Here is a 115,343-nt window from a genome sequence, read left to right as displayed (position 1 = left end):
TCGTTAGCAATGATTATTAGCCAGCCGGGTGGACCTGAGGTTCTTAAAGCGGTGGAAAGAGAGCTAGTCAGTCCCGGTCCCGATGAAGTCAGTATCAGACAAGAAATAATCGGCGTGAATTTTGTTGACATCTATTTTCGCTCAGGGCTCTACCCTCAGCCCTATCCCCAGGCGGTTCCTGGTTTTGAAGGGGCCGGAGTCGTCACAGCAACGGGCAGTAACGTCAGGTCCTTTGCAGCAGGAGACCGCGTTGCCTATACGGGAAATCCGATGGGCGCTTATGCTGAATGTCGCAATATACCTGCCAGCCGCCTTATCAGGATCCCGGATGGTGTGGACACTCGTACAGCCGGTAGTACGATGCTTCGGGGCCTTACCGCGCATATGTTACTCAACAAAGTAAGGGAAGTCAGGGCTGGCGACTGGATACTGGTTCATTCTGCTGCCGGAGGGCTGGGGCAGATAGTGACCCGCTGGGCAACGATGAAAGGTGCCAGGGTTATCGGTACAACGGGTTCACCGGAAAAAGTAGCAACGGCCCGCCTTGCTGGTGCGAGTGAAGTTTTGCTCCATACCGACGCTGCATGGCCGGACAAAGTCCGCGACATCACCGAAGGGTATGGCGTACATCTGGCCATCGACGGTATAGGAGGAACAATGCTCTCCAGAACGCTCGGCGTGGTCCGCCCTTTTGGCACTGTCGCCAGTCTTGGACAGCCTGCCGGCCCCATACCTCCCGTGCGGGTGGAAGAACTGGGATTTGCCCGATCTATAGCACTAATGCGACCAAGTTCACTCGCCTATTCAGATGATGCTGCGCTATACAGGAAAGGGGCTTCTGACCTTATGTCAGCGCTGTCGGCAGGACTTGAAAATCACATTGGCGCTGAATTTATCCTTACCGACGCAGCAGAAGCACACCGGGTTCTGGAGGCGGGTCATACAACAGGAAGCGTCATTCTCACGGTTCAGGCTTAAGACTCGGACGTGAATGAAACAAGAGACGCAGGCATCTTTAAAGAAATGCCGTATCAGTGACGTGACGACCAGGCTGGATTTATATCCCTTAAGGACAATCGTTCCCCCCTTGTCGTCTCCTTCAGGTACTGCCAGGGAGATATGCAAGAAATTAGATAAAGGGGATGAGTCTGCTAAATTACTAACGTTCATACAATGTCCGCTCCCGGCACTCAGGCATTGCTTAATGCACGACGTAAACGATCGCCATGTTAAACGGCTATTTCTGACAAAGCGCGGCCCCTCTGAAGCGCCGTGAGGTCCGCTCTGAACGAAGAGCGGATCTTTAGTGCAAAAGAACAGCAAGGCCCGCCTTTGTGATTAATACTGCCTTATCTACAACTGCTGAGTTACCCAGCTACCATTTTCAGCGAAAAATACCGTCGCATCGGCTCCATTTACCAGGGATATTTGAGGAGGCATGTGACCAATATCAACATCATAGAGTACGGGCACGGCAATATTCTCAAAAGCGGCTTTAAGGGCATCCAGATAATTATGTTTAGTCGGGTCGCTTACGTCGGGTGCAGCACTTCTGCCGATAAGAACACCATTTAAGTTATCAAACCAACCCTGTAATCGTAAGCTAAATAATGCGCGTGTTAATTCACAGGGAGCCATTTCCACATTTTCAAAATAGAGGATTATTCCTTGAGGGCTATTGCTCGCCTTGAACAAGGGCACATTCCCGAATGGTGTACCTGCTAACCTGGATATTATTTCGAGGCAGCCGCCGATCAGTTTCCCGCTAAATGTCAGAGAAGATGTAACACCATCAAGGCGTTTCCACTGTGTTTTTTGGGTCAGATTGAAACCTCCGTCTGACGCTGTTCCCCATTGATTTTCATCCGCTTGAAATGCTGTTGAAGAGTACTGTTTGATTACAGTTCCCCGATTCGATTCCAGAATTTCCCATACGGCCTGAGTGGTGGCATCTAACTTTTGAGCGCCAAGATCCATGAGGTTCGGCCCATGCAAAGTAGCCCAGCCCGATAGCGTCGTCAGTGGGAAATGAAGTGTACTAAGATCTGAAAAGCCCACAAACCATTTTGGTTTAGACCGGGACAACAGATCAAAATCAATCAAATCAAGTAATTCCATCGCCAGATCACCGCCCCAAGGTGGCATAACAGCTTTTATATCTGGGTCAGTAAGATAAGACATTAATTCTTCAACGCGAGAAAATTTAGTGGCGCTTTTATTTTTGTGCTGCGAGCGTAAGCAGCGTCCTTCGCGGACCTGGTAACCTCTTTTCTTTAGGTTTTTTATGGCGAGTTCCAGTCTGGGATGCAGATGTTCAGGTACGCCAGAAGAGGGAGCGGTTACACCAATAACATCTCCTGGAGCCAGCCTGGGTGGAAAGAGGACACTCATGGATAAATCCTTTTCAGAACATATAGAATTCCATAATCCATAATTAAAGCCAGGATGTAAAATTAACAGGCGAACACTCCGCTTGTTTTTTCTATGAGCCTTTAAAAGGTCTGCTCATGGCACCCAAGGGACTTTACCGGCGTAGATGATGCGTCAGGCAACTAATCCTCAAAAGTGCTTACTGCTTATTCGCGGGACCGCCGGCTGATTTGGGTTGGATCATGACGACTACTCTTTTAGCTATTCCCGGTTTCCCCTTTTCAAAGCGCCATTTACTCATCATTTTCTCGATGATTTTATGTTCAAACTCCGGAGTCGTTGTCGATTCCAGTATCTTAACATTCTGAACTCTGCCATCTGAATCAACATCATACTGAATCCGCAGAGCATTCGGCAGGAGGTTTCCGTAATCGTCCGAATTCCAAAATTAACCATGAATCTTCACGTTACCAACGGCGCGAGTGACAGGCTACCAGATGAAATGATCAGTGAATACCGCGTCTTCAGCGGCAATCCCTTTGACCTCCTTACCAGGCGCTTCGTACCACATCCATTCCCGGGGTCGTTTCGCTATCAGGACTAGTGGGAGCTGAGCGAGTGTATCAATGATTCCTTTTGCCAGCTGTCAGCTCGTCAGGGAACATGACCGAGCTAACACCCTTAAGTGATGAGAGACGACCATGGAGTTCGTCCGTAAAGGTAAAATGCGTCGTGCCCGGATTATCAGAGATACACACTGGTACAGACAGGTGCCGGGTAACGGCCTCGAAGCGTGAGAAGACTTCGTCGTCACGGAGTGACTGGTAGCTGACCGCCGGGAGTAACAGGACATTCGCGCCAGCTGCCTGGGCATCATCAGCCAGATGTAGAATGGCGTCGATACGGACCGATCCCACACAGACCATAACCGGGATGTCCCCGGCATGCTGTTTTGCCAGAGTGGCTACGCGCTTGCGCTGCTCCCGGGTCAGATAGGCGTAGCGTGCGGTTGACCCCAGGATGCCCATAGAATCAACCCGAGCATCTGTACGGCGGGAAAGCATATGGCTGAACCCCTTTTCATCCACGCCGCTGGCGGCTATTGGGGTTAATAGAAACGCCGATAACCGCTAAACATACCTGTTTCTCCTGAAGGATATTACTGCTGTTGTTCTTCGATGAGAGCAACGTCAAACCACAGGCCGGGCATCATTTTTTCCAGGCCGTCGGTCAGCATCTTCCCGGCTTCGTGCAGTTTTTCCAGCGGCATCTGCGGCAGGCTTTCCAGAATGAACCACATTTGCTGAGCGTCCACGCCCAGACGGGTTCTGATCCCCTGTCGCCAGTTCCAGCGGCGGCAGGTCACGCCGGTGTCATCACACCAGATAACCTCTCCTTGTGAAGGATATTCAACGGCCGTTTCACCCTCTTTGACGGTATCAAAAGGCTCTGTTCCGTTTGCCACAGCCAGACGTGGTGAACCCTGATAGGCAGAGATATTCTCCCCACCAACCGGTACGGCGTAGCGGAGACTCACGGCGTTATAAAGATCAACGATGGGATCGAGCGCGGGCATCGTTCCGTCACGTAATACGCGCTTACGTAACGCATCAGCTGAGCAAGGGGTGCGTTTAGGTTTAGCACCAAACTTTTGAAAAACGTCGGCCCAGGCTGCCAGATGAGATCCCGCCCATTCCGGTTCGCCGGCCAGAACGGCTTCACAGGCTTCCCGCAGCGCGATTTCTCCAGCGTCGGGATGAAGCACTGGCGCAACTTTTACGCAGATACTGAGTGCCCGAAAACCTGGGGCAATACGATAAATTTCAGGGGCAATTGACGGAGAGACGGTTAACACGTGATAATCCTTTAATGACTAATTTATTCTATGATAATGACCGATGACCAAAAAAGTCAATTTAATGACCGATGCAAATGCTATCGTCAACACGGTGAATGAAGCCGTATCTCAGCGAATTAAACAGTATCGTAAGCAAAAGAAAATCTCCCTCGATGAACTCTCCCGTCGAGCCGGCGTCAGCAAGGGAGCGCTGGTTGAGATAGAAGGATGCCGGGCCAATCCCAGCATTGCTCTGTTATGCCGCCTGGCTACCGCGATGGGGGTTTCGGTGGCTGATTTTGTGGATGTCAGTTCCAAACCGACTGTGCATCTCATTGCTGAAGATGAGATCCCAGAATTGTGGGAAGGTGAAAAAGGCGGGAGAGCAAGACTGCTCGCAGGGTCGGGTGGGCCTGATATGACCGAGCTCTGGATGTGGGAAATGCAGCCGGGGGAAAAGTTTGCTTCACCGGGCCACGCGGAAGGAACGCTTGAACTGTTTTATGTTCAGTCGGGCACGCTCACATTGGGGGTAAAGGACCATTTGTATCGGGTAAAAACCGGCTGTTCGGCAACGGCCAGAACGGACGTTCCTCATTTCTACGAAAACCAGGGGGAGAGCCCGCTGGTATTTATCATGACAGTACATGAGAAAACATCCTGAGTGGTTGCCCGGTATGCCTGTAGGGCTTGTCTCATCAAAGCAAGTTTGCAAGGAGTCGTTTAGTGGATAATCAGCATCTGCGTTTTACCCAAGGCCAGTATACTGTCACAACCGATCCCGCCTTTTTTCAGCAGGAAGCCATTCACGATTACCTCTCGCAATCGTCCTGGGCGCCTGGCATTGATGCTGAAACGGTCAGAATATCAATCCAGAACAGCCTTTGTTTTGCGCTTCTGGATGGAACAAGACAAATCGGCTTCGCCCGTCTGGTCACCGACTATGCCACTTTTGGTTATTTGTGCGACGTCTACGTGCTGAACGAGTATCAGAAAAGTGGTCTTGGTCGTTGGCTGATTGAATGCTGTCACGCCCATCCCGTGATGTCACGCCTGCGACGGATAATGCTGGTAACCTCTAGCGCGCCCTGGCTATACCAGAAGCTGGGGTATAACCCATTGAACCAACCAGATTTTGTCTGGCAAATCAATCGACCCGATATTTATCGTCAACCCGGGCAAAAGTAAGACTATTTTTTGAGAATAATGATAAATGTTAATCCGTAGGGCCCGTCCCTCTGATGCAGAAGAGCTTGCCATTTTAGCCGAACGCACCTTTAGAAAAACGTTTGAGGCGGGTAATACTCAGAAGGATATGGAGCTTCACTGCCAGGCAAGTTATTCAACAGATATTCAGTTGCAAGAAATCCTCAGAGAAGACTGGATTACATTAGTCTGCGAATACGAAAGCAAACTGATAGGGTATGCCCAACTGAGGTGGGAAGCATTTCCTCCCTGTGTAAATAGCATTCACGCCGGGGAAATCCTGTGTCTGTATATCGATGAACCTTATCATGGCAAAGGTTTTGCACAAGCGCTGATACACAAGTGCTTTGCTGAATTTGCGGCACAGGGATCGGATATTGTCTGGTTAGGTGTCTGGGAACATAACCCAAGGGCAATCTCTTTTTACCGTAAGCTTGGGTTTACCGAGGTGGGTGAACATATCTTCCAGGTTGGGACAGATCCCCAGAGAGATATCATTATGAAACGCTCAACGGGTGTTAGCTGAACAAACATTACGACGTCCGCTCTGGCACACAGCAGGCTTGATCGACACCAGGAGACGTCACGCGCTAGCGGCTAAGCGTAGCGCCGGCTCGGAAAATCCCGGATGGCGGCGCGTGGCGCCTTATCCGGGCTACGCGGTTGTGCCACTCTTGTGCCGTTATTTTGCCGGGTGGCGGCTGCGCCTGACCCGGCCTACAAAAACAGGGCCGCCCGTACTCTTCTGGTGGCATGCCCCTGGCCCGCGCCTGCGCAGCGCCGCCGGGCTGTTACTGCGCCTGCTGCTGCGCTTGCGCCAGCTGGCGGACGATCGCCTCGCGCCGCGCATCCCCTTCCGGCAGCCGGGCCAGTAACGCCTGCAGGGCTGCCACGGCTTCGGGGTAATCTTCATTACGCACCGCGCTCAGGGCCAGCATCTCCAGCACCGGCAGGCTGTTCGGCTGCCGCTGATGCAGGTCACGCAGCAGCAGCTCGCCCATCCGAACCTGACCGCTATCCCCCGCCCGCACCAGCGCGCTGGCGTAATCGAAAGCCGCCGCCGGGTCATCCGCCGCCAGATAATGCGCCCGGCCAAAGGCGCCGATCGCCGTCTCGCCATCGTTCAACAACAGGCCCAGCCGCCCAAGCAGCTGCCAGCCGGCGAGATCGTTCGGGGTATCCTGCAGATGGCTGCGCAGCCCGAGCCGCAGCTCCGCCAGCTCATCCATACGCAGCGGCGCCGCCGTCGGGTCCTTAACCTGCTGCAACAGCGCAGGATAATGCCGTTCAGCCTGCTGCCAGAGCAGCACCTGGCCAATATCGCTGGTTTTCAGATACAGGCCCAGACTCAGAACCACCAGCAGCAGCGCGCCCGGAAGCAGCGCCCAGCGGCTTAGCGGCCGTTCGCCAGGCTGTGCCTGGGGCGGAATATCCGTCAGCAGCGTGCGCTGCAGCTCGACGACCAGCGCCGGGTTGTCCTCGCCGCGCTCCTGCGCCAGCTCCTGCAGACGCGACTGGTACAGGACGCGGTTGAGGGCATCGCGGTCCACCGCCCCTTTGCCCGGCCACGGGTAATAAAGCAGCCCCAGCGCGCCAGCCAGCAGCAGCGCGACGATAACCACCAACAGGCTCATCGTTCTTTTCCTTCTTTCAATAATGCCGCCAGACGCTGGCGCTCTTCGGCGCTGAGCGCCGCGTCAGGAATGTCGCGACGACGCGCGCGGGCGATAATCACCCCCGCGCCCGCCAGCACGAACAGCCCCGGCCCCAGCCACAGCAGCACCGTGCCCGCGGTCAGGGGCGGCTCGTAGCTGACAAAATGACCGTAGCGGGCCACCATATAGTCAACGATCTGCCCTTTCGTTTTCCCCTGCTGCATCAGCTCGTACACCTTCTGCCGCATATCAGCGGCAATCATCGCGTTTGAGTCGGCGATGCTGTTGTTCTGGCATTTCGGGCAGCGCAGCTGGGAGGTGATCTCGCGGAAGGCCTGCTCCTGGGCCTCATCCTTAAACTGCCAGGTGTCGATGGCGGCCCACGCCTGGCCGGTCAGCATCAGCGCCAGCAGGATGACCATTGCACATCTCATCAGCCCGCCCTCCGGTTGTATTGATCCCACAGCGGCTGGAGCTCCTCGCGCCACACCCGTTCGTTCAGGTCGCCGGCGTGCCGCCAGCGGATGATGCCCTGACCGTCGATGAGAAACGTCTCCGGCGCGCCATAGACCCCGAGATCCAGGCCAAGCATGCCGTTGCCATCGTACAGGCTCAGCATGTACGGGTTCCCCAGGCGCTGCAGCCAGCTCATCGCCTTCTGCCGATCGTCTTTGTAGTTCATCCCCACCACCCGCACGCCCTGCTGCGCCAGGCCGTTGAGAAACTGATGCTCGGCGCGACAGGTTGGACACCAGGTGGCCCAGACGTTAAGCAGCAGCGGCTTGCCGTCAATCAGCGTCCGCCGGTCCAGCGTCTGGCCGGGGGTATTCAGCGCTTCAAGGCGAAATTCCGGCAGCGGTTTGCCAATCAGCGCCGACTCGAGGGTCGTCGGGTCATCGCCATCGGCGTTGCGCATCAGTTGCCAGAACAGCGCGGCGGCCAGCGCCAGAAACAGCACCAGCGGGATAAACAGTAGCTTCCGGTTCATGAGGCCTCCTGCAGCTTCTTACGCATCCGGTAGCGCGGGTCGAGCATGCAGCACAGACCGCCGAGGGCCATCAGTACCCCGCCGTACCAGATCCAGCGAACGAACGGTTTATAGTACAGACGCACCGCCCAGCTGCCGTCGCTCAGCTCTTCCCCCAGCGCGGCGTACAGATCGCGGGTCAGCCCGCCGCTGATCGCCGCCTCGGTCATCATCATCCGGCTGGCGGTGTAAAAGCGCTTCTCGGCATACAGCGTCGCTTCCGGGCGGCCGTTGCGGGTCACGGCAATAATGCCTTCGCCGCCGGTCCAGTTGGGGCCGACGATATTGCGCACGCCGTTAAACACAAAGTGATAGTGATGGATATCGATACTGTCGCCGGGGCGCATCCGTACATCGCGTTCCACGCTGTAGTTCTGGCTGAAGGTGATGCCGATAACGGTCACCGCCACGCCGACGTGGCCGAGCACCATCCCCCACTGGCTGCGGGTCAGAGTGCGCAGGCCGCGCCAGAAGCCGTGGCGATGGGTGGCCCGTTCGTGAACCTCCATCAGGGCGAAGATCAGCACCCACAGGGCCATCATCAGGCCGATGATCGCCATGGCGGTGATACGGTCCTGCAGCAGCCACGGCAGCGCCAGAGAAAGTGACAACGTCACAACCAGGGCGATAATCAGGCGTTTAATCTGCCTGGCGACGTCATCGCGCCGCCAGCGGATCAGCGGTCCCAGCCCCAGCAGCAGCGCAAAAGGCGCCATCAGGGCGGTGAACATGGTATTGAAGAACGGCTCGCCAATGGAGATGCTGCCGAGGCCCAGCTCTTTATGCACCAGCGGCAGCAGCGTTCCGAGGAGCACCACCAGCATCGCGGCCATCAGCAAGATATTGTTGCCAAGCAGGAACGACTCGCGCGACCACAGCGTATGTTCCACCCGCGCCCGCACCCGGCCGCCCTTCAGGGCGTACAGCAGCAGCGATCCGCCGATGGCGACAATCAGCAGTACCAGAATAAACAGCCCGCGCGACGGATCCGAGGCGAAGGCATGCACTGAGACCAGCACCCCGGAGCGCACCAGGAAGGTGCCCAGCAGACACAGAGAGAAGGCGGCGATGGCCAGCAGCACCGTCCAGGCGCGGAAACTGCCGCGCTTCTCGGTCACCGCCAGGGAGTGTAGCAGCGCGGTCCCCACCAGCCACGGCATAAACGAGGCGTTTTCCACCGGGTCCCAGAACCACCAGCCGCCCCAGCCCAGTTCGTAATAGGCCCACGCCGAGCCCAGCACGATGCCGAGGGTGAGGAACATCCATGCCGCCTGGGTCCAGGGACGCGACCAGCGCGCCCAGGCAGTATCCAGCCGCCCCGCCAACAGCGAGGCGATGGCAAAGGCGAAAGCCACCGAGAAGCCGACGTAACCCATATAGAGGATCGGCGGATGGAAAATCATGCCGATATCCTGCAACAGGGGATTGAGGTCGCGGCCATCAATGGGGTACTGCGGCAGGCCGCGGCTGAACGGGTTGGAGGTAAAGAGGATAAACAGCAGGAACCCAAAGGCGATCATCCCCATCACCGCCAGCACCCGGGCGACGGCGTCGAGCGGCATCCGGCGGCTGAAGAGGGCGACGGCGAAGGTCCAGACGCTGAGCAGCAGGACCCACAGCAGCAGCGAGCCCTCGTGCGCCCCCCAGGTCGCCGCCACCCGATACCACACCGGCAGCGCGCTGTTAGAGTTTTCCGCCACGTAGCGGACGGTAAAGTCATTGACCACGAAGGCGTGCACCAGCAGCAGGAAGGCGCCGCCGATACAGGCGAACAGCCCACAGGCCAGCGGCCGGGCCAGGGCCATCAGCCGCCGGTCCTGCCGCGCCGCGCCCCACAGGGGATAGACGCTCAGGAGCAGCGCCAGCCCCGCCGCCAGACACAATAAAAAGTTGCCCAGCTCCGGCATCATGGCTGCGCCCCCGTTTTCTCCGGCGTCATGGCGTTTTTCACCTCCGGCGGCGTGTAATTTTCATCATGTTTGGCCAGCACCTGCTGGGCGGTAATATGCCGCTCGCCGTCCAGTACGCCCTGGGCCACCACGCCCTGACCTTCACGGAACAGGTCCGGCAGAATGCCCTTATAGCTGACGTCCACGACCCCGCGGGCGTCATACAGCTTAAAGCGCACGTCGAGGGTTTGCGGGTCGCGCTGCAGGGAGCCCGGCTGAACGTAGCCCCCCACCCGCAGCCGCTGCCCGGTATGGGGCAGCGCCCGGGTTTCCGTTTTGCCGTAGATAATTTCCCCCGGGGTGTAGAACAGATCGATATTGCTGCTCAGGGCGTACAGCGTCAGGCTGACGGTCAGCCCGAGGCCGGCGAGCACCGCCAGCACGATATACAGCCGGGTTTTACGACGCGCTTGCATCCGCGGCCTCCTTGTCGTGTTCGCGGGCGGCAGCGATCCGCCGCTCGCGCGCCTGCTGGCGTCGTACCTCATGGAACAGCGCCCGCCGCGCCCACAGAGTGTGCACCGTCAGCAAGCCAAAGGCGGCGACCGCCACGGCCACCGCCAGCCAGACGTACACGGCATAGCCGCCCATATTCAGGAAGGCGGCGAAAGACGAAAAGGCGGGGCTCATCGGGCAGCTCCTTTATTCACCAGCGCCACCACCCACGGTCGACGGCGCTCCAGCTGCAGGATCAGGTTACGCAGGCGCATCAGGGTCAGCGTGACCGACAGCATGAGGAAGGCAAAGATGCAGATCCGCAGCGGCAGACGCATGCTTGGGTCGATGGTTTGCTGCAGGTTGGTCGAGCCCTGGTGCAGGGTGTTCCACCAGTAGACCGAGTAATGAATGATGGGCAGATTGACCACCCCGACCAGCACGAGGATCCCGGCCGCGCGCCCGGCCAGCCGCCGGTCGTCAAAGGCGTGCCACAGGGCGATGACTCCGGCGTAAAGAAACAGCAGCACCAGCTCTGAGGTCAGGCGGGCGTCCCAGATCCACCAGGTTCCCCACATCGGCTTACCCCATGCCGCGCCGCTGACCAGTGCCACCAGGGTGCAGACCGCCCCCACCGGCGCCAGGGCGGCGATCGCCAGGTCGGCCATTTTGATCTGCCAGACCACCCCGACGAAGGCCGCGACGGCCATCGCCAGGTACAGCCCCATCGACCACATCGCCGCCGGGACGTGAAGGTACATGATCCGATAGCTTTCCCCCTGCTGATAGTCCGCGGGGGCGAAGCCAAAGCCCCACCCCAGGCCGATGACCAGCAACAGCGCGCTCAACGCCGCCAGCCAGGGGATCCAGCATCCGCACAGACGGTACAGCCGCTCGGGGATCGCCAGTTGATGTAACGCTTTCCACATAGACGCTTACTCACACGGTTATGATAGCCGCGCCCGCAGGCGCAGCGAATTATTGCACGGTCAGCCGCAGCGCAGCGGCGGTGGCAAACGGACACAGGGTGGCGCTGGCGGTTAAGAACGCCGCCAGCATCGCCAGATAGCCGCTGACCGGGAGCCCAGCGGCCGCCGCCTGGCAGGCCGCGGTGGCGAAAATCAGCAGCGGCACCGCCAGCGGCAGCACCAGCAGGCTCAGCAGGACGCCGCCGCGCTTCAGCCCGACCGTCAGGCCAACCCCCACCGCGCCGAGAAAACTGAGCGTCGGGGTGCCGAGCAGCAAGGTCAGCGCCAGCACGCCGGCATCGTGCAGACTCATCCCCAGCAGCAGCGCCGCCAGCGGCGAGACGATCAGCAGCGGCAGGCCGCTCATCATCCAGTGGGCAACCACCTTCACCAGCACAACCGCCACCAGCGGCGTCGGCAGGAGCATCAGTTGCTCCAGGGAACCGTCCTGCCAGTCGTCGCGAAACAACCGATCCATCACCAGCAGCGCCGCCAGCAGCGCGGCGACCCACACCACGCCCGGCGCAATCTGCGCCAGCAGCTGCGGCGCGGCGCCGACGCCGAACGGAAACAGGGTGATGACGATCAGAAAGAACCAGAGCGGATTGAGGATCTCCGACCCGCTGCGCCACGCCAGGCGCAGTTCCCGGGCCAACAGCGCTCGCATCATTGCCCGCCTCCCGCGTCGCCGCCGAGGCGCAGGGTGCGCAACGGACAGCGCAGCGGCCGCAGCGGCTGATGAGTGGTGAGGATCGCGCTTCCCCCCTGCCGGGCGTGCTGCTCCAGGCGGCGGGTCAGGGTTTCCATCGCCGTGGCGTCGAGCGCGGTGAACGGCTCATCGAGGATCCACAGCGGCGCGTCGGTTAACCACAGGCGGGTCAGCGCCACCCGCCGCTGCTGCCCGGCGGAGAGCTGGCTCAAGGGGAGGTCTTCATAGCCCGCCAGGCCGACGGCGGCGAGGGCGCTTTCCCGCTGCTGAAGGCGGCTGGATGGAAAGAAGAAACGCAGGTTTTCATCGGCGGTCAGCGCCGCGTTGACGCCGGGTTTATGGCCCAGCCACAGCAACTGACGATGAAATGACTCCCGGACCTTCGCCAGAGGCTGCCCCTGCCAGCTCACCACCCCGCTTTCCGGGCGCGCCAGGCCGCAAAGGATCCGCAGCAGCGAGGTTTTCCCCGCGCCGTTATCACCGGCGACCTGCAGCAGCTCGCCGGCAGCGAGGGACAGCGTCAGCGCCGCAAATAGCGGTCGATCGTCAACGATGCAGGTCAGTCGCTCTGCATGCAGCATGAAGGCAAACTCCTTGATTCAGACAGTATTTTACGTCGTGGCTAAGTATGGGTTGCGCCGCGCGGGCGACGCAACCCTGACGATTACTGCCCGGCCCCCGGCAGCTTCGAGATATCGGCGTTGCCTAACGCCTTCTCATCTTGCGCCGCGGTCTCCTTACGCACCTTCGCCACATCGCTGGCGCTGACCGCCGGCGCATTGTTGCCCCAACTGGTGCGGATGAAGTTGACCACATCCGCCACCTGCTGGTCGTCCAGACGCCAGCCGAACGACGGCATGGTCAGGTTGGAGACCGCATCTTTCACCGCCGGCGTGGTGCTCCCGGTCAGAACGATATGGATAAGCGAAGTGGCATCTTCGGTCTGTACCACCGGGTTGCCCTTCAGCGACGGGAACGCGCGTTTATAGCCCGCGCCGTCGGTGCGGTGGCAGGCGGCGCAGTTATCAACGTACAGCGCGGCGCCGGTTTTACTGTCGTTACCCTTCCACAGATCTTTCGCCACGCTGTCTTCCACCGGGGCTGGAGTCTGTTTGCCGCCGCGCGGCGGGAGCGACTTCAGATAGCGGGCGATGGCGGTGATGTCGTCATCAGAAAGATACTGCAGACTGTGCTCCACCACATCGCTCATGCCGCCGAAGACCACCGATTTATCGTTGCGTCCGGTTTTCAGGAACTCGGCCAGCTCAGCCTCGCTCCAGGTCCCCAGACCGTCGCGGTTTTCGCCGCGCAGGCTGGAGGCGACCCAGCCGTCAATCGGCGCATTGCTGCCCGCCAGGTAATCATCGCCTTCGCTTTCGCTGAGCGCTTTTTCCTGCATCGTCAGACTGCGCGGGGTATGGCAGGCGCCGCAGTGGCCCAGGCCTTCCACCAGATAGCGGCCGCGCTCCAGCACCGGGTCAACCTGCGGGTTGGCGACAAAGTCGCTCGGCGTCGGGGCGAAGATGCCGCGCCAGAACGCCAGCGGCCAGCGCATCGACAGCGGCCACGGGATGTCGGTGTCCTTGTTGGCGGCATTCACCGGTTCCACGCCATGCATAAAGTAGGCGTACATGGCGCGCATGTCCGCTTCACTGATCCGCGCGAACGAGGGATACGGCATCGCCGGATAGAGCGTGGAACCGTCTTTCCGCACGCCCTTGCGCACCGCGTCGTCGAACTCTTCGAAGGTGTACCCGCCGATGCCGTGTTCTTTATCCGGCGTGATATTGGTGGAGTAGATGGTGCCGATCGGCGTCTCCATCGGCAGACCGCCGGCGAAAGGTTTCCCCGTTTTGCCGTTGGTGTGGCAGGCGACACAGTCCCCCGCCCGCGCCAGATACTCCCCCTGCTTAATCAGATTGCTGTCCGCAGGCGCCTCTTCGGCAAAAGCCGCGCAGCTCAATGCCCCAAGCACCAGGGCCGATAACCATTGCATTTTCATCATCTGCCTTCCTTTATGCCTGCACCAGGGGTCCCGGATTTTTCAGATACTGCTCGCGGATCGCCTTCGCTGACCAGTAGGCCAGCGCGGCCACCGTGCCGGTTGGGTTGTAGCCCAGCCCCTGCGGGAACGCGGAGGCGCCGATGACGAAGACGTTATGCACGTCCCAGCTTTGCAGATAACGGTTCACGGCGCTGGTTTTCGGATCTTCCCCCATTACCGCCCCGCCGTTCATATGGGTGGTCTGGTAGGTGGTGGTATCAAAGTGGCTGTTGGCGTTTTTCGGGCTGCCGAGGATATATTTCGGCTTCATCGCTTTGGCGATCGGCGCCATCTTATCGAACATAAACTGCGCCATCTTGATGTCGTTTTCCTGCCAGTCGAAGGTCATGCGCAGCAGCGGCTGGCCGAAGACGTTTTTGTAGTTCGGATCAAGATCGAGGTAGTTCTGCCGATAGGACTGGTGCGCGCCGTGGGCATCCATCGACAGGTGATGGGTGTAGGTATCGGCCACCGCCGCTTTCCACTTGCTGCCCCACGCCGGGGTGCCCGGCGGTACCGGGAAACCGGAGATGGGCTTGGTCCCGGCCTGGTTGACCCAGAATGGAGAACCGCCGACAAAGCCCGCCGCGCCGTGGTCGAAGTTGTCGGCGTTGAAGTCGTCGACCCCGACGCCGTTGCCGCCCGCGCCGATAAACGGGTTGGTATAGGTGTCTTTGTCGAAAATGGCCTTGATGGTGGTCATGTTCTGGTAGGCGAAGTTACGCCCCACCACCCCTTCGCCGGTCTCCGGATTGTACGGTTTGCCGATCCCGGAGAGCAGCATCAGGTGCACGTTGTGGAACTGGAAGGCGCCGATAATCACCAGGTCCGCCGGCTGTTCCATTTCGCGCCCCTGGCCGTCGACGTAGGTCACGCCGGTGGCGCGGGATTTGTCGTCGGTCAGGTTGACCTTCAGCACGTTGGCGTTAGTCCGCAGCTCAAAGCGTTTTTCCTGGCGCAGCGCCGGCAGGATGTTCACGTTCGGCGAGGCTTTGGAGTACATGTAGCAGGCGTAGCCGCTGCAGAAACCGCAGAAGTTGCACGGGCCCATCTGCGCGCCGTAGGGGTTGGTATAGGAGTCGGAAGTGTTGGCCGACGGCAGGTTATAGGGGTGATACCCCACTTCCAGCGCCGCTTTTTCAAACAGCTGCGCCGACCAGGTGTTTTTCTGCGCCGGCAGCGGGAAGTCGTCCGAGCGGTCCGGGGCGAAGGCGTTGCCGCCGCGGCCTTTGCCGACGACCTTGCCTTTGATCGACCAGGCGGTCCCGGAGGTGCCGAACACTTTTTCCGCTTTATCGAAGAACGGCTCCAGCTCGTCGTAGGTGACGCCAAAATCCTGGATGATCATATCCTGGGGAATGAAGTTTTTGCCGTAGCGTTCTTCATAGTGGCTGCGCATCCGCAGTTCGATGGGATCGACGCGGAAATGGACGCCGGACCAGTGCAGCCCGGCGCCGCCCACGCCGGTACCCGGCAGGAAGGCCGCCAGCTGGCGATACGGCACCGCCTGCTGGCTGGTGTTATGCCGGATGGTGACAGTGCTTTTCGACAGATCCTGGAACAGCTTGCGGCGGATGTTGTAGGTCAGCTCATCAATCACCTGCGGATAGGCGCCATCCGGCCAGGTGTCGCGCATCGGGCCGCGCTCCAGCGCGACGACGTTGAGCCCGGCTTCGGTCAGCTCTTTGGCCATGATTGCCCCAACCCAGCCGAAGCCGACGATCGCGACATCGGTTTTTTTCAATACGGTGGCCATAATTACGCCCTCTCCCCATTAATTGATACCGGCGGGAAGGGGTAGCGTTCGCCCCGTTCAACCCAGTCCATAAAGTCGGCGCGCGCGCCGGGAAAATTAATCAGCGTCCAGCCGACCATGCCTTTATTACCGCCATGGATGGGGTCGCTGAAGAAGCCTTCTCGGGTGTTCTGCAGCAGATAGGTGAAGAACAGCGAGGCCGGAAGCTGTTTGAACTCGGCTTTGCCGGATTCCCACAGGCCGAGCGCCTCGTCCTGTTGCTCGTTGCTCAGTTCAGCGAAGGTCTTGTGATACTTGTCCTGACACCACGCCTCGGCATCAGCGATCCCGAGGTTATAGATCTGTTTAGGCACCAGCGGCAGCTGATAACCCATCTCTTTCGGCACGTCGGGGTTGAAGGGCCCCTGCATATACCAGATGGAGCCGGTGGCGTAAGGGGTATTAAGCTGGCGGTCGATAAACTCCGGGACGCCGGCCTCTTTGGCGCCGGGACCGAGTTCATCCGCTGGGATCAGGCGCGCGACGGCGGCGTTGATAAACGCCCACTCACGATCGTTGAAGAACTGCGGCTTCCAGTCGCTGGCCGCCGCCGTGTTCCCGGAAGCAGGCTCAGACGCGGGGGCCGCCTGCGCGGTCGCGCTGGTGGCCACGCCAATGGCCCCTGCTCCCGCGCCGCCGATCACCACCGTCGGGATCAGCGCCATCGATTTCACCAGGAAATCACGCCTGGAATTGTTGGTTTTCTCGCTCGACATCATCACATTCCTGTCATTGAAAATTACTGTTTTTGTCGCAGACAAACCCAGTGAATGTCGTGCTGGAACCGATACCATTGCGCTTTCAAACCGCTTAGCGTCTGGCCCGGCCCGGCAAGTCGGATAAAACATCGCCAGAGGCGATATCATTTATAGGGTTATCGTTTGGATAGTAGACGATTCTCAACGAAACGCGGGAAATCGGAGAGAAATTCACCGGAATGTCATCGTGAGAAGGGTGCTGCCATAACCTTGAGGCGGTAAACCAGCGGCATTCACACCGCGCTGAGCTTACCCATGCGCCATAAAAGAGTGACTTGTATCACAAATGTTATTTTTTGTTTATGGTACATGGCAGATTAAACGTCTGTAAATACTCGTATTAGGAATAATTAAACATTTTGAGCTGTTAAAAAAGTTAATAACCGTTGTTAACTATTTTGCATCTATTTCCCGGCTAACGCGTTCAGCTGGCGATCCCCATCCACAGGAGAAGAGTAGATATGTTCGATCATGTGAAGTTCGGCGCTAGCGACTATGCCGCCAGCAAAGCGTTCTTTTTACAGGCCCTGGCCCCGCTTGGCGTAACGCTGGTTGGCGAAGGCGAGCCGACCTACGGCGCAGAGCTGGCCGGCAGCGGCGATGTTTCTCTATGCCTCTATCAAAGTGCGGAAAAATCGGCGCCGCTGCACATTGCCTTTCGCGCCGACAGCCGCGAGCAGGTCGATGCCTTCTGGCAGGCGGCGCTGGCCGCCGGAGGAAAGGACAACGGCGCGCCGGGGGTACGGCCAAACTACCACGCCAGTTACTACGCCGCCTTTGTGATTGCGCCAGACGGGCATAATATTGAAGCCGTGTGCCATCTGGCGTCTTAACGGGCGGTTACCGCTGCGGAAAAATCCACACATCCTCCGCCGGGAGCGTCAGATGGCAGTGTTCGGCATCGCGCAGCGCCGTTCCGTAGGCGCGAAGCGGAAAGTCGTCGCCTTCGGTACGGAACAGGTACTCCCAGCGGTCGCCGAGGTACATGCTGGTCAGCAGCGGGAGCTGGAGGCTATTATCCTGCGCTGCGCCGTCGAGACGCAGGCGCTCGACGCGGATCACCGCCGTCGCCGGCTGGCCAACGCTGACCCCCTCGCCCGCTCGACCCCACAGCGTCCAGCTGGCGCCTTCAACCCTCGCACGACCGTTTTCCAGCGCCGTCACCTTACCGTGCAGACGGTTATTGCTGCCCATAAACTCGGCGGCGAACAGCGTCGCCGGGCTGCCGTACATCTCCTGCGGCGTCCCCTGCTGCTCAATGACGCCATTGTTCAGCAGCAGAATACGATCGGAGATGGCCATTGCTTCATTCTGATCGTGGGTGACCATCAGCGCCGACAGGCCCAGCTTGATGATCAGCTCGCGCAGAAACACCCGCGCCTCTTCGCGCAGTTTGGCGTCAAGGTTGGAGAGCGGTTCATCCAGCAGGATCACCGGCGGGTTGTAGACCAGCGCCCGGCCGATGGCCACCCGCTGCTGCTGGCCACCGGAGAGCTGGTGCGGATGGCGGTTGCCGAGGTGCCCCAGCCCCAGTTGATCCAGTACGCGCTGCACCCGCTCTTTTATCTCCCCCGCAGCCACTTTACGCAGCTTCAGCGGATAGGCCACGTTGTCGAACACCGTTTTGTGCGGCCACAGGGCATAGGACTGAAAGACCAGGCCCAGGTTACGCTCTTCGGCCGGGATCTCGCTGCGCGGCGTGCCGTCGTACACCGTGCGGTTGCCGATGGCGATCCGTCCGCTCGTCGGTTTTTCCAGCCCGGCCACCGCCCGCAGTAGCGTGGTTTTGCCGCTTCCCGAAGGCCCCAGCAGCGACACCACCTCTCCCTGGCCAAGCGTCATGGACACCCCCTTCAGCACCGGGTTGTCGCCATAGGTGAGATGCAGATTTTCTACCGATAACTCAATCATGTAATTTCACTCCAAAGCGCAGGGCGATACCAAGGCCAATCACCACCAGCAGAATATTGATAAAGGAGAGCGCCGCGACGATATCGATGGCCCCCGCCGCCCACAGCGACACCAGCATCGAGCCGATGGTTTCGGTACCCGGCGACAGCAGATAGACGCCGGTGGAATACTCACGCTCAAAGATAAGGAACATCAGCAGCCAGGAGCCAATCAGCCCATAGCGCGACAGCGGGACGGTCACGTGGCGGGTGATCTGCCCCCGGGAAGCGCCGGTGCTGCGCGCCGCCTCCTCCAGCTCCGGGCCCACCTGCAGCAGCGTCGAAGAGATGAGCCGCAGGCCGTAAGCCATCCATACCACGGTGTAGGCCAGCCAGACGCTGAAGATGGTGTTGCGCAGGGCACGCAGTTGCACGATAAGGTGCTCCCGCAGCCAGTCGGCCACCGGCAGCGCCGAGAGCCAGCCGTGCTTCAGCGACTGATCGAGCCACATCGGCACAAACAGGAACACCCACAGGAAGGCCAGCCCGGCCAGCAGCCCCGGCACCGCACGCGGGACCAGCACGCTGTAGTCGAGAAAGCGGGTGACGTTGTCCGCTTTGCGGTGCATGGCGATGCCGACAAACAGATAGCAGATCACCGCCAGCGCGCCGCCGACGATGCCGATAGCCATCGAGTTGACGATTGCCCGCAGCAGGTTGGGCTGCTGCCAGATATTGTGGAACGTCGCCAGCGACAGCTCATCCCACAGCGACACCCCGACGCCCCAGTTGGAGATAAAGGCGCGCAGCGCCACGCCGAGCAGCGGCACGCCGATGGTCACCGTCAGCCAGGCCACCACCACCGCCCCGGCCACCCAGCGCCATTTGCCCAGCGGCAGCGCCCGCGCCTGCGACGCCTTGCCCTTCATGGTGACAAAGCGGTTGGCGGTGCGCATCAGTCGCCGCTGGAGCATCACCAGCGGGATGGTAATGCAGATCAGCACCACCGCCACCGCCGCCATCAGATGGTAGGAGGGGGTGCCGAGCTTATTGGTCAGCTTATAGAGATAGGTCGCCAGCACCATGTTGCCCTCGGGGTCGCCCAGCACCAGCATCAGACCGAAAACCTCCAGACCGAGGAAGAAGAGCAGCACGCAGGCGTAAAGGATGGATGGCCGCACCATCGGCAGACTCACCGAGGTCATCACCTGCAGCGGGGTAGCGCCGACGGTGCGCGCCGCCTCTTCCACGTCGGAACCGACGCTGCGCAGCGCCGAAGAGATATAAAGATAGGCGTGCGGAACGTGGGTTAAGCCGGCGATGACCACAATGCTGAACATCGAGTAGATATTCCACGGCACAAAGCCGATCAGCTGCTGCGCCCACTGGGAAAAGAAGCCTACCGGCCCGGCGGCCACCACGTAGCCAAAGCCCAGCACCATCGGCGAGACGAAGATCGGCACCAGGATCAGCGGCTCAATGATCCGCCGGCCGGGTAAATCGGTGCGCACCATCAGAAACGCCAAAATACCGCCCAGCGGAATGGCAATAATCACCAGGCCAAAGGCCAGAATAAAACCTGACCTTAATGCCAGATAAAAATCCGGGTCGGTAAAAATAAAGGCGAACGCTTCCAGACTCCACGATTTGGAGCGGGAAAAGAATGGCGCGGAGAGAAAACTCTGCACCACAATAAATAACAGTGGGACATAAATCACCAGCGCCGTGATGCACACCACCACGCCGCGCGGCAGCCCCTGCCACTTTCTGCGTAATACATTCATGGTTCATCCCTTTGGTCAGGAGAAAAAACCCGCCGGGTGTGAATAAGGGGCATCGGCGATGCCCCGAAGGAGGATTATTTCGCGGCGGCGCTGCGCCATTGTTTAATAAACTGCAGACGTTTTTGCGGCTGTAAATAATCCAGCAGCGTTTCGTTGACCGGGATCGGTTTTAACGCTTTGCCCAACAGCGCGGTCATACCATCGATATCATTTTTACCTTCAATATCGCGACGAATAGAGGGAATATCCGCCTGGCTGGCGAGGATCTGCTGGCCTTTTTCCGACAAGACATAGTCGAGCCACAATTTTGCCGCATTGGGATGTTCGCTCTCCTGGCTAATAAACGAAACGCGGGAGAGCACCAGCACGTAATCTTTCGGATAGGCAATGCCTAAAGAGGGATCGTTTTTCGCCCGCGCTTCGGCATAGGAGCCAAGAATGTTATAGCCGATCAGGTTTTCGCCAGAGGAGACGCGCTCCATCATCGTGCCGGTGGAAGACTGCACCGTCAGGCCGCCTTTGGCGATATTCGCCAGGTCGGTAAAATAGTTCGCGTCGGCCTGGCTGTCCTGCACCGCCAGCATAAAGCCGAGGCCCGATTTTTCGATGTCGTAGGTGGTGACTTTGCCTTTAAATTTATCGGCCTGGCTGGCGATCAGTTTTGCCAGCGCGGTATGCGAATCCGGAACCTCATTCTGCGGGATCAGCCGTTTGTTATAGATAAACACCACCGGCTCGTAGGTGGTGCCATAGGCTTTCTGCTGCCAGACCGCCCAGTCGGGTAATTGCTTCACCTCCGGCGAGGCATATTGTTCCGCGTATTCGGTAGCTAATTTCAGCGCGGTATCCATCGACGAGCTCCACACCACGTCCCCGCTGCCGCCCCCGGCGGCCTGCTCGCTGATATAACGGTTATACAGCTCGGTGCTGTTCATGTCGTTATATTCGACTTTGACGCCCGGATATTGCGCTTCAAATCCTTTAATTAACGGCCCGGCCGCTTTGGTATCGGTGGTGGAATAAATAACCACCTTGCCCTCTTTTACGGCGGCATCCACCGTTTTTTGATAATCCGCGGGATAGCCCGCAGGCACCTCCGCCCAGGCGGCACAGGCGAAAACGGCCGTCAGTGAAACCACTAAACCACTTATTTTCTTATACATGATACCAACCTTTAATCATCAATTAATAAGCACAAATTTAACATATAGTGGTATCAGCTCCCCTTGCAACGCCGGGGATGGCTTTTTTCTGGCTTTTGTGACACTGGCAGAATTTAAAAATGTGGTGTTTATGGCGTTAATTAAAACGCGATCCCGGCCCCGTTTTTTATCGCCTGTCGCCTGTCGCCTGTCGCCTGTCGCAGACGCAGACGCAGTGACATTCCGCCGGGAGATGCCGCCCTTGACCTTCTGCGCCTGGCGGCGCAGCATAAAACGGCAAACATAACAAAATAACAACAGACTACAGGAGAGAATCAGTGCCTACAGGACACCGCTTTCTGGCGACGGATCTGCATCAGTTTGTCGTCTCACTGTTTACCCATCTCGGCAGTACCCCAGGAGAAGCCACCCTCGTCGCGGACCATCTGATCGCCGCCAATCTTGCCGGGCATGACTCCCACGGCGTCGGGATGATCCCAAGCTACGTGAAATCCCACGCAGGTGGTTTTCTGCAGCTCAACCGCCACGCCACGGTGACCAAAGACGCCGGCGCCGTGGTCACCCTCGACGGCAACGCCGGCTTCGGCCAGGTGGTCGCCCACGAAGCGATGCAGTTAGGCATTGAAAAGGCGAAGCAGCATGGTATGGCGGCAATCGCCCTGCGCAATGCGCATCACGTCGGGCGCATCGGCTACTGGGCCGAGCAGTGCGCCGCCGCCGGGCTGATCTCCATCCACTTCGTCAGCGTGATTGGCGACCCGATGGTCGCCCCGTTCCGCGGGAAGGACAGCCGCTTCGGCACTAACCCGCTGTGCGTGGTGTTCCCCCGCGCGGGCCATCCGCCGCTGCTGCTGGACTACGCCACCAGCGCCATCGCCTTTGGTAAAACCCGCGTCGCCTGGCATAAAGGCGAAGCCGTGGCCCCTGGCTGCCTGATCGACGCCGCGGGCCGACCCACCACCGACCCGGCGGTGATGCAGACTTCGCCGCTGGGCGCCCTGCTCACCTTCGCCCAGCACAAAGGCTATGCCCTGGCGACGCTGTGCGAAGTGCTCGGCGGCGCGCTCTCCGGGGGGCAAACCACCCATCAGGAGAGCCTGCAGACCAGCGTCGACGCCATCTTTAACTGCATGACCACGGTGATCCTGAGCCCGGACGCGTTCGATGCCCCGGACAGCCAGGCGCAGACGGAGGCCTTTATCGCATGGTGCAAGCAGTCGCCGCACGATGCCGATGCCCCGGTGCTGGCGCCCGGCGAATGGGAGGCCGCCAACCGCGAAACGCGGCTGGCGCAGGGGATCCCGCTGGATGCCGGCAGTTGGCAGGCTATCTGCGCCGCCGCGCGCGACGTCGGCCTGAGCGAATCGCACTTCGACCGGTGCCACCCTCTCGCCTAGCCACGTTTACCCCCGCAGAGCGTCTGACGTCGGCGCTCTGCGTCATCGTCATTAGTGACGAGGTCACGTTCCCGTCATCACACCATTTTAATTTTCACATGTAAATCAACAAATTAAATTCTGGCACAAGACCTGCATAGCGCAGCAGGCCTGCGTCTGCATCACGACCAGGCGTTACCGCGATCGTTGCCCGTCGGGCCCGGCGCGACAGCGATCCTCTGTTCACTGTTAACAGGTCTGTTACTGATGAAAAAAATCACGAGCGTGTGCCCCTACTGCGGGGCGGGTTGCAAACTTAAACTGGTTGTCGACAACAATAAAATCATTCGCGCGGAAGCCGCCGACGGCGTCACCAACCAGAACCAGCTGTGTCTGAAAGGCTACTACGGCTGGGATTTTCTTAACGATACGCAGCTCCTGACGCCCCGTCTCAAACAACCGATGATCCGCTACCAGAAAGGCGGCGCCTTCACGCCGGTCAGCTGGCAGGAGGCGATTCGCTATACCGCCAGCAAGCTCAGGGAGATCAAAGAGAAGCATGGCCCGCGCGCCATCATGACCACCGGCTCCTCGCGCGGCACCGGCAACGAAACCAACTATGTGATGCAAAAGTTCGCCCGCGCGGTGCTCAACACCAATAACGTCGACTGCTGCGCCCGCGTCTGCCACGGCCCCTCTGTCGCCGGGCTGCAGCAGGCGCTGGGCAACGGGGCGATGAGCAACTCGATCAGCGACATCGAAAACTCGAAATGCCTGCTGGTCTTTGGCTACAACTGCGCCGACTCCCATCCAATCGTCGCCCGCCGGGTGATCAAAGCCCGGGAAAACGGCGCCAAAATCATCGTCTGCGATCCGCGGCGCATTGAAACCGCGCGCATTGCCGACCGTCATCTGCAGCTCAACAACGGCAGCAACATGGCGCTGGTGAATGCCTTCGGCTATGTACTGCTGGAGGAGGAGCTGTACAACAAAGCCTATGTCGAACGCTATACCGAAGGGCTGGATGCTTACCGCGAAGCGGTGAAGGATTATGCCCCGGAAGCGGTGGAAGCGATTGTCGGGGTCAGCGCGCAGGCGATCCGTGAGGCGATGCGCATCTTCGCCGCCGCCCCTTCCGCCACTATTATGTGGGGCATGGGCGTCACCCAGTTTGGCCAGGCGGTGGACGTGGTGCGCGGTCTGGCAAGCCTGGCGCTGCTCACCGGCAACCTGGGGCGGGCGAACGTCGGCGTGGGGCCGGTCCGCGGGCAAAACAACGTGCAGGGCGCCTGCGATATGGGCGTGCTGCCGAACCTGTTCCCGGGTTATCAGGAGGTCATCGACCCCGCCGTGCGGGAGAAATTCGCCGCCGCCTGGGGTGTCGACCCGGCGCTGATGGATGACCAGGTCGGCACCCGCATCACCGAGGTGCCGCATAAAGCGCTGACTGGCGAGATCAAAGCCTACTACATCATGGGTGAAGATCCGCTGCAGACTGAAGCCGACCTCGGCCTGGTGCGCAAAGGCATCGAGGCGCTGGACTTTGTGGTGGTGCAGGACATCTTCATGACCAAAACGGCGGAAATTGCCGATGTCCTGCTGCCGGCCACCTCCTGGGGCGAGCACGGCGGCGTATTCACCTGCGCCGACCGTGGGTTCCAGCGGTTTGAACAGGCGATCCCTCCGGCGGGGAATGTGAAGCGCGACTGGGAGATCATTAGCCTGCTGGCCAGCGAAATGGGTTATCCGATGCACTATGAGAACAACCAGCAGATCTGGGACGAGATGCGCGAACTCTGCCCGCTGTTCTACGGCGTGACCTGGGAGAAAATGGGCGATATGGGCCATGTCCAGTGGCCATGCCCGACCCTCGACCACCCCGGCACGCCGTGGCTGTATAAAGACAACCGCTTCGATACCCCATCGGGCAAAGGACAGCTGTTCGCCACCGCCTGGCGCGCGCCGGCGGAGCGCCCGGATGACGAGTGGCCGCTGGTGCTCTGCACCGTGCGGGAGGTGGGGCATTACTCCTGCCGCTCAATGACCGGCAACTGTGCCGCGCTGCAGTCGCTGGCCGACGAGCCGGGACGGGTGCAGATGAATCCGTTGGATGCGCAACGACTGGGGATCGCTGACAAACAGCTGGTGTGGGTCAGCTCCCGGCGCGGGAAGGTGATCACCCGCGCCGACCTCAGCGATCGCATCAATCCGGGGGCGGTCTATATGACCTATCAGTGGTGGGTGGGCGCCTGCAATGAGCTGACCCAGGATAACCTCGATCCGATCTCCAAAACACCGGAAACCAAATACTGTGCGGTGAAAGTGGAAGCGATAGCCGACCAGCAATGGGCGGAGCGCTACGCCTGGACGGCCTACAGCGATATGAAGGCGCGACTGAAAGCCGCCGCCGACGTCTGACCTCAGGGAGCGCGCCGCGCTCCCTCTGCCGCTGCCGGTGGGTTACGCCGCCGGCAGCTGTTTCTCCACCAGCGCCACCCACATGGCCACCCCGGGACTAATCAGCGCATCATTAAAGTCATAGCTGGCGTTATGCAGCGGCTTCGACGGGGTTTCGCCGTCGGTGCCTATCCAGAAATAGGCTCCCGGACAGGCCTCCAGCATGCAGGCAAAATCTTCGGAGGCCATCGACGGCGCCTGGTTCCAGCGCACCGCTTCCGCACCGAGGGTGGCGACGGCCACCTCGCGCACCTGCTGCGCCTGCAGCGCATGGTTTTTGGTCACCGGATAGCCCGGGAACCAGCTAATCTCACCCTGCACATCGGACACCTGCGGCTGGGTCGCCACATAGCTTTCGATAAGCTCGCGCACGCGGGCGCGAACGCGATTGCTCAGGCAGCGGAAGGTACCGCGCAGCACCACGGTGTCCGGCAGGACGTTGATCGCCTCGCCGCCGTTTATCTGGGTGATACTGACCACCGCGGAATCCTGCGGCGACAGGCGGCGGGAAGGAATGGTCTGCAGCGCCATAATCAGCTGCGCCGCCGCGACGATCGGATCGGCCCCGCTCTCCGGCATCGCCGCATGACAGCTCTTTCCGCGCAGGGTGATCTCGAAGGCGTCCAGCGAGGCCATCATTGCGCCATCGCTGAGCGCCACTTCGCCAAGGGGGATCCCCGGCCAGTTATGCAGCGCGTAGATGGCGTCCATCGGGAAGCGCTCGAACAACCCCTCTTCCACCATTTTGCGCGCGCCGCCGAGGTTCTCTTCCGCCGGCTGGAAGACAAAGTGGACGGTGCCGCTGAACTGGCGGGTCTGCGCCAGATGGGCGGCCGCCGCCAGCAGCATCGCGGTGTGTCCATCGTGGCCGCAGGCGTGCATCACCCCGGGACGGCGCGAGCGATAGCTGACGCTCCCCAGCTCGGTGATCGGCAGGGCGTCCATATCGGCGCGCAGGCCGATGACCGGCCCGGGACCGTTTTCCAGCGTCGCCACGACGCCGGTGCCGGCCAGCCCGCGGTGTACCTGCAGCCCAAACGAGGCCAGCAGCTCTGCAACGCGGCGCGAGGTCTCCTGCTCCTGATATCCGAGCTCGGGCGCGGCGTGAAATTCACGTCGCCAGCCAACGGCTTCGGCGATCAGTGACGGCGATACGGCCATGTATTACTCCTTTCCTGCATAGCGTAATGCTGAATAATCGGTCATGCGTCGCGTTTTTTCCCCGTCGCTCACTGGCGTCGGGTCGCTGCCGCTCCCTCCGTTATATCCTGTCGTTAACACGCTGACAACGTCACGAAATGCGGCGGCGGCGCGGCGTACAGCCCTGTCGCCGCCCGGCGGTCCTTTTTTGGTAGTGATTTCAACGGTGACAACGGCCAGGCGATTAATTATTATGCAACTCAGGACGGCAATTTGCCGAAGGATCCACTACTGACCTCTCCGTCATCGGAAATAAAATGTTTAACCCAGACCAGAATCGTCTTGCCCCCACGCTGGCGATGATCATGGCCGCGTCGCTCGTGGGATTTATCACCGGCTATACGGTGCCGTTAATCAGTCTTGAGCTGGCGCAGCAGCAGATCGCGCCGCTGTACGTCGGCCTGCTGGCCGCCCTGCCGCCCGCCGGCATGATGATCTCCTCTTTCCTCTCTCCTGCGCTGTGCCGGCGCGTTGAAATGGGCGTGCTGCTGAGCGGCAGTCTGATCCTGCTGGCGCTGGCGACCATCGCCTCATGCATGACCACCGATATGACGCTGCTTTTGCTGCCGCGCCTGCTGACCGGCCTGGCCTCCGGGGTCATTATCGTGCTGGGCGAAAGCTGGATCACCGGCGGCGCGGCGGGCAGCCAGCGCGCCACCCTCACCGGCATCTACGCCTCGGCCTTTACCGGCTGCCAGCTGGCCGGGCCGTTACTGATCTCCGTCGGCCCCGCCTGGCAGGCCTCGGCGCTGATGGCGATCGTCGCGGTCACCGCCGTCTGCCTGCTGATGCTGCGCCATCTGCCCACTGGCACCCGCGAAAGCCTTGGGGAGCGCGCCAGCTGGCGCAGCCTCGGCGCTTTCCTGCCGGTACTTGCCTCCGGGGTCTTCTGCTTCGCCTTCTTTGACGCCAGCATCCTTGCCCTGCTGCCGCTGTACGGCATGGACAAAGGGCTGAATGAAGGGATGGCGGTGCTGCTGGTCACCGTGGTGCTCACCGGGGATGCGATGTTCCAGACCCCGCTCGGCTGGCTGGCTGACCGGGTCGGCATTCGCCGCGTGCATCTGTCCTGCGCGGTAGTCTTCAGCCTGTCGCTGCTGGCCCTGCCGCTGATGCTCGGCTCGCGCATTCAGCTGATGGCCATTTGCCTGCTGCTGGGCGCCGCCGCGGGCGCGCTTTATACCCTGTCGCTGGTGCGGGCGGGGAAAACCTTCAATGGGCAGAAGCTGATTATGATTAACGCCCTGTTCGGCTTTTTCTGGTCCGCCGGCAGCGTCGCCGGGCCGGTAGTCAGCGGCATGCTGATCGGCATCACCGGCTACGATGGCCTGATCGTCACCCTGGTGGCCAGCGGCGTGCTGTTCCTGTTGATTCAATGTCTATGCAAAAACGAGAAAACCCTGCTTGCCAGTGAGCAGGAAGAGGAGATGGACGAGGCGACGGAGTCCGCACGGTAGTTTTGAGGGTGGGTGCGATGGAACGATGGTGTCAATCGAACATGTTGTAGAGCTGCATGCCCTCACCCTGCGCCTGGGAGAAGGTGCTCTGGTCACCGACCGCAGTATGCCGACGGGGTTGCCAGAGTCTGCGAAAGAGAGCGGAATTCGCCGTGAATACGGTAACAAGCTTGTCAGTAAAAAGATCCCCAACGAGCCTTTGAGTACAGCCGTTTTTGATACCCTCACTTACCTCTTAGACAAGAGGTAAGATTTTTCTGGCCTTCTCAACGTCGTCCACGTATGGAGTAGTCAACGGTACCTTGCAAATTATGTCAGGTCGGTCATTTCCTGCCTTACCGTCGCAACTCTAGCATGGTATATCAATCGTTTACTGCTGTTGGGGCGGTGTGCAGAGCCACTGCACACTAAAATACCTCATGCATCGATAACAATATCACTCGCCGGTACAGACTGGCAGGCAAGGCACAGGCCGTCGTCGGAAACTGTTTGTTCGGTGAATGAACCAATAGCGCCTTCTATCACTCTCACAGCGCAGCATTCGCACTGTCCGGCCCGGCACCCACCGGCCATAGGGATCTGGTGTTTTTCCCCCAGCTCCAGCAATGTCCCTGCTGCCGGCGTCCACAGCACCGTCACTCCTGAACGTGCAAAAACTACCTTGTAGCTGTCTTTAAGCGAGGTAATACGTGGCACAGGAGGGGCAAACATTTCTTTAAAGATATCAAAGGCAAATACGCCCCGCTCCCGTAGCCCCCCCTCAAGCGCAGAGACCATCGGACCCGGGCCGCAGAGATAAAAACGCGCACGATTGCTAACCAATTTTTCATCAATAAGCGCAGCGGTGATCATTCCAGTATGCTGATAACTCTTCCCCTGTTCGTCACCAGGTCTCGGATTATCGTAGACATTAACGATGTTAAGCCTCGGAAGTCGTTGTGACAATATCTCAAGTTGTTTCCGGAAAGCGTGGCTCTGGCTGTTGCGGTTACCATAGTATAACCACAGCTCTGGTCCTTCGTGAGTCATGTCCAGCGAGCTTAGATAACTGATGAACGGTGTGATACCTATCCCTCCGGCGATCATTACTACCGGAGCAACGCTGTTGGTTGGGATCACAAAACTGCCATCAGGGGCTGTCAAAGCGACTTCATCACCAACCTGCAGATTTTGATGAATAAAAGACGACATCTCTCCCTGTTGCTGGTGCTTCACTGAGACGGTAAAACATGCTTTGCGCCCAGGCGCGTTACTTAGGGTGTATGCACGGCACATGCTCTCGGGTTTGCCCTTCGGAAAGACCCGCAGGATAACTGCCTGACCAGCCTGCCAGTCCGGCAATTGCGCCCCGTCCACCGGGATAAAACTGACGCTGCGTACATCCGGCGTTTCCTGAACGATATCGCTGACTATAAACCGGCGCTCCCCTTTCCAGGCCAGTGCATCAGCCACCTTACGTACCGAGCAACGCATTGCTCTGAGGGGAACGGAGCCACTTATCCTGTCCACAGCCATATAGTTAATCAGCAGATTATAATTGCTGCTTTCTTCACCTTTTATCGGAAGCTCAGGTTTATTCAAATCAGGACACCCTTGCCACCAACCATATTCAGCGATCACCACGTCGTCATGAATGGCGTTGTCAATTTTGGCTCTGAAACGACCCCGACCAGCAGGGGTAATGATTTCAATCCAGTCTCTATTATCGATATCTGCATTGTCAGCTACTGCCCTGCTGACAATGGCCGTTGGATCCGGTGATTTTCGACGCAGGCTGACCAGGCTACGATGCTGGCTGTGACAAAATAGAGCGTTCTTCATGGTAGTCAGGCGCAGCGGGAAGGCATCCTGATTTGGTGATTCCTCAATATACTGCGGTACCGGCGAATACCCGTGCCGCAGCAAGCGCTCGCTGTAAATTTCTACCTTACCGGTCTCGGTGGCAAAGCCGCGTGGTTTATTGTCCGGACCATCACGCAGGGCATATTTTTTCTCATGATTGACGATATGCGTGGTGATCCCGCCGGGATGTGCACGGAGCATTTCCAATGTGAGGCCGGAGGGCTTAAGGATATGATTAAATCCCGCATCCGTATCGCCGCAAAAGAAATCGTCCCCCATTCCCATTTTACACGCCAGACGAAACACTATCTCGTAATCGGCCAGGGAACCCCCTCGAGGCGTTACCAGTTGCGGACGTAGCTGAATATGAGCATCGGCACGTTCTGAGATTTCAAAACCGATTTTCAGCGCTTCGTGCTCCCAGAGAGTGCTGGCGGGCAACAGGATATCGGCGAAGCTTGATGTAGGGGTAATAAAATGGTCACAGTGAACATGAAACTCAAGCTGCTTCAGTGCGGCGATAGCGGTATCCACATTACCATGGGCAGACAGCATGTTTGAACCAAAGCAGACCAGCCCCCTTACTTTGTAAGGTTTATGTTCCAGGATGGCACGATGTAAATCGGCTGTCGTGACATAACCACTTGCCGGCGGACCCAGTGGACGTTCGCTGAGTCCAAGCGCTTTTTGTCGCTGTGATTCAGGCAATAACGATAACGGATTAACGGCATTGAACGGAGGTTTCGCATAAATTCGGTTGCTGCCGCGGGTATCGAACGCCCCGGTCAGTGCGTACAGGATGGCAATAGCTCGCTCTGTTTGCGTGGCGTTCTGGCTCTGAGCAATCCCTACCCAGGCATGGTACGCAATGCGTGATGAACGCCGAATTAACGCCATGGCAGCCTGTTGTTTTTTTATAGAAACACCGGTCACTGTCGCCACATGTTCAAGGGTGTATCCGGCAACCGCCTGACGCAAAACCTCCAGTGCCGGGGTACATACCGCCGTTTCACCGTTAGCAAGAGGCAGCGAATAGCGCCCTACCAACGAGGCTCGCTGATAAAAAACCTCATCACCCGCCACTGCATCTGTACAACAACGCGCTATGTTATCCACGCTGTCCCAAAGTAAATAATGGTTGGTTACAGCATCTGAAGTAATGTCCCGCTCACGTAGCAGCCGTCCCGAGTCTTCATTAACCAGCAGAGGTGCATCGGTCCAGGTCCTGACAAACGCCTCGTTATACCCCTCTTCCAGCAACTGACGTATAAACCCCATGGCAAGCACTGCGTCAGTACCTGGGTTGATGTTAAGCCAGACATCAGCGTCGCGAGCAAATTCTGTGTGCCGAGGGTCAATAACCAGCATTCTGGCACCTTTCTTACGCCCTTCACCAATGGCGCTGGCCTGTGCCAGCCATGTGGCGGCCGGATTGTTACCCCACAACATAATCAGTTCCGCATTACTGTAATCGGCAGCCGGCGTTATGCAGCCAAAAGTGAAAGTGTGGGCGGTATCTTTATGCCAGTTACATACTTCAGTGCTGTAGCAGGTATTAGGGCTGCCGTAGTGGCGCACAAAACGTTCAATCCACTCCACACTGTCGATAATTGGGGTCCCACTAGGCGTGGTTACCCCAAACGCTACCGATTCTGCACCACTTTCCGTTTTAAACTGCGTTAGCTTTTCAGCAATCTCTGTCAGAGCCTTATCCCAGGAAATACGTTTCCAGCCGGGATCCGCAGCCCCTTTCTCCCGCGTCCGGCGCAATGGCCATAGAACCCGGGCTTCGCTATAAATCAGTTCCGGGGCCGCTTTACCTTTCAGACAAACCGCGCCTCCAGTAGGGTGATCTTCATCAGGGCAAACAGATACCAGCCGTCCGTCAATGATTTCATTTAAGGTTCCACAACGCGAACGACAGAGCGCACAATACCCTGGGACAAAATGTTCAGACATGCCAATTACCTTTGTATTTGAGTCAACAGCCGGGTAGCCAGGTACAGACATTTGAAATCGTTCTCTGGCAAGGTAGAGCTGTTTCTCCGGAAGTTAAAGTTAATTAATAAATGAATAAATAACGTGCCCATAATGAGCAAAAAAAAGTCGTTATCAGAAGTTACACTGAACAGATGAATTAATGCCCCCACGACCGGAGAGAAAGCGCCGTCCAGCTTCATGTATTTTCTGTAGTTCTTTCTCTTGTTATCAATCCATTTTTATTGCTTACTACGCAGTTATTCTCTTCTCCTTACCATCGCTATCTTTCCCGGGCACATAGTCCTTGTATTCTCCAACTCTGTCGGAGGAGATTTACCGACAAATAAGACATTCACTCTTAATAAGGTCCAGAATAGAAGTCATCTCTACCAATGATAGCTAATCCCGGTATCCAACTTGTCCGCGCAATCCACCCCCGCCGCCCTGTCTCGCGCATTGTTAAATTTATAATCGACGAAAACCTGCATATTCTTATTAAAATAGTAGCTGAACCCTAGCTCTTCATAATCGAGAATTTGAGTTCGTCTGCCAGCAACTGTTTGAGTCAGTCGGGTATAACTGATATCCGGCTGGAATTTGTTGGTCAACATATATTTTGCCAGTGCTTCATAACTTATGGATGATGTATTGTTATCCCGAACCTGAGGATTGATGGCGTTGTTACTTTGAGTCATCACTGTTGCCAGATACAGTTTTCTGCTGTTGTAGTTTAGCCCTTCCGCGAAGGTGCGGATGTTCTTCTGATAACCTGCATTCTGTTGCTGGTAAAAGGTCGTTGCGGAAGAGGAAGCTGAAAATAGCGCACTTAATTCTGGTGTGAAGTACCAGATCAGAGAAGCGCCATAACCATTGCCATTTTGCTGCTTTATAGTTCGATAGTCATTATTACCCTTAAACTGATACTGCAACGCCATCTTTAATGGATGCTGGAAAAGTGTTATTTCTTTACGCCATGTCATCAGATTAAGAGCACGGCCACGCATAAAGTTGTCGATGTAGTTATAGGACATCTCCCGAAAGAAAGGTGAGCGATCAGTCAACGAAGTCACATCGTACAATACGCCCCAATTGCGGCCAATATCCAGACTTCCCCAGTCGGGATTATCAATACCTATAAATGCCAGTCGAGTGGCGTTTCTGCTGGCATCTGATGCACTCACCGTATATTCCCATTGGGCGTAAGCTTGCCAGCGTCTGGCGAGATCTTTTTTTCCGGTTAACCCAAAGTAGAGATAGCTCCGATCACCATCGTCTTTTACAGTATTGCTGGTAAAACGTCTGGCGATAATTGTGCCGTAAAAATCGAGTTTTTTTCCATCCTGGTTCATAAGGTTAACCGCCAGTACACCTGGTGAGAAAAGTAGTGACAACGCGACAAGACAGTAGCGTGAAAATTGCAATGTCATGATAAATGCCCCAAAAGATGCCTCGGCATCTGAATAGTTGTAGGGAGAAAAATTTACCGGGACATATGCTCAGTGCTTCCTTCCAGTAAAATGTGAGGATATTGTTATGCTGAAACTGTTTGTTTATGACTAAAGTAGCTAACAACGCCGTTAGTAATGGCGGAAGCAATTTTGTGGCGAAATGCAGTAGTGCCCAATAATCTCTCCTCTTCCGGGTTAGTAATAAATGATGTCTCTACCAGGACAGAAGGAATGTAAGGAGATTTAAGAACAACAAAAGCAGCTTGTTCTGTCTGGTTTGAATGCATATGGTGAACAGGTGAGATGTGACGAACAATATGTGAGCCCAGCAGCAGGCTCTCTTTAATTGTCTCTGTCTGTTCAAGATCGAAAATTATCTTGTCCAGATATCTATCTTTATGGATGACGCTCTTACCGGCAACATCATCTGCAGCGTTCTCACTTTTAGACAAGTATTTGGCCATTGCACTACTAGCGCCCCGAGTTGAAAGAGCAAATACAGAGGCGCCGTGAGCCGCTGGGCTAGTGAACCCATCGGCATGGATGGACATAAACAGCGAGGCGTTATGCGCATGAGCAATCTGTACACGCTCATAAAGCGGAATGAACGTATCGTCTGATCGGGTCAGCACCCCCTCAATACCGTATCCTTTTAACAGATTTTTGACATTATTGGCTATTTCCAGCACAACATGTTTTTCCAGTGCCCCCTGATGACCCACGGCACCAGAATCAATACCGCCGTGCCCAGGATCGATCATTACCGTATATTTGCCACGGCCATGTGTTAGGGCTCCCGAATGAGGACTAATAATTGATGAGCGAGATTGTGCATAAGTAAACGGGCTAATGAGCGTATTTGCTGCGAGGGTGGCTAAGCTCGCAAGAAGTAGTTTCCGCCGGGTAATTTCGTAATCCAATGTAATAACCTCATACTGTAAATTTAAGTTATGTTATAACGTAACATTAAGCTCTAAATCGAGGTTTTGTATGTTATATACTGTTGCAGTAGGTTACTTTGTGTTTCCTGTACTCCAGTGAGCGACAGGCAGACAAAAGCTGCAATAAAACCTCAGAAAACAATATGCTGCTTGCGGAAACATCCTGATACACACCCTTTCAAAAGATAATCATTCTCATTTAATAAAGTTATGTTATAACATAATAAATCATTATAAACCCGCTCAGCAGGTCATGATGACCCCATTATTCAATGACGCTTCCTGGGGAGGAATTATGTCTACCGAACTCATTAAAGAAGAAAAACTAAATATTGGTGCCGTGTTAGCAGTTTCACTCAGTACTGTTATAGCAATGTTGGATAGTACGATAGCTAATGTTGCATTACCGGTTATTGCTAAAGATTTTGCCGTTTCCGAATCGTCGTCCATCTTGATCATTAATGCTTATCAGTTTGCAGTGATCGCCTCTCTGCTGGTATTTGCAGCTCTGGGGAGAAAAGTGGGTAACAAGCGCATTTTCATTATGGGGACCATCCTTTTTGCTTTCTCATCGCTGGGCTGTGCTCTCTCTGAGACGCTGAATATGTTGACTGTTTTTCGTGTCGTTCAGGGTTTTGGCGCAGCTGCAATTTTGAGCGTAAACGCGGCACTGATAAAAGATATCTATCCGGCCAGGCTATTAGGCCGCGGATTGGGGATAAATGTCATGGTCGTATCCGTTTCCGCAGCTGCCGGGCCTTCAATAGCCTCTGCAATCCTGTCCATCGCGAACTGGAATTGGTTATTTACAATTAACGTACCCATTGCCTGTATTGCCCTTGTACTGTGCATAGTATCACTGAAACCCAGGCAACGAATGGAAGCTCGGTTTGATAAAGCAGGAGGTGTTCTGGTCTTCCTGACGTTTATTTCGTTCTCGACGATGATGTTAGGCTTAACCAAAAATAATCTGATTGAAGTTGTCTTGAGTGCGATAATACTTATCATTCTGGCATTCATTCTGTATAGGGATCAGCGAAAAAAACAGGATTCGGCTTTGATTCCGGTGGCTATGTTCCGCAGTAAAACCTTTTCCTTGTCATTGTTGATGTCAATGCTGTCATACAGCACGCAACTGCTGGCATTTGTCTCTTTGCCTTTCTATTTCCACAATGTGTTACACCGCAGCGTGATTGAAATAGGTATGCTCTTAACAGCATGGCCACTGGCAACGATGTTGACGTCACTGATATCGGGTGATCTTATAAAAAAACATGATCCCAACCTGGTGGCGCTCTCAGGGTTATCATTATTGCTGGCAGGAACACTACTAATGACATGGCTGCCTGCGGCACCTACAAATTTACAGATCCTTTGGCGAGTAGCAATTTGCGGTTTTGGTTTTGGTCTGTTTCAGGCTCCTAATAATTATCTCATTATGACTTCAGTTTCCCATGAGAATAGCAGTATTGCCAGTGGGCTGTTAGGCAGTTCGCGTCTGGTAGGGCAAATCATTGGTTCGGCATTGGTAGCCATATTCATCAATATTTATGCGAGCCACGGTACTTCGATTAGTTTGTTCGCTGGGGCATTATTCTCGTTACTGTCTCTGACTGTCAGTTACTTTCGTTATAAATCTGAAAATCAAACTCAAAATTTCAATAAAAAAATTGTATGAGGTTCCCTTTGAAAATCAAATCAATTATGACAGTGTTGTTACTCATGATTTTTTCGGTACTCTCTGGCTGTTCAACCTATAATCCAGTCAGTCTACAAAAGAAAAGCATTGCGCCGGAAACAAATTACTATGAAGTTCACCCTGCGATATATGTCGGCGATCAGCTTAAATATGGTTTACTGAACGGAGAGCATGGCGAACTGACCGTAGCGAAAATTGAACCAACCCGCATAACGGGCGTAAACGGAAAAGTTCTCCCTTTTTCAGAATTAGCATTTCTGGAACGGAAGGAAATTTCAACAGGTAAAACTGCTGCATTAGTCGGGGGTGGAGTGGCAGCGACAACGGTAGTTTTATTTTTAGCCGGTGTCACCATCATTGGTATAGGTACTGCGGCCGCTCTAACCTCATAAACGGAAATTTTAATCTACCGAGGCATTAAATATGGGAAACAATAGAGTTCTATTTGTATCATTTTTATCCATCATGCTTATTTTCCCTGTAGCGGGTTATGCTAAGAGTACATTGCAGGATCAAACAGGAACACGTGCAGAGAACGTCGCGAAGGCACCTGCGTTGAAATTTAACCGTATTGTCATTACCGGTAACTGTCCTTTTGGCGTCATCATGGCAAATAACCTGGCTTATAAGCATGTTGTGGGCGTAGGTCCATGGGCATTTTTGCACTCTAATATGAAAATCCTTAAAGATATGAAGCCGGATATCGCTCGTATCACAACAAACTTTATTAATAAAGACTATGTGGTTAATATGGAATCTTTACTGAATCTGAAGCCAGATATCATTTATTATTATGGTAAAAGTCAGGATGATAATCTTGAGCGAGCTGGTGTCCCTACAGTTAATCTTGATGAAGGTGGTGATACAAAATTCGAACCTGTTGAAACACAGGTCTACTGGGAGAATATGTATAATCAGACTTTGGGGCTTCCGCCAAGCCACAAATTTGCCGATGCCTGGAAGGCAACGCTCGCTATAGCGCAGCCTTATGTAAATAAGATTAAAGGACAGCATATTCGTGCACTTTATCTTGAACAAAGTGATGGCAAGCAACTTAAGGTAAGTGGGCCAAAAACCTATGGTGATACTTATCTCAAAATGGCAGGAATGGACAATGTTGCCAGTAACCTGGTTGTGAAAGGTGATGCCGGGAGATATATCGCTGTTTCGATGGAGCAAATCATTGAATGGAATCCTGATATTATCTTCGTTGTATTTGGTAGCGCTAAAGACATTCTTGACAATAAAAACCCCGGTCAGGACTGGCGTAATGTGAAGGCGTTCAAGAATAAAATGATCTTTTCCACACCGGTGGGGATACACAACTGGGGCGGGTTGACAGCCGAAACTGCTTTATTACCTTTATATATGATTAATAAATTCAACCCCAATTACATTAGTGACGAGAAAATGAAGGAATTTACACGTTTGCATTATAAAAAGATGTTTAACTATGCGATCCCTGATGCATTACTTGATGATGAGCTCAGCCAACATTAAATGTTGTGTTCAATAAAACAAATATTTCGGGATGACGATGCATGCAGAACAAAAAATACTTATTGGTAATGACAGTGTTGTTGGTATTACTCATTATTATATCAATTTCTTCACTTTTCATCGGACGCTATACGTTATCTTTTAGTGATATGCTAAGAGAATTAGTACACTATGATGGCAAGTACGGTCTGAGTACCGGACTTGCTGTTATTTCCAATCTCCGGTTGCCAAGAATAATTGCTGTCATGATGGTTGGAGCCGGGCTATCGGTAGCGGGATGTACCTATCAGGCTGTACTACGCAATGCGCTGGCGAGTCCGGATGTACTTGGCACATCTTCGGCGGCGGCGTTCGGTGCTGCTTTAGGAATTTTGCTCGGCCTCCCCTTGCAGTTAAGCGCGTTTTCTTCGTTCATGTTTGGCGTTGTTAGCCTGTTTTGCGTTATGGGCCTTTGCCATCTCAAAAAAAATCACAGCGAACTAACCACTATTCTATCAGGTATTATTGTTGCTTCTGTATTCATGTCTTTTGTTTCAATTATTAAATACGTGGCCGATCCACAGGATCAATTACCAGCCATCGTATTCTGGTTAATGGGGAGTTTTGCTTCGCTGGTTAAAGGGCAAGTATATGAATTAATACCTCTGTTTGTGATTTGCTACCTGATAATCTACAGGCTCAGATGGAAAATGAATGTTTTATCACTCGGCGATGACGATGCCAGAATTGCCGGAATGAAACCGCAATCGCTAAAGGCCACATTGTTAATCACCGCCTCAATTCTGGTCGCCGCATCCGTCACGATTGCCGGTGTGGTTGGCTGGGTCGGTCTGGTGATCCCGCATCTGGTCCGGACGCTTGTCGGCTATAACCATGGAAAGCTTATCCCTGCATCTGCATTATGTGGAGCTCTGTTTTTACTGGTCATCGACAACCTGGCCAGAACAGTGACCTACGCAGAAATCCCAATTGGCATTCTGACTGCGCTAATTGGTGCTCCTCTATTTGCCGTACTCTTCATTATGAGTAATCGCTATGATCGAAGTAAATAATCTCACGTTTGCATTCAAAGGACGTAGCCCTACATTTGAAAACATCAGTTTCTCTTTGCCGGAGGGGGAAATACTGTGCATTCTGGGCCCGAACGGTGTGGGAAAAACCACGTTGCTTAAAACGATAACGGGACTGTACCAACCCTTAAGCGGCACATGCCATATCGGAGGAATAGACGGTAGAAAGGCCCGTCTGGCACATGTACCGCAGGCAAGGCACATTCAATTTTCCTATAGTGTACTTGATTTTGTTTCATTTGGACGTCCGTTATGCGGTGGTATATTACCCTCTCCCGGAAGCAAGGACCTTGAACAATCTGCACAGATGTTGGCCGATCTTGGTGTTTCATATCTTGAGTCTAAAAACATTAACCAGATTAGCGGCGGTGAACTGCAAATGTGCTATATCGCCAGAGCACTGGTTTCTGAACCAGACATCGTGGTACTTGATGAGCCTGAATCCAATCTGGATTTCAATAACCAGGCACGTATTATTAAGTTATTGCAACAACTATCGCGAGAGAAGAATGTCACTATCATTCTTAACACGCATTTTATAAATCATGCAAACAGTATTGCGGACAAATGTTTGTTGATGAAGAGAAAGGAGTATTTTTTTGGTAATAAAGAGGTGGTTCTCCAGGAGGAGCGTCTTGGTGAATATTTCAATGTCCCCGTAAAACGGTGCTATTTTGAGCATAGAGGTGTGCAAGAGGAGTCATTTGTGATTGCATTATAAATGACAGATAGTGAACATTAAGAATAACCGCTCTATTACCTCGTTATCATTTTCAGGAATGTTGTTTAACTATGTTTTATATTTTTACATCCACACAAATTCAAACGCAACTGAAACCATTTCAATCAAGGGTAGTTTTAAATTGGCTTCAAAAAGATCGCCTTTGTAATAAACAATAGTAACCAATAATATTATTAACTTGCGTAATTATTTCAAGGAGCCATGGAATTTAAATTTATTACACTACCTGGCGTTCTAACGACCGGCCCGATTCCTTAGCCGAGGTTATCTAATAAATTATTTAACCACCACTTTATTATCTCTTGATAATATGCCACAAACAATAACATTGAGGTTAAATTATGAAACATAAAATTCTTTTTTATCTGATGCCGGTTATGTTAATACCGGGTGCTGTAAATGCAGCGGAAATCTATAACAAAGACGGAAATAAATTAGATATTTACGGTAAAATTGCCGGCTTACACTACGTCTCTAAAGATAAAAATGCTGATGGCGATCAATCATACGTTCGTAGTGGCTTTAAGGGCGAAACGCAGATCAATAATCAAATCACGGGTTACGGCCAGTGGGAATACAACATTCAGGCAAACAACACCGAGAGTGCCAGCAATCAATCATGGACTCGTCTGGCTTTCGCCGGCCTGAACTTTGGTGACGCCGGATCGTTTGACTATGGACGGAATATTGGCGTGGTCTACGATATAACCTCCTGGACTGACGTCCTTCCCGAGTTCGGCAGTGACGGTAGTAACGGAACCTATGATTCCGATAATTTCATGCAATCCCGTGCGAATGGACTAGCTACATACCGGAATAGTGATTTCTTTGGGCTGATCGATGGTCTTAATTTTGCTCTGCAATATCAGGGAAAAAATGGTAGCACTAGCGGCGAAGATGCTACCAATAATGGTCGGGGCGCACTCAGTCAGAACGGTAACGGATTCGGTACTTCCGTCACCTATGATATCGGAGATGGTTTTAGCGCAGGTGTCGCCTACTCTCATTCCAGACGTACTGATGCTCAGAACAAGCTAGCTGTTGGACGCGGCGATGACGCTGAAACTTATACGGGCGGGCTGAAGTACAATGCGAACAGAGTCTATCTTGCTACACAGTTCACGCAAACCTATAATGCCACTCAGCTGAGGGGGAATGGCGGACAGGATTCCATTAGCGGTTTTGCTAACAAAGCGCAGAACCTGGAAATGGTTGCTCAGTATCAGTTTGACTCGGGCCTGCAACCCTCCATCGCGTACTTACAATCTAAAGGGAAAGATATTGAAGGTTTCGGGGATCAGGATTTATTGAAGTATATAGATGTTGGTACGACATATAACATCAATAAAAATATCTCGACTTATGTTGACTATAAAATAAACCTTCTTAAGGACAACGACTTTACACAACGCGCCGGAATATCAACAGATAACATTGTTGCCGTCGGATTAGCATACCAGTTTTGACACTCTTATCACCCAGTTCAACCTCTTATAGGTTATTATAGGGGTTCGAAAAAGGATAAAAAATGAGAACGCAGAAAAAATGTCTTGCATATGTCTCTATTGTGGTTGATGACTACGATGAGGCTATCGAGTATTACACAGAAAAACTTGGGTTCATGCTTATAGAGGATACACCTCAACCGGGCAAGCGCTGGGTTGTCATTTCACCAAACCCAGAAAGCGATTGTCATTTGTTATTATCAAAAGCATCTAATGAAACGCAGCAGGCCTTTATTGGCAATCAGTGTGGTGGGCGTGTTTTTCTGTTTCTACAAACCGATGATTTTTGGCGGGATTACAACTCAATGAAGGCTGCTGGCGTACATTTCAGTGAAGAGCCGAGAGAAGAAGAATATGGTACCGTAGTGGTCTTTGAAGATCTATACGGTACTCGTTGGGACTTACTGCAAAAAACCTGACAGTAGTCATTCCCAGGCATGGATATTCTCCATGCCTGATCCAAACTTCTACCAGTCGTAGCCAAGGCTGACCGACTCTTCTTCTTTCTCACCGGTGTAGGGGTTGAACTTCGTGGTACCGCTAATAGTTATTTTCCCACTTTTCGTCGTATAGGTTTCTTCCTGATAACCCCCGCCGAACATCGATTTCTTTTGCGTGAACTCAGGATAGTTGGCCTTTTCATCATGCCACTTAAGCTGCTTCTCTTTGTATTCAGCAGCAGATGAAGATACTGTACTCGCTGGCTCCGGGCCGCTATAACCATAGCGACCGGCAGGAAGTTCGGCCATTGCGTTAACTGCAATAGCAACCAAAATAAAGGGGATGAAAATAGTGAGTGTATATTTTGTAGTATTATGCATATCCGCTTGCCTACCAGAAGACGATAGAATAATCACACAGGATTAATATTGTTATTTACCAACCGAAGCGAGCGACGCTATCAGTACTATTGCCTGTGCGTCCTCTTTCCTGAAGTCGTTGTATACATTGCTGTCTTAAGTATTCTTTTTTCTGCTCTTTACTCATATGACAGATTTTGTTGAGACCATAGGAGGATGCCAAACTATTATATGGATAAACACCATTGCGCTTTCTCATGGTTTCGTAGCAACAGGTCCGGACATTACCAGAATTGCAAGCTGTCAACACAAACAGCGGAATAACCAAAAATCCATTTCTTAAAACTATCAACACCGAAAACCCTTGTCTATTAAGCAATTTATTACGTAAAACCCGTTCTTTCCATTCTCGTTTTTACGATAGTAACACCGTAAAGAGATGATAACAATAATCATTACCATTTTATCACCTCTGCAGATGAGAGGTCTGAACAGTTTACCCTGTTAAAAGGTCATTATTATGTTGAGTCTGACAGCCACTGCTATTCACTATCGCTTTTGATTAAAACCTGGCTTCGTCGCGGCTATTTTCACTACCTCTTCTTCACCCAAGCCCCTTTACCCTTCGATGTCTCCGTTTGTGATCGCCATTCTGATAGCTTCTGCAGTCGCCGCAAGACCTAATCGCTGCCAGGCTGATCGAAGATGGTTTTCGACCGTACGGCGGGAAATTCTCAGCATCGCTGCGATGTCAGCTTTCTCCGACCGGTTGCAGTCCATGCAAGTACCTCATGCTCATGTCTCGAAAGCGTTCCGCCATTGTGCCCACGAACAAGTCCCATCATTCTGCGCAAACGATAGAAAACCGTAACAGCAACCAGTGGGATCCCTGGTTGCTCCTCTGAGGAGCTGTCGACCTTCTCACCGCCAAAGCTTACCGCCCCCTCCAGCCCCGTGCAGGCCAATCACCGGGGTTTGTAAACCGTGGACGCCACTTTCCTGTGGTTTACGCACAACTCGATACAACTCGCCTGTTTGTTCTGAAAACTTGCTCCAGTAAAATGCTCATCAGTTTCTAATACATGTTGGGTCATCGGGCAACGGCGCATATATGTCTGTTCATCGACGGTTCCACCGTTGTTAAACCAGTCCCCTTCGACCCAGAAAATTCTGTCAATCATGGCCACGTGATATGCAGAAGCAGAATAAAAAACATCGCGGCTCTAGCCTAATCATGTCGCAAATTGGCATACGGCAACCTGTATCTCCAGCAGGCTGTTGCTATTTTCGATAGTGATTGCCGTACGAACTGCATTATTTTCCAGCATGTCGTAGTTCTTTACTGACTTCGCTTAATAAAGCTTTCGCGGCAAGTTGACCTAACGCGTTACCGGCCAGCGGGCTATCGCCGGTCAGCATTTTCCTATCCTGACATGTAGCACCGCTGATATCCGTGTTAACTATCTCAAAACCTATCCTTTTTAGCTGCTCGCCAAATTTCCAGGTCAGGTGGCCTGGCATATACCCAATCTCAGGTGTCTGCGCATCCAGTGTATCCGGGAAAGCGCAAATCTTATACCCAGCAAACAGATCGCTACGTTCAACTGAGAGAAATGCAACTGGGCCATGACAAAGCGAAATGATGAATTTATCGTGGGCGATGGCCCACTCGAGAAGATTTTTCACTTCGATACTAGCAGGAAGTCCGATAAGTGCGCCATGGCCACCGGGAATAAATATGCCAAGATAATCCGAATTGTCCCCCAGTTCAGTGCTGAGGACATCTGCGAGTTTCAGCGGTGATTTAAGGTGCTGATGGTATTTAGAAAACAGCCCCGTAACTTCAATATCCTCAGTTGGCATGGCCCAATACTCGAACTTTACCGGGTTACCGGATAGAGTGGCAATATCGAAACTAAAGCCTGCTTTATCGAGATGATACATGGGCAACAGCGTTTCTACCGGATGGTTTCCCGTGGAGAAGAAACTCCCGTTATCCATTTGCAAATAGCGCTCGTCGGTACATAACATCAGGATCTTCCAACGTCCCCCTGTGTAAGGTGAAGGATAATTGGCGTCGCTAAGATTTGATCGAGCTGATGTAAACTGGCTTAGTGAGTACGGTGAAGGGAAAAAAGCATCATATTCAGCCGGGTCCGCTGTCGGATGTTTGTCATTGGAGGTAGTTGCAGTCATGATATTCTCCTGAGATTAATGATATAGCCTTGTCACTATAGAATGATCAGATTACATGTAAATAAGGGATTTCCCTCAGGTATACGGCGAAATGCTATTTAAGGCAACCATTAACTCATTGTTTAACATTACACTTAGTATTGTTACCTATGGAAATAGATATCAATACTGCTTGTCGTGCTTAGCTCATCCATGAGCCGTATCCGCTCTCCCTAAATTATGCGCATGCGGCGATCCGCTCATTGAGCGTGGTGCTTATCTTCTCAACCAGCGATGAAATACTTTCCTTGGTTCTCTGATTGCGTTTGATATCAATGTCAAAAGTATCTGTGATTGTACTGGGAACTCCCCCCAGTAGACATACCCGGTCCGAAAGCATCACGGCTTCTTCAACGCTGTGTGTCACCAGCAGCATCGAGCGTGTATTAATGACCCGCTCTTCCCATAATTCAATCAGATCCTGGCGAAGCTTATTGCCAGTGAAAATATCCAACGCAGAGAATGGTTCATCCATGAGTAAAAGATCCGGCTCAACTGCCAGTGCACGAGCAAACCCGACGCGCTGGCGCATCCCTCCTGAAAGCTCACGCGGGTAGGCTTTTTCATAGCCAGTCAGGCCAATCAAATCCAGCATATCCATTGTTCTTTTATCCACTTCATCAGACGAAAGCCCCTGCGCCTGAAGGCCAAATGCCACACTGTCAAAAACATTTAACCAAGGGAATAACGCAAATGACTGAAAGACCATGCTGGTATTTTTGCCGGGACCGTTGACAGGCAAATCGCAGCACACAATCGTGCCCAAATCAGGTTCGACCAGACCGGCAGCCATTCTCAACAACGTCGATTTACCTGAGCCGGAACGCCCGAGTAATGCAACAATCTCATTCTCTTTGACCTCAAGATTGATATGCTCCAACACCGTGATTTTTTGCTTCCGGTCTTTTTTATAAAATTTGGAGACATTCTTAACTTCCAATACCAAGTTTGAATTTTTCATATTATGTCCTGATAGCGAACTTTTAATTGTTAATCGAATTTGAAACGATTTTCTGCATAGCGATACAGGGGTTGCCAGACGAAAATAATGCACAGCAGCACCATCAAGCACATCGCCAGACATCCTAATGCTTCCTGCGGATTTTGCCCGGCATCGCTGGCGATAGAGATAAAGGCGCCCAGACCATACGTTTGTAGGGTAATTTTTCCCCAGTTTAATACCTCAGCAGCAATCGCAGTATTCCATGCCCCCCCGGCTGCCGAAATAACGCCTGTGACGATATAAGGGAAGACGGCCGGAAGCGTGAATTTAGTCCACCACAGCCATCCGCGAAGATGAAAAATTTTACTCGCCTCAACCATCTGGCTGGGGATCATTGATGTGCCAGCGATGACGTTAAACAGAACATACCATTGTGTACCGAGCATGATCATTGGGATGGTCCAGCTCCCCAAATTCTGGTGCCACGCCACAATCATAAAAGCAATCAACGGATAAAAGACGTTGGCAGGAACCGCAGCGAAAACCTGAATAATTGGCTGGAAAAAACGAACCAGACCGGGCCGTAGACCAATCCAGACACCAAGCGGCGTAAAGATAATGACGCTAAGTACCATGGCGGCAATGACCCGCCCCGCAGTTAACCCCATCCAGCCCGGAAGTGAAGTCAGATACTCCTTAGGAATAAACAACCACAGCTGATGACCGTAGTAAATGCAGCCAACTACGATTGCCAGATACCACAAGCTTGACCACAGCCAGTTCATTTGGCCCAGAACAGCAAACACGCGATGAAGCCGTAATCCATACCAGATTTTTGGTAATACAAACAACCAGATCCGGGAGAACTGTTTACAAACGTGCTCCAGCCCATGTCCAATCATTGAATGACTCAGACAGTGATAGAACCATGAACTGGGTACTTTTCTGTCACTCACATCCTCATATTTAAACTGATGAGCGTAGCGGACTAACGGGCGAAAGAGTAATTGGTCAAAGATGACGATATTAACGATAAGCGCCAATACCCCGCGAATAACACCAGGAACACTACCATCCTGAAGCGCAATACCGATATAAGAACCAACGCCAGGTAAATTTGTACTCCCATTACCTACTGTCAGCATCTCGGAAGCTATCAATGCAAACCAAGCCGCAGACTGCGATACCATCGTATTCCACAGTAACCCGGGAAATGAGTAGATAAACCCCAGCCGCCAGAATTTCTGCCATGGGTTATAGCGGAATGCATCCGCCGCTTCTACCAGTTCGTTAGGCACCACTCTTAGCGTCTGGTACAGCGTCAACATCATATTCCAGGCTTGCGCGGTAAACACGGCAAATATCGCTAAACCCTCAAGCCCCATAACACTATGTGGGTAAAGTCCCAGGAAAAAGGCGGTAGTGAAAGTCAGGAATCCTACTAACGGTACAGACTCCATAAAGTTGACAAAGGGCAAAATAACTCTTCTCATCGGTGCATATTTTGCTGCCAGAACCGCGAAGACAATTGAAAATAGCATTGAGTAAAAAAGCCCGATAACCAGGCGCATAGTGGTGCGCAGAGTATAATAAGGAAGAACATGATAATCCAGTCTAATCACAGGTAAATCACGCCCATTGAATACGCTATGCATCCCCTGCCAACCGTAGATAAATGAAGCAATACTTGCCATAAAAATGAAACAGACGACTACATCATTAAGCCATGAAGTTGTCTTACTTCTGTGTTCTGTCAATGAATACATAATAAGAGTCTCCGCTCATCAATTCACGCACAGAAAATACCATTCACTGGACGCAAATGAATAATTTAAGATGGAATTTAAAACTCCAAACAGCCACAGAGGTACCCCGTTTTATCCGATCCTCTGTGGCGTATTATGAATTAAGGCAGCAGCGTATTTATATAATCTATAACAGCACGCTGTCTTTTTTTTGCTAATTTATGCAAGATACGACTAACGAGACTTTTCCTGCCCGGGAAGGTTTTATGAATGAAGAAAGGTGATGAATTCCGCGGTGGTTGGCAGACATTCGCCAACGCTGAAAAAGGAATAGTGCTATCAACATCAATTAAAAACATATAACGTTTGGTTGTGAGCAACATGCTACACCTCATCTAAGTGCATAAAATGAAAGGTCATTCTCGACAGTTTTAAGGCAACTGTAATGACTACCTCCATTGCATCCACCTAATTTCAATGCAGATAGTCAGCCTGTAGCTAGCCCTCTCGATGGAGGCTCATCAGAAATGTTGAGTGTCATATCATGTCTCCTCATGAAGATACTGGATTAATTAAGCGGTATCTGGATATTATTGATAAGCACACCGCACTACCTCAATGCTAATGTTATAGCGCAATCTCATGTTCCAGGTAAGATTGCTTCCCATCGGGACCGGCAAGCAGCGCCAGCAATTTTTCGCTAGTTTGCCTTGTTATTGATTGTAGAGTAACTGCTCAATGTCCGACTCCTGTTTTAAAGATGTCCTATTATAACTATGCATCCTCATTCGTAAATAAAAGAATCACTTCTGGTTATGAACTGTTTAGCTATGACAAAATAATAATCCATGTATCCAAATAATACGAGATGTTCATTTTGATATATATATTTCCATTGTCACTGAATAATGGTTGTCGGCTAAATTTAATTACAGGGATAAACGTAATGACACATGATTTCATCGAATATCGAGGAGATAGAAAAGTTAGGTAAAGTTGAAAATAATCGCACAATATCTTACATAATCAGGCTTTATTGCCCGCGGAAACTATCATACTTTTATCCATCAAGGTATTTTAAAGAGGAAATTAACATGACGGATAAAATAAAGATTTCACGCCGGAACTTCTTGTTAGGATCTGGCGCCATTACGGCCGCAACCTTAGTCACCGCACCAGAAACATTAGCAAAGAATTTAGCGCCCTCCCCCGTAGCTGATAATCTCACCCACCAACAAGAGGAGGTATTATCCAAAAATTATCGTTATCATTTTAGTGGAAAGCTGCCTGATCAAATCCCCGAAGGCTACAATATTCTACTTATCACATCAGATCAGGAGCGTTATTTTGATCCATATCCGTTCCCCGTACCTGGACGTGAGCGCTTAATGGCATCAGGCACCACATTCACTAACCATCATATTTGCAGTAGTGTTTGTACGCCATCGCGCTCGGTGTTATATACCGGTTTACATATGCCAGAAACCAAAATGTTCGATAATCCTGGTTTCCCGTGGATGCCGGATAGCCTTGACCCTGAATTAGGCACCATTGGTAATATCATGAGTGACATGGGCTATTATCCTGCCTATAAAGGGAAATGGCACCTAAGTACTTTAATGGAAGATCCAGTAACCAAAAACACTGATGGAAGTACTGATCTCGGCATGATACCCAGGATCAAACTACATGAAATTATGGAAGGATATGGTTTTCACGACTATACCGGAATTGGTGACATTATTGGGCATAGCCATGGCGGTTATTTATACGATGAACTCACTGCTGCAGAAGCGATAAACTGGTTGAGAGATAAAGGTAGTGAAATGCAATCTAATAATAAGCCGTGGTTTCTGGCAGTCAACCTGGTTAACCCTCACGACACGATGTACATAGATACAGACAGTGACACCGATACAAACCAATGGCACGGCGCTCTGATTCTCAACAGTAACTCTTCAACACCAAATAAAGCACCACAAAATACGATTTATCTGGACTCATGGCCCGAGGTTCCGCTCGCCCCCTCCAGACACCAGGCGTTCAGTGAGCATGGCAGACCACCAGCGCATCTTGAGTATCAACTATGTAATGGTTTAATGGTTGGAAATATTGCCGATCAGGATCGGCGCTGGCGAATTCTCCAGGATTACTATTTTAACTGCATTCGGGATAACGATACTCATTTGGTCAGGATCCTCGATGAACTAGATGCGTTAAATTTAACGAAAAATACTATCATTGTTTATACCGCCGATCATGGTGAGTTATGTGGCGCTCATCAGATGAACGGCAAAGGTACTTGTACCTATAAAGAGCAAGTTCATGTGCCAATGATAATCAGTCACCCTGCATTTCCTGGTGGCAGAAAATGTTCATCGCTCACTTCCCATGTAGATATCGCTCCCACCCTGGTTGGCTTGACGGGCAAAGCAAACAAAGCCAAAAGCCTTACACTGAAAAACCGTAAAGGATATGACTTTAGTACACTTTTATTTAATCCAGAATCATCTCCCATTGATGCTATGAGAAAAGGCATTTTATATTGCTACGACATGCTGTTATTTTCTGATGCGACCTATATTGGCAATATGTTTAAAATCATTAGAAATGAAACGTTAAGTAAAGAAGAAAAGCAACAACGTTTTTCTGTACTGTCCCCTGACCTCAGAAAAAGAGGTGGCGTCCGGATGATCTTCGATGGACGATATAAGTTTACACGCTATTTTTCATTACAGCAGCACCATACGCCTCAGACCCCGGATGCACTTTTTAGCCTTAATGATATTGAGTTATATGACTTGAAGACGGATCCCCATGAAATGAACAATCTGGCAAATAATCACCAAAACGTATCCCTAATTTTGAGCATGAACGAAAAATTGAATGCATTGTTCTCAAACGAAATCACAGGAAAAGACGACGGAAGCTGGATCCCTCCCCTTCATGGTATCCGCTGGGATCTCGATCCTGAAAGAGTTCGTCGTTTAATAAGAGATTAATTTTAATTGAGATGAAAACATCATGTATCGTCAATGTCATGTTATGGCTAAACCCGGTGGTGCGAAATGCAACATCGATTGTAAATATTGCTTCTATCATGAAAAGCAGTCGTTATATCCACAGCGTAAGCAGCACTGGAAAATGTCAGAAGAGACTCTGGAGGAGTATGTTAAGCAGCACATCGCGGCACAACACTCCCATCCGGTGACGTTCTCCTGGCAAGGCGGTGAGCCCTTGCTCTTAGGGCTTCCCTTTTTTAAGCGGGTTGTCGAACTCTGTCAGCGCTATGGTCAAGGGGTGAAGATAACGCACACGTTGCAGACCAACGGGATACTGCTTAACGAAGAGTGGGCAACCTTTCTCGCACAGCACCGTTTTATGGTTGGGCTCTCTGTTGATGGGCCCGAAACTCTCCACGATCGTTACCGCATCAGTCATTCGGGGAAAGGTAGCCATCGATTTGTGATGAAAGCATTATCGCTGCTGCATCGCTTCCAGGTCGATTTCAATACGCTGACGGTAGTGGGACACCATAATGTCGCCCACGCCGGTGAGGTCTATGAGTTTCTTAGGCATAGTGGTTCACGCTACATGCAATTCATTCCGCTGGTTGAACGAGTGAGTACAGAAGCAAACCCACGACTCAAATTGGTAACACCCGACGAACGGAAAGCGCGTCTGGCCCCATGGTCAGTACCTTCGAAGCAGTACGGCGAGTTTCTGAGTCAGGTATTTGACATCTGGATCCGCCGGGATATTGGCCAGATTGCGGTGCAAATGTTTGATGTCGCCATTGCGGCCTGGACTCGACAACCAGCCGTACTATGCGTTCATGCGGAGACCTGTGGACATGCTTTTGCATTAGAGGCGAATGGCGATCTGTACAATTGCGATCACTATGTCTATCCGCAACATCTTCTTGGTAATATCCATCATGATAGTATTGATGCAATCAATAACAGTGAAGCCGCCATGGCGTTTGGTCTGGCCAAAAAGTTAACCCTCACCGATGACTGCAAAGTCTGTCAGTTTCGCTTTGCCTGTCAGGGGGGCTGTCCAAAACATCGCTTTAGCCGGTCGTCATCAGGCACGGCAGGACATAATTATCTGTGCGCGGGTTATCAGCATTTTTTCAAGCATATTCAGCCCGTTATGAACCTGTGGGCTGCGTTGCTGGCTCGAGGCTGTCCCCCTGCGGCTCTGATACAGTATTTGCGCAAGCAGCATCGATTCTCACTTCGTCGAGCGCGGTAAAGAATTGCTGCAATAGTCGAGAGCGAGTTTCCTTGCGGTGGAACATCACCATTGGAATGGTGAGCGTTTCTATCAACGGTATATAGGCTATCCCGGGCATTGAAATCAAACGGGCTGAGGCCGGTGCCACGGTCATTCCGTAACCAGAGGCAATGAGCAGTAGCGCCGAGTCGTACTGCTCTACCTCAATGACTCGCTGAGGTTTCACATCGAGTGAAACCAGTCGTGCCAGTAACTCATCGGCAAGGCTCGGTCTTTTTTGGTTGGTATAAATGATGAATCGTCCCCCGTTAAACGTGGCCAGTGAAACAGCGCAACCGCGTTTGGCCCGGGGATGTGTTTGTGGTAATACGGCGATAAGCTGTTCCTGATACAGCGTGATTTGTTCTATATCATCAGCAACCACATTGATTCGGCCTATACCAATATCGATATGCCCAGCACGTAGCGCTTCCACCTGCTGTATACTGTTCATCTCTACTACCTGAACTTCTACTTCAGGACACAACTGTATGAAACGTCTGACAACGGACGCTAAATGGGCGTGAAAATTGGCTGAGACAAAACCAATTTTGATTACGTTGACTTCCGGATGAAACATGCGCTGCGCGTAGCCTTGCATCTGTTCTGTGCGCTGCAAAATCTCTTTTGCTTGCTGATAAATAAGCGCCCCCGCTACGGTTGTCTTTAATGGCCGGGAACGCCTGTCGATGAGTTCCCCACCCATTTCATTCTCCAGCTCCTGGATCCGCTGGCTTAATGGTGGTTGCGATATACAAAGATGAGCGGCGGCTCTGGAAAATGAGCCTAATTCCACCACGGTGACAAAATACTTTAAACGCCTTAGATCCATCGAGCCCTCCTGGTTGTAAGAAAATGATACAACTCTATATCAAGCTGATATTCTGAAGACCATAATGATATTTCAATAGCGGACTTTTTTAAAACATACTTTGAAGCTCGTTTAATATCAGTATAAATATACGGAAGAGTATTTCAATATGAAAAATAAAATTGCATTAGAGGAACATTTCGCTACTGAGGATACTTTAGAAGACTCCTATGACTCTATCTATCCAGAGAAATGGCATGAAATTAAATATCATATTCAGGCGGTCGGCGAGCAACGTCTACGTCAAATGGATAACGCGGGTATTGAGTTGGCAATAGTGTCATTAAATGCACCTGCTATTCAGCGCATCCACGATCCTGTTCGTGCTATAGAGGTCGCGCATAGAGCCAATGATGCGCTGGCGGAACAGATCGAAAAACATCGCGATCGCTTTCGTGGATTCGCCGCTTTGCCAATGCAAGACCCGGATGCTGCTACGGAAGAAATGACCCGATGTTTTGTGGATTTGGGGTTCGTAGGTGCACTGGTCAACGGTTTTTCTCAACATGAAAGTGAGGATACCGCTCTTTATCTCGACGATGGTCGTTATGATGCGTTCTGGGAGGTGTTTGCCGCCTTCCAGCGCCCTTTTTATCTCCACCCACGTAATCCGCTCCCGTCCCGAGCGCAGGTCTACCAGGGGCATCCCTGGCTACTGGGGTCTGCCTGGGCGTTTGGCGTTGAAACAGCCACTCATGCGTTGCGCCTGATGGGTTCAGGATTGTTTGACCGTCATCCCGATCTCCAGCTCGTTCTGGGTCACCTTGGCGAAGGTTTACCTGCCCTTATCTGGCGAATTGATCATCGGGTTGAGAATGAGCCACGAGGGTATCCGTGCAGCCATTCTTTCCAGCACTACTTTAGCCATAATTTTCACGTAACCACCTCTGGAAATTTCCGCAGCTCCGCTCTGCAAGTTGCTCTTCAGGAACTTGGCATTGAACGCATAATGTTCTCTACGGATTTTCCCTTTGAAGAGATGCAATGGGCATCAGACTGGTTTGATACGCTACCGCTCAGTGAAAATGATAAATTGAAAATATCTCGTCACAATGCGCTGAATTTATTTAATCTTCCTCACTAATTAAAAGCCTATGAGGTCTGCGTCAGACCTCATTTTAAGTGCGTCTGTTAAAAATTTATTGAATTAATATGTCATACCATGAGATTCACGCGACTTAGGTTTAAAGGATGAACGATGTCAATGATTCGACTGACCGGAGTATTTTTACTTCCCGGGTTATTATTGGGATGTGGCGATCTGGATCAAATTGACATTCATCCGGAACTGAGGACGACGTTGATTGAACGCCCGCGCCTGGAGGTCGAACAGTGTTTGGGTAAGGCTGCGAAAGTGCATCAGTTGCATTTAGTCCACAGCGGGATTCTTCCCGACAATACCGATAAATTGTTGCTCCAGGGAATTCAGCAAAAGAATATTGCTGAAGTTGAGATCAGTGCGAGGGGAAACGATGTAACAGCAGTTGATTTTTATTACCTGCCACACAGCGTAAACCGTTTTGATGACATTGAAGCAATACTTGCGGCATGCAAAAGGTAACGGCAATCGAATTAATTATGAAACTACTCATCCACTCTATCCTGCTCTCCGCACTTTGTCTCTACGCCACTCAGGTCATGGCCTTTCAGAGCACATCGCCAGAGCTGCCTTTTTCTACTGAACAGCCAGTACGTTCGGAGCAACAGATCCAGCAATATGTCTACTCAGAACAACATGAGCCGTTACAGACGACACCGCTGGGAAACTGTCACGCCAGCCCAGTTCCGGGTTGTAACTATCCCTCTGAAGCAGAGAAGGAATAAAGCGATCATCGTCCGGACGGCTAACCGGCGGTGCTCTTACTGTAACGTCTTCATAGTAATCGGGTGAGTCGTCGGCGGCATATCGTATTTTCCATGTGTGATACCTGTGCCGTTACGCTCAGCCAGCAGAGGGCGGAAATTGATGGCCGTTTTGCTAGTTTCTGCCTCAACCAACGTCTTCCCTTGTATCTCACTGTTGGTCGTGTTTTGCGTATCTCAGCGGGCTGGCCTGGCGCCAGCCCGCTCGGTTTACAGCACCTTGCTGAGGAACGCGGCGGTGCGTGGGTTGCTCGGCGCGCTAAAGATCTGCCCCGGCTTGCCCTCTTCCTGAATCACGCCCTGGTCGATGAAGATCACCCTGTCGGCTACTTCGCGGGCAAAGCCCATTTCGTGAGTCACGATCACCATGGTCATCCCCTCGCTGGCGAGGTTTTTCATCACCTCCAGCACGTCGCCCACCAGCTCCGGATCCAGCGCCGAAGTGGGCTCATCGAACAGCATAATCGACGGCTTCATCGCCAGCGCACGGGCGATGGCTACCCGCTGCTGCTGGCCGCCGGACAGGCTCGAGGGCCAGGCGTCGCGCTTATCGCTTAAGCCCACCTTCGCCAGCAAGGCGTCCGCCAGGTCGACCGCCTGCTGGCGCGGCATATTGCGCAGATTCATCGGCGCCATAATCAGGTTTTCCAGCACCGTCATATGCGGGAACAGGTTAAAGCGCTGGAACACCATGCCGACGCTTTCGCGCATCTTGTTGAGGTCGGTGGTCCGGTCGTGGGCGGCAAAGCCGTTAACCACCACCTCGCCTTCGCTGACCGTTTCCAGGGCGTTCATGCAGCGCAGGAAGGTACTTTTTCCCGAGCCGGACGGGCCGATGATGCACACCACTTCCTGCGGTTTAATATCGCAGCTAATGCCGCGCAGCACGTGGCTGTCGCCGAAGCGCTTATGTAAGTTATTAATGTGAATCACTTTTGCCAAACCTCTTTTCCAGACGGTTAACCAGCTGCGCCAGCAGGAAGGTGATCACCCAGTAGACCAGGGAGATGGTCAGGTAGGGTTCCCAGTAGGTGGCGTAGGCGCCGGAGACGGTGCGCGCGGCGTAGGCCAGATCGGCCAGGCCAATCGCCGAAGCCAGCGACGAGTCTTTAACAATGGCGATGGCGTTGTTGCCCAGCGGCGGCAGAATGCGGCGAAACGCCTGCGGCAGGATCACCTTGCGCATGGTTTTCCACCACGGCATGCCCAGCGCGCGGGAGGCCTCCATCTGCCCTTTGTCGATCGACTGGATGCCGGCGCGGAAAATCTCCGACACATAGGCTCCGGCGTTAAGGGTGATCGCCACGATGCAGGAGAGGAACGCCCCGTAGCTGGCGCGCAGCTCGCGGGCAAAGTCAGCGCTCATCAGGCCGCTGGTCACCAGCAGGCCGTCGCGCGGGTTGATAAACAGCGGCACCAGCGCAAAGTGCACCACCATAATCTGCACGAACAGCGGCGTACCGCGGAAGGCGCTAACGTAAAAACGCACCGGAAACTGCACCAGGTAGCGGAGAATATATTTCCACGGCCCGTGCTCGGCCTTCGCCATCCGCCCGAGACCGAGAGTTAACCCCCACAGCGTCCCGAGGATCACGCAGATAATGGTACATTTAATCGTCATCAGGGCGCCGTCCACAAACAGCGGGCCGTACTCCTCGATGATCTCCCAACGGAATCCCGTCATAGTCCTTCCCTAAAAAATACGGCTATCGCCTGGGCGATAGCCGTGGTCACTGAAAAAGGTGGATTATTGCGCTGGCAGCGTCGGCACGTTGTCGTCGAACCAGGTTTTATAGATTTTGGCGTAAGTCCCGTCAGCAACAATCTTTTGCAACCCGGCGTTGATCTTGCCCAGCAGTTCGCTGTTGCCTTTCGCCACCGCAATACCGAAATACTGACGCTCAAATTTGGCATCCGGCACCAGCTTGAACTGCTTCTCCGGGTGCTGTTTGATGTAGTACTTCACCACCCCGACGTCGCCCACCGCGGCGCTGACGCCGTCCTCAAACAGCTCCTGGAGCATCAGCGGGGTATTATCGAAACGCTTGATCGCGGTGCTGTTTTTGCCCAGCACCTCAGAAACCACGATATCGCCGGTGCTGGAGTTCACCACCCCGACCTTCTCGTTTTTCAGGGCCGCCAGCGAATCAACCTGCGAGTCCTGGGCGACGACGATAGACTGCTCGGCCGGGAAGTACGGCGCGGAGAAATCGACCATCTGTTTGCGTTTATCGGTGATGGTGATCCCGGAGATGATGATATCGCGGTCGCCGGTGTTCAGCGTGGCGAAGATGCCTTCCCATGGGGTATTGACCAGCTTGACGTCAAAGCCTTCGGCTTTAGCGATGGCTTTGATGATGTCGATGTCGAAACCTTCCAGCTGTTTCTGGCTGTTTTCAAATTCAAACGGCCGGTAGGTGCCGCCGGAACCGACGGTATAGGTTTCCGCAGCCGCCTGTCCGGCTGCCGTCAGCGCGGCCATCATGAAACACGCCTTGAGCAAATTCTTGACCATGAGATTTCCTTTTTATGCATTTATTTTGCATAAAAATACACACACTGACTTTTATATGCAACCGGAAACCTTCCCGCTGGTGAATTATCTCTTCAACTGCCCCGTTTACCGCCGGATTTACCGATGGCCCGGTGCAGGTCGTTGATTCGTTTCAGGGATTTCACCGTTTTTTGTGGCGTGGTGGAGGCCACCGACAGGACAATCATCTCCAGGCAGACCAGCACCGTGCCGTGCAGCGGCATCCGGCTGCTGTCCCCGCCGCGCGGGACGTCGATCACCACCTGCGCCTCCTGGCTGAAGCGCGAGTCCACCGCCTGGGTCAGCAGGATGGTCGGAATACCCAGCCGCTTCGCCTCGCGCAGGGTGGTCATCCCTTCGCGATGGGGGGATTTTTGCCCCATCATGATCAGCACATCGCCGCGCTGCAGGCCGATAAGCTGCTCGGCGAGGCTGAAGCCCGTGCGGTTCATCACATACGCCGGCAGGCCAATGCGGCTGAACAGCCGGGCGGTGTACTCGGCGAGGATCCCCGAGGCGCCGATGCCAAAGATCCCTACCTGTCGCGCGTCGCTGAGCAACGCCACCGCCTGAGCCACCGCCGCGCGGTTGTCGGCCCGCGACAGGACCTCGCACACCCGCTGATGGCCTTCAAGCACAAAATCAATACTGGAGTTGACGTCGCTGGAGAGCGCCGTGACCGTCGAGCGCATCTTTTCCGCCGAGGTGACCGAGGTGCCGAACCAGCGCTCCATGGTCTGCTTAAGCTCGCGCAGCCCGGCGAAACCCAGCGCCTGGATGGCGCGTACCACCGTGGCGTCGGAGGTCTGGGTCGCCGTGGCGATCTCCATCGCCGTATGCTCCAACACCACCTCGCGGTTGTCGTTAATATAGCTGACCACGGCCCGTAGCCGGGGGGAAAGCTGGTGCGCCCGGGCGCGATAGCGTTCGCCGAACAGATCGACTTTGCCCTTCTCTTTTTTTACCGCGCTTTTCATTTGGCCTCCGCCGGGATCGGCCTGCCGGCAATATGCGACTGCACCTGGGCCACCATCAGAGACAGCGCGGCGTAGGAGTTAGAGATCACCTCTTCCCGCGGCAGCAAAATATAGTGCCCGGTGCGGCAGGCACGCAAAAAGTCACACCAGCCGGGCATCACACCTTCCATCGCCTGCAGCTCATCCTGCGGCTTACCGCCGGTATCCGACCGCCAGGTGGCGAAGACAAAATCGGCGTCCAGCTCCGGCAACTGTTCAGCGCTGACATCAATGCGCTGACCGTCGGGGATCCGCTCAATCAGCGGCGGAAAGCGGAACCCGGCGTCGCGCAGCACCCGGCCCAGCGCATGATACGAATGATGCACCGTGACCTTGCCGTTGTTCGCCTGGATCACGGAGACGCTGTACTGCGGTGGGTTGACCATCGCTTTCAGCTGTTTGATTTGTTCCTGATAGCGGCGCTCAAGGATCGCCAGCCGCGGCTGGGTGCCGGTCAGCTGCGCCAGCTTGCGGTAAATCTCCGGGGCGCTACCCTGCAGATGGTCGATGCTCACCGTCGGGGCAATCTTCTCCAGTTGCTCCACTGACACATGGCGGCTGGGCTCGGTGATAATCAGATCCGGCTTTGCGGCGGCTACCGCTTCCAGATCGATATCGGCGGTGCCAATAAAGCGGATATCACTGTTGTCGAAATCGACACCGGTGAGCTGGGCGCTGGCGCGCAGATAGTGGCTGCCGTCCGGGCGCGTCCGGCCGTGGCTGGCGATCGGCGGCACCCCGAGCTCAATCAACGGAATGGTAATATCGAGATCGTGCATCGAAACAATGCGCTGCGGATGCAGCGGGACGGTGACCGTGCGGCCTAAATCATCGGTGAAAGTTTGAGTTTGTGGGGCGGCGGCGCTGACGGCCCCCGTCAGCAACAGCAGCAATGAGACGAACCAACGCATACTACCTTCCTGGTTAAAGGGCATCACGGCGACGCCAGAGCAAGACAACAAAGAATGGGCAGCCCACCAGGGCAATGACAATCCCAGCCGGGATCTGCAGCGGGGCAAACGCCAGCCGGCCAAGGGTATCGGTTACCAGCACCAGCAAGGCGCCAATCAGCGCGCTGCCGCACAGCAGCGATACCTGGCCGCCGCGCAGCACAAAACGCGCCATATGCGGCGCCATCAGGCCCACAAAGCCCAGGCTGCCGACGCAGGAGACGCTGGCCGAGGTCAGCAGCACCGGCGCGAAAAAGCGCAGCATCGTCAGCTGCTGCAGACGTACGCCGAGGCCGATGGCGGTCCGGTCGCCCAGCAGCGCCACGTCCGCCGCCCGGGCGGTACAGAACAGGATGATGGCCCCGGGCAGCGCCCAGCAAAAGGCCACCGCCAGCAGCGGCCAGGTCGCGGCCTGCAGGCTGCCCGCCAGCCAGATCATCGCCGTCTGCACGTCGCGAACGTCGGCGGTGGTCATAAAGATGCCGACCGCTGCCGCCAGAGTCCAGGAGACGCCGATGCCAATTAAAATAAAGCGCGGCCGCGAACAGTCGCGCGCCAGCGTCAGGACCAGCAAGGCCACCGCCACGCCGCCGACCATTCCCGCCAGCGGCCGCCAGACCAGGCCTACCGCCGGGAAAAACAGCACCAGCGCCAGCGCCACGATGCTGGCCCCCTCTTTGACGCCAATCAGCCCCGGGTCGGCCAGCCCGTTACGGGTGATGCTCTGCATCGCCGCGCCGGCCATCCCCAGCATGGCCCCGCACAGCAGCGCCATCAGGATCCGCGGCAGGCGGATATCAAACAGAATAAAGCGCGGCTGCTCGCCCATATCCTGCGGCGCCAGCAGGGCCCGCGCCAGCGTCGACGCGGGCAACGGAAAGCTGCCGCGGCTGAGGCTGTACAGCCCGAGCGCCAGCAGCATCAGCATCATGATGGCGGCAATGTTGAGCGCCGCCGGGCGCAGCAGCAGCTGGCGGGAGGCGATAACCAGCGGCCGAAAACCGGCCCGGTGAACGGCGCGCGTCATTTAAAAAACCTCGCGGCGATAAAGATAAACAGCGGTGCGCCCACCAGGGCGGTCATCGCCCCGGTCGCCAGCTCCTGCGGCGCGACCAGCGTCCGGGCGGCGATGTCCGCCAGCACCAGCACCAGCGCCCCCACCGGCGCCGCCAGGGGCAGCGCCAGACGGATATCTTCCGTCACCAGACGGCGCACCACGTGCGGCACCACCAGCCCGACAAAACCGATCGGCCCGGCCACCGCCACCGCCGCACCGCACAGCAGCGCAATCGCCAGCAGACCCAGCAGCCTCGTCTGGACGAGATTAATGCCAAGGCCCAGCGCCACCTTATCCCCCAGCGCCAGCACATTAAGCCGTGGGGCAATGAGCAGCGCGACGCCAAGGCCGATCAGCGCCGGAACCAGCGCCGTCTGCAGCGTGCTCCAGTTCAGTCCGGCCAGGTCGCCGGCCAGCCAGGTACGCATCGCCAGCAGCGTCTGTTCATCGAGGATCAATATCGCCGCCGTCACCGCCGACGCAAACGCTGACAGCGCCACTCCGCACAACGTGATGCGCAGCGGCGTCGCCCCGCCGCGCCCGGTAGAGGCCAGCGCCATCACGCCGCCGAACAGCAGAGCCGCGCCGCAGGCGGCGGTCAGCGGGCGCCCGGCGGGGAAAGCGCCGAGAGACAGGCCCAGCGCAGAGGTCGCCACCACCGCCAGCGAGGCGCCGGCGTTAAGGCCGAGAATATGCGGCTCGCCAAGTGGGTTACGGATCACCGTCTGCAGCAGCAGCCCGGCGACGCCGAGCGCCGCGCCGGTCAGCAGCGCTGCCGCCAGCCGCACCAGGCGCAGATCGACGATGATTCGCTGGTCGAAGTTGCGCGGATTGTACTCCAGCAGCGCCTGCAGCACCGTCTGTGGGGCGATCCAGCGGGCGCCTAAGCCAAGATGCACCAGCGAGGCGGCGATAAGCAGTAGCGTTAGCAGCAAGAGCGCCAGTCGGGGGCGGGCATGACGCCGCGCGGCGTACAGAACGGCGGCGCTCATGCGTCAACGGCCTGGCGGGCGCGAAACGGCATAAAGAACGGTTTGCCGGTTTGCGGGTTAATCGACATCTGCACGTCAACGTCAAACACGCGTTTAATCAGCTCAGGGCTACAGACGTCGTTGTCGCTAATCGTGCCGGCGATGCGCCCCTGTTTGAGGAATACCAGCAGATCGGCATAGTTCACGGCAAAGTTGAGGTCATGGAGCACCGTCACCACCGTGCGGCCATGTTCGCGGGTGAGAGTCTGGAGCAGCTCGAGGATATCGACCTGATAGCGCAGATCGAGCCAGGTGGTCGGCTCATCGAGCAGAATGGTGGCCGTTTGCTGGGCCAGCGCCATGGCGATCCAGCAGCGCTGACGCTGGCCGCCGGAGAGGCTGTCCACCGGCAGATGGGCGAATTCGGCGGTACCGGTTAAGCGCAGCGCCTCCTCCACCGCCAGCTCATCGGCCTCGGACCACTGGCGCATCAGCCCTTGCCATGGGTAGCGCCCGCGCGAGACCAGCTCGAAAACCGTTAACCCTTCCGGGGTCACCGGCGATTGCGGGAGGATGCCCAGCTGGCGCGAGACGGCTTTCGTCGGCATCTGGTGAATGGCTTGCCCGTCCAGACGCACGCAGCCGCCGAGCGGTTTCAGCATTCTGGCGATGGTCGAGAGCAGCGTGGATTTACCGGAGCCGTTCGCCCCGGCCAGCACCGTCATTTTGCCGGTGGGAATGGTCAGGTTGATATCGTCAACGATCAGGGTCTGGCCGTATCCGGCCGACAGGGCATCCAGTACGATCCCCTGCTCTGCAGGTTTCACCCGCTGTGGCATAACTCGCTCCTGCGCCGCAGCGTTCCAGGCCATCGCTGAACAGTCTGCAGTCAAACAAAAATAAATCTCATTCTCTTTTGATCATGACGGGGATAGATGTAGTAGTCAATACTCGCCATTGTCATCCATCCGTCGCGAGCACTACAGCGAGGCTGCGCTACAGTAAAACCAATAAAATCATTTAATATCAATAAAATAACAACACACCACCTCATTGAAAAGACGTGATGACCCCGCCATTCCCCACCGCCAATTTTTTATCTTACATAACATTTACTACTACATCCCTTCATGATTGAATGATTCTCAATTACACATCTGAAGGCGCGTTCAGACGCTAAACAGAGTGCTTTTATTATTCAGGGCAATGATTTTATTGGCTTAATCTGACCGCAAAGGCAGATTCGTTCACGAGAAACAGATAATGACTCAACCCCATGTCGCCTGCAGAGCGTTGCAAGGGCGCGCGCTTTTTTCGCTTCTTTTTTTAGCCTCACCGGGATTAATGGCCGCCGACAATAGCGCGGCGAAAAGTAATAACGACGCGGAAGAGACCATCACCGTGGTGGCCGACGGCGCGCAGCAGAGCGCCACCAGCGGCTATCAGCCACTCAGCTCCGCCACCGCGACGCTGACCTCGATGCCGCTGCTGGATATTCCGCAGGTGGTTAATACCGTCAGCGATCGGGTTCTCGAAGATCAGCACGCCACCTCACTCGATGAGGCGCTGTATAACGTCGCTAACGTGGTGCAGACCAACACCCTCGGCGGTACCCAGGACGCCTTTACCCGCCGCGGCTTCGGCGCCAACCGCGACGGCTCGATCATGACCAACGGTCTGCGCACCGTGCTGCCACGCAGTTTTAACGCCGCCACCGAACGGGTGGAAGTCCTGAAGGGGCCAGCTTCGACGCTGTACGGTATCCTCGACCCCGGCGGGCTGATCAACGTCATCACCAAACGGCCGGAGCGGCAGTTCTCTGGTTCGGTTTCCGCGACGTCCACCAGCTTTGGCGGCGGTACCGGCAGCTTCGACGTCACCGGCCCCATCGAAGGCACGAATCTGGCGTACCGGCTGATTGGGGAATACCAGAATGAGGATTACTGGCGCAATTTTGGTAAAAACAAAAGCAGCTTTATCGCCCCTTCCCTGACCTGGTTTGGCGAGCGGGCGACGGTGACCGCGTCCTATTCGCACCGCGACTACAGCGCGCCTTTTGACCGCGGCACTATTTTCGATCTGAACACCGGCCATGCGGTGAACGTCGATCGCAAAACCCGCTTCGATGAAGCGTTTAATATTACCGATGGTTATTCCGATCTCGCTCAGCTCAACGCCGAGTATCGCCTTAACGACGCCTGGACCGCGCGCTTCGACTACAGCTACAGCCAGGATAATTACAACGATAACCAGGCGCGGGTGATGGCCTATGATTCGGCGACCGGCAACCTCACCCGCCGGGTCGACGGTACCCACGGTTCAACGCAGAAGATGCATTCCACCCGCGCCGACCTGCAGGGCAACGTGGTGGTGGGCGGCTTTTATAACGAACTGCTGACCGGCGTCGCCTATGAGAATTACGATCTGCTGCGCACCGATATGCTGCGCTGCAAGAACGTGAAAGGCTTTAACATCTATCATCCGGTCTACGGCACTCTCGACACCTGTAATACCGTCTCCGCCTCCGACAGCGATCAGCGTATCCAGCAGGAGAGCTATGCCGCATACGTGCAGGACGCGCTGTACCTGACTGACAACTGGATCGCGGTCGCTGGCGTGCGCTACCAGTACTACACCCAGTACGCCGGTAAAGGCCGACCATTTAACGTCAATACCGATAGCCGCGATGAGAAATGGACGCCGAAAGCCGGCCTGGTCTACAAGGTGACGCCGAACGTCTCCCTGTTCGCCAACGTCGCCCAGTCGTTTATGCCGCAGTCGTCGATCGCCAGCTATATCGGCGAGCTGCCGCCGGAAGAGTCCACCTCTTACGAAGTGGGCGCCAAATTCGACCTGTTAAACGGCATTACCGCCAATATCGCGCTGTTTGATATTCATAAGCGTAACGTGCTGTACACCGAGAGCATTGGCGATGAGACAGTGGCCAAAACGGCGGGCAAGGTGCGTTCCCAGGGCGTGGAAGTGGACCTGGCCGGGTCCATCACCGATAACCTCAGCGTGATCGCCAGCTACGGCTACACCGACGCCAAAGTGCTGGAAGATCCGGATTACGCCGGGAAACCGCTGCCAAACGTACCAAAACATACCGGTTCGCTGTTCCTGACCTATGACATTCATAACGTCTATAACAGCAACACCCTGACCGTCGGCGGCGGCGGCCATGCGGTCAGCAAGCGCTCCGGCACCAACGGCGCGGATTATTATCTGCAGGGCTATGCGGTGGCGGATGTGTTCGCCGCCTATAAGATGAAGCTGCAGTATCCGGTGACGCTGCAGGTGAATGTGAAGAACCTGTTTGATAAGACCTATTACACTTCCTCGATCGGCACCAATAACCTCGGCAACCAGATTGGCGACCCGCGCGAAGTGCAGTTCACGGTGAAGATGGATTTTTAAGCCGGACCATGGCGTCGCGCCGGATGTTCATTGCCGGGCGGCGCTGCGCTTGCGCCGGCCTGCAACTGCATGGCCTGCAGTCCTTCCCCTTCCTGTCGAGTTCGTAGGCCCGGTAAGGCGCAGCCGCCACCGGGCAAAAATGTGGCGCCTGGCGCCGGATGTTCATTGCCGGGCGGCGCTGCGCTTGCGCCGGCCTACAACTGCATAGCCTGGGGTCCTTCCCCTTCCTGTCGAGTTCGCAGGCCCGGTAAGGCGCAGCCGCCACCGGGCAAAAATGTGGCGCCTGGCGCCGGATGCCCATAACCGGGCAGCGCTGCGCATGCACCGGCCTGCAACTGCATGACCTGCAGTCCTTCCCCTTCCTGTCGAGTTCGTAGGCCCGGTAAGGCGCAGCCGCCACCGGGCAATGCGTTCAGCTTACCAGTCCTCCTCCTGGCCGAGGATGCGCAATATATCCTGACGATGCTGCAGCAGTTGCGGGTTATCGCGATGACGGGGAAAATCCAGCGGCAGCGCGAACTCGGCGATAATCCGCCCTGGACGCGGCGACATCACCAGCACCCGCTCGCACAGCAGCAGCGCCTCTTCGATATCGTGGGTCACCAGCAGGCTGGTATACCCCTGCTGCTGCCAGAGGGCGATCAGCTCCCGCTGCATGCTGATGCGAGTCAGGGAATCCAGCTTACCCAACGGCTCGTCGAGCAGCAGCAGGCGCGGTTCGTTCAATAAGGCGCGCGCCAGCGCCGCACGCTGCGCCATCCCCCCGGACAGCTGCCGCGGCCACGCCTCGCTGAAGGCCTGCAGCCCGATGCGGTCAATCAGCGCGTCGGCCTTCGCCTCCAGCCCCTTTTTGCCCTGTGCCTGCGGGCCCAGCAGCACGTTCTGCCGTACCGTCAGCCATGGGTAGAGCGTCGGATCCTGAAACACAAGGATCCGCTCCGGCCCCGGGGCGCCGGGCGCCGCACCGTCGATCTGCATCTGTCCGCTCTGCGGCGCTTCCAGCCCCGCCAGCAGCCGCAGCAGGGTTGATTTGCCGCAGCCGGAAGGGCCCAGCAGCGCCACGCTTTCCCCTGGGCGCAGCTGCAGACTGATATTCTCCAGCACCGGTACCGTCTGTTTGCCAAGCGTAAACGCATGATGAAGATGGCTGATGGATACCGCCGCGCCGCGCGCTATCGCCGGCGAATCTGGCGTCGCTGTTACCATTGCATTCCTCCTCGCTGCCAGCTCAGCAGCCGGTCACGCAGCATAAATAATCCGCTTATCAGGCCGGAGCATAACAACGCCATTACCAGCAGCGCGGCGTACATATTCGGATAGGCCGCCCAGCCCTGGGCCCACTGGAGGTAAAAGCCGATCCCCGACTTCACCCCGACCATTTCGGCGACAATCAGCACCGAAAACGACGCGCCGAGCCCCATAAACAGGCCGACAAAGACGTTCGGCAGCGCGGCGGGGATCGCCACCCGCAGGATCAGGAAACGCTGGCTGGCGCCGAGGGTCCGCGCCACGTCGTACCACGCCTTATCAATGCCCATCACTCCGGACCAGGTCAGCACCGTGACCGGGAACCAGGTGCTCAGCGCGATCAAAAACACGCTGGCGCCGAAGCTCGAGGGAAAAATAAACAGGCACAGCGGCAGCAGCGCGGTGGACGGCACCGGGCCCAGCAGACGTAACACCGGATGCACCCAGTAGCCAATCCGTTGCGACCAGCCGATGGCCAGACCGGTGATGAACCCGCTGCTGGTGCCCAGCAGCACGCCGAGCCCCAGCAGCCCCAGCGAGTGCAGCAGGCTGTCGAGCAGGCGCGGCCAGTCGTCGTGCAGTACTTCGATCAGCGCCTGCGGCGGCGCGAAAAACGGCACCGGCAGCACGGCGCTCTTGGCGGTCAGCCCTTCCCAGACAGCAAACAGCACCGGCAACAGCGCCAGCCACTTGCCGGCATGCCGCACACGCGCGCCGCGCGCTCGCCAGTAGCGATAGCTCAGCGCCAGCAGCAGTAATCCACTGCCGAGGGTGAATTGCGCCAGCGCCCACCCTTCGCTAAACGGCCAGCGCCGCCCGGCATCGGGCCAGGTCAGAGTAAACAGACCGCCCAGCAGCCACAGCGCGGCGGCCAGCAGCCCTTCTCCCCATAGCGGCGCGCGGCCGGTGGGGCGCGCCAGAGCCTGCTCAGGCGAATACGTTGGCATAGATACTCTCCGCGAACTGATGGGGATCGGTACCCGGCTTGATCACCTGCACCCGCTGCAGGTCGACCGCGTACTGCGTCAGCTCTTTCACGAATGCTTCGCCCACCGCATGATGGCCGTGGCCCTGCCCGTGCAGGATGCCGCTCACCTCCGCTTCACTGGTGTTCAGGGCATGGGCGAGGAAGGATTGCGCCACGCTTTCCGGATGCGCAGCGGCATAGCTGTGCGCCTCAAGGATCGCCTGGGTGAGCGCGGCGGCGGCCGGTTTATGGTCCCGCGCCAGGCTCCCGCTCACCCCCAGCACGCAGCAGCTGAGGTTGGCATAATCCCCGGTCATATTGCTGGCGATCAGCTGATACTTGCCGGTCTCCAGCAGACGATAGCTGAATGGCTCGCTGCCGCTGATGGCGGCGATTTCGCGCTTGTCCAGCGCCACGCTGAGCAGATCCGCCGGGTAGACTTTCCACTGCACGTCGCTGATCGGGTCGATACCGTGGCGCTTAAGCAGAATGGCGAAGAAGTTTTTATCCGGCCCGGCCATATCAGTGACGCCGATGGTTTGTCCCTTCAGGCTCTCGAGGCCGCCGAACGGCGAGTCTTTGGCCGTCAGCAGGTTCAGACAGCCGCCGTGGGTTCCGGCGGTGAGCTTGACGTCAAAGCCCTGCTCCAGCGCCTTCAGCCAGCGCAGCGCCATCCCCACCCCGGCGTCGGCCTTACCGGTGGCGATCGCCTCCAGCAGTACATCGGTGGAGTTGCCGAAGTTAACAAACTCAACGTCGAGGTTATATTTACTGAAAATCTTCTGCTGCTCGGCGACGGCGACCGGCGCAAGGCATACCGCGCTTTTATTGATCGCCAGCTTGATCTTGTAGGGCTCTGGCAGGCGCAGCGCCGGATGGGCATCGCCGCTGGCCATGTCCGCCATATCGTGAGCCCACAGCGGCAGAGAGACCCCGGCCAGCGCCAGGCCGCCGCTGAGCTGTAAAAAACGGCGGCGGGAAAAAGTGTTTCTGGTCATGGTGTCACCTCGGCGGCGGGCACGCTAAAGCTGGGGTCAAAGGTCGGCTTCACGTCCAGCCGGGTGCGGATCAGGCCGTTGGCGAGATAAAAGTCCGCCGTTGCCTGCTGCTGGGTCACCGTTTCCTCTGCCAGCGGCTGCCACTGCGACTGGCGGTTGGCAAATTGCGCGCGGGCGATCTCCGCCGGGAAGCGGATGATCTCCCCCAGCGTTTTGCCGTAGCTGTCGAGATTGGCGTAGGCCCAGCGCTCAGCGCCGGCCAGGCGCTGGAGATAATCCTGCAGCGCGGCGCGTTTTTGCGGATCGTTAAGCGCGGAATCCGTTGCCGCGAGGAAGGTATTCCCCGGCAGCAGCCCTTTGCCGCTCACCAGAATCTGCCCCTCGTTGGTCTTCACCATTTGGGTGGTGTAGGGCTCCCAGGTCGCCCAGGCGTCTACCGAACCGTTAAGCAGCGCCACTTTGGCGTCCACCGGGCCGAGGAACACCCACTGCACCTCCTTCGGTGAAATCCCCGCCTGCTCCAGCGCTTTCAGCGCCACGAAATGACCAATCGACCCTTTACCGGTGGCGATGCGTTTGCCTTTTAAATCGGCGCCGCTTTTTAACGTGCTGCCGGGGGAAACCAGCACCGCGGTCCCCGCCGGGTTGCTTTTATCCACGGCAATGGCCTTGACCGGCGCACCGTTGGCCAGGGCAAAGAGCAACGGCGCATCGCCGATGATCCCCGCGTCCACGGCGCCCGCGTTGAGGGCTTCCGCCAGCGGCGCGGCGGCCGGGAACTCGGCCCACTTAATGTCGTAAGGGAGATTTTGCAGGGCGTTGGCCGCCTCCAGCTGCGAACGCATGCCGCCTTTTTGATCGGCGATACGCAGGGTGATCCGCTCCTGCGCTGTCGCGTAGCCGCCCAGCGCCAGCAGCATCAGCGCTGCCGCTACCCGGCCTGAAAATGATAGACGCATCGTGATTATCCTTGTGATTGAAAGACGAAGTTGCCGGCTGCCAGCCAGGCGCTGTCGCTCTGTGGGGTATGTACCCGTCCGCAGAGCACGTTGCGGTAGTGGCGTTCCAGCGGGTTCTGTCGGCTCAGGCCATGATTTCCGGTCAGCTCGAGCGCAATATTCACCGCCTGAATGGCGTTGTCGGTGATGGTGACTTTCGCCAGATTGGCCTCGATAGCGGAAAAGCGCAGCGCGGCGGCCTGCTCCAGCAGGCTGCGGTTGACCAGCAGCAGCCCGGCGATCTGCCCGACTTTCTCCTGCACCCGTGGCAGACGAGAGAGCGGATGACCGAGACCGGCGGGTACCCGTCCCGCCAGCCACCTCACCAGCCAGTCGTGAGCGGCGTGGGCAATGCTGTCATAGATCGCCGCCAGCAGCGCCGTCTGCCGGTTGGCGAACAGGCGAAACGGTTCGGCCTCCGCGGCGGGTGGCGCATCGGCCGGCCAGACATCCACCGCGTGCTCTGCCGCCACCCGCACGTGGTTAAAAATAACTTCATGGCTGCCGGTGGCCCGCATCCCGGCGTGATCCCAGCTTTTCACCACGCTGATACCCGGGCTGTCGCCAGCCACCAGCCAGGTGCCCACCAGCGGCGGGTTATCATCGCTTCTGGCCCACACCGCCAGCCAGCGCAGCCCTTCAATGCCGGTGGTATAAATTTTATGGCCGCTGATGTCCCAGCCCTCCGCGCGACGGGTCGCCACGGTGTCCGGCAGGCCGCCCCGCGCCGGGGATCCCAGCTCCGGCTCGACGCGCAGGCTGTTGATCAGGCCACCGTGTTCGACAGCATCGTGAAAAACCTGCTGGCGCAGCGGCGCGTGCCAGGCGTCATTTTCCGCCAGCCGCAAATGGTGCAGATACTGCATGCAGACGATCAGCGCTGTCGCCGGCTCTCCCCAGGCGATGGCGGCGATGACCTGCTGCAGCTGGGCCAGAGTGGCGCCCGCGCCGCCGCAGGATGACGGCACGGCGAGACTTAACCAGCCCCCCGTGCGCAGATGGTCGATATTACGCTGGGGAAAGTCGCCGCTGGCATCAAGGCTGGCCGCCTGCTCCGCCATCTGCTGGCGGAGCGCCGTCAACTGCCGGGCCCAGTCGTCGCGCTCAGGATGGATCACGATGCGCGCTCCGCCACCGCACGCCGGGCAGCTTTTTCCCGGGCGATCGGCAGCAGCGCCCGGCCATAGTCGGCCGCGTCGTTCAGCGGATCGAAGCCGCGGATCAGGAAGTTACGCACGCCGAGGTCGTAGTAATCGAGCAGCGCATCCGCCACCTGCTCCGGGGTGCCCACCAGGGCGGTGGAGTTATGTCCGCCGCCCACCAGTTGGGCGATGCCGGTCCACAGACGTTTGTCCACCACCCTGCCCTGCGCCGCGGTGGCCCGCAGCCGCTGGGCGCCGATGCTGTCCGGTTTGGCTTTGAAACCCCCTCCGCGCTGTGCCGCCTGCTCAGTGGCGACGTGCAGGATATGCTCGGCTTTCTCCCAGGCTTCGGCTTCGCTGTCGGCGATAATCGGCCGGAACGAGACGCTGAAGCCGATATCACGCTGGTGTTTCGCCGCTTCGGCGCGCACGCGCTGGATGGTCTCTCCGGTTTGCGCCAGCGACTCGCCCCACAGAGCGAAGACGTCGGCATGTTTGCCGGCGACGGCGATGGCCGCTTCCGACGAGCCGCCGAAGTAGATGGGAAGATGCGGTTTTTGCAGCGGGCGAATGGCGGACCAGGCCTGCTCGGCCTGATAAAAATCGTTGTGAATATCCACCGGCTGCTCGCTGGTCCACACCTGGCGCACGGTGTCGAGGAAGGCGTCGGTGCGGGCGTAGCGCTGGTCGTGGTCGAGATAATCGCCATCCCGGCGCTGCTCGGCATCGTTGCCGCCGCTGATGATATGGACCGCCAGCCGGCCCCCCAACAGGTGCTCAAGGGTGGCGAATTTGCGCGCGGCGAGGGTTGGCGAAACAAAACCGGGGCGATGGGCCAGCAGGTAATGGATTTTCTGCGTCGACAGCCCGGCCAGGGCCGTCACCAGAAAGCCGTCGGGTTGATCGGACCAGTGGCCGACCAGCAGACGATCAAACCCGGCGGCTTCATGGGTTTGCGCAAAGCGAACGATATAGTCGCGGTCAAAGATCGGCCCCACCGGGGCAATCGTTTCGGAAGAGAGGCGGTGGCCAATCATGCCGAGAAACTGAATGCTCATGAACAACTCCTTGCGTCAGGGTAATGGAGTGGCCGCGACAGCGGCGCTGGTCATTACCCTATACAGAGTGTGTTAATGAGCAAAATGCATTTTTATCATATCTTAATATGCTGAATTAGCATTAAACAAAAATGCACAGTGCTTTCAGTCGGATACTGTCAGCTGCTGCACCACTTTGCTGGCGAAAAAGGTCAGCGGCGGCTGCAGGTTTGCCAGATACTGGGCGTGGATCAGCCACAGTGAGACCGCAGGCTGAAAATCGCTGAGATTGAGGACCGCGATCTCGTCCCGCCACGGGCTGCTGGCCAGCGCCGCCCGCGGCACCAGACCCAGCCCCTGTCCCTGCGCCACCAGCGCTATCTGCAGCTGCGCGCCCGCGCTTTCGACATTAAGCTTCAACCGCAATCCCTGACTCTGCAGCTCGCGAATGAGCCCGGCGCGCAGGCCACAACCGTCGGGGTTAAGGATCCAGCCCTGTTCGGCGCACTCCCGCAGGGATGACGCGCGCAAATTCAAACGCCGGCACACGATCGGCACCACCTCCAGGGGACACAGCAGGCGCCCGCTATAGCCCTCGGCGAAGCTTTGCTGGGCCGGCCCCATCGCCAGCATGCCGTCCAGCTCGCCGTTTTCCAGCCGACGCTGCAGCTGTCCGCTCCAGCCGCAGGTGATCTGCGGCGACAGTCCGGGAAACTGCTGGCTCAGCGCTGACAGCGCCGCCGGCAGGGCAATCTCGCTGAGACTCTGCGGCACACCGAGACGCAGCGCGCCGCGCGGCTCGCCTTGCGGATCCAACAGGCTGTAGAGTTTTTTCGTCTCACGCTTAATGCTCAGACACTGCTCGTACACCCGGTGTCCGGCGGCGGTCAGGGTCAGCGGGCGGGTCTGGCGCTCCAACAGCGTCACGTTCAGCTCCTGCTCCAGGCGCTGCAGGCGCCGGGTGATGGCCGACTGGGTGATCCCCAGATATTCCGCGGCCTGATTGAGGGACGAAAACTGCACCGTGGCCAGCAAAGCGTCGATATCGTCAATGCGCATAGGATCCTTATGTGAAATTTGCATATTAATATATGCGTAAATTGCATTTAAATAATATTAACGCCTCTGTTAGCGTTTTGACCAGTCCCTCTCACAGGAACCGCACATGACTGCACCACGACTGGAAAAATTACGCCATTTCATTCATGAGGTAGACCGCCTGCACCGTGAACACCACCAGACCGCCCCGCTGCTTGACGCCGTGGCGCAGCGGCTGGCGGCGCTGGTGCGTTACGACGACTGGCTGCCGGAAGAGTACACCCTGCCGCATCCGCACCATTACCAGCAGTATCTGCTGCATGCCGACTCCGGGGAGCGCTTCTCGATTGTCAGCTTCGTCTGGGGACCGGGGCAAGCGACGCCGATCCATGACCACCGGGTGTGGGGGGCCATTGGTATGCTGCGCGGCGCGGAGGAAAACCAGCGCTACCAGCTGGATGCCGATGGCATCCCGCGCGCGCTGGGCGCCGCCACGCTTCTGGAAGCAGGCCAGGTGGAGAAAGTCTCCGCTGACGATGGCGATATTCATCGCGTCAGCAATGCGCTGGCGGATCGCGTCTCCATCAGCATTCACATCTACGGCGGCAATATCGGCGCGGTGAAGCGCGCCGTGTATAGCCCGGAAGGGCAGCAGAAACCGTTTATCTCCGGCTACTCTAACCGCCATTTACCCAATATCTGGGATTTGTCCCGCGAACATCAAGGATAACCACTATGCCCACCTACGCTTATCGCCAGGCCGCCGGGATACGCCAGGCGCTGCTCGATCGTCGTGAACTGGCGCTGATCGACGTCCGCGAAGAGGCCGATTTCGCCACCGATCATCCGCTGTTTGCCGTCAATCTGCCGCTCAGCAAACTGGAGCTGGAGGTCCGCCGGCGGATACCGCGCTTCACCACCCCGCTCACCGTCTACGACAACGGCGAAGGTCTGGCGGAGATCGCCGTCGAACGGCTGCGGGCCTGGGGCTATCAGGATGTGGCCCTGCTGACAGAGGGGCTCGCCGGCTGGCGCCGCAGCGGCGGCGAGCTGTTTCAGGACGTCAACTCCGCCAGTAAAGCCTTTGGCGAGCTGGTGGAAAGCGTGCGTCACACGCCGTCGCTCAGCGCCCAGGAGGTTCAGGCGCTCATCGACAGCCGGCAGGAGGTGGTGATCATCGACGCCCGGCGCTTCGATGAGTACCAGACCATGAGCATCCCCGGCAGCATCAGCGTGCCCGGCGGCGAGCTGGCCCTGCGGGTGGAGAGCCTGACGCCCTCCCCGCAGACGCCGGTTATCGTCAACTGCGCCGGACGCACCCGCAGCATCATCGGCACCCAGTCGCTGATCAACGCCGGCGTGCCAAACCCGGTCCATGCCCTGAGCAATGGCACTATCGGCTGGACGCTGGCCGGCCAGACGCTGGCGCACCAGCAGCAGCGGCAATACGATCCCTCCGCCCGCGCCTCCGGCGCCCGGGCCGCTGAGGTGGCGCATCTTGCCGAACGGGCCGGGGTGGCGGTCATCGATGAGGCCACGCTGCAACGCTGGCTGCAGCAGAGCGACCGCACTACCTTCCTGTTTGATGTCCGCAGCCCCGAGGAGTACGCGGCGGGTCACTATCCCGGCAGCCTGAGCGCGCCAGGCGGCCAGCTGGTGCAGGAGACCGATCACTTCGCCAGCGTACGAGGGGCGCGAATTGTGCTGCTGGATGACGATGGCATCCGGGCGGCGATAACCGGCTCGTGGCTGGCGCAGATGGGCTGGGAGACGGCGCGGCTGAGCGCGCTGTCGGCCAGCCAGTTGAGCGAACGCGGGGTGCCGGCCGCCGAGGTGCCGCCCGGCCCGCAGGCGGAGGAGATAAGCCCGGCGCAGCTGGCGCAACAGCTGGACGAACCCGGTACGGTGGTGCTCGATTTTACCACCAGCGCCAACTTTGTCGCTCGCCATATCCCCGGCGCGTGGTGGCTGACGCGCTCGCAGCTGCGCCAGGCCCTGGATGTGATCCCTCCCGCACAGCGATACGTGGTGACCTGCGGCAGCAGTCTGCTGGCCCGCTACGCGGTGCCGGAGGTGGCGGCCTTGACCGGTAAACCGGTGCAGCTGCTTACCGGCGGGACGCTGGCGTGGATCACCGCCGGTCTGCCGCTGGCGCATGGCGATAGCGGCCTCGCCGTCGAGCGCCGTGACCGCTATCGTCGTCCGTACGAAGGAACCGATAATTCCGCCGAGGCCATGCAGGCCTATCTGGAGTGGGAGTATGGCCTGGTGGATCAGCTGGCCCGCGACGGCACCCACGGTTTTCGGGTGCTCTAGCGCGAGCGCGCCTCAGGCCTCGCGCAGGATCCACGAATACTGAAAGCTCTTCGGCGCCGGAAAATGGGTCCGGCGTCGGTAGGAGCCCAGCGACTGCGGGGTGCAGTAGGTGCAACTCCCCAGCCATTCAACGCTCGCCGGCGACACTCCCGCCTCTGCGAAGATCGCTTCGGCAAAGGCGCGCAGATCAAACCACAGATTATCGCTGCCGCGTGCGGCGGCTTTGAGCGGATCGCTGACCGGGCCCGAACGGGAATGAAACAGCCGCTGGCGATGGCGGGCCACCCGATCACCGCCGGGCTGGTCCAGCAGTTGCTGATAAAATCCGGCGGAGACTTCGTAACAGCAAGGGTGAATATGCGGCCCCACGGCGATGACCAGATCGGCCAATGCCACCCCCTGCTGGCGAAAACAGGCCAGACTATTATCGACAATGCCGCTGACCAGCCCCTGCCAGCCGGCATGCACGCTGCAGACGAAGCGACCGTCGCGCGAGGCGATCAGCATCGGCAGACAGTCGGCGGTCACCACCCCCACCTTTTGCCCGGCTACCGCGGTAAACACCGCGTCGGCGTGCGGGCGCGTCGGCAGCGGCTGCTGATAATGATGAACCTCATTACCATGCACCAGCTTCACCGGAGCCAGCTCGGCATAGGGAAAGGCGGCGGTTTCGTGGACATCGAGAAAAGCGTGGCGGATGCCAGGGATAGCATTGAGCAAACGGGAGGTGTAAGCCATAGGGACGATAAGCGTCAGGGAATGATGTCTTACCATAGGCCAGGTGACGCGGACAGGCAAGGCGGCGGCCCGGCATTTTTTTGCCAGACCGCCGGATGCGTCTCAGACAATCGCGGCGCGCTGCTGACGATGCATCAGCCAGAACACCGCCACGCCGGCCAGCACAATGCCGGGCGCCGAGGCCGCCATCACCCCGACGGTGCCGGTGCCGAGGGCCAGCATCTTGCCGGCCAGCAGCGGGCCGCTCATCGCCCCGAGACGGCCCACCGCCACGGCGGTGCCGACCCCGGTGGCGCGGATCGCTGCGGGGTAAAAAAGCGGCACCAGGGCATAGAGTACGCTCTGGCCGCCGGTGGCGAACAGCCCGGCGACAAACCCCGCCAGCAGCATTCCGTTTAGCGACGACGCGCTGCCCAGCGCCAGCAGGGAAGCCAGAATCCCGCTGTAGATCAGGAGCGACATCCGCAGCGGGGTGAGCTTATCCATTAGCGCTCCCAGCAGCAGCGTGCCGCAGGCGGCGCCGATCTGCAGAGAGAACATCACCCCCGCCGCCTGGCTGGCGCGGAATCCCTGGCCCACCAGCAGCATCGGCAGCCAGTTGATCAGCATATAGACCACCAGCAGGGTGAAAAAATAACCCAGCCACAACAGCAGGGTGGCGGCGGCATGCCCTGGGGCAAACAGGGTGCGCAGCGGCACGCTGGCCTCCGCGCGCTGAAACGCCTGCGACTCCGGTAGCCAGCGCATCAGCAGCGGGATCAGCAGTAACGGGACCACGCCGCCAATCCAGAAAATAGTCTGCCAGGCCACGGCGAGACCGGAAAAGCCCAGCGCTGCCGCCAGCGCGGCGCCAATGGGTACGCCGCAGTACATCAGGCTTACCGCCCGGCCGCGGAAGCGTGAGCCAGCGGCTTCCGAGGTTAAGGCAATCAGGTTAGGCAATGCCGCCCCGAGCCCGACGCCGGTGAGCAGGCGCGCCAGCAGCAGCGTCGGGAAGCTCCATGCCACCGCAGTGGCCAGCGAGAACAGGCCAAACAGCAGCACCGACCCCAGCAGAATGCGCTTGCGCCCGTGGCGGTCCGCCAGCATGCCGCCCACCAGCGCGCCGGGCAGCAGGCCGAGGATCCCGGCGCTGAAGATCCAGCCCATCTGCATTTTATCCAGCGCAAAGGCCTGCGCCATGCCGACGGCGGCGATCCCCGCCGCCTGCAGATCCAGCCCTTCCATCAGGGCCACCATAAAACAGAGCCCGATGGTAACCACCAGGCGCGAGGGGTTTGCAGTCGTTATCTTGGTCATAGGGTACCTTGGCGATAGCCGAACAAACGGAGCAGGTGACTGGCGGCTGATGCTTTGTCAGCCGCACGTTTTTCGTTATTTATTGCGGTTAAGCAGATCCAGTGCGACGTCGACGATCATATCTTCCTGGCCGCCGACCATCCGCCGCTTGCCCAGCTCGACGAGAATATCCACCGCGCTGAGGCCATAGCGCTCGGCCGCCGCTTCGCTGTGGCGCAGAAAGCTGGAGTAGACCCCGGCGTAGCCCAGCGCCAGCGTTTCACGGTCGACACGCACCGGGCGGTCCTGCAGCGGCCGCACCAGATCATCGGCCGCGTTCATCAGGGCGTAGAGATCGGTGCCATGCTGCCAGCCGAGCTTGTCGGCGGCGGCAATAAATACCTCCAGCGGCGCATTGCCCGCCCCCGCCCCCATCCCGGCCAGGCTGGCGTCAATGCGATCGCACCCCTCTTCCACCGCGACGATCGAGTTCGCCACCCCGAGGCTCAGGTTATGGTGGGCATGCATCCCGGTGGCGGTCTCCGGCTTCAGCACCGCCTTCAGGGCACGGAAACGGTCGCGAATGTCGTTCATGTTCATCGCCCCGCCGGAATCCACCACATAGATACAGGTCGCGCCATAAGATTCCATCTTCAGCGCCTGCTGCGCCAGTGCCTGCGGGGAGAGCATATGGCTCATCATCAGAAAACCGACGGTGTCCATTCCCAGCTCGCGGGCAAAGGCAATATGTTGCGCCGCGACGTCCGCTTCGCTGCAGTGGGTGGCGACCCGCACCACCCGCGCTCCGGCCTGATACGCCGCTTTCAGATCGTGCAGCGTGCCGATGCCCGGCAGCAGCAAGGTGGCGATTTTCGCCTGGCTGACCGCCTCCGCCGCCGCTTCAATCCACGCGATGTCGCTGTGAGCGCCAAAGCCGTAGTTGAAGCTGGATCCCTGCAGGCCATCGCCATGGGCCACTTCGATGGAGTCGACCCCAGCCTTATCCAGCGCGCCGGCGATCTGCTGCACCTGCGCCAGGGAATACTGGTGACGAATGGCGTGCATGCCATCGCGCAGCGTCACGTCCGAGATATAAAGTTTTTTACCGTTCATGCTGTCGCTCCCGCCGCGCTGTGCATTGCCCCGGCCATTTGCTCCGCCGTCGCCAGCGCCGCCGAGGTCATAATATCGAGGTTGCCCGCGTACGCTGGCAGATAGTGCGCCGCCCCTTCCACTTCGAGGTAAACCGCGGTTTTCAGGCCGGAAAAACAGCCGACGCCGGGCAGGTTGACCGGCTTATCCTCGGGGATAACCTCAAACTGCACCTGCTGCTTCAGCCGGTAGCCTGGGACGTAAGCCTGCACTGCCGCCGCCATTTCGGCGATCGAGGCGGCAATCGCCTCCTGCGACGCCAGCTCGCTCAGTACGTAGACGGTATCGCGCATCATCAGCGGCGGCTCCGCCGGGTTCAGTACAATAATCGCTTTGCCCTTGCCCGCGCCGCCGACTTTTTCAATCGCCTGCGAGGTGGTTTCGGTAAATTCGTCAATATTGGCCCGCGTGCCCGGTCCGGCGGATTGGCTGGCGATCGAGGCCACGATCTCCGCGTAATGCACCTTCGCCACTCGCGAGACCGCGGCGACCATTGGGATGGTCGCCTGCCCGCCGCAGGTCACCATATTGACGTTGCCCTGATGGAGATTGGCCGCGAGGTTGACCACCGGTACGCAGTACGGGCCAATCGCCGCCGGCGTCAGGTCGATGACGCGGATCCCCGGCTTCGCTTCGCGCAGCGCGGCATCGTTTTTGATGTGCGCCCCGGCGCTGGTGGCGTCAAAAACAAAATCGATGTCGGCAAATTCCGCCATCTGCATCAGGCCGCCCACCCCTTCGTGGGTGGTCGCGACGCCCATGCGCCGGGCGCGGGCCAGGCCATCCGACTGCGGGTCGATGCCGACCATCACCGCCATCTCCAGATGCTGGCCGTGGCGCAGGATTTTAATCATTAAATCGGTGCCGATATTCCCGGAGCCGATAATGGCGACTTTACGTTTACGCATCACGATGTCCTTCTCCGGCGGCGACGAAACGTGCCGCGACTGAGCCAATACCTTCGATATGGGCGACAAAGCTGTCCCCTTCGTTAATCGCCACCATCGGGCCTAACGCCCCGGTCAGCACGATATCCCCCGCCCGCAGCGGTTCGCCGAGACTGGCCAGCTTGCGCGCCAGCCAGACTGCGGCGTTCAGCGGATGTCCCAGACACTCGCTGCCGCGACCGCTGGAGACCAGCTCCTGGTTGCGGGTCATGTGCATGGCGCACTGCTTCAGATCCAGTCCTGCCGGGCGCTGCGCTGGGCCGCCAATGACGTACAGGCCGCAGGAGGCGTTATCGGCGACGGTGTCGACAAAGCCGATTGACCAGTCGCGAATGCGGCTGCCCACCACCTCCAGCGCCGGCAGCACCCATTCGATGGCGTTATACAGCTCATCAAAGGTGGTATCGGCATGCGGCAGATCCTGCTTCAACACCAGGGCGATCTCGGCTTCCACTTTGGGCTGCAGCACGCGGCCAAACGGCACCTCGGCGTTGTCGCCGTAGCACATGTCGGCAAACAGAGTGCCGAAATCCGGCTGGTTGACCCCCAGCTGCTGCTGCACTTTGGGATGGGTCAGGCCCACCTTGCGGCCCACTACCCGCCGGCCATGGGCCACGTGGTGCTGGACGTTCAGACGCTGGATGGCATAGGCGGCGTCGGCATTGTCGACGCCGAGGATATCGCGCAGCGGGGCGATCGCCTGGCCGGTCTGTTCCGCGTCGCGCAGCTGCCGGGCCAGCGCGTCAAGAGAAAAAGTCATCATTTACTCCTTAAGCCCGTGCGAGGAAATTGAGCACCAGCTGATTAAAACTGTCGGCATGTTCCCACTGCGCCCAGTGGCCGCAGTCGCGGTAAATATGCAGTTCCGAACCGGCGATCCCAGCGAGCAGGCGCAGCCCGGCGTCCATCGGCACGAAGCGGTCGTTGCGTCCCCAGACGATCAGGGTTGGCGCGCTGATTTCGCCCAGCCGCGGGCCAAAGTCAGGAAACTGCTTCGGGTTGGCTTCGAGGCTCTTGACGAAGTTGTCCAGATGGTCGCGGCGCGACAGCATATTGTTGAGACGCGCCTCGAACAGCGCCTCGGTGAGGTCGCGGGTGTCGAAGACGAAGATGCTCATCATCTTCTTCAGGTTTTCTATGGTCGGCTCGCGGTACAGGGCGTTCAGCAGCTTGATGCCCTCCGTCGGCATCGGCGTAAACAGGCTCATGCCGCCGGTCCCCCCGCCCATCAGCACCAGCTTCGCCACCCGCTCCGGCCAGCTCAGAGTGAAGGCCACCGCGCTATGGCCGCCCATCGAGTTGCCCAGCAGATGGACTTTATCGATCCCCAGCTGATCGACCACGCTTTTCAGAATCCGGGCGTTGAGGTCCGAACGCGAGCCGCTGTTGACGATAGCATCGCTTTTGCCCCACCCCGGACAGTCGAGGAGCAGCACGCGATAGCCCGCCTCGACCAGCGGGTCAATGTTACGGCTGAAGTTGGCCCAGCCGGTGGCCCCCGGCCCGGATCCGTGCAGCATGACCACAGTCTCTTTCCCGTCGCCGCAGTCATTGATATGGATGCGCAGCGTGCGGCCCCCCTCGTCGACATTGAGGAATCGGCTGGTGGCGGCTTCGGTTTGCGGTTGATAGCTCATGTTAGTCTCCCGGTTAATCAAATCTCGGTGGTGGCGCTCAGCGAGCCGAACCCGGCGATCCACTCGGGGATCGGCCGGTAATAGCGGCCCTCACTGCGCCAGCGGCCAAAAGCGGATAGCGCGGCAAAAGCGGCCACCCAGGTCTTAATTTCGTGCGTCGATTTCCCGGCCATCGTCGACAGCTCGTCGTTGCCGATCGCATCCAGCTCCGCCAGCCGCCCCTGCTCCAGCAGGCTCATAAAGCGGTTGTCCCAGACCGGGTTGAGGGGATGGAGCGAGTGCGGATCTTCGGTAAACCGCCTGGCGGCGTTGATCACCCGCTGCTGGCGCAGTTCGCGTTCGTCCGGCGGCAGCTGTTTGCCACTGCCAAGCAGACGGTCACGCAGATGGGCGTCGGCTTTCGCCAGCTCCGGCACCGGCGGCTGGTGCGAGAGTCCGCCCGAGCCGAGGATCAGCACCCGCTTATTGAGGGTATTGAGAAAGCGGCCCATCGCCTCGCCCAGCAGCCGGGTACGTTGAAAACCCGGCAGCGGCGCGGCGACGCCGTTAATAAACACCGGCAGCACCGGCACACGGTCCAGGCCACCCAGCAGAAACTCCAGCGGCTGGGCGAAGCCATGGTCCACCTGCATGTTGTACGACACCGCCAGGTCGATACCGCTGTTGATCACGGCGTGGGCGCAGGCTTCCGCCAGCTCGGTCGGCACTGGCAGGTCGCCGGCGGCGCTGGCGAAGTCGCCGATGGCGGTGGCGCCGACGCCGAGGCAGAACGGCGGCATCACGTCATAGAAAAAACCGTTGTAGTGATCGGGAGCGAAGAGCACCACCAGCTCGGGCTCGAAAGCGGAGATCCGCCGCCGGGCGTCAGCAATCACCCCGTTCACTTCATCAAGGACCGCCTGCTCCGGGTCCACGAATCCCACCAGCGGAGTGTGGGAGAGACAGTGCAAATAGGCATCCATATCAGGCCACCTTCTCTTCAGTGCGGGCGGTATCCCCGGTTGCGAGGGTCATTTTTTCCGCCAGGGCGGTCAGCTGTGCGCCGAGGGTCTGCGGGATGGCGAGAGCGGCGACAAAGCGGTCCGGTCTGACCACGGCGATGGCGGTGTTATGCTGAGCAAACCAGCTCTTCAGGCGATTTTGCGTATCGCCTACCCGCAGCGTGCCGGGGGCGTTATCCTGCTCGCGATGGATCTGCACCGCCGGCACCACCTGGATAAAGCGCACGCCAATCGCGCGCCAGCGAGCGATCTGCCCGGCGTCGAGCCCCCACTGCGGGTTGCAGCCCCAGCCGATAATGGCGAAATTCGCGCCGATGACGTCGTCGAGCAGCACGCTCTCGCCGCTCTCCAGCGTCACCTGCGGTTGAATAAACATTTTGCCCACCGGCGAGGTCTTGCCGGCGGCGTCGATCAGCAGCGCCCCCTCGCGGTACTGCGGCATCGGCTTAAAGCGCATTTCGAGGAAGTAGCGCTTCACCGGCGGCAGGTAGTTCAGCAGCCAGGAGAGACCGTCGCGCACGGCCCCCTGCCAGCGCTTCGGCGGCGCCAGCACGTGGCCGGCGGTGACCGACAGATCAATCATCGCTTTCGCGTGGTCGCGGCGCTCCTGCTGATAGCTGTCGAGCAGCGCCTCTCCCGCTTTACCGTTGACCACCAGCGCCAGCTTCCACGCCAGGTTGAAGGCGTCGCGCATGCCGCTGTTGTATCCCTGCCCCTGCCAGACCGGCATGATGTGCGCCGCGTCGCCGGCCAGCAGCACCCGGTCAATGCGAAAGCGCTCGGCAAGGCGGGCATTATGGGTGTAGACCCGCTGGCGGATCAGCTCGACGCGGTCCGGGTCCGGCAGCACTTTGCTCAGCAGACGACGCATATTGTGCGGCTCGCTGAGCTGGGCTTCGGTTTCTCCGGGCATCACCATAAATTCAAAGCGGCGCACGCCATGGGGCAGCGCGGCGGAAACGTAGGGTCGCACCGGGTCGCAGCACAGGTAAACGTGCGGGGTGGCCAGCGGGTCGTTAGCGATATCGATGACGATCCACTGATTCGGCGCGGTCTTGCCTTCGAAGGGGACGTTCAGCGTACGACGAATAAAGCTGGCGCCGCCGTCGCAGGCCACCAGCCAGTCCGCGCGCACCGTCTCCCGCTCGCCGTCCGGTCCTTTAAGATTTAACGTGACACCGTCACCGTTCTGGCTAAAGGCTTCTACTTCGCGGGAGAAGAGGCAGCGGACCTGCGGGAAACGCTGCAGGCCGTTATACATCACCGCATCGACCTGCGGCTGAATGAAGGCGTTGCGCCGCGACCAGCCAAACTCATCGGTCATCGGTTGGATATCAGCAAAGCAGCGCCCCTTCGGGGTCAGAAAGCGCATGGCGTGCCACGGCGTGGTGTGCGGCAGCACGTCGTTCACCAGCCCTACCGCCTGCATCGCCCGCAGGGATTCATCGTCAATGCCGATGGCACGTGGGTAATCGATCAGTGTGTCGAGCTTTTCCACCAGCAGCACGCTGATGCCCATCTGGCCAAGGTAGTTGGCCATCATCAGGCCAACCGGACCGGCGCCGGCGATGGCGACCTGAGCGGTATGCTGCACGGCGGGTTGAATATCGGGTGTAGATGTTGTCATTTTCAGCGACCTCACGACTCGGAAACTGCCCGGCTGACAGGCAATTTGTTAATCATGTGTAAACGTATTTTTATAATGGGCTGAGTATAGGGCGGGGGTTTTCGGCTACAATCAAAACATCGCCGAATGTGCACCAGGTGCACAACACTGTTTATAAAGCATTTTAAGGAAGGATTTATGCGTGACGATGGGTCCACTGAGTACAAAACGGTGCGTGGGTTAAGCCGGGGTTTATTGTTATTAAAATTGTTAAATAAATTCGACGGCGGCGCGACGCCGGGCCTGCTGGCGGAGTTTAGCGGCCTGCATCGCACCACCGTGCGCCGGCTGCTGGAGACGCTGCAGGAGGAGGGTTTTGTCCGCCGCAGCCGCTCCGATGACAGCTTCCGGTTGACCATTAACGTCCGCCAGCTGAGCGATGGATTTCGTGACGAACATTGGATTTCTGCCCTCGCCACGCCGCTGCTCGGCGAGCTGCTGCGCGAGGTGCAATGGCCGACAGACATCACCACCCTCGACGTCGACGCCATGGTGGTGCGCGAGACTACCCACCGCTTCAGCCGGCTGTCGTTTCACCGCGCGATGGTCGGACGGCGGCTGCCGCTGTTGCTCACCGCCTCCGGGCTGACGTGGCTGGCCTTTGCCCCCGACGCGGAGCGCGACGCCATCGTCAGCATGCTGGCCGCCCGTCCGGAAGCTGAGTATCAGCTGGCCCGCGAACCGGAACGGCTGGCGGCGATCCTCGCCCGCACCCGCCAGAACGGCTATGGCGAAAACTTCCGCGGCTGGCGGCAGGAGGAGAAAATCGCCTCCATCGCCGTGCCGGTCAGCAGCCAGCAGCGGGTTATCGGCTGCCTGAATCTGGTCTATATCGCCAGCGCAATGACCATTGAGCAGGCGGCGCAGAAGCATCTTTCCGCCCTGCAGAGGGTGGCGAGGCAGATAGAGGCCCGCATGGAAGAGGAAGAAGTGTGGTACGAAATGCCTTGATCGTGATGAGGGTAAATGCGATCACCCATTGCGCCCGGCTTCGTTATATAATTTAATACATAACGAATTTTTCACGCCATTCGGGCCACACCATGTCAAAACACCCCTTACTGCTGGGCCTGACGCTGCTCAGCGCCAGCCTGTTCACCGGCCAGTCCGTCGCCGACCGCACCGTCACCGACCAGCTGGGTCGCCAGGTCACGCTCCCCGACCACATCACCCGCGTCGTGGTTCTGCAACATCAGACGCTCAACCTGCTGGTGCAACTGCATGCCGCAGAGGATATCGTCGGCGTCTTAAGCAGCTGGCAGAAACAGCTCGGGCCGCAGTTCGCCCGCTTTATGCCTGAGATCGGGCAACTGGCGACCCCAGGCGATCTCACCCAGGTCAATATTGAAAGCCTGCTGGCGCTGCGTCCGCAGGTGGTTTTTGTCGCCAACTATGCGCCGCCGGCGATGATCGCGCAGATCCAACAGGCCGGGATCCCGGTGGTGGCCATCTCGCTGCGCCAGGACGCCGCGGGTGAAAAAAATAAAATGAACCCCACCATGGCAGACGAAGAGCAGGCCTATAACGCCGGGCTGGTGGAGGGGATCCGCCTTATCGGCGAGGTCGTCGAGCGCCAGCCCGAGGCCGAGGCGCTGATTCACTACACCTTTGCGGCGCGCAAACAAGCCAATGCGCCGGTGGCCGATATTCCACCGAACCAGCGGGTGCGGGTGTATATGGCCAACCCCGATCTGAATACCTACGGCGCCGGTAAATACACCGGGCTGATGATGGCGCACGCCGGGGCGCTGAACGTGGCGGCCGCCAGCGTAAAAGGCGCCCGTCAGGTGTCGCTGGAGCAGGTGCTGGAGTGGAACCCGCAGGTGATCTTCGTCCAGGACCGTTATCCGCAGGTGGTCAAACAGATAGAGAACGACCCGCAGTGGCAGGCGATCGATGCGGTGAAACACCACCGCGTGTGGCTGATGCCGGAGTACGCCAAAGCCTGGGGTTACCCGATGCCGGAGGCCCTGGCGCTGGGCGAGCTATGGATGGCGAAAAAACTCTATCCTTCGCGCTACCAGAGCATCGATGTGGACAGTAAAGCCAGGGATTACTATCAGCGTTTTTACCGCGTGGCGTGGACGCCAGATGCGCGCTAACCACCATCCCTGGCGGTTGCAGGGTAGCCTGGCGCTGGCGACGCTGGCGATCGCGGTCGCCTCGCTCTGTTTCGGCCAGTACCCGTTAAGCCTGCGCGCCGTTGGCCACACCCTGGTCCATTTGCCGCCAGGTGAAGGGGTGATCGGGCAGATCGTCTGGTCGGTTCGCCTGCCGCGCGTGGTCATGGCTCTGCTGGCCGGGGGCGCGCTGGGGCTGTGCGGCGCCACCTTGCAGGGCGTGTTCCAGAACCCGCTGGTGGACCCGCACATCATCGGGGTGACCGCCGGCTCCGCCTTCGGCGGCACGCTGGCGATCCTGTTGGGCGTCGGCGGTCTGCTGATGATGGCCTCGACCTTTTTCTTCGGCCTCATCGCGCTGGGGCTGATTTACGCCCTCGCCGCCCTGCAGGGGCGGGACAGCACGCTGGGGCTGATTCTGTCCGGGATCATTCTCAGCGGCTTCTTCGCCGCGCTGGTCAGCCTGATGCAGTACCTCGCCGATAGCGAAGAGACGTTACCGAACATTGTTTTCTGGCTGCTCGGCAGCTTCGCGACCGCCAGCTGGCATAAGGTTCTGCTTATGTCCCTGCCCATGGCGCTAGCCGCCGGGGTGCTGTGGAAGCTGCGCTGGCGTATCAACCTGCTGGCGCTGGAGGAACGCGATGCCCGCAGTCTTGGCGTTCCGGTGGCCGCGCTGCGTCGCGGCGTGCTGGTGTGCTGTGCAGTGCTGGTGGCAGCCCAGGTGGCGGTCAGCGGCAGCATCGCCTGGATGGGGCTGGTGGTCCCGCACCTCGCCCGTCTGCTGGTGGGCGCTGACCATCGTCGCCTGCTGCCCACCGCCTTCTGGCTTGGCGCCGCGCTGATGCTGGTGGTGGACGATCTGGCGCGCACGCTGACCCAGGCGGAAATCCCGATCGGGATCATCACTGCCCTGCTCGGGGCGCCGCTGTTTACCTTTTTACTGGTGCAATCCCGGCGCCGGAGTACCGCCCGATGAACAGCTCATTATCGCTGGAAGCGCTACGCTACGGCCACCGTCAGCCGCTCTTCGCCCCGCTCACGCTGACCTGCCGGCCCGGTGAGATCTGGGCGGTGCTGGGCGCCAATGGCCGGGGAAAAAGTACCCTGCTGGACACCCTGACCGGCGTGTTGCCGCCGCTGGGCGGCCAGGTGCAGTGCGAGGGGGGCATCGCCCTGGTCCCGCAGTCGTTTCGTCCCGCTTTTCGCTGGCGCGTGAGCGATGTGGTGCTGATGGGCCGCGCCCGTCATGTGGATCTCTTTGCCCAGCCTGGCGAGGAGGATGCCCGGCGGGTTGAGAACGCGCTGACGCAGCTGGGGATTGCCGCCCTGGCCGGGGATGACTTCGGCGCCCTCTCCGGCGGCCAGCAGCAGCTGGTGCTGATTGCCCGCGCGCTGGTCAGCGCCAGCCAGAATATCCTGCTGGATGAGCCCTGCTCGGCGCTGGACCTCGGTAACCAGCAGGTGGTATTGCAGCTGATCGGCGACCTCGCTCACCGCCAGGCACGCACCGTCCTGTTCACGACCCATGATCCAAACCATGCGCTGCAGGTGGCCAGCCATACGCTGCTGCTTCTGCCGGAGGGCCAGTGGCTGGCAGGCGAGACCGCCGACGTGCTGAGCGAAACGCACCTCCGGCAAGCGTACGGCCTGCCGGTACGTCTGATCCACTATGCCGCCTCCGCGTCCCCTCTGCTGGCGCCGGGGTTTACTCTGCGTCGCTAAACGGCATAAAACCCGCCTCCCGGAGATACCTCTGGCCAACGTCGCCGAGTATAAAGCGATACAGGGCCAGTGCGGCGGGATCCGCCCTGAGGCGCGCCAGCTGGTAATCGCAGCGAATATTCCACGGCGCCGGGATGGTCAGGGTACGCAGATCGTCGCAGGCGGCCAGCGCGGGGCCATAGTGCGCGTAGCCGATAAACAGATCCGCCAGATTCTGGCGAATAAGCCACGCGCCGGCTATCTCGCCCGGCGGCACGCTCAGTGAGTCTCTACCGCCGACCCGCGGCTGCGCCCGCCCGGCTATCGCGTTGCCCAACCCAGGATAGTGCGCCTCAATTCGGGCAAACAGTTGCCAGGTATAATCTCCCGACGGATCGCATCCCGGCGTGGAGGTCGCCAGCTGCAGGCGGGGCGTGCTGAGCAGCGCCAGCCAGTCCAGGCCATCGTTGTCCGGCGACCGCCGGGCGGTCAGCATCAGCTGGTTGCCGGCAAATCCCTGGCATTCCTGCGCCAGACCGACCTGCAGCAGCGCCTGCGGGTGCGCCGCGTTGGCGGACGCAAAAACCGCGCACGGCGCCCCGGCCTCGATCCGCTCGCGCAGCAGGCCGGCAGGGCCAAACTGCGCATCGACCGCCAGGCCAGTGTGCTGCTGAAAGTGCGCCACCAGCGGCAGGAAAGCGCTTCTCAGGCTTCCCGCCGCCAGCAGCGTGAGAGGAGTGGACATCATAGAGAGTCGCTATAAACCGGATAATATAACGCTATATTACCCGGTTTGCCGTCGTGTCAGTAGCGAATTTCCGCCAGCGCGCGCAGCTGCTCAGGGGTGGCTACCGGCAGGTCGAAAAAGCGCAGATAGGCGGGGATCATTTCAAACAACATGTCGGTCCCGCGCTGGATATGGCACTGTCGCGCCTGAGCGGCCCTCAGCAGCGGGGTGTACTCCTGGGTCATGACGACCTCCCCCACCCAGGTGCCTGGCGCCAGACGGTCAACGTCCAGCGGCAGCGGATCGCTGGCCTTCATCCCCAGCGGGGTGGCATTGACCACCAGCTCGTGTCCGACAGGGTCGTGCTGCATCAGGGTGATATCGAGCTGCGGATAGTGCTGATGCAGCCGTCCGGCGAGGGCGTGCGCCACCTCGGGCCGGGTATCGTACAGGGTCAGGGCGCTGACTCTCGCCGCCGCGAGAGAGGCGGCGATAGCCGATCCCACCCCGCCGCTGCCGACCACCAGCGCCCGCGTCCCCTGCGGATTAAACCCTTTACGACGCAGGCCCAGCACAAAGCCGTCGCCATCGAACATATCCCCGGAGAGGCTGCCGTCGGCCTCGCGACGGATGGCATTGCAGGCGCCAGCGATGGCCGCCGTCGGGCTCAGGCGCTGGACCAGATCGCAGGTGGCGATTTTATGCGGCATCGTCACCAGCGCGCCGATGATGTTGGTCATCGTAAACAGCGGCGGAATAAACGCGGCGTAGTCCTCCGGCCTGACCCCCATCGGCACCACCTTTACGTCCACCTGCTGGTCGACGAACCACGGGTTATAGATCATCGGCGCCTTAAAACTGGCGGTCGGATAGCCAAGGTGCGCTATCAGCCGCGTATTTCCACTAATCACCATGCCTTGCTCCTTTGCTTACTGCGATAACTCGATACGTTTGACGTCGCCGAGGATAAACAGATAGGCCACCACGCCCAGCAGCGCGGCGCCGCCGATGTAGATCAACGCGTAGAAGAAATTGCCGAACCCGGCAACGATAAAGCCGATCACCAGCGGGGTGAGGATCCCCGCGAGGTTGGCGCAGAAGTTAAACAGGCCGCCGGTCAGGCCGCCCAGCCCCTTCGGGGCAATATCGGAGATCAGCGTCCAGCCAAGCCCCACCATTCCCTGACCAAAAAAGGCAAACGACATCACCAGGATCACCGCCAGGTCGCTCTGCAGCCAGTTGGCGGTGATAATGCAGCTGGCCATCAGCAGACCGGCGACGATCGGCAGCTTTCGGCCAAGGTTGGCCGACCCGGTGGCCTTGAGCAGTTTGTCGGAGATCCAGCCGCCAAACATCACCCCGCCCGCGGCGGCGACAAACGGCAGGATGGAGAAGAAGCCGACCTTCAGCCAGGGCATATGCCGCTCGGTGGCCAGCCAGGTCGGGAACCAGGTGAGAAAGAACACCAGCACGGTATTGCCGGCAAACTGGCCGATGCTGGCGCCGATGATCTGCCGCTTGCTCAGCAGCTGGCGGACCAGCGGCCAGCTGAACGCCACCTGCTGGTCCGTCGGGGCGCTCAGGCCGCCGCCGTTTTCGATATGCTCGCGCTCCTGCTGGCTGAGGCGCGGATCTTCATGCGGTTCGCGGTAGCAGCGCCACCACACCAGGGCAAACAGAATACCGACCGCGCCGACGCTGACGAACAGCACCCGCCAGCCAAAGCCGTCCATGATCCAGAACAGCAGCGGCGCAAAGCAGGCCAGCCCGAGGTATTCCCCTACCGTGTACACCGCTGTGGCTTTCGCCCGCTCATGCTGCGGGAACCAGGCGCTGACCACCCGGCTGTTGACCGGAAAGCACGGCGCTTCGCTAATGCCGAGTCCGAAGCGGCACAGCAACAGTGTTTTCAGCCCCACCGCCATGCCGTGGAACAGGGTAAACAGCGACCATAGGGTCAGCGACAGAAAATAGGTCACTTTGTTGCCAAAGCGGTCAAGGAACAGCCCGCCGGGGATCTGCGCCAGGGCATAGGTCCAGGCGAAGGCGGAAAAAAGGATACCCATGATCGCCGGGTCGATCCCCAGCTCACCGGTGAGCTTTGGGGCGGCGATCCCCAGCACGGTGCGATCGAGGTAGTTGATCATGGTACCAACGGCCAACAGCGCAAGGATGCCGATGCGCCGCCGGGAGCGGCGCACGGTGACGGCAGGCTGGGCGGCAGCCGTCGGGTTAGGGCTATATGAGCTCATAGTCAGTTCCTGTCTCGGGTACAGAGGATGTTGTTATTGTGTTTAAAGCATAATGAACCATTTGATTCGGGCTAACAATACTGCATCGCCGCCAGACGGACGGCGGCATTCGCCGCGCCATAGAGCGCGTAACCGGCCCGTCGTTCGGTTAACTCAAAGAAAAAGCGCCCGGCGGTAAAGGGGCGGGTATAAAGATGCAGGAAGGCCCCGCCCTGCGGATCGCGGTCGTAGAGGAGCTGCCGCCGCTGCAGTTGCCCAACGTCCAGCTCGCCGCCGAAGCGCGCCAGCAGATCGTCATAATAATTGGCCGGGATCGGCAGCGCATGGCGGGCAACGTCGGCAAGCTGGTCGCAGGTGGCCGGCAGATCGCGGCAGGCAAAGGCCGCATGCTGCAGCCCTGCCCCCTGGTAGCAGGCGACCGAGCGGGCAATCTGCGTCGCCCGGCTCTGCGAAATATTCAGCGCCAGACGGATATCGCCCTGCGGGCTGCGCACCGCCAGACTGCGCACCAGTCCATACGGGTCCGGCAGCGTCTGCTCATGCTCAAGGGTAAAACCAAACACCGTGCGGAAGAACATCACCCAGTTGTCGCGGCTGTCGGCCTCCATCCCCAGCGCCAGATGGTCGATACCGAGATAATCCTCGCGCACCGTCAGTCCGTCGCGCAGATGAAAATCGCGCTCATAGATCCCTTCCCCGGCCTCGATGAGATAGATAAGGCTACCGTCCGGGGCGCAGATCGCCGGGATCGGCGTTTCGTTCGGCCCGGCATCGCCCTGCCAGGTGGCATACCCCAGCGCGCGGGCGCGGGCCACAATCGGCGCACTGCGATCGACCCGCAGCGCCATGGCGCACAGCGAAACGCCGTGGCGTTGATAGAAATGATCGGCCCAGCTGTGGGGCTGATGGTTGATGACGATCCGCGCCCCGCCGTTGCGCCACAGCGTCACCTGTTTGGAGCGGTGGCTTCCCTCGTGCTGAAAACCCAGCGCCTGCAGATGCTGCCCCAGGCGCTGCGCCTCGGCGGCGCTGGCGGCAAACTCGATAAACTCCAGCCCGTGATAGACCGGCAGCGGCGGCGGTGAAAACAGATCCGCATCGCACGTCGGGAGCCGACGGCGGGTTTGCTCCTCCAGCCACAGCAGCGAACGATAACCATCTTTGGCCGTCGCGCCATTCGGCGAGGCGCGAAAACCGTCATTAAAGATCTCCAGCGACCAGGGGCCGCGATAGCCGCAGCGGGTGATCTGCTCGGCAAACGCCTCCAGCAGCAGCTCGCCCTGCCCGGGGAAGCAGCGGAAATGGCGACTCCATTCCAGGAGATCCATTTTCATGTACGGCGCATCGGCGAGCTGAACAAAGGTGATTTTCTCCACCGGCACCGACGGTAGCGCGTCCAGCGTGTCGCCGCGGGCCAGAATATGGAAGCTGTCGAGCACCAGGCCCAACGCCGGGCTGTCCACCCGCCGCACCCGCTCCCAGGCCTGCTGCCAGCGGTTCACATGGGTTCCCCAGGCCAGCGCCTCATAGCCGATGGTGATCCCCTCTTCTTCCGCCAGCGTGGCCAGCGCCCGCAGATCCGCGACCTGCAATTCGCTATCCGCCGAGCAGTCCGGCTGCACATTGCTGCACAGCAGCAGCGTGTCACAGCCCAGCTCGTGCATCAGGGCAAACTTGCGCCGAGCGCGGGCCATATTCGCCGCAAACTGCGCCCGGCTGGCGCCTTCAAAATCGCGAAAGGGTTGAAAAAGCGTGATTTTTAACCCTAAATCGGCGGCAAGCTGGCGGATTTCCGCCGGCGTCCCCGTATAATAGAGCAGATCGTTCTCGAAAATTTCCACACCCTGATAGCCCGCCGCCGCAATAGCGTGCAGCTTCTCAGGCAGGGTGCCGGAAATCGAAACGGTGGCGATAGAGCGCAGCATAAGGTCCTCGGGTCAACAACTGACGTGAGCCTTGAATATGTATCATTTGGTTCATTTGCGCCATACTAGGTTGCTAAATTGTGATCATTATGTGTATTTTTTGTCACCCAAGAAAAAGGAGTTGCCATGACCGTCGTTGCTCATGATGAAGCACAATCCCTGAAGGCGCGGATTTTCAGCGCTGCTATCGCTGTTTTTGCTGAACACGGGCTGTCAGGCGCCCGCATGGAGCAGATCGCCACCGAAGCGCAGACCACCAAGCGCATGGTGGTTTACTACTTCAAAAGCAAAGAGCAGCTCTATCAGGAGGTGCTGCAGTATGTGTATGCGCGGATCCGCGAAACCGAGCAGCAGCTGGGGCTGGAGAATGTGCCGCCGGTGGAGGCGCTGGTGCGGCTGGTGCGCTGGAGCGTGCGTTATCACGCCACCCACGCGGACTATATGCGGGTGATTTGCATGGAGAATATGCAGCGCGGCAAGTGGTTACAAACCTCGGGTGAACTGAAACCGCTGAATCGTACCGCCCTGTCGATTCTGGAAGACATTTTACAGCGCGGCCAGCAGCAAGGCGTCTTTCAGGCGGGGCTCGAAGCACGCGATGTGCACCGGTTAATCAGCAGCTTCAGCTTTTATCAGGTGTCGAACTTCTACACCTTCAGCAGCCTGTACCTTGACGATCCGTTGCCCGCCATCGACGACGAAGCGATGGTGGCCCACCACTGCGACATTGCCGTCCGGGCGGTGATCCGCTTCGTGATTTCCTGACCCGCCGGCGAAAGACGTTAATGCCCGGAAAGGGCGTGAATGACTTTCTCCATGGCCTCCACGGTGAGCGCCGAACGCTGAATTTTGGCGTTCGCCAGCGAGGTGCGCAGTACGCCGGCAATGACAATGTGTTTCGGCTCCTGTCCCAGGTCTCGCATTTCCAGCACCACTTTACCCACCACGCGGCACATTTCCTGGTACAGCTCGTCGTCTTTGGCTTTATTTCCCATCTGGTTTTGCTCGCACTTTATTATTATCAATCAATTCATTATTGATAGATTTTTTCCGCAACGCAAATTATCCCCGGCGGAATGGGCCAATGGCGCATTTTACTGGTTCATCACGCGAGAAAAAGCGCCTTCCGCTGCCCCTTTGCCTGCCCGGTGATGAAAAAATGTGTTGCGTACTTTTATGCATAACGTGCCGGTTTTGTTACGCGTTTTGTCCATAATTTGAAACGAGGTTTTTATTTTCCTTTTTGATTTCGGCAGCGTATAATGCGCTTCGATTCTTTCTTGAATGGTTTCAGCGCATTGGACTGCATGATAAAACGCATAACACCTTGCCACATTTCATGGGCTGAACCGCCAGCACACATTCTTCTGCACGCTCCGGGGTTGTCACCTATCCTTAGGGCGTGGCTTAGCAACTTTCGTAATACAGGTTTGGCTCCCCGGCAGTGCGCCCGCGGAGCGAGAATTCCATATCCTTCACAACTTAAAGACTAAAACTGTCATGAAAAAGACCAAAATTGTTTGCACCATCGGTCCGAAAACCGAATCTGAAGAGATGCTGACCAAAATGCTGGAAGCCGGCATGAACGTGATGCGTCTGAACTTCTCCCACGGTGACTATGCGGAACACGGTCAGCGCATCCAGAACCTGCGCAATGTGATGAGCAAAACCGGTAAGAAAGCCGCTATTCTGCTGGACACCAAAGGCCCGGAAATTCGTACCATCAAGCTGGAAGGCGGCAACGACGTCTCATTGAAAGCAGGCCAGACCTTCACCTTCACCACCGATAAATCCGTCGTCGGCAACAACGAAATCGTTGCAGTGACCTACGAAGGCTTCACGTCTGACCTCACCGTCGGCAACACCGTTCTGGTGGACGATGGCCTGATCGGCATGGAAGTGACGGCTATCGAAGGTAACAAAGTTATCTGTAAAGTGCTGAACAACGGCGACCTTGGCGAGAACAAAGGCGTAAACCTGCCGGGCGTCTCCATCGCCCTGCCGGCGCTGGCTGAGAAAGACAAACAGGATCTGATCTTCGGTTGCGAACAGGGCGTGGACTTTGTCGCGGCCTCCTTCATCCGTAAACGTTCCGACGTCGTCGAGATCCGTGAGCACCTGAAAGCCCACGGCGGCGAAAACATCCAGATCATCTCCAAAATCGAAAACCAGGAAGGCCTGAACAACTTCGACGAAATCCTCGAAGCTTCTGACGGCATCATGGTTGCTCGTGGCGACATGGGCGTTGAGATCCCGGTTGAAGAAGTTATCTTCGCCCAGAAAATGATCATCGAAAAATGTATCCGCGCGCGCAAAGTGGTTATCACCGCGACTCAGATGCTGGACTCCATGATCAAGAACCCGCGTCCGACCCGCGCTGAAGCCGGCGACGTGGCCAACGCCATCCTCGACGGTACCGATGCAGTGATGCTGTCCGGCGAATCCGCGAAAGGTAAATACCCGCTGGAAGCCGTCACCATCATGGCCACCATCTGCGAACGTACTGACCGCGTGATGACCAGCCGTCTGGACTTCAATAACGACAATCGTAAACTGCGCATCACCGAAGCGGTGTGCCGCGGCGCGGTAGAAACCGCTGAGAAACTGGAAGCGCCGCTGATCGTTGTCGCCACCCAGGGCGGTAAATCCGCACGCGCTGTGCGTAAATACTTCCCGGACGCCACCATCCTGGCCCTGACCACCAACGAAACCACCGCTCGCCAGCTGGTGCTGAGCAAAGGCGTTGTGCCGCAGCTGGTGGAAGAGATCGCCTCTACCGATGACTTCTATCATCTGGGCAAAGATCTGGCGCTGAAAAGCGGCCTCGCGCGTAAAGGCGACGTGGTGGTGATGGTTTCCGGCGCATTAGTGCCGAGCGGTACCACTAATACGGCTTCCGTACACGTGCTGTAATAATTTACAGGTTAATTGGTTTTTTTTAATAAAGCGCCTCTCGGGGCGCTTTTTTTATTCATTGATTAGCTCTTCCTATTAAAAATGCAAATCGGAATTTACTATTTAATAAGAGATTATCTAAGATGAATCCGATGGAAGCGCGCTGTTTTCACTCGCCTTTTTCAGCGATTTTGTCCAATTCGATGCTTCTTTGAGCGAACGATCAAAAATAAGTGCGTTCAGGTAAAAAAAATATTCTCATCCCAAAAAACTTTGTGTAATACTTGTAACGCTACATGGAGATTAACTCAATCTAGAGGGTATTAATAATGAATCGTACTAAACTGGTACTGGGCGCGGTAATCCTGGGTTCTACTCTGCTGGCTGGTTGCTCCAGCAATGCTAAAATCGATCAGCTGTCTTCTGACGTTCAGACTCTGAACGCTAAAGTTGACCAGCTGAGCAACGACGTGAACGCAATCCGTTCCGACGTTCAGGCTGCTAAAGACGACGCAGCTCGCGCTAACCAGCGTCTGGACAACCAGGCTCACTCTTACCGTAAGTAAGAGTTCTGGTAATAAAAATGGCGCACTCTGTGCGCCATTTTTTTTGCCCTCAGCATGAGGGCTACTGGGTAAGCAGGCTGTTGTCTGACGGCGTGTTCTGCGCCGACAGCGTAGCTGGCGCACTCCCCGTCCCCGTGGACACCACCACCGGATATCCCGCCCTTCTCGACATCGCTTTTTTCAGCTGTGCATCATCGACCGCTTTATCCTCTGCGAAGGCGTGAAACGCCGCAGGCAGCGTGTAGGCGATGGTCCGGGTGTTTTCCCCTTCCGTCTGCGAAAGCGGCCTGTGGACCTCGACATAGCGTTTACCATCCGGTTCGACGGCAAACTTCACCGGCTGATTGATAATCCGTACCGGCGTCCCGGTTTTCACCTGGTTGAACAGCGCTTTGATGTCATCGGCGTTCATTCGCATACAGCCTGAGCTGACGCGTAAACCGACGCTGTCCGGCGCGTTGGTGCCATGAATCAGATATTCGCCGTTGCCATAGGCCAGACGCAGCGCGTAGCGCCCCAGCGGGTTGTACGGCCCGGCCGGGACCACCGCCGGTAACGTCACCCCTTTCTCCAGCGAACGCGCCCGAATGCCCGCGGTGGGCGTCCAGGTCGGGTTGGGGATCTTCTGCCCGATGCGGGTGGTCATCTCAGGCGTTTCCAGCCCTAACTGGCCGATACCCAGCGGATAGACCTGCACCTGATTCTCTCCCGGCGGGAAGTAATACAGCCGCAGTTCCGCAAGGTTGACGACAATCCCCTCTCGCGGTACGTCGGGGAGCAGCATCTGGGAGGGGATCAGGACCTGAGTACCAGGCTTCGGCTGCACCGGCGCGATGGTATCGTTGGCTTCGAGGATCAGCATCGCCGCGGTATCGAAATGGCGGGCGATCGCCTGCAGGTTGCGGTCTCCCTCCTGTACGGTCCAGTACTGGTTCTGGCCAATCAGCCGGCTGTTGGCGGGAGGAAGCGGGTAGTCGACGGCCCAGGCGGCCGAGGAGACGCCAAGCGCGCTGAGAAGGGCTAAGGTGATCATCGTTTTGCGTTTCATACTGAGATTCCTTCTTTCGCTGATAAAACGCCAGGAGACTGAACGGCGGCAGGAGCAGAACCCCTACCGGACGTAACAGAATGAAATCTACCTGTTTATTCTAGCTAATATTTGCGGCTTTCGCGCGGATCGCACGGATCATGGCTTCAAGCCCTTGCGAGCGGGAAGGCGTCAGGTGTTGGGTGAGCGCCATTTTTTCAAACCACGGGCGCACATCGAACTCGATGATATCCTGGGCGGTCATCCGATCATAAAGGATAAACACCACCGCAATCAGCCCTTTGACGATCGCCGCATCGCTGTCACCGCGCAGGGTGATAACGCCGGAGGGGTCCTGCGCCATCACAATCCACACCTGGCTTTGGCAGCCCTGAATAATGTTCTGCACGCTATGTTCTTCCGGGCTTAGCGGCGCCAGCCGCTGGCCCAGCTCAATGATATAGAGATACTTCTCTTCCCAGTTGGCGCAACGGCTAAAATTGCGCAACAGTTTGTCTTTGTCTGGTAGTGCCGCCATCGTCACGTCCTTTACCCTAATAATTTGTGGATCCGCTGCAGGCCGGCCACCAGGCGGTCCACCTCTTCCGTGGTATTGTACATCGCCAGCGAGGCCCGACACATAGCCGGTACCTGATACCGGGCCATCAGCGGCATGGCGCAGTGGTGCCCGGTTCGCACCGCGATACCGTAGTTGTCGAGGAAGCTGCCGACGTCATAGGCGTGATGCTGGCCGAGGTTAAAGGCGATCACCCCCTTGCGCTGCGCCGGCCCGTAGAGGATCAGATCCGGCACGGCGCGCAGAGCCTCCAGCGCATAGCGCATCAGGGTCTGCTCGTACTCCGCGATCTGCGTCAGCCCCAGTTGGCTGACGTAGGTCAGCGCCGCGCCGAGGCCAATGATCCCCCCGGTATTCGGCGTACCGGCCTCAAAGCGCCACGGCGCCCGATTCCAGGTGGTGCCTTCCGTCAGGCTGACGGTGGCGATCATCGACCCGCCGCCTTCCCATGGCGCCATCGCCTGCAGTAGCTCGGAACGGCCATAGAGCACGCCGATCCCGGTCGGGCCATACAGCTTGTGTCCGGAGAAGACGTAGAAATCGCACCCCAGCGCCTGCACATCTACCGGGTGGTGCATCACCGCCTGGGCGCCATCCACCAGCACTTTCGCGCCATGCTGATGCGCAAGGGCAATCAGCGCCGCCAGCGGGTTTTCCGTCCCCAGCACGTTGGAGACCTCGGTTATCGCCAGCAGGCGGGTGCGCGGGTCAAACAGTCCCGGGACAACATCCAGTTGCAGGGTGCCGTCCGGGTTCAGGGGGATCACCCGCAGCTCAGCCCCGACGCGGGCGCACAGCATCTGCCACGGCACAATGTTGGCGTGGTGCTCCATTTCGCTGATGATGATGTTATCCCCGGCGCCGACGTTGGCGTTTCCCCAGCTGTTGGCCACCAGGTTAATACCCTCGGTGGTGCCGCGGACGAACACCACTTCCTCCGCCGACCCGGCGTTAAGGAAGGTGGCCGCCTGCTGACGCACGGCTTCCATCCGCGCGGTGGCTTCCGCGCTGAGGGTATGGATGCCGCGGTGCACCGCCGCGTAGCCGTGGCGATAGAATTCCGCTTCGGCGCCGATCACCGCCTCCGGCTTCTGGGCACTGGCGGCGCTGTCGAGATAGGCCAGTGGCTGACCGTTGACCTCCCGGTTCAGTACCGGAAAATCGGCGCGAACCCGTTCTACTGAAAATGTCATACAGTGCCTCCCGGCAAACGCTGTCCAATCCGCGCCAGCACCTGCTCTCTGAGCGCATCGCTGCGGATAGCCTCGGTGAGCTCGGCGGCGAAGGCGTAGAGGATCATCTGCTGCGCCGCCTGCTGTTCGATACCGCGCGAGCGCAGATAGAACAGCTGTTCTTCATCAATGCGCCCGACGGTCGCCCCGTGGCTGCATTTCACGTCATCGGCGTAAATCTCCAGCTGCGGTTTGGTGTCGACCTCCGCCAGCCGCCCAAGCAGCAGATTGTTATTGGTCATCTGGCCGTCGGTTTTCAGCGCGTGCGGCGCGACGTTGATCAGCCCGTTAAACACCGCCCGGCCCTTATCGCTGACGATGGTTTTGTGCAGCTGGCGGCTGTTGCAGTAGCCAACCTGATGGTCGAGCCAGGTGCGGCTGTCGCAGACCTCATTTTTCACCGGCATCGCCAGCGAATTGAGGCGCAGATTGCTGTTTTCACCGCCCAGGCGGGTGCTGGTGTGATGACGCAGCACCTGCCCGCCGAGCAGGAAACTGCTGCTGAAGGCCGAGGCGTCGCGGCCCAGCAGCAGGTCGTTATGGGCGAAGTGGTAGCTGAGCGCGTTCTCAAACGCCAGCTTGATATGCTGGAGGTGCGCGTTATCGGCCACCGTCATGGTCAGTCGCCCGCCGGTGAAGTGCGGCTGCTCATTGAGGCTCAGGTAATGTTCGACCACGGTCGCCTCCGCCCCGCTTTCCAGCGCCAGGTGATGGCGATAGTGGGCGGTATTCAGCGCATCGCCGGCCAGACCGCGGGTGATATGCATCAGCAGCAGCGGCTTATCCAGGCGGCGGTTGCGCGGTACGCGAAGGCGGGTCACCGTCTGCGCCAGGCTTTCGGTCAGATGGAGAAACACCTCCGGATGCAAAGCATCCGGCAGATGCTGGCGTTGGTTATCGACGCTGACCTCCACGCCGCTGGCGGCGAGATCGTCGCTCAGCTCAGGATGATAGCGGCCATCGATAAACACCAGCCGCCAGGCGTCCAGCGGCAGCGCCAGCGCATCACGCTGTTCAGCGCTGAGCGATGCCCCCTCGTCGGCGACAAAGTGACCGTTGAGTAGCGCATCCAGCGGGGTGTATTTCCAGTCCTCGTGCTTACGTGTCGGCAGCCCCAGGCGCAGCAGCTGCTGCAGATGCTGGGTGGCCTCCGCCGTACGCTGGCCGCCCTGCGCTTCAAACAGGTGGTGCCACTGCTGCAGCGCGTTACTGCTGTTCGGTAAGCCAGCCATAGCCCTGCTCCTCCAGCTGTTTGACGAGGGTGAAATCCCCCGACTTCACGATCCGCCCCTGATACAGAACATGGACGTAGTCCGGCTTGATATAGTCAAGAATGCGCTGATAGTGGGTGACAATGATGAAGGCGCGTTTGCCGTCGCGTAGCGAGTTGACACCTTCCGAGACAATCTTCAGTGCATCAATATCCAGCCCGGAATCTGACTCATCAAGAATGCACAGCTCCGGCTCCAGCACCGCCATTTGCAGAATATCGTTACGCTTTTTCTCACCGCCGGAGAAGCCAACGTTCACCGAGCGGGTCAGCAGATCTGCCGGCATCTGCAGCAGCCTGATTTTCTCTTCCATCAGATCCTGGAAGTCGAAGCGATCCAGCGGCTCCTGGCCGCGATAGTTGCGCACGGCATTCAGCGCGGTCTGCAGGAAGAACTGGTTGCTGACGCCGGGAATTTCCACCGGATACTGGAAGGCCATAAAGATACCTTCTCCGGCGCGATCTTCCGGGGCAAGTTCCAGCAGGTCTTTACCCTTAAATTCGACGCGGCCGCCGGTCACCTCGTAATCCTCACGCCCGGCCAGGGTGGCCGAAAGCGTACTTTTCCCCGAGCCGTTTGGCCCCATAATGGCGTGGACCTCCCCCGGGCGCACCTCAAGGTTCAGCCCGCGCAGGATAGCTTTATCTTCGACGGCGACGTGTAAATCTTGAATACTTAACATCTTTTTTCCTTAATTATCAGCCGACGCTATGTTCAAGGCTAATGGCCAGCAATTTTTGCGCTTCGACGGCGAACTCCAGCGGCAGTTCGGAGAAGACGTCTTTACAGAAACCGTTGACGATCATCGAGATGGCATCGTCTTCGCTGATCCCGCGCTGTAAACAGTAGAACAGCTGATCTTCGCCAATCCGCGAAGTGGTCGCTTCATGTTCCAGCTGGGCGCTGTTGTTGCGGCATTCCACATACGGGAAGGTATGCGCCCCGCAGTCCGGGCCGATCAGCATCGAATCGCACTGGGTGAAGTTGCGGGCGTTAGTCGCGGTCGGCATGATTTTGACCAGCCCGCGATAGCTGTTCTGGCTGTGTCCGGCGGAGATCCCTTTCGAGATGATGGTCGAGCGGGTGTTCTTGCCGATATGGATCATTTTGGTGCCGGTGTCCGCCTGCTGGTGACCACTGGTCAGCGCTACCGAGAAGAATTCGCCGATCGAGTTATCGCCGCGCAGAATGCAGCTGGGGTATTTCCAGGTGATGGCCGAGCCGGTTTCCGACTGGGTCCATGACATCTTGCTGTTCTCCCCTTCGCACAGCGCACGCTTGGTGACGAAGTTGAGAATGCCGCCGGTGTTGTTGTCGCCGGGGAACCAGTTCTGCACCGTGGAGTATTTCACTTCCGCATCTTTATGGATGATGACTTCAACGACCGCCGCATGCAGCTGATAGCTGTCGCGCACCGGCGCCGAGCAGCCCTCAATATAGCTGACGTAGCTGCCTTCATCGGCCACCAGAATGGTGCGTTCAAACTGCCCGGTCTTTTCGGCGTTGATGCGGAAATAGGTCGACAGCTCCATCGGGCAGCGGACGCCCTTCGGCACATAGATAAAGGTGCCATCCGAGGCCACCGCGGCGTTCAGCGCGGCAAAGAAGTTGTCATTGCCTGGCACCACGGTGCCCAGATACTTTTTCACCAGTTCCGGATGGTCGTGGATCGCCTCGCCGAAAGAACAGAAGATGATCCCCTGCTCCGCCAGCTTTTCGCGGTAGGTGGTCGCCACCGACACCGAGTCGAATATGGCGTCCACCGCCACCTCGCGCCCTTCACGTACCGGCACGCCCAGCTGGTTAAAGGCTTCTTCCACCTCGCTGGTCAGGAAGGTGTTGGCCCCGGTCTGCTGCACCGCGCCCGGCTCTGAAGCGCAGGTCTCATCGCAGTTGCCGCAGGAGGGGGCGGAATAGTAGCTGTAGTCCTGATAATTCAGCTTATCGTAATGCGCCTTCAGCCAGTGCGGTTCCTCCATCTCCAGCCATGCCCGGAAAGCATTGAGCCGAAACTCCAGCATCCACTGCGGCTCATTGCGACGGGCGGAAATGGCCCGGACCACCTCTTCATTAATCCCTTTGGCCAGCTCATCGGTCTGCAGCCGGGTGAAAAAGCCCTCTTTATAATTGAGCGGGCCGCCGGTCCAGGTTTTGACATCGTCAGTTGCTTCAGTATTACGCGACATAGTTACTCCGCCTGCACCCCAAAACTTTCGCCACAGCCGCACTCGTGCTGCGCTTTCGGGTTATGAAATTTAAAGATTTCATTTAAACCTTCCCGGACGTAATCGAGCTCCGTGCCGTCAATGAACGGCATCGCCTGCAGCGGCGCCCACAGTTTCGCCCCGTCATGTTCAAAGAGCAGATCGTCGGCTGCCGGCTCGGCAATCATTTCGAGCACATAGCCAAAACCGGCGCAGCCGCTGGTTTTTATCCCCAGCCGCAGCCCTTTTTTGTCCGGTTGCTTGCGCATCAGATCGCGAATATGCGCGGCAGCGGCCGGCGTCATGGTCAGTCCCTGCCAGCTAAAATCGGCGGGATTAAAGGTTCCTGCTTGTACTTCCATCGATAGACCTCCAGGTTGGCGCCATCAAGGCATACCGCCATGTTAGTGATAATGATTATCACTTCAACCCATCTGCAGCAGGGGTATTGCCCCATTTAGCGCTTTTTATAAGCATAGACCCTCGCCCGGGGATTATCAGGGTGTGCAGGGTGAACTTAATCTTTTGATTTATAATATGTTATTCTGAAATCGTTCTATATTCGCACGCAATGGTAAAGATGTATCGAAAATACCGATTTATGCAATAGCAGATGACCCGGTTCCTGTTTATCGCACAGCCTGGAGAAGGAAAAGTGACAGTGTCACCTAAAGGCCAACAAGGCCGAGAAGGCGCAGGTCCGGTGGTCAGGATAAGAAAGCGCCAGTCCGTGACGCTTTCGGAAAGCAACAATCGCCGCTCGCCAGGCCGCGATCCAGGGAATGAAAACTGTGATGAAACGGGTAAATGGATTGCCAGGCAGGGTCGCGGTTGGCTAGGTGCCTTTTCTGACCAGGCGGGCGGCCTGAACAAAAACCTCATCTTCCACCCCGTCCCCCTTCTGTCTGCCCAGTCTCACCAGTTCATCCACGATACTCCCCTGATTAATCTGCTTCTGTGTAGCCACTAAGCTAATGACCGCCGCGCCGATGGCCATGCCAATCAATGCCGTTTGTTCATCTTTATCTTTCATGGTGTCGCTCCGTCTGTCCTCCAGAGAAAGGCTAGCAAAAGATACCACCAGCTCAATTTCAAATTCATCTTCTTTACACCTCCCGGAAAACGCAGACGCCGCGCTGATCTCTCCTTCCCCCTGGTGGCGATGGCGCAAAGCGCTGTCGCCTCATACCGGGTCTTTATTTTGCCAGCTTCACGTTGCGCGGAAATAAATAAAAATAACGCGCGCGCCGAAGAGTAAAAAAAGGAAATAACAGCCTCAGCGATAAAACCAGATTATTCCAGCAGGGAATAGCTGGGATGCTAATATTTCATTTCCCCACCGGTTTTTAGAAGCCTATAGTTTTTTTGCCTGCAGAACATCCACTTAGGTTAAAAGACATAAGGACATAATAATGATTGTTTCAGCCCCCAGCGATTATCGCGAAGCCGCTCGTCGCCGTCTGCCCCGCTTCCTTTTCGATTATATTGACGGTGGCGCGGTGGCGGAAAATACCATGAACGCCAACGCCACCGAGCTTGCTTCGGTAGCCCTTCGCCAGCGCGTGCTGTGCGGGGCGGGCGAACCGACGCTGGCCACCACGATCCTTGATGCCTCATGGGCGATGCCCGTGGCGCTGGGGCCGGTCGGCGCCACCGGGATGTACGCCCGCCGCGGCGAAGTTCAGGCGGCCCGCGCCGCCTCCCGCGCCGGGATCCCGTACACCCTGTCCACGGTGTCGGTCTGCTCCATTGAAGAGGTGGCGAGCCAGGCCAGCGGCGCACTCTGGTCCCAGCTGTACGTGCTGAAAGATCGCGGCTACATGCGTAATGCGCTGGAGCGCGCGTGGGCCGCCGGCATGAAAACCCTGGTATTCACCGTCGATATGCCGATCCCCGGCTCGCGGTATCGGGATAATCGATCAGGCATGTCCGGGCCGCACGCCACCCTGCGACAGTATCTCCAGGCCTGTACTCATCCACGCTGGGCAATGAACGTCGGGCTGGCGGGCAGGCCCCTGTCGTTCGGTAATATAGAAGCCTACACCGGCCACAAAATGACCATGGACGACTACATGGGGTTCATCAGCAACAACTTCGACCCGTCCATCGCCTGGCACGATCTGGAGTGGATCCGCGACAGCTGGCAAGGGAAATTAATCATCAAAGGGATCCTCGATGCCGACGATGCGCGCAATGCCGTGCGCCTCGGTGCCGATGGCATTGTGGTGTCGAATCATGGCGGCAGACAGCTCGATGGCGCCATTCCCACTGCCCGGGCGCTACCAAGGGTGGTGGATGCGGTCGGCGACGATCTGACGGTGCTTGCTGATTCCGGGGTGCGCTCCGGCGTGGACGTCATTCGCCTGCTGGCCCTCGGCGCGAAGGGTGTGCTGCTCGGGCGGGCCTATATTTATGCCCTGGCCGCGGCGGGCGAAGCGGGCGTGGCGCATCTGCTGCGCTTATTTGCCGAGGATATGAAGGTCACCATGACCCTCACCGGCGCGACCTCGCCATCGGCCATCAGCCTCGATTGCCTTGACCGCCTCGAACAGGATCAACATCGCACTCATGCGGTGCCGGCATCCTTACCCGCCTGACGCTGCCCGGGGCCGGGCCTGACCGCGTTTATCGGCCAGGTCCGGCAAGAGGGAATTACCCCTGCGGGTGCAGCGCCGGGTGTTGCACTGCGTCAGCCGGGGGCTGAGGTCGGATGCGGAACCAGATCGCGTACATGGCCGGCAGGAAAATAAGGGTCATGATGGTTCCCCCCAGCGTCCCGCCAATCAGCGTATAGGCGAGCGTTCCCCAGAAGACCGAATGGGTGAGCGGAATGAACGCCAGGATCGCCGCCAGCGCGGTCAGCAGAACCGGGCGGGCGCGCTGCACCGTCGCCTCCACCACCGCGTGGAACGGATCGAGCCCTGCCTGTTCGTTGTGGTGGATTTGGCCAATCAGGATCAGCGTATTGCGCATCAGGATCCCCGACAGGGCGATCAGGCCCACAAGAGCATTGATGCCAAACGGCTGATTGAACAGCAGCAGTGTCGGCACCACGCCAATCAGCCCCAGCGGCGCGGTCAGGAAAACCATGACCATCGCCGACAGCGAACGCACCTGCAGGATAATGATCAGCAGCGTGAGGGCGATCATGATGGGAAATAACGGCACCATCGCCCGCGTGGCTTTGCCTGACTCCTCGATCGACCCCGCCGTCTCGATGCGATACCCCGGCGGCAGCGAGTCGATAATGGGCTGCAGCGATTTCATCAGCGCGGTGGAGACATCCGGCGGCTGCAGGTTATCCGCGACATCTCCGCGGACGGTGATGGTCGGCGTGCGATCGCGACGGCGAAGCAGCGGGTCCTCCATTCTGATCGACACGTCGCCAATCTGTGACAAGGGAACCCGCTGCCCGCCGCTGCCCACCAGGGTGAAGTCGGCGATTTTCGCCGGATCCAGACGGATATCGCCCGCCGCGCGGCCGATGACCTGCACGGCGCGAATATCTTCCCGAACAGTGGTGATGGGGATCCCTGACAGCAGGAACTGCAGCTGCTGGGCGACGGACTGGGAGCTGAGTCCGCTCGCCTGCAGCCGGTCCTGATTGAGGCTGAAATGCATCACCGGCACCCGCGAACCCCAGTCGCTATTGACGGTGCGCATCAGCGGACTGGCCTGCAGCACCGATTTAACCCGTTCGGCGATGTCGAGCAAGGTGTGCGGATCGGGCCCCATCACCCGCCAGGCAACCGGATAGGGCGAATAAGGGCCAAAGACCAGCTGAGTGACGCGCACCCGCGCTTCCGGCGCCAGGCCATTGGCCACCGCCTCCCGCAGCCGCCGCTTGAGCGCCTCGCGGGCGTCCTGACCGTCGGTCAACACCACCAGTTTGGCAAAGGAGGGATCGGGCAACTCCGGGGCCATCGCCAGGTAAAAGCGCGGCGCGCCCTGGCCGATATAGCTGGTGACAATCTTCGCCTCCGGCTGCTGCTGCAGCCAGTGCTCAATTTTCGCCGTCGCGGCGCTGGTCTGGATAATCGACGACCCGTAAGGCATCTGTACTTCAACCAGTACTTCCGGACGATCGGAGGTGGGGAAAAACTGCTTTTTCACCACGCTCATTCCCAGTATCGCCACCATAAACAGCACCACCACGCTGGCGGCCACGCGCCATTTGCGGGCGATAACCCGGGTCAGCAGCCGACGGAAGCGCTGATAGCGCGGGGTGTCATACAGCGCGGCGTGGCCTGCCGCCGCGGGCTTTCTGTCCGGCAACAGGTGCACCCCCAGCCAGGGGGTAAAAATCACCGCCACAATCCAGGAGGCAATCAGCGCGATACCGACGATCCAGAACACGTTGCTGGCGTACTCCCCGGCGGTGGACTGCGCAAATCCATTGGGCATAAAGCCCACGGCCGTCACCAGGGTACCGGCCAGCATGGGCGCCGCGGTATGGCTCCAGGCATAGGCGGAGGCTTTGAGGCGGTCATACCCCTCCTCCATTTTGACCACCATCATTTCGATGGCAATGATGGCATCATCCACCAGCAGGCCCAGGGCGAGGATCAGCGAGCCGAGAGTGATGCGGTCGAAGTTTTTGCCGGTCGCCTCCATCACCACAAACACCACGGCCAGAGTTAAAGGCACCGCCGCCGCGACCACCACCCCCACGCGCCACCCCATGCTGACAAAGCACACCGCCATCACCACCAGCAGGGCGACAAAGAATTTGATCATGAACTCATCGACTGCGGCGCTGATATTCACCGACTGATCGGTCACCTTGGTCAACGACATGCCGAGCGGCAGGCTCTGATTGATGCTGGCCGTTTCGGCGTCCAGCGCTTTCCCCAGCGCCAGACCATTCCAGCCCTCGCGCATCACCACCCCCAGCAGCAGCGCCGGTTCGCCCTGATTGCGGATCAGGAAGGTCGCGGGATCTTCATACCCTCGCTCAACCGTGGCGACATCGGCCAGTTTCAGCGTTCTGCCCCCGGCAATAATCGGCGTGTCGCGGATCTGCTGCAGGCGGTCGAACGCCCCGTCGAGGCGGATAAAGATCTGCCCGCCCCGGGTCTCAATGGCCCCGGCGGCGGTCAGCACATTCTGGCTGTTCAGCGCGGCAAAAATCGCTTCTGGTGAAAGGCCCAGGGTGGCGAGACGGTCATGAGAAAAGGAGAGATAAATGCGCTCCGCCTGTTCGCCGAGGATATTCACTTTTTTCACCCCGGGTACATGCAGCAGCTGCTGGCGCAGGGCTTCAGCGTCACGCACCAGCTGCCGCGGCGGCTCTCCCCGCGCTTTCAGAGCAAAGAGGGCAAAGGTGACATCGGCGAATTCGTCATTCATCATCGGGCCGGAGACGCCGGCAGGCAGGTTTTTCGCCTCATCCCCGAGCTTTTTGCGCGCCTGATAAAACTGCTCCGGCACCTCGGACGGCGGGGTCTGATCCTGCAGCGACAAGGTGATCAACGCCATGCCAGGGCGGGTATAGGTCTCCGTGCGATCGTACCACTTCAGCTCCTGGAGCCGTTTTTCCAGCGGCTCGGCGACCTGATCCTGCATCTCCTGCGCGGTGGCGCCGGGCCAGACGGTAATGACCGTCATTTGCTTGACCGTGAAGGGCGGATCTTCCGCCCGCCCGAGTCCGAAGAACGCCACCAGCCCGGCGACGGAAATGAGGATAATTAAAAACAGGGTCACCGACCGCTCGCGGACGGCCAGCGCGGAGAGATTAAAACGCCCGGCGCTCATGGCTGGCTCCCGGCGGCATTATGCTCGCGTCGTTCCGCCAGACGCACCGCCTCGCCCTGGTGCAGAAGATGGGCGCCCAGGGCGACGATGGGCTCGCCGGGCTTCAACGGGCCGGTCACCCGCGCCGTTTCATCATTCAGGCCGAGCACAGTTACCGGTTGCCACGAAACGGTGGCCGGACGGGAGGCAATGCGCCAGACGCCAGGGCCGTTGCCCGGATCGTAGACCGACGCCAGGGGCACCTCCAGCACCTGGCCTGGCGCCTGGTCGCTGCCGATACGCAGGGTCACGGTAGACCCCAGCGGGGCGTTCGCCAGCGCGCCGTTCAGCACATAGCGCGCTTCAAAGGTGCGGGTGGTGGCGTCAGCCGCGTCCGAAAGCAGTCGCAGGGTCGCCGTGACCGGCTGAGATTCGCTGCCATAGCGTGTCGCCAGCGCCTCGCTGCCGACCGCCGGGCGCAGCGTCTCCGGAAGCTGCACCCGCGCTTCGCGCTGCCCCGCCCGCGCCAGGCGGATCACTACCTGCCCGGCGCTGACCACCTGCCCTGGTTCGGCAAGCGTTTCCACCACCACGCCGTCAGCGTCCGCCAATAGCCCGGCATAGCCGGTGGCGTTTTGCGCCACATTGGCCTGCGCCTGGGCCGCGCTGAGGTCGGCTCTCGCCGCCTCTGCCGCTGCGTTAATCTGGTCGAATTCCGCGGCCGAGACGGCGCCGCTCGCCACCAGGCCGCGATAGCGGGCCAGATCGTTGGTCGCCTTTTTGGCTCGCGCCCGCGCGGCATCCACGGCCCGCTGTTGAGACTGCGCCTGCAAGGTTAAATCAGCCGGATCCAGACGCAGCAGCAGTTGACCGCGCTTGATGCTCTGCCCGGTCTCCACCAGCCGGGCAAGGATTTTTCCCGATACCCGGAAGCCGAGATCGCTTTGGGTACGAGCGACCACCACGCCGGTAAAGGCCCGCGAGCTGGCCTCCGCGCGCTCGACGGTCGCCACCCGGACCAGCGGCGGCCGGGTGCGGGGATCGTCATGATCGGCAGGTTCGCCGCAGCCCGCGAGGGCCAGCGGCAGGAGGCAGACGGCAAGATGGACGGCATTGAGCCTGAGCATGGGTCACCTTAATGAAAAGACCGGACAGTGACCGCATTCTCAGACTAGTGACCAATAAAGTCAATAGTCACCAATCAGGGGGAGAGACTTCTCAGGATCAGGGAGGCAAGCAGCACCGCCGCGGTGGGCGCGGTGTCGAGATTGTATTGCAACTGCACCGGGTTGATGAAAGGACACATCACCATATAGACCGCCAGGGTTGCCTCATCCAGCGGGGTTTTGCGCTCGAACTCACCCGCCTGGCGGCCTTCGACAAGGATTTGACCAATCAGCTGCTGTAGATGACCGGCATACTGTTCCGTTGAAGGCCATTTATCGCGCGCTGCGACGGCGGCGATGTCGTACAGTTTGCGATCCTCGAAAAACAGTTCACTGCCGGCCTCGGTCAGTGCCCGGAACAGGCGGCGCAGTTTCTCGCTGGCGGACGGCGCATCGGCGATAGCCGCGCTGACGGCCACCATGATCTTCTCCAGCCGGCTGGCGCAAATCGCCTCGCCAATCGCCTGCTTGGAGTCAAAGAATTTATAGATATAGGCTTTGGAAAAGCCTATCGCTTTGGCGAGATCGGTGACCGTCGTTTTCTCATAGCCATAGCGACTAAAGTGCGCCATGGCCGCGTCAAGAATCTGGTCCCGAACGCTGTGGTCATGGGGACCACGGCTTGCAGGGGTGGAGGTATTTTTCGTCATCCGTTTAGCTTAATGCGATCGCTATCGTTTGACAACGAGTGACGTTATTATGATTTGGTCACAATAACACCCCGCTCTGTGATCCTCTTGCCGCGTTACGCCTCACCCGCCTCTTGGTTTATCGCGCCGGCGGGCAGACAACCCAGGCCTTGCAGCGTCTGAAGCACCGCACTGTCGAGTGGGGTATGCGGCTCCGCGCCTAAAAAATCAACCAGTTTATCGTTGCGCAGGCGTACCGGCAGACGCCAGAGATAGTGCATCTCGACCATTTCGCGCAGGGTGGCGTTGAAGGGCGCCGCCAGCTTTACCAGCCACCAGGGAAAAGACTTCACTGCCGCTCGGCCGCCATAGTGGGCGACCACCCGCTGGATCGCCTGACTCATTTCGCTGCCGTCCGGGTCCCAGTGGCCCTGCATATGAAAGCGAGCAAACGGCTCAAGCTCATGCCTGCGGGCCAGCAGCGCGGCGATGGTGTCGGCGACGTCGGGCAGATAAGCCCACTGATGCCCGACGCCGATCGCCCCCGGGCGGCTAATGACGCGGGGAAGCTGACCAGGCTTGACCAGCCCCTGAGAAAACCAGTTATTTCCGGCGCGTGGACCAAAAAAATCGCCCGCCCGAACAATCAACGCCCGGCCACCGCGCTGCACGTAATCCTCCAGCGCCAGCTCCATCTCCACCCGGATGGCACCTTTGCGGGTCACTGGCTGTTGTGCGGCCTCTTCAGCAATCAGCGGAAAGGCATCCGGTCCATAGTTGTAGACCGTGCCGGGCAGAACAACTAACGCCCGCTGTTGTTCGGCGGCCTGCAGGGTGTTGTGCAGCATGGGCAGTACCTGTTGCCGCCAGTGCCGGTAGCCCGGCGGATTGACCGCATGGACGATAACGTCGCAACCGGCAGCCGCCGCCGCAACCTGCCCGGCATTCAGCGCGTCGCCGGCTATCCACTGCATGCCATCTGCGGGACCGCGAATCTGAGCGCCGCGCTTCAGCGCCCGAACCTGCCAGTTGTCCGCCACCAGCCGGCGCGCCACTTCCCCGCCAATCCCCCCGCTTGCTCCCAGAATAAGTACTTTGCCGCTGCTGTTCATCCTCTTTCCCCGTTCGCTAATGGATGCTTGACAGCCTACCTGCCGCTCATATCAAATGAAATTGCATACCATCATCGAGCAGCTATACATTTTTGTATGAATACCTCTATTCCCTGGGAGTGGTACCGAACCTTTCTCGCCGTCCTGCAGGAAGGTTCCTTATCGGGCGCATCGCGCACCCTGAACATCACCCAGCCGACGGCGGGGCGCCATATTGCCGGGCTGGAGGCCGCGCTCGGCCAGGCCTTATTTACCCGCTCGCAGACCGGCCTGCTGGCGACCGACGCGGCGCTGGCGCTGCGGGTGCACGCCGAGGCGATGGACAATACCGCCCGGGCGCTGGAACGCACGGCGGCTAACTTTAGTCGCGACCGAACCGAACTGCGTGGCGTGGTGCGGGTGGCCGCCAGCGAGGTGGTCGGCGCCGAGGTGCTGCCGCCGCTGGTTGCCCGGCTCAGGCAGGCGTGCCCGAATATTGTCATCGAACTGATGCTCTCCAATCGGTTTCAGGATCTACTTCACCGGGAGGCGGATATTGCGGTGCGGATGGTCGCCCCGCAGCAGGAGCAGCTTATCGCCCGCCGTCTCGGCAGGATCGAGCTTGGGTTACATGCCACCGCCGCCTACCTGACGCGCCAGGGCCTGCCCGCTACCCTCGACGATCTGGCCAGCCACGCGCTAATTGGTTTCGATAGCGCCACCCCACTTGTTCGCCGGGCCCTGCAGGCTTACCCCCGATTTCAGCGCGAAGCGTTCGCGATGCGGACCGATAGCGACCTCGCCCAGTTGAGCCTGATCCGCGCCGGGGCGGGGATCGGCATCTGCCAGGTGCCCCTTGCGGATGGCATTATTCCCCTGCAGCGAGTACTGGCGGCCGACTTTTCCCTGAATCTCGATACCTGGCTGGTAATGCATGAGGATCTGCGCCACAGCCCTGCCTGCAAGCGGGTATTTGATTTTCTCGCCCAGGGGTTGCAGGCGTATATTCGTGGCCCACTGGCGAGCTGATCCGCCCCATCGCGCGGGCATTTCATTGCCTGCTGAAATAGTCACTCATTGACACTGTAAATATGGCATTGTATAAAACCCCGCCCCAATAATGAGTTTCATTTGCATTACTCCCATTTGCTGGTCATCCACTCGCCTGTTTACAAGGATAGCGTTTAATGAAGAAGGTCCTCTGCGCGTTAGGCTTGATGTTCACCGCCGTCAGTTCCGCGCTGGCAACAACCTACCCCCTGACGATTGAAAACTGTGGCTATCAGGAGACCTTCACCCGGCCGCCGGAGCGCGTGGTCGCGCTGGGGCAAAATACGGTCGAAATTCTGCTGCTGCTTGGGCTGCAAAAGCAGGTGGTCGCCAGCGCCTTTTGGCCGACCAGCGTTTTACCGCAGTTGGCTGAGCAAAACGCGAAGATTAAAACCCTGACGGTGGAAATTCCGAGCCTGGAATCCGTGCTGGCGCAAAATCCCGATTTCGTTCCCGCCCAGTTACCGCTGCTGCTGGGGCCGGAAAGCAAAGTCGCCAGGCGTGAAGATCTCGCTACCGTCGGCGTAAACAGCTACGTCTCACCGGGGATGTGCGCCACCAAAAAGGCCACCGGCGATATGTACGGCAGCCGGCAAAAGCTGTGGGATATGACCTGGCTGTATCAGGAAATTAGCGATTTTTCCCGCATTTTCAACGTCGAAGATCGTGGTCAGGCGCTGATAGCCGATTTCAAAAAACGTGAAGCCGACCTGCGCCAGGAGTTTGGTAAAAGCAAAAAGGATCTCTCCTTCGTCTTCTGGTTCTCCAGCGCCTCACCTTCGGCCGATGCCTATGTTGGCGGCAAAAACAGCGCCTCTGGATTTATCGCCAGCGTGCTGGGCGGACATAATGCGATTACCTCGGAAACCGAGTGGCCCACGGTGAGCTGGGAGAGCATCATTGCCGCCAACCCGGATGTGATCGTGGTCTCCAGCCTGGATCGTAACCGCTGGGCGCTGGATAAGGCCGAGGAGAAGATCAAATTCCTCAAAAGCGATCCCGCCGTCAGCCAGCTGGAGGCCGTGAAAAAAGGCCATATCGTGGTCATGGACGGTCAGGCGATGAATCCGACTATTCGCACGCTTTATGGCGCGGAACAGGTGGGCGAACAGCTGAGAAAAATGGGGTTGAACTGATGAGCGTCGCCGCGCTTCAGACGCGCCGCAGCATGCTGCTCACCGGCTGGTGTTTACTGGCCGTGATCGTGCTGGCGCTGGTGATAGCGGTGGGCGTCAGCGTCGGCGAGCTGGCCATCCCGCTGCAGAATGTCTTTTACGCTATCAGCAACAGAACCGGCTTAACCGCTGAGCCTCTCAACCGTATCTATGAGAGCGTGATCTGGGATTTCCGCCTCAGCCGCGCGCTGGTCGCCGCCTGCTGCGGCGCAGGCCTCGCTATCTGCGGCGTCGTGCTGCAAAGCCTGCTGAAAAATGCCCTCGCGGAACCCTACGTCCTCGGCGTCTCCGCCGGGGCCTCCACCGGCGCGGTGTCGATCGTGGTGCTGGGCCTTGGCGCTGGCGCGATTTCCCTCTCGGCAGGCGCCTTTGCCGGGGCCTTCGCCGCCTTCGCCTTTGTCGCCTTGCTGACTAACGGCGCGCGCGGCGGCAATGAGCGTACGATTCTGGCGGGCGTTGCCGCATCGCAGTTATTTAACGCCATCACGGCTTACACCATCAGCACCTCCGCCAGCGCGCAGCAGGCGCGCGATGTGATGTTCTGGCTGCTGGGCAGCTTCAGCGGCGTCCGCTGGCCCGAATTCCAGCTGGTCATCGTGGTGGTGCTCGCGGGCCTGGCGGTCTGTCTGTGGTATGCCCGGGCGCTGGATGCGTTCACCTTCGGCGATGATGCCGCCGCCTCGCTGGGGATTGCCGTGCCACAGGTACGCCTGATCCTCTTCACCACCGCGGCGCTGATCACCGCCACCATCGTCAGTATGGCCGGCTCGATCGGCTTTGTCGGCCTGGTGGTGCCGCACGTGATGCGCTTCTTCTTTGGCCCGCTACACCGGACGTTGCTGATCGCCAGCGCGCTGGCAGGGGCGATATTGATGGTACTGGCGGACATTGCGTCGCGCCTGCTGATTGCCCCGCAGAGTCTGCCCGTTGGGGTGGTAACCGCCCTGGTTGGGGTGCCTTTCTTTGCCGTGATTATCTACCGCTCAAGGAATAAGTGATGAGTATTTGCGCTGAAAATATCACCTGGAAGGCAGGCAAAAAGGTCATCGTCAATAATGTCTCGCTGCGGGTGTCGCGCGGCGAAACGGTCGGACTGCTGGGGCCCAACGGCTGCGGCAAATCCTCGCTGCTGCGCGTTCTGGCGGGCCTGCGCCGCCCGGATGCGGGTCGCGTCACCCTCGACGGCCAGGACATCACCCGGATGGCGAAAAAGCAGCTCGCCGGCCGCGTGGCTTTCGTCGAGCAACACGGCATGACCGAGGCCAATATGCGGGTGCGCGACGTCGTGCGCCTGGGGCGCATACCCCACCACTCTCCGTTCTCAAACTGGAGCGCTCAGGATGACGAGGCGATCACCGCCGCGCTGCAGCGGGTGGCGATGCTGGAAAAAAGCGAGCAGGGATGGTTAAGCCTCTCCGGCGGCGAGCGGCAGCGGGTGCATATCGCCCGCGCGCTGGCGCAGAGCCCGAGCGAAATTCTGCTGGATGAGCCCACCAACCATCTGGATATACACCATCAGATGCAGTTAATGCAGCTGATCAGCGAGCTGCCGGTGACCAGCATTGTGGCCATTCACGATCTTAACCATGCCGCGATGTTCTGCGATTCGCTGATCGTGATGCAGCAGGGGCAGATCCTCGCCAGCGGGACGCCGGAGGAGATTTTGTCCGAAGCGCTGCTGTGGGACGTTTTCCGGGTGAAAACCAAAATCGAGATCTCCCCTTACCACGGTAAAAAACACATTCATTTCATCGTTTAGGTTGGGCGGATATGCCTCTCTTCTCCCTGCGCCCTGCGGCAACCCTCTGGCCTCCCGTGTTACTGGGAAGCCAGTTCGTTTTTAATATTGGCTTTTACGCGGTCGTTCCTTTCCTCGCCCTCTTCCTGCGCGACGACATGCTGCTCTCGGGGGGACTTATCGGCCTGATCCTCGGGCTGCGCACCTTCTCTCAGCAGGGCATGTTTATCATCGGCGGGACGCTGGCCGACCGCTATGGCGCTAAGGCCATCATCCTCGCCGGCTGCGTCGTTCGCGTCGCCGGTTATCTGCTGCTGGCGTGCGCTACGTCGCTGTGGCCCATTATCCTCGGCGCCTGCCTGACCGGCGTCGGCGGCGCTCTGTTTTCCCCGTCGATCGAGGCCCTGCTGGCGCGGACCGGTACCCACAGCCAGGCCAACGGGAAACGCAGCCGCGCCGAGTGGTTTGCGCTGTTTGCGGTGTGCGGTGAGCTGGGGGCGGTTATCGGCCCGGTGGCCGGAGGGCTGCTGAGCGGGATCGGCTTTCGGCATATCGCCCTCGCCGGCGCGGGAATCTTTCTCCTGGCGCTGCTGGTGCTCTTTTTCTGTCTGCCCGCCGACGGGCACACGACAACAACGCGCAGACGAGTCCCATGGTGGACGCCTTTGCGCCAGCCGCGCTTTGTCGCGTTTATTCTCGCCTACAGCTCATGGCTGTTGAGCTACAACCAACTGTATCTCGCCCTGCCGGTGGAGATCCAACGTTCCGGCGGTCGTGAGCAGGATCTGGCGCCGCTCTTTATGCTGGCTTCGCTGTTGATTATCACCCTGCAGCTCCCTCTCGCCCGCTTCGCCCGACGAATTGGCGCCGTGCGCATCCTGCCGGTGGGCTTTCTGCTGCTGTCGGCTTCTTTTGTCAGCGTGGCGTTATTCGCCGCCACCCCGCCCGCCGAAGGCTGGTTGCGATTAGTACCGTCGGCCTGCTTTGTCACGCTGCTCACCCTCGGCCAGATGCTGCTGGTGCCCTCAGCCAAGGATCTGATCCCCCTGTTCGCTGAGGAGTCGACGCTGGGCGCCCACTACGGGGCGCTCGCCACCGCGGGGGGGTGCGCGGTGTTAGCCGGGAATTTGCTGCTCGGTCATTTACTTGACCAGGCGCTCACCCCCTCGTCGCGGGCGGTTTATCCCTGGCTCCTGCTGGCGCTGTTTCCACTGTGCAGTGCTGTGGCCCTGCGGGCGATCTGCCGCCCGCTGGCGGCTACATGACGCTGAGCGGGCAACAGCCCGCTCAGGAGGTGAACCGGCGATGAGTGACACCGCCAGGGGAAGATAACGGGAATGCGCCCCGCCTTACTTTGCCGCCAGCTCGCGGCGAACGATTTCGGCGCCGGCGCTCAGGGCATGCAGTTTGCCGGTCGCGACATGGCGCGGCAGCGGCGCCATACCGCAGTTGGTGGACGGGTAGAGTTTGTCGGCATCGACGAATGACAGCGCCTTGCGCAGGGTTTCAGCCACCTCTTCCGGGGTTTCGATAGCATGACTGGCGACATCGATCGCCCCGACCATCACCTTTTTACCGCGGATCAGTTCCAGCAGATCCATCGGCACCCGCGAGTTGTGGCACTCGAGAGAGATAATATCGAGGGAAGATTTCTGCAGCTGCGGGAAGGCCTCCTCATACTGTCGCCACTCAGAACCCAGCGTTTTTTTCCAGTCGGTATTCGCCTTGATGCCGTAGCCGTAGCAGATATGCACCGCCGTTTCACACTTCAGCCCTTCGGTCGCTCTTTCTAAGGCGGCGATCCCCCAGTCGTTGACTTCATCAAAGAAGACGTTGAAGGCCGGCTCATCGAACTGAATAATATCGACCCCGGCGGCCTCTAACTCTTTCGCTTCCTGATTAAGGATTTTGGCGAACTCCCAGGCCAGCTTTTCCCGGCTTTTATAGTGGTTGTCATACAGCGTGTCGATCATGGTCATTGGGCCTGGCAGCGCCCATTTGATCGGCTGACTGGTGAGCTGACGCAGATAACGCGCGTCCTCCACGAAGACCGGTTTCTGGCGCTCCACGGCGCCCACCACAGTTGGAACACTGGCCTCATAGCGGTTACGAATTTTCACGATCTCGCGTTTGGCAAAATCAACGCCGCTGAGGTGCTCAATAAAGGTGGTGACAAAGTGCTGCCGCGTTTGCTCGCCGTCGCTGACAATATCGATCCCGGCACGCAGCTGGTCGTCGAGGGACAAACGCAGGGCATCGCGCTTGCCGGCCAGTAATTCCTCGCTGGACAGTTTCCAGGGCGACCACAGGGTCTCTGGCTGCGCCAGCCAGGACGGTTTCGGTAAACTGCCGGCGGTCGATGTCGGAAGCCATGTTTTCATAATAAGTAGCCTTTTATTTTGGTTTAGCAAAGCGCGAAGTTAGCAGACCATTGCTCAAGCAACGTCTTGTGCGGGTTGATAAAATGTTGTTGTGTAAATTTACCCTGCTCTATCGCCAACAGGCTGCGCTCTTCCCGGTCATAAACAATTTTTGTTAATGAATGATCCAGGTGGTTGAGATTGGGTTGATAGTATTGCCCCGCCGCGGAATTGGCATTGTAGATCTCCGGGC

105 protein-coding genes and 4 pseudogenes (2 of these 109 only partly in view) are annotated in these 115,343 nt (G+C 57.8%); 37 read left to right on the top strand and 72 right to left on the bottom strand.

Translation table 11 applies throughout. The features are described from left to right. Positions 1-978 carry the 3' portion of a quinone oxidoreductase family protein gene (locus R0140_RS11475; protein ID WP_032735822.1) on the top strand. It extends 3 nt beyond the left edge of the window, so only the last 978 of its 981 coding nucleotides appear in the window; its start codon lies off the left edge, out of view; it ends in the stop codon at positions 976-978. Positions 979-1,353: 375 nt separating this feature from the next. On the opposite strand, the gene R0140_RS11470 is transcribed toward R0140_RS11475, so the two are convergent. The 4 genes and pseudogenes from R0140_RS11470 to R0140_RS11455 all read right to left on the bottom strand — a co-directional run bounded on the left by R0140_RS11470 (position 1,354) and on the right by R0140_RS11455 (position 4,225). Beyond that, a complete protein-coding gene (locus R0140_RS11470; protein ID WP_032735823.1) occupies positions 1,354-2,391 on the bottom strand; it encodes a S66 family peptidase in 1,038 nt (345 codons plus the stop codon). A 178-nt stretch (positions 2,392-2,569) separates the two neighbouring features. Continuing rightward, positions 2,570-2,806: pseudogene (locus tag R0140_RS11465) on the bottom strand (TonB family protein); the annotation flags it as partial. 220 nt (positions 2,807-3,026) lie between these two features. Next, a pseudogene (locus tag R0140_RS11460) lies at positions 3,027-3,473 on the bottom strand (dihydrodipicolinate synthase family protein); the annotation flags it as partial. A 56-nt stretch (positions 3,474-3,529) separates the two neighbouring features. Then, complete coding sequence (locus R0140_RS11455) at positions 3,530-4,225, bottom strand: B3/B4 domain-containing protein (protein WP_032741091.1); 696 nt, start codon at positions 4,223-4,225, stop codon at positions 3,530-3,532. Between the two features lie 43 nt (positions 4,226-4,268). Between R0140_RS11455 and R0140_RS11450 the strand changes: the two genes are divergently transcribed. The 3 genes from R0140_RS11450 (at position 4,269) to R0140_RS11440 (ending at position 5,939) form a co-directional block, all read left to right on the top strand. Next, entirely contained in the window at positions 4,269-4,871 is a 603-nt protein-coding gene (locus R0140_RS11450; protein WP_008804538.1) for a helix-turn-helix domain-containing protein, read from the top strand. 62 nt (positions 4,872-4,933) lie between these two features. After that, on the top strand, positions 4,934-5,395 hold the full coding sequence (locus R0140_RS11445) for a GNAT family N-acetyltransferase (RefSeq protein ID WP_032733172.1): 462 nt from the start codon (positions 4,934-4,936) through the stop codon (positions 5,393-5,395). A 25-nt stretch (positions 5,396-5,420) separates the two neighbouring features. Next, entirely contained in the window at positions 5,421-5,939 is a 519-nt protein-coding gene (locus tag R0140_RS11440) for a GNAT family N-acetyltransferase (RefSeq protein WP_016161252.1), read from the top strand. A gap of 265 nt (positions 5,940-6,204) precedes the next feature. On the opposite strand, the gene ccmI is transcribed toward R0140_RS11440, so the two are convergent. The 12 genes from ccmI to R0140_RS11380 all read right to left on the bottom strand — a co-directional run bounded on the left by ccmI (position 6,205) and on the right by R0140_RS11380 (position 16,714). After that, on the bottom strand, positions 6,205-7,047 hold the full coding sequence (gene ccmI / locus R0140_RS11435) for a c-type cytochrome biogenesis protein CcmI (protein ID WP_032741094.1): 843 nt from the start codon (positions 7,045-7,047) through the stop codon (positions 6,205-6,207). Beyond that, positions 7,044-7,490, bottom strand: a complete 447-nt coding sequence (locus tag R0140_RS11430) for a cytochrome c-type biogenesis protein (RefSeq protein WP_014599186.1) — start codon at positions 7,488-7,490, stop codon at positions 7,044-7,046. The genes ccmI and R0140_RS11430 overlap by 4 nt, the downstream gene beginning before the upstream one ends. An 11-nt stretch (positions 7,491-7,501) precedes the next feature. After that, the gene (locus R0140_RS11425) at positions 7,502-8,056 is read right to left on the bottom strand and encodes a DsbE family thiol:disulfide interchange protein (protein ID WP_008804532.1); all 555 of its coding nucleotides are present in this window, start codon (positions 8,054-8,056) and stop codon (positions 7,502-7,504) included. Further along, a complete protein-coding gene (locus R0140_RS11420) occupies positions 8,053-10,005 on the bottom strand; it encodes a heme lyase CcmF/NrfE family subunit (protein ID WP_032735830.1) in 1,953 nt (650 codons plus the stop codon). Before R0140_RS11420 ends, R0140_RS11425 begins: the two co-directional genes overlap by 4 nt. Next, positions 10,002-10,460 (bottom strand): cytochrome c maturation protein CcmE, encoded by a 459-nt coding sequence (gene ccmE / locus R0140_RS11415; protein ID WP_004143391.1) that lies wholly within the window; start codon positions 10,458-10,460, stop codon positions 10,002-10,004. The genes R0140_RS11420 and ccmE overlap by 4 nt, the downstream gene beginning before the upstream one ends. After that, positions 10,444-10,674: a heme exporter protein CcmD gene (gene ccmD, locus R0140_RS11410; RefSeq protein WP_002908220.1), complete on the bottom strand. Its 231-nt coding sequence runs from the start codon at positions 10,672-10,674 to the stop codon at positions 10,444-10,446. Before ccmD ends, ccmE begins: the two co-directional genes overlap by 17 nt. Next, positions 10,671-11,408, bottom strand: a complete 738-nt coding sequence (locus R0140_RS11405) for a heme ABC transporter permease (protein ID WP_008804529.1) — start codon at positions 11,406-11,408, stop codon at positions 10,671-10,673. Before R0140_RS11405 ends, ccmD begins: the two co-directional genes overlap by 4 nt. Before the next feature lie 49 nt (positions 11,409-11,457). Beyond that, complete coding sequence (gene ccmB / locus R0140_RS11400) at positions 11,458-12,117, bottom strand: heme exporter protein CcmB (RefSeq protein ID WP_232690159.1); 660 nt, start codon at positions 12,115-12,117, stop codon at positions 11,458-11,460. Further along, entirely contained in the window at positions 12,114-12,737 is a 624-nt protein-coding gene (ccmA, locus tag R0140_RS11395; RefSeq protein ID WP_012541448.1) for a cytochrome c biogenesis heme-transporting ATPase CcmA, read from the bottom strand. Before ccmA ends, ccmB begins: the two co-directional genes overlap by 4 nt. An 83-nt stretch (positions 12,738-12,820) precedes the next feature. Further along, positions 12,821-14,161 (bottom strand): c-type cytochrome, encoded by a 1,341-nt coding sequence (locus R0140_RS11390; protein WP_162494453.1) that lies wholly within the window; start codon positions 14,159-14,161, stop codon positions 12,821-12,823. Between the two features lie 10 nt (positions 14,162-14,171). Then, the gene (locus R0140_RS11385; protein WP_002908285.1) at positions 14,172-15,956 is read right to left on the bottom strand and encodes a GMC family oxidoreductase; all 1,785 of its coding nucleotides are present in this window, start codon (positions 15,954-15,956) and stop codon (positions 14,172-14,174) included. Between the two features lie 2 nt (positions 15,957-15,958). Next, positions 15,959-16,714, bottom strand: coding sequence for a gluconate 2-dehydrogenase subunit 3 family protein (locus tag R0140_RS11380; protein WP_017899589.1), 756 nt, complete (start codon positions 16,712-16,714; stop codon positions 15,959-15,961). Between the two features lie 500 nt (positions 16,715-17,214). Between R0140_RS11380 and R0140_RS11375 the strand changes: the two genes are divergently transcribed. Continuing rightward, positions 17,215-17,586 carry a VOC family protein gene (locus R0140_RS11375; protein ID WP_032741097.1) on the top strand — a complete coding sequence of 124 codons (372 nt, stop codon included), beginning with the start codon at positions 17,215-17,217 and terminating at the stop codon, positions 17,584-17,586. A gap of 7 nt (positions 17,587-17,593) precedes the next feature. Here R0140_RS11375 and R0140_RS11370 read toward each other — a convergent pair whose 3' ends face one another. The 3 genes from R0140_RS11370 to R0140_RS11360 form a co-directional block, all read right to left on the bottom strand. Further along, on the bottom strand, positions 17,594-18,664 hold the full coding sequence (locus tag R0140_RS11370; protein WP_317704035.1) for an ABC transporter ATP-binding protein: 1,071 nt from the start codon (positions 18,662-18,664) through the stop codon (positions 17,594-17,596). Then, a complete protein-coding gene (locus R0140_RS11365) occupies positions 18,657-20,426 on the bottom strand; it encodes an ABC transporter permease (protein ID WP_008804520.1) in 1,770 nt (589 codons plus the stop codon). Before R0140_RS11365 ends, R0140_RS11370 begins: the two co-directional genes overlap by 8 nt. 74 nt (positions 20,427-20,500) lie before the next feature. Then, entirely contained in the window at positions 20,501-21,589 is a 1,089-nt protein-coding gene (locus R0140_RS11360; RefSeq protein ID WP_004203017.1) for an ABC transporter substrate-binding protein, read from the bottom strand. Positions 21,590-21,906: 317 nt separating this feature from the next. On the opposite strand from R0140_RS11360, the gene R0140_RS11355 reads away from it, so the two are divergent. Together R0140_RS11355 and fdhF are read left to right on the top strand one after the other, a co-directional pair. Further along, positions 21,907-22,986: a malate/lactate/ureidoglycolate dehydrogenase gene (locus tag R0140_RS11355; protein ID WP_032741099.1), complete on the top strand. Its 1,080-nt coding sequence runs from the start codon at positions 21,907-21,909 to the stop codon at positions 22,984-22,986. A 246-nt stretch (positions 22,987-23,232) separates the two neighbouring features. Further along, a complete protein-coding gene (gene fdhF / locus R0140_RS11350; RefSeq protein ID WP_117122278.1) occupies positions 23,233-25,383 on the top strand; it encodes a formate dehydrogenase subunit alpha in 2,151 nt (716 codons plus the stop codon). A 42-nt stretch (positions 25,384-25,425) separates the two neighbouring features. Here fdhF and R0140_RS11345 read toward each other — a convergent pair whose 3' ends face one another. After that, positions 25,426-26,583 carry a M20 aminoacylase family protein gene (locus R0140_RS11345; RefSeq protein WP_008804517.1) on the bottom strand — a complete coding sequence of 386 codons (1,158 nt, stop codon included), beginning with the start codon at positions 26,581-26,583 and terminating at the stop codon, positions 25,426-25,428. Between the two features lie 296 nt (positions 26,584-26,879). On the opposite strand from R0140_RS11345, the gene R0140_RS11340 reads away from it, so the two are divergent. Both R0140_RS11340 and R0140_RS11335 read left to right on the top strand, forming a co-directional pair. Beyond that, positions 26,880-28,079 carry an MFS transporter gene (locus tag R0140_RS11340; protein ID WP_012541437.1) on the top strand — a complete coding sequence of 400 codons (1,200 nt, stop codon included), beginning with the start codon at positions 26,880-26,882 and terminating at the stop codon, positions 28,077-28,079. A 25-nt stretch (positions 28,080-28,104) separates the two neighbouring features. Further along, a complete protein-coding gene (locus tag R0140_RS11335; RefSeq protein ID WP_032735839.1) occupies positions 28,105-28,329 on the top strand; it encodes a hypothetical protein in 225 nt (74 codons plus the stop codon). A gap of 167 nt (positions 28,330-28,496) precedes the next feature. Here R0140_RS11335 and R0140_RS11330 read toward each other — a convergent pair whose 3' ends face one another. The 3 genes from R0140_RS11330 to amiA form a co-directional block, all read right to left on the bottom strand. Continuing rightward, complete coding sequence (locus R0140_RS11330) at positions 28,497-31,880, bottom strand: molybdopterin-dependent oxidoreductase (protein WP_023322796.1); 3,384 nt, start codon at positions 31,878-31,880, stop codon at positions 28,497-28,499. 407 nt (positions 31,881-32,287) lie between these two features. Then, entirely contained in the window at positions 32,288-33,328 is a 1,041-nt protein-coding gene (locus tag R0140_RS11325; protein ID WP_032735841.1) for a porin, read from the bottom strand. A gap of 104 nt (positions 33,329-33,432) precedes the next feature. Then, entirely contained in the window at positions 33,433-34,269 is an 837-nt protein-coding gene (amiA, locus tag R0140_RS11320) for an N-acetylmuramoyl-L-alanine amidase AmiA (protein ID WP_176600875.1), read from the bottom strand. A gap of 316 nt (positions 34,270-34,585) precedes the next feature. On the opposite strand from amiA, the gene R0140_RS11315 reads away from it, so the two are divergent. The 7 genes from R0140_RS11315 (at position 34,586) to R0140_RS11285 (ending at position 41,225) form a co-directional block, all read left to right on the top strand. After that, positions 34,586-35,968 carry an MFS transporter gene (locus R0140_RS11315; protein ID WP_046620180.1) on the top strand — a complete coding sequence of 461 codons (1,383 nt, stop codon included), beginning with the start codon at positions 34,586-34,588 and terminating at the stop codon, positions 35,966-35,968. An 8-nt stretch (positions 35,969-35,976) separates the two neighbouring features. Continuing rightward, entirely contained in the window at positions 35,977-36,381 is a 405-nt protein-coding gene (locus tag R0140_RS11310) for a hypothetical protein (RefSeq protein ID WP_032736176.1), read from the top strand. Between the two features lie 31 nt (positions 36,382-36,412). Then, positions 36,413-37,489 (top strand): ABC transporter substrate-binding protein, encoded by a 1,077-nt coding sequence (locus R0140_RS11305; RefSeq protein WP_023322801.1) that lies wholly within the window; start codon positions 36,413-36,415, stop codon positions 37,487-37,489. Between the two features lie 41 nt (positions 37,490-37,530). After that, positions 37,531-38,541 carry a FecCD family ABC transporter permease gene (locus R0140_RS11300; RefSeq protein ID WP_023340318.1) on the top strand — a complete coding sequence of 337 codons (1,011 nt, stop codon included), beginning with the start codon at positions 37,531-37,533 and terminating at the stop codon, positions 38,539-38,541. Continuing rightward, positions 38,525-39,280 (top strand): ABC transporter ATP-binding protein, encoded by a 756-nt coding sequence (locus R0140_RS11295; RefSeq protein ID WP_032735846.1) that lies wholly within the window; start codon positions 38,525-38,527, stop codon positions 39,278-39,280. Before R0140_RS11300 ends, R0140_RS11295 begins: the two co-directional genes overlap by 17 nt. Positions 39,281-39,642: 362 nt before the next feature. Continuing rightward, on the top strand, positions 39,643-40,767 hold the full coding sequence (gene ompC, locus R0140_RS11290) for a porin OmpC (RefSeq protein ID WP_023322804.1): 1,125 nt from the start codon (positions 39,643-39,645) through the stop codon (positions 40,765-40,767). Positions 40,768-40,829: 62 nt separating this feature from the next. Further along, the gene (locus tag R0140_RS11285) at positions 40,830-41,225 is read left to right on the top strand and encodes a VOC family protein (RefSeq protein ID WP_023322805.1); all 396 of its coding nucleotides are present in this window, start codon (positions 40,830-40,832) and stop codon (positions 41,223-41,225) included. A 48-nt stretch (positions 41,226-41,273) separates the two neighbouring features. Here R0140_RS11285 and R0140_RS11280 read toward each other — a convergent pair whose 3' ends face one another. From R0140_RS11280 to R0140_RS11260, 5 genes are all read right to left on the bottom strand, one after another. Continuing rightward, complete coding sequence (locus R0140_RS11280; RefSeq protein ID WP_317704034.1) at positions 41,274-41,627, bottom strand: hypothetical protein; 354 nt, start codon at positions 41,625-41,627, stop codon at positions 41,274-41,276. Positions 41,628-42,224: 597 nt separating this feature from the next. Continuing rightward, positions 42,225-42,347, bottom strand: a complete 123-nt coding sequence (locus tag R0140_RS11275; protein ID WP_317704057.1) for a LuxR C-terminal-related transcriptional regulator — start codon at positions 42,345-42,347, stop codon at positions 42,225-42,227. A gap of 573 nt (positions 42,348-42,920) precedes the next feature. Next, positions 42,921-43,802: a glyoxalase III HchA gene (hchA, locus tag R0140_RS11270; RefSeq protein ID WP_317704033.1), complete on the bottom strand. Its 882-nt coding sequence runs from the start codon at positions 43,800-43,802 to the stop codon at positions 42,921-42,923. 217 nt (positions 43,803-44,019) lie between these two features. Continuing rightward, positions 44,020-44,802, bottom strand: coding sequence for an ABC transporter ATP-binding protein (locus tag R0140_RS11265; protein WP_123836845.1), 783 nt, complete (start codon positions 44,800-44,802; stop codon positions 44,020-44,022). Positions 44,803-44,831: 29 nt separating this feature from the next. After that, positions 44,832-46,550 carry an ABC transporter permease gene (locus R0140_RS11260; RefSeq protein ID WP_155007183.1) on the bottom strand — a complete coding sequence of 573 codons (1,719 nt, stop codon included), beginning with the start codon at positions 46,548-46,550 and terminating at the stop codon, positions 44,832-44,834. A 1,067-nt stretch (positions 46,551-47,617) separates the two neighbouring features. Between R0140_RS11260 and R0140_RS11255 the strand changes: the two genes are divergently transcribed. Next, positions 47,618-49,531 carry a sulfatase-like hydrolase/transferase gene (locus R0140_RS11255; protein ID WP_317704056.1) on the top strand — a complete coding sequence of 638 codons (1,914 nt, stop codon included), beginning with the start codon at positions 47,618-47,620 and terminating at the stop codon, positions 49,529-49,531. Positions 49,532-49,553: 22 nt separating this feature from the next. Next, positions 49,554-50,786, top strand: a complete 1,233-nt coding sequence (locus R0140_RS11250; RefSeq protein WP_023322811.1) for an anaerobic sulfatase maturase — start codon at positions 49,554-49,556, stop codon at positions 50,784-50,786. Here the strand turns inward: R0140_RS11250 and R0140_RS11245 are convergent. Then, positions 50,683-51,639: a LysR family transcriptional regulator gene (locus tag R0140_RS11245; RefSeq protein WP_023322812.1), complete on the bottom strand. Its 957-nt coding sequence runs from the start codon at positions 51,637-51,639 to the stop codon at positions 50,683-50,685. The genes R0140_RS11250 and R0140_RS11245 overlap by 104 nt on opposite strands. A 148-nt stretch (positions 51,640-51,787) precedes the next feature. Between R0140_RS11245 and R0140_RS11240 the strand changes: the two genes are divergently transcribed. The 3 genes from R0140_RS11240 (at position 51,788) to R0140_RS11230 (ending at position 53,502) form a co-directional block, all read left to right on the top strand. After that, positions 51,788-52,762, top strand: coding sequence for an amidohydrolase family protein (locus R0140_RS11240; RefSeq protein ID WP_023322813.1), 975 nt, complete (start codon positions 51,788-51,790; stop codon positions 52,760-52,762). 114 nt (positions 52,763-52,876) lie between these two features. Beyond that, the gene (locus R0140_RS11235) at positions 52,877-53,239 is read left to right on the top strand and encodes a hypothetical protein (RefSeq protein ID WP_032735853.1); all 363 of its coding nucleotides are present in this window, start codon (positions 52,877-52,879) and stop codon (positions 53,237-53,239) included. Between the two features lie 17 nt (positions 53,240-53,256). Beyond that, positions 53,257-53,502 carry a hypothetical protein gene (locus R0140_RS11230; protein WP_123836844.1) on the top strand — a complete coding sequence of 82 codons (246 nt, stop codon included), beginning with the start codon at positions 53,257-53,259 and terminating at the stop codon, positions 53,500-53,502. Positions 53,503-53,751: 249 nt separating this feature from the next. On the opposite strand, the gene R0140_RS11225 is transcribed toward R0140_RS11230, so the two are convergent. The 8 genes and pseudogenes from R0140_RS11225 to R0140_RS11190 form a co-directional block, all read right to left on the bottom strand. Further along, the gene (locus tag R0140_RS11225) at positions 53,752-54,474 is read right to left on the bottom strand and encodes an amino acid ABC transporter ATP-binding protein (RefSeq protein WP_012967953.1); all 723 of its coding nucleotides are present in this window, start codon (positions 54,472-54,474) and stop codon (positions 53,752-53,754) included. Further along, positions 54,461-55,225, bottom strand: a complete 765-nt coding sequence (locus tag R0140_RS11220; RefSeq protein ID WP_004151161.1) for an amino acid ABC transporter permease — start codon at positions 55,223-55,225, stop codon at positions 54,461-54,463. The genes R0140_RS11225 and R0140_RS11220 overlap by 14 nt, the downstream gene beginning before the upstream one ends. A 63-nt stretch (positions 55,226-55,288) precedes the next feature. Continuing rightward, positions 55,289-56,056: a basic amino acid ABC transporter substrate-binding protein gene (locus R0140_RS11215; protein ID WP_008804504.1), complete on the bottom strand. Its 768-nt coding sequence runs from the start codon at positions 56,054-56,056 to the stop codon at positions 55,289-55,291. A 92-nt stretch (positions 56,057-56,148) separates the two neighbouring features. Then, positions 56,149-57,082, bottom strand: a pseudogene (locus R0140_RS11210) (MurR/RpiR family transcriptional regulator). After that, positions 57,048-58,025, bottom strand: coding sequence for an iron-siderophore ABC transporter substrate-binding protein (locus R0140_RS11205; protein ID WP_074456603.1), 978 nt, complete (start codon positions 58,023-58,025; stop codon positions 57,048-57,050). The pseudogene R0140_RS11210 and the gene R0140_RS11205 overlap by 35 nt, the downstream one beginning before the upstream one ends. Beyond that, a complete protein-coding gene (locus tag R0140_RS11200) occupies positions 58,015-59,067 on the bottom strand; it encodes a FecCD family ABC transporter permease (RefSeq protein WP_317704032.1) in 1,053 nt (350 codons plus the stop codon). Before R0140_RS11200 ends, R0140_RS11205 begins: the two co-directional genes overlap by 11 nt. Beyond that, the gene (locus R0140_RS11195) at positions 59,064-60,089 is read right to left on the bottom strand and encodes a FecCD family ABC transporter permease (protein ID WP_155007185.1); all 1,026 of its coding nucleotides are present in this window, start codon (positions 60,087-60,089) and stop codon (positions 59,064-59,066) included. Before R0140_RS11195 ends, R0140_RS11200 begins: the two co-directional genes overlap by 4 nt. Beyond that, positions 60,086-60,907 (bottom strand): ABC transporter ATP-binding protein, encoded by an 822-nt coding sequence (locus R0140_RS11190; protein WP_023297800.1) that lies wholly within the window; start codon positions 60,905-60,907, stop codon positions 60,086-60,088. Before R0140_RS11190 ends, R0140_RS11195 begins: the two co-directional genes overlap by 4 nt. Positions 60,908-61,412: 505 nt before the next feature. Between R0140_RS11190 and R0140_RS11185 the strand changes: the two genes are divergently transcribed. Beyond that, positions 61,413-63,485 (top strand): TonB-dependent siderophore receptor, encoded by a 2,073-nt coding sequence (locus tag R0140_RS11185; RefSeq protein ID WP_072122350.1) that lies wholly within the window; start codon positions 61,413-61,415, stop codon positions 63,483-63,485. 417 nt (positions 63,486-63,902) lie between these two features. Here the strand turns inward: R0140_RS11185 and R0140_RS11180 are convergent, their stop codons facing one another. The 7 genes and pseudogenes from R0140_RS11180 to R0140_RS11150 all read right to left on the bottom strand — a co-directional run bounded on the left by R0140_RS11180 (position 63,903) and on the right by R0140_RS11150 (position 70,934). Continuing rightward, a complete protein-coding gene (locus R0140_RS11180) occupies positions 63,903-64,691 on the bottom strand; it encodes an ABC transporter ATP-binding protein (RefSeq protein ID WP_012541422.1) in 789 nt (262 codons plus the stop codon). Beyond that, positions 64,685-65,680, bottom strand: a complete 996-nt coding sequence (locus R0140_RS11175) for an ABC transporter permease (protein WP_012541421.1) — start codon at positions 65,678-65,680, stop codon at positions 64,685-64,687. The genes R0140_RS11180 and R0140_RS11175 overlap by 7 nt, the downstream gene beginning before the upstream one ends. Beyond that, positions 65,661-66,698 carry an ABC transporter substrate-binding protein gene (locus R0140_RS11170; RefSeq protein WP_032733194.1) on the bottom strand — a complete coding sequence of 346 codons (1,038 nt, stop codon included), beginning with the start codon at positions 66,696-66,698 and terminating at the stop codon, positions 65,661-65,663. The genes R0140_RS11175 and R0140_RS11170 overlap by 20 nt, the downstream gene beginning before the upstream one ends. Further along, positions 66,695-67,657, bottom strand: coding sequence for an ABC transporter substrate-binding protein (locus R0140_RS11165; protein ID WP_008804495.1), 963 nt, complete (start codon positions 67,655-67,657; stop codon positions 66,695-66,697). The genes R0140_RS11170 and R0140_RS11165 overlap by 4 nt, the downstream gene beginning before the upstream one ends. Positions 67,658-67,662: 5 nt before the next feature. Further along, entirely contained in the window at positions 67,663-68,814 is a 1,152-nt protein-coding gene (locus R0140_RS11160; RefSeq protein WP_317704031.1) for an acyl-CoA dehydrogenase family protein, read from the bottom strand. Beyond that, a pseudogene (locus tag R0140_RS11155) lies at positions 68,801-69,896 on the bottom strand (LLM class flavin-dependent oxidoreductase). The gene R0140_RS11160 and the pseudogene R0140_RS11155 overlap by 14 nt, the downstream one beginning before the upstream one ends. 144 nt (positions 69,897-70,040) lie before the next feature. Next, entirely contained in the window at positions 70,041-70,934 is an 894-nt protein-coding gene (locus R0140_RS11150; RefSeq protein ID WP_049153143.1) for a LysR family transcriptional regulator, read from the bottom strand. Between the two features lie 106 nt (positions 70,935-71,040). Between R0140_RS11150 and R0140_RS11145 the strand changes: the two genes are divergently transcribed. Both R0140_RS11145 and R0140_RS11140 read left to right on the top strand, forming a co-directional pair. Then, entirely contained in the window at positions 71,041-71,643 is a 603-nt protein-coding gene (locus R0140_RS11145) for a cysteine dioxygenase family protein (RefSeq protein ID WP_046881209.1), read from the top strand. A 5-nt stretch (positions 71,644-71,648) separates the two neighbouring features. Continuing rightward, entirely contained in the window at positions 71,649-73,229 is a 1,581-nt protein-coding gene (locus R0140_RS11140) for a rhodanese homology domain-containing protein (RefSeq protein WP_049153144.1), read from the top strand. Between the two features lie 12 nt (positions 73,230-73,241). On the opposite strand, the gene R0140_RS11135 is transcribed toward R0140_RS11140, so the two are convergent. The 8 genes from R0140_RS11135 to R0140_RS11100 all read right to left on the bottom strand — a co-directional run bounded on the left by R0140_RS11135 (position 73,242) and on the right by R0140_RS11100 (position 81,609). Beyond that, positions 73,242-73,967 (bottom strand): purine nucleoside phosphorylase YfiH/LACC1 family protein, encoded by a 726-nt coding sequence (locus R0140_RS11135; RefSeq protein ID WP_023297809.1) that lies wholly within the window; start codon positions 73,965-73,967, stop codon positions 73,242-73,244. Between the two features lie 102 nt (positions 73,968-74,069). Continuing rightward, positions 74,070-75,266 carry a 3-(3-hydroxy-phenyl)propionate transporter MhpT gene (gene mhpT, locus R0140_RS11130; protein ID WP_317704030.1) on the bottom strand — a complete coding sequence of 399 codons (1,197 nt, stop codon included), beginning with the start codon at positions 75,264-75,266 and terminating at the stop codon, positions 74,070-74,072. 75 nt (positions 75,267-75,341) lie between these two features. Beyond that, the gene (gene mhpE / locus R0140_RS11125) at positions 75,342-76,358 is read right to left on the bottom strand and encodes a 4-hydroxy-2-oxovalerate aldolase (protein WP_043875125.1); all 1,017 of its coding nucleotides are present in this window, start codon (positions 76,356-76,358) and stop codon (positions 75,342-75,344) included. Then, entirely contained in the window at positions 76,355-77,305 is a 951-nt protein-coding gene (gene mhpF / locus R0140_RS11120; protein ID WP_023297812.1) for an acetaldehyde dehydrogenase, read from the bottom strand. The genes mhpE and mhpF overlap by 4 nt, the downstream gene beginning before the upstream one ends. Further along, positions 77,298-78,104, bottom strand: coding sequence for a 2-keto-4-pentenoate hydratase (gene mhpD, locus R0140_RS11115; RefSeq protein WP_012967940.1), 807 nt, complete (start codon positions 78,102-78,104; stop codon positions 77,298-77,300). The genes mhpF and mhpD overlap by 8 nt, the downstream gene beginning before the upstream one ends. 10 nt (positions 78,105-78,114) lie before the next feature. Beyond that, positions 78,115-78,981: a 2-hydroxy-6-oxonona-2,4-dienedioate hydrolase gene (gene mhpC / locus R0140_RS11110; protein WP_004151837.1), complete on the bottom strand. Its 867-nt coding sequence runs from the start codon at positions 78,979-78,981 to the stop codon at positions 78,115-78,117. A 17-nt stretch (positions 78,982-78,998) separates the two neighbouring features. Further along, a complete protein-coding gene (gene mhpB, locus R0140_RS11105; protein ID WP_064176251.1) occupies positions 78,999-79,943 on the bottom strand; it encodes a 2,3-dihydroxyphenylpropionate/2,3-dihydroxicinnamic acid 1,2-dioxygenase in 945 nt (314 codons plus the stop codon). 1 nt (position 79,944) lies between these two features. After that, positions 79,945-81,609, bottom strand: coding sequence for a bifunctional 3-(3-hydroxy-phenyl)propionate/3-hydroxycinnamic acid hydroxylase (locus R0140_RS11100; protein WP_032735870.1), 1,665 nt, complete (start codon positions 81,607-81,609; stop codon positions 79,945-79,947). 177 nt (positions 81,610-81,786) lie between these two features. Between R0140_RS11100 and R0140_RS11095 the strand changes: the two genes are divergently transcribed. From R0140_RS11095 to R0140_RS11080, 4 genes are all read left to right on the top strand, one after another. Then, on the top strand, positions 81,787-82,599 hold the full coding sequence (locus R0140_RS11095; protein ID WP_064176250.1) for a DNA-binding transcriptional regulator: 813 nt from the start codon (positions 81,787-81,789) through the stop codon (positions 82,597-82,599). Positions 82,600-82,691: 92 nt separating this feature from the next. Then, positions 82,692-83,750, top strand: coding sequence for an ABC transporter substrate-binding protein (locus R0140_RS11090; protein WP_032735874.1), 1,059 nt, complete (start codon positions 82,692-82,694; stop codon positions 83,748-83,750). Then, positions 83,740-84,747: a FecCD family ABC transporter permease gene (locus R0140_RS11085; RefSeq protein ID WP_016161290.1), complete on the top strand. Its 1,008-nt coding sequence runs from the start codon at positions 83,740-83,742 to the stop codon at positions 84,745-84,747. The genes R0140_RS11090 and R0140_RS11085 overlap by 11 nt, the downstream gene beginning before the upstream one ends. Continuing rightward, positions 84,744-85,493, top strand: coding sequence for an ABC transporter ATP-binding protein (locus R0140_RS11080; RefSeq protein WP_016161291.1), 750 nt, complete (start codon positions 84,744-84,746; stop codon positions 85,491-85,493). Before R0140_RS11085 ends, R0140_RS11080 begins: the two co-directional genes overlap by 4 nt. On the opposite strand, the gene R0140_RS11075 is transcribed toward R0140_RS11080, so the two are convergent. The 4 genes from R0140_RS11075 to R0140_RS11060 all read right to left on the bottom strand — a co-directional run bounded on the left by R0140_RS11075 (position 85,477) and on the right by R0140_RS11060 (position 90,376). Continuing rightward, positions 85,477-86,220, bottom strand: coding sequence for a substrate-binding domain-containing protein (locus R0140_RS11075; protein ID WP_064176249.1), 744 nt, complete (start codon positions 86,218-86,220; stop codon positions 85,477-85,479). The genes R0140_RS11080 and R0140_RS11075 overlap by 17 nt on opposite strands. A 56-nt stretch (positions 86,221-86,276) precedes the next feature. Then, positions 86,277-87,113, bottom strand: a complete 837-nt coding sequence (locus R0140_RS11070; protein ID WP_032730639.1) for a shikimate dehydrogenase family protein — start codon at positions 87,111-87,113, stop codon at positions 86,277-86,279. Positions 87,114-87,128: 15 nt separating this feature from the next. Further along, the gene (locus tag R0140_RS11065) at positions 87,129-88,451 is read right to left on the bottom strand and encodes an MFS transporter (RefSeq protein WP_023322833.1); all 1,323 of its coding nucleotides are present in this window, start codon (positions 88,449-88,451) and stop codon (positions 87,129-87,131) included. Positions 88,452-88,522: 71 nt separating this feature from the next. Further along, positions 88,523-90,376 (bottom strand): bifunctional sugar phosphate isomerase/epimerase/4-hydroxyphenylpyruvate dioxygenase family protein, encoded by a 1,854-nt coding sequence (locus R0140_RS11060; protein ID WP_049162336.1) that lies wholly within the window; start codon positions 90,374-90,376, stop codon positions 88,523-88,525. A 126-nt stretch (positions 90,377-90,502) separates the two neighbouring features. Here R0140_RS11060 and R0140_RS11055 point away from each other — a divergent pair, with 126 nt between their 5' ends. Beyond that, positions 90,503-91,141: a TetR/AcrR family transcriptional regulator gene (locus R0140_RS11055; RefSeq protein WP_008804472.1), complete on the top strand. Its 639-nt coding sequence runs from the start codon at positions 90,503-90,505 to the stop codon at positions 91,139-91,141. Positions 91,142-91,158: 17 nt separating this feature from the next. Here R0140_RS11055 and fumD read toward each other — a convergent pair whose 3' ends face one another. Both fumD and R0140_RS11045 read right to left on the bottom strand, forming a co-directional pair. Then, a complete protein-coding gene (gene fumD / locus R0140_RS11050) occupies positions 91,159-91,371 on the bottom strand; it encodes a fumarate hydratase FumD (protein ID WP_012541399.1) in 213 nt (70 codons plus the stop codon). A 236-nt stretch (positions 91,372-91,607) separates the two neighbouring features. Then, entirely contained in the window at positions 91,608-91,739 is a 132-nt protein-coding gene (locus tag R0140_RS11045) for a hypothetical protein (protein ID WP_004217210.1), read from the bottom strand. Positions 91,740-91,876: 137 nt separating this feature from the next. Here R0140_RS11045 and pykF point away from each other — a divergent pair, with 137 nt between their 5' ends. Continuing rightward, positions 91,877-93,289 carry a pyruvate kinase PykF gene (gene pykF / locus R0140_RS11040; RefSeq protein ID WP_012541397.1) on the top strand — a complete coding sequence of 471 codons (1,413 nt, stop codon included), beginning with the start codon at positions 91,877-91,879 and terminating at the stop codon, positions 93,287-93,289. 311 nt (positions 93,290-93,600) lie between these two features. Then, on the top strand, positions 93,601-93,837 hold the full coding sequence (locus R0140_RS11035) for a major outer membrane lipoprotein (protein ID WP_007374746.1): 237 nt from the start codon (positions 93,601-93,603) through the stop codon (positions 93,835-93,837). A 61-nt stretch (positions 93,838-93,898) separates the two neighbouring features. Here the strand turns inward: R0140_RS11035 and R0140_RS11030 are convergent, their stop codons facing one another. The 8 genes from R0140_RS11030 to R0140_RS10995 form a co-directional block, all read right to left on the bottom strand. Beyond that, on the bottom strand, positions 93,899-94,885 hold the full coding sequence (locus R0140_RS11030; protein WP_008804469.1) for a L,D-transpeptidase LdtE: 987 nt from the start codon (positions 94,883-94,885) through the stop codon (positions 93,899-93,901). Between the two features lie 100 nt (positions 94,886-94,985). Next, positions 94,986-95,402: a cysteine desulfuration protein SufE gene (gene sufE / locus R0140_RS11025; RefSeq protein WP_008804468.1), complete on the bottom strand. Its 417-nt coding sequence runs from the start codon at positions 95,400-95,402 to the stop codon at positions 94,986-94,988. A gap of 11 nt (positions 95,403-95,413) precedes the next feature. After that, on the bottom strand, positions 95,414-96,634 hold the full coding sequence (gene sufS, locus R0140_RS11020) for a cysteine desulfurase SufS (protein ID WP_008804467.1): 1,221 nt from the start codon (positions 96,632-96,634) through the stop codon (positions 95,414-95,416). Further along, entirely contained in the window at positions 96,631-97,905 is a 1,275-nt protein-coding gene (gene sufD / locus R0140_RS11015; protein ID WP_012541393.1) for a Fe-S cluster assembly protein SufD, read from the bottom strand. The genes sufS and sufD overlap by 4 nt, the downstream gene beginning before the upstream one ends. Then, a complete protein-coding gene (sufC, locus tag R0140_RS11010) occupies positions 97,880-98,626 on the bottom strand; it encodes a Fe-S cluster assembly ATPase SufC (protein WP_004184415.1) in 747 nt (248 codons plus the stop codon). The genes sufD and sufC overlap by 26 nt, the downstream gene beginning before the upstream one ends. Before the next feature lie 16 nt (positions 98,627-98,642). Then, complete coding sequence (gene sufB, locus R0140_RS11005) at positions 98,643-100,130, bottom strand: Fe-S cluster assembly protein SufB (RefSeq protein WP_008804465.1); 1,488 nt, start codon at positions 100,128-100,130, stop codon at positions 98,643-98,645. 2 nt (positions 100,131-100,132) lie between these two features. Further along, on the bottom strand, positions 100,133-100,510 hold the full coding sequence (gene sufA, locus R0140_RS11000; protein WP_008804464.1) for a Fe-S cluster assembly scaffold SufA: 378 nt from the start codon (positions 100,508-100,510) through the stop codon (positions 100,133-100,135). A 473-nt stretch (positions 100,511-100,983) separates the two neighbouring features. Next, positions 100,984-101,181: a hypothetical protein gene (locus tag R0140_RS10995; protein ID WP_004203090.1), complete on the bottom strand. Its 198-nt coding sequence runs from the start codon at positions 101,179-101,181 to the stop codon at positions 100,984-100,986. A gap of 379 nt (positions 101,182-101,560) precedes the next feature. On the opposite strand from R0140_RS10995, the gene lldD reads away from it, so the two are divergent. Then, the gene (gene lldD / locus R0140_RS10990; protein ID WP_064176248.1) at positions 101,561-102,745 is read left to right on the top strand and encodes an FMN-dependent L-lactate dehydrogenase LldD; all 1,185 of its coding nucleotides are present in this window, start codon (positions 101,561-101,563) and stop codon (positions 102,743-102,745) included. A 55-nt stretch (positions 102,746-102,800) separates the two neighbouring features. Here the strand turns inward: lldD and R0140_RS10985 are convergent, their stop codons facing one another. The 4 genes from R0140_RS10985 to R0140_RS10970 form a co-directional block, all read right to left on the bottom strand. After that, on the bottom strand, positions 102,801-105,902 hold the full coding sequence (locus R0140_RS10985; RefSeq protein ID WP_049155320.1) for an efflux RND transporter permease subunit: 3,102 nt from the start codon (positions 105,900-105,902) through the stop codon (positions 102,801-102,803). Beyond that, positions 105,899-107,008, bottom strand: coding sequence for an efflux RND transporter periplasmic adaptor subunit (locus R0140_RS10980; protein WP_064176247.1), 1,110 nt, complete (start codon positions 107,006-107,008; stop codon positions 105,899-105,901). Before R0140_RS10980 ends, R0140_RS10985 begins: the two co-directional genes overlap by 4 nt. 74 nt (positions 107,009-107,082) lie before the next feature. Further along, positions 107,083-107,619: a TetR/AcrR family transcriptional regulator gene (locus R0140_RS10975; protein WP_015958592.1), complete on the bottom strand. Its 537-nt coding sequence runs from the start codon at positions 107,617-107,619 to the stop codon at positions 107,083-107,085. Between the two features lie 173 nt (positions 107,620-107,792). Beyond that, the gene (locus R0140_RS10970; RefSeq protein ID WP_049155316.1) at positions 107,793-108,788 is read right to left on the bottom strand and encodes an NAD-dependent epimerase/dehydratase family protein; all 996 of its coding nucleotides are present in this window, start codon (positions 108,786-108,788) and stop codon (positions 107,793-107,795) included. 96 nt (positions 108,789-108,884) lie between these two features. Between R0140_RS10970 and R0140_RS10965 the strand changes: the two genes are divergently transcribed. The 5 genes from R0140_RS10965 (at position 108,885) to R0140_RS10945 (ending at position 113,995) form a co-directional block, all read left to right on the top strand. Then, complete coding sequence (locus R0140_RS10965; RefSeq protein WP_012541385.1) at positions 108,885-109,796, top strand: LysR family transcriptional regulator; 912 nt, start codon at positions 108,885-108,887, stop codon at positions 109,794-109,796. Positions 109,797-109,954: 158 nt separating this feature from the next. Beyond that, a complete protein-coding gene (locus R0140_RS10960; RefSeq protein ID WP_008804457.1) occupies positions 109,955-110,953 on the top strand; it encodes a siderophore ABC transporter substrate-binding protein EitA in 999 nt (332 codons plus the stop codon). Further along, on the top strand, positions 110,953-111,990 hold the full coding sequence (locus R0140_RS10955) for a FecCD family ABC transporter permease (RefSeq protein WP_064176246.1): 1,038 nt from the start codon (positions 110,953-110,955) through the stop codon (positions 111,988-111,990). The genes R0140_RS10960 and R0140_RS10955 overlap by 1 nt, the downstream gene beginning before the upstream one ends. Then, positions 111,990-112,751, top strand: a complete 762-nt coding sequence (locus R0140_RS10950) for a siderophore ABC transporter ATP-binding protein EitC (RefSeq protein WP_064176245.1) — start codon at positions 111,990-111,992, stop codon at positions 112,749-112,751. Before R0140_RS10955 ends, R0140_RS10950 begins: the two co-directional genes overlap by 1 nt. 56 nt (positions 112,752-112,807) lie before the next feature. After that, a complete protein-coding gene (locus tag R0140_RS10945) occupies positions 112,808-113,995 on the top strand; it encodes an MFS transporter EitD (protein WP_172755113.1) in 1,188 nt (395 codons plus the stop codon). An 84-nt stretch (positions 113,996-114,079) separates the two neighbouring features. Here R0140_RS10945 and R0140_RS10940 read toward each other — a convergent pair whose 3' ends face one another. Further along, a complete protein-coding gene (locus R0140_RS10940; RefSeq protein ID WP_064176243.1) occupies positions 114,080-115,111 on the bottom strand; it encodes a methionine synthase in 1,032 nt (343 codons plus the stop codon). Between the two features lie 23 nt (positions 115,112-115,134). After that, positions 115,135-115,343, bottom strand: partial view of a DUF1852 domain-containing protein gene (locus R0140_RS10935; protein WP_032730651.1) — the end only. It continues 772 nt past the right edge of the window; 209 of the gene's 981 nt are visible here — the last part of the coding sequence; its start codon lies off the right edge, out of view; its stop codon occupies positions 115,135-115,137.

Source organism: Klebsiella sp. w6, assembly GCF_033100215.1.
In the GTDB taxonomy this organism is placed as follows: Bacteria; Pseudomonadota; Gammaproteobacteria; order Enterobacterales; family Enterobacteriaceae; genus Klebsiella; species Klebsiella variicola.
The sequence above is the reverse complement of the archived record's forward strand: the minus strand, read 5'-3'. Positions and strand labels throughout refer to the sequence as shown.

Coding starts and splice junctions, on each gene's coding strand:
- lldD (WP_064176248.1), top strand. CDS start 101,561: ATGATTGTTTCAGCCCCCAGCGATTATCGCGAAGCCGCTCGTCGCCGT.
- mhpT (WP_317704030.1), bottom strand. CDS start 75,266: ATGACCAAGATAACGACTGCAAACCCCTCGCGCCTGGTGGTTACCATC.
- mhpF (WP_023297812.1), bottom strand. CDS start 77,305: ATGCGTAAACGTAAAGTCGCCATTATCGGCTCCGGGAATATCGGCACC.
- R0140_RS11285 (WP_023322805.1), top strand. CDS start 40,830: ATGAGAACGCAGAAAAAATGTCTTGCATATGTCTCTATTGTGGTTGAT.
- R0140_RS11230 (WP_123836844.1), top strand. CDS start 53,257: ATGAAACTACTCATCCACTCTATCCTGCTCTCCGCACTTTGTCTCTAC.
- ompC (WP_023322804.1), top strand. CDS start 39,643: ATGAAACATAAAATTCTTTTTTATCTGATGCCGGTTATGTTAATACCG.
- R0140_RS11385 (WP_002908285.1), bottom strand. CDS start 15,956: ATGGCCACCGTATTGAAAAAAACCGATGTCGCGATCGTCGGCTTCGGC.
- ccmE (WP_004143391.1), bottom strand. CDS start 10,460: ATGCAAGCGCGTCGTAAAACCCGGCTGTATATCGTGCTGGCGGTGCTC.
- R0140_RS11430 (WP_014599186.1), bottom strand. CDS start 7,490: ATGGTCATCCTGCTGGCGCTGATGCTGACCGGCCAGGCGTGGGCCGCC.
- mhpE (WP_043875125.1), bottom strand. CDS start 76,358: ATGAACGGTAAAAAACTTTATATCTCGGACGTGACGCTGCGCGATGGC.
- R0140_RS11140 (WP_049153144.1), top strand. CDS start 71,649: ATGCCCACCTACGCTTATCGCCAGGCCGCCGGGATACGCCAGGCGCTG.
- R0140_RS10980 (WP_064176247.1), bottom strand. CDS start 107,008: ATGCTCAGGCTCAATGCCGTCCATCTTGCCGTCTGCCTCCTGCCGCTG.
- R0140_RS11450 (WP_008804538.1), top strand. CDS start 4,269: ATGACCAAAAAAGTCAATTTAATGACCGATGCAAATGCTATCGTCAAC.
- R0140_RS11065 (WP_023322833.1), bottom strand. CDS start 88,451: ATGAGCTCATATAGCCCTAACCCGACGGCTGCCGCCCAGCCTGCCGTC.
- R0140_RS11080 (WP_016161291.1), top strand. CDS start 84,744: ATGAACAGCTCATTATCGCTGGAAGCGCTACGCTACGGCCACCGTCAG.
- R0140_RS11250 (WP_023322811.1), top strand. CDS start 49,554: ATGTATCGTCAATGTCATGTTATGGCTAAACCCGGTGGTGCGAAATGC.
- R0140_RS11300 (WP_023340318.1), top strand. CDS start 37,531: ATGCAGAACAAAAAATACTTATTGGTAATGACAGTGTTGTTGGTATTA.
- R0140_RS11170 (WP_032733194.1), bottom strand. CDS start 66,698: ATGACCAGAAACACTTTTTCCCGCCGCCGTTTTTTACAGCTCAGCGGC.
- R0140_RS11280 (WP_317704034.1), bottom strand. CDS start 41,627: ATGCATAATACTACAAAATATACACTCACTATTTTCATCCCCTTTATT.
- R0140_RS10965 (WP_012541385.1), top strand. CDS start 108,885: ATGAATACCTCTATTCCCTGGGAGTGGTACCGAACCTTTCTCGCCGTC.
- R0140_RS10940 (WP_064176243.1), bottom strand. CDS start 115,111: ATGAAAACATGGCTTCCGACATCGACCGCCGGCAGTTTACCGAAACCG.
- R0140_RS11085 (WP_016161290.1), top strand. CDS start 83,740: ATGCGCGCTAACCACCATCCCTGGCGGTTGCAGGGTAGCCTGGCGCTG.
- ccmB (WP_232690159.1), bottom strand. CDS start 12,117: ATGATGCGAGCGCTGTTGGCCCGGGAACTGCGCCTGGCGTGGCGCAGC.
- R0140_RS11245 (WP_023322812.1), bottom strand. CDS start 51,639: ATGGATCTAAGGCGTTTAAAGTATTTTGTCACCGTGGTGGAATTAGGC.
- R0140_RS11235 (WP_032735853.1), top strand. CDS start 52,877: ATGTCAATGATTCGACTGACCGGAGTATTTTTACTTCCCGGGTTATTA.
- R0140_RS11360 (WP_004203017.1), bottom strand. CDS start 21,589: ATGTATAAGAAAATAAGTGGTTTAGTGGTTTCACTGACGGCCGTTTTC.
- R0140_RS11275 (WP_317704057.1), bottom strand. CDS start 42,347: ATGCTGAGAATTTCCCGCCGTACGGTCGAAAACCATCTTCGATCAGCC.
- R0140_RS11295 (WP_032735846.1), top strand. CDS start 38,525: ATGATCGAAGTAAATAATCTCACGTTTGCATTCAAAGGACGTAGCCCT.
- sufE (WP_008804468.1), bottom strand. CDS start 95,402: ATGGCGGCACTACCAGACAAAGACAAACTGTTGCGCAATTTTAGCCGT.
- R0140_RS11215 (WP_008804504.1), bottom strand. CDS start 56,056: ATGGTCAAGAATTTGCTCAAGGCGTGTTTCATGATGGCCGCGCTGACG.
- R0140_RS11180 (WP_012541422.1), bottom strand. CDS start 64,691: ATGGTAACAGCGACGCCAGATTCGCCGGCGATAGCGCGCGGCGCGGCG.
- R0140_RS11200 (WP_317704032.1), bottom strand. CDS start 59,067: ATGACGCGCGCCGTTCACCGGGCCGGTTTTCGGCCGCTGGTTATCGCC.
- mhpD (WP_012967940.1), bottom strand. CDS start 78,104: ATGACTTTTTCTCTTGACGCGCTGGCCCGGCAGCTGCGCGACGCGGAA.
- R0140_RS11380 (WP_017899589.1), bottom strand. CDS start 16,714: ATGATGTCGAGCGAGAAAACCAACAATTCCAGGCGTGATTTCCTGGTG.
- R0140_RS11325 (WP_032735841.1), bottom strand. CDS start 33,328: ATGACATTGCAATTTTCACGCTACTGTCTTGTCGCGTTGTCACTACTT.
- R0140_RS11070 (WP_032730639.1), bottom strand. CDS start 87,113: ATGGTGATTAGTGGAAATACGCGGCTGATAGCGCACCTTGGCTATCCG.
- sufD (WP_012541393.1), bottom strand. CDS start 97,905: ATGGCTGGCTTACCGAACAGCAGTAACGCGCTGCAGCAGTGGCACCAC.
- R0140_RS11340 (WP_012541437.1), top strand. CDS start 26,880: ATGTTTAACCCAGACCAGAATCGTCTTGCCCCCACGCTGGCGATGATC.
- R0140_RS11470 (WP_032735823.1), bottom strand. CDS start 2,391: ATGAGTGTCCTCTTTCCACCCAGGCTGGCTCCAGGAGATGTTATTGGT.
- R0140_RS11145 (WP_046881209.1), top strand. CDS start 71,041: ATGACTGCACCACGACTGGAAAAATTACGCCATTTCATTCATGAGGTA.
- ccmA (WP_012541448.1), bottom strand. CDS start 12,737: ATGCTGCATGCAGAGCGACTGACCTGCATCGTTGACGATCGACCGCTA.
- R0140_RS11135 (WP_023297809.1), bottom strand. CDS start 73,967: ATGGCTTACACCTCCCGTTTGCTCAATGCTATCCCTGGCATCCGCCAC.
- pykF (WP_012541397.1), top strand. CDS start 91,877: ATGAAAAAGACCAAAATTGTTTGCACCATCGGTCCGAAAACCGAATCT.
- R0140_RS11330 (WP_023322796.1), bottom strand. CDS start 31,880: ATGTCTGAACATTTTGTCCCAGGGTATTGTGCGCTCTGTCGTTCGCGT.
- R0140_RS10995 (WP_004203090.1), bottom strand. CDS start 101,181: ATGAAAGATAAAGATGAACAAACGGCATTGATTGGCATGGCCATCGGC.
- R0140_RS11260 (WP_155007183.1), bottom strand. CDS start 46,550: ATGTATTCATTGACAGAACACAGAAGTAAGACAACTTCATGGCTTAAT.
- sufA (WP_008804464.1), bottom strand. CDS start 100,510: ATGGAAGTACAAGCAGGAACCTTTAATCCCGCCGATTTTAGCTGGCAG.
- R0140_RS11305 (WP_023322801.1), top strand. CDS start 36,413: ATGGGAAACAATAGAGTTCTATTTGTATCATTTTTATCCATCATGCTT.
- mhpC (WP_004151837.1), bottom strand. CDS start 78,981: ATGAGCTATCAACCGCAAACCGAAGCCGCCACCAGCCGATTCCTCAAT.
- ccmI (WP_032741094.1), bottom strand. CDS start 7,047: ATGAGCCTGTTGGTGGTTATCGTCGCGCTGCTGCTGGCTGGCGCGCTG.
- R0140_RS11035 (WP_007374746.1), top strand. CDS start 93,601: ATGAATCGTACTAAACTGGTACTGGGCGCGGTAATCCTGGGTTCTACT.
- mhpB (WP_064176251.1), bottom strand. CDS start 79,943: ATGGATGCCTATTTGCACTGTCTCTCCCACACTCCGCTGGTGGGATTC.
- R0140_RS11425 (WP_008804532.1), bottom strand. CDS start 8,056: ATGAACCGGAAGCTACTGTTTATCCCGCTGGTGCTGTTTCTGGCGCTG.
- R0140_RS10960 (WP_008804457.1), top strand. CDS start 109,955: ATGAAGAAGGTCCTCTGCGCGTTAGGCTTGATGTTCACCGCCGTCAGT.
- R0140_RS11060 (WP_049162336.1), bottom strand. CDS start 90,376: ATGCTGCGCTCTATCGCCACCGTTTCGATTTCCGGCACCCTGCCTGAG.
- R0140_RS11185 (WP_072122350.1), top strand. CDS start 61,413: ATGGCCGCCGACAATAGCGCGGCGAAAAGTAATAACGACGCGGAAGAG.
- R0140_RS11335 (WP_032735839.1), top strand. CDS start 28,105: ATGGTGTCAATCGAACATGTTGTAGAGCTGCATGCCCTCACCCTGCGC.
- R0140_RS10985 (WP_049155320.1), bottom strand. CDS start 105,902: ATGAGCGCCGGGCGTTTTAATCTCTCCGCGCTGGCCGTCCGCGAGCGG.
- R0140_RS10970 (WP_049155316.1), bottom strand. CDS start 108,788: ATGAACAGCAGCGGCAAAGTACTTATTCTGGGAGCAAGCGGGGGGATT.
- R0140_RS11190 (WP_023297800.1), bottom strand. CDS start 60,907: ATGCCACAGCGGGTGAAACCTGCAGAGCAGGGGATCGTACTGGATGCC.
- R0140_RS11365 (WP_008804520.1), bottom strand. CDS start 20,426: ATGAATGTATTACGCAGAAAGTGGCAGGGGCTGCCGCGCGGCGTGGTG.
- ccmD (WP_002908220.1), bottom strand. CDS start 10,674: ATGAGCCCCGCCTTTTCGTCTTTCGCCGCCTTCCTGAATATGGGCGGC.
- R0140_RS11375 (WP_032741097.1), top strand. CDS start 17,215: ATGTTCGATCATGTGAAGTTCGGCGCTAGCGACTATGCCGCCAGCAAA.
- R0140_RS11370 (WP_317704035.1), bottom strand. CDS start 18,664: ATGATTGAGTTATCGGTAGAAAATCTGCATCTCACCTATGGCGACAAC.
- R0140_RS11240 (WP_023322813.1), top strand. CDS start 51,788: ATGAAAAATAAAATTGCATTAGAGGAACATTTCGCTACTGAGGATACT.
- R0140_RS10950 (WP_064176245.1), top strand. CDS start 111,990: ATGAGTATTTGCGCTGAAAATATCACCTGGAAGGCAGGCAAAAAGGTC.
- R0140_RS11095 (WP_064176250.1), top strand. CDS start 81,787: ATGCGTGACGATGGGTCCACTGAGTACAAAACGGTGCGTGGGTTAAGC.
- R0140_RS11390 (WP_162494453.1), bottom strand. CDS start 14,161: ATGATGAAAATGCAATGGTTATCGGCCCTGGTGCTTGGGGCATTGAGC.
- R0140_RS11165 (WP_008804495.1), bottom strand. CDS start 67,657: ATGCGTCTATCATTTTCAGGCCGGGTAGCGGCAGCGCTGATGCTGCTG.
- R0140_RS11195 (WP_155007185.1), bottom strand. CDS start 60,089: ATGAGCGCCGCCGTTCTGTACGCCGCGCGGCGTCATGCCCGCCCCCGA.
- R0140_RS11220 (WP_004151161.1), bottom strand. CDS start 55,225: ATGACGGGATTCCGTTGGGAGATCATCGAGGAGTACGGCCCGCTGTTT.
- R0140_RS11440 (WP_016161252.1), top strand. CDS start 5,421: ATGTTAATCCGTAGGGCCCGTCCCTCTGATGCAGAAGAGCTTGCCATT.
- sufS (WP_008804467.1), bottom strand. CDS start 96,634: ATGACATTTTCAGTAGAACGGGTTCGCGCCGATTTTCCGGTACTGAAC.
- R0140_RS11315 (WP_046620180.1), top strand. CDS start 34,586: ATGTCTACCGAACTCATTAAAGAAGAAAAACTAAATATTGGTGCCGTG.
- R0140_RS11265 (WP_123836845.1), bottom strand. CDS start 44,802: ATGAAAAATTCAAACTTGGTATTGGAAGTTAAGAATGTCTCCAAATTT.
- R0140_RS10975 (WP_015958592.1), bottom strand. CDS start 107,619: ATGGCGCACTTTAGTCGCTATGGCTATGAGAAAACGACGGTCACCGAT.
- R0140_RS11405 (WP_008804529.1), bottom strand. CDS start 11,408: ATGTGGAAAGCGTTACATCAACTGGCGATCCCCGAGCGGCTGTACCGT.
- R0140_RS11150 (WP_049153143.1), bottom strand. CDS start 70,934: ATGCGCATTGACGATATCGACGCTTTGCTGGCCACGGTGCAGTTTTCG.
- R0140_RS11030 (WP_008804469.1), bottom strand. CDS start 94,885: ATGAAACGCAAAACGATGATCACCTTAGCCCTTCTCAGCGCGCTTGGC.
- R0140_RS11345 (WP_008804517.1), bottom strand. CDS start 26,583: ATGGCCGTATCGCCGTCACTGATCGCCGAAGCCGTTGGCTGGCGACGT.
- fdhF (WP_117122278.1), top strand. CDS start 23,233: ATGAAAAAAATCACGAGCGTGTGCCCCTACTGCGGGGCGGGTTGCAAA.
- R0140_RS10955 (WP_064176246.1), top strand. CDS start 110,953: ATGAGCGTCGCCGCGCTTCAGACGCGCCGCAGCATGCTGCTCACCGGC.
- R0140_RS11045 (WP_004217210.1), bottom strand. CDS start 91,739: ATGTGTGCTGGCGGTTCAGCCCATGAAATGTGGCAAGGTGTTATGCGT.
- R0140_RS11205 (WP_074456603.1), bottom strand. CDS start 58,025: ATGCCCTTTAACCAGGAAGGTAGTATGCGTTGGTTCGTCTCATTGCTG.
- R0140_RS11420 (WP_032735830.1), bottom strand. CDS start 10,005: ATGATGCCGGAGCTGGGCAACTTTTTATTGTGTCTGGCGGCGGGGCTG.
- R0140_RS11090 (WP_032735874.1), top strand. CDS start 82,692: ATGTCAAAACACCCCTTACTGCTGGGCCTGACGCTGCTCAGCGCCAGC.
- sufC (WP_004184415.1), bottom strand. CDS start 98,626: ATGTTAAGTATTCAAGATTTACACGTCGCCGTCGAAGATAAAGCTATC.
- R0140_RS11075 (WP_064176249.1), bottom strand. CDS start 86,220: ATGATGTCCACTCCTCTCACGCTGCTGGCGGCGGGAAGCCTGAGAAGC.
- R0140_RS11100 (WP_032735870.1), bottom strand. CDS start 81,609: ATGACAACATCTACACCCGATATTCAACCCGCCGTGCAGCATACCGCT.
- R0140_RS11055 (WP_008804472.1), top strand. CDS start 90,503: ATGACCGTCGTTGCTCATGATGAAGCACAATCCCTGAAGGCGCGGATT.
- sufB (WP_008804465.1), bottom strand. CDS start 100,130: ATGTCGCGTAATACTGAAGCAACTGACGATGTCAAAACCTGGACCGGC.
- fumD (WP_012541399.1), bottom strand. CDS start 91,371: ATGGGAAATAAAGCCAAAGACGACGAGCTGTACCAGGAAATGTGCCGC.
- hchA (WP_317704033.1), bottom strand. CDS start 43,802: ATGACTGCAACTACCTCCAATGACAAACATCCGACAGCGGACCCGGCT.
- R0140_RS11175 (WP_012541421.1), bottom strand. CDS start 65,680: ATGCCAACGTATTCGCCTGAGCAGGCTCTGGCGCGCCCCACCGGCCGC.